Source organism: Type-A symbiont of Plautia stali (genome assembly GCF_059731155.1).
This window is the reverse complement of the sequence record NZ_AP035891.1, coordinates 2,233,618-2,348,960: the sequence shown is the minus strand read 5'-3', so window position 1 is coordinate 2,348,960 and position 115,343 is coordinate 2,233,618. Positions and strand designations below refer to the sequence as shown.

General features: G+C 57.5%; 77 protein-coding genes, 3 tRNA genes, 2 rRNA genes, 24 pseudogenes, 1 riboswitch and 1 other annotated feature (1 of these 108 running past the window's edge). Of the genes and pseudogenes, 62 read left to right on the top strand and 44 right to left on the bottom strand.

Going from position 1 to position 115,343, the window contains the following annotated elements; genetic code table 11:
* From aceF to yacL, 4 genes are all read left to right on the top strand, one after another.
* On the top strand, positions 1–1,623 hold the 3' portion of the coding sequence (gene aceF / locus AC6I8M_RS12550) for a pyruvate dehydrogenase complex dihydrolipoyllysine-residue acetyltransferase (RefSeq protein ID WP_498013402.1). 270 nt of this gene lie to the left of the window's left edge; only the last 1,623 of its 1,893 coding nucleotides appear in the window; its start codon lies beyond the left edge, outside the window; the stop codon is at positions 1,621–1,623.
* A 174-nt stretch (positions 1,624–1,797) separates the two neighbouring features.
* Positions 1,798–3,222 (top strand): dihydrolipoyl dehydrogenase, encoded by a 1,425-nt coding sequence (gene lpdA / locus AC6I8M_RS12545; RefSeq protein ID WP_010618106.1) that lies wholly within the window; start codon positions 1,798–1,800, stop codon positions 3,220–3,222.
* Between the two features lie 1,064 nt (positions 3,223–4,286).
* Entirely contained in the window at positions 4,287–6,884 is a 2,598-nt protein-coding gene (gene acnB, locus AC6I8M_RS12540; protein WP_498013401.1) for a bifunctional aconitate hydratase 2/2-methylisocitrate dehydratase, read from the top strand.
* A gap of 168 nt (positions 6,885–7,052) precedes the next feature.
* Positions 7,053–7,415: a protein YacL gene (gene yacL / locus AC6I8M_RS12535; protein WP_010618103.1), complete on the top strand. Its 363-nt coding sequence runs from the start codon at positions 7,053–7,055 to the stop codon at positions 7,413–7,415.
* Between the two features lie 39 nt (positions 7,416–7,454).
* Here the strand turns inward: yacL and AC6I8M_RS12530 are convergent.
* The 3 genes and pseudogenes from AC6I8M_RS12530 to AC6I8M_RS12520 all read right to left on the bottom strand — a co-directional run.
* A pseudogene (locus tag AC6I8M_RS12530) lies at positions 7,455–8,778 on the bottom strand (MFS transporter).
* Positions 8,779–8,819: 41 nt separating this feature from the next.
* Positions 8,820–9,773: a phosphoglycerate dehydrogenase gene (locus tag AC6I8M_RS12525; protein WP_010618102.1), complete on the bottom strand. Its 954-nt coding sequence runs from the start codon at positions 9,771–9,773 to the stop codon at positions 8,820–8,822.
* Between the two features lie 175 nt (positions 9,774–9,948).
* Positions 9,949–10,287 (bottom strand): annotated as a pseudogene (locus AC6I8M_RS12520) (dihydrodipicolinate synthase family protein); the annotation flags it as partial.
* A gap of 409 nt (positions 10,288–10,696) precedes the next feature.
* On the opposite strand from AC6I8M_RS12520, the pseudogene dtnK reads away from it, so the two are divergent.
* The 3 genes and pseudogenes from dtnK (at position 10,697) to AC6I8M_RS12505 (ending at position 13,704) form a co-directional block, all read left to right on the top strand.
* Positions 10,697–11,964, top strand: a pseudogene (dtnK, locus tag AC6I8M_RS12515) (D-threonate kinase).
* A pseudogene (locus AC6I8M_RS12510) lies at positions 11,909–12,936 on the top strand (D-threonate 4-phosphate dehydrogenase). Before dtnK ends, AC6I8M_RS12510 begins: the two co-directional pseudogenes overlap by 56 nt.
* Positions 12,937–12,942: 6 nt before the next feature.
* Positions 12,943–13,704, top strand: coding sequence for a DeoR/GlpR family DNA-binding transcription regulator (locus AC6I8M_RS12505; RefSeq protein ID WP_022547144.1), 762 nt, complete (start codon positions 12,943–12,945; stop codon positions 13,702–13,704).
* A 78-nt stretch (positions 13,705–13,782) separates the two neighbouring features.
* On the opposite strand, the gene speD is transcribed toward AC6I8M_RS12505, so the two are convergent.
* The 3 genes from speD to AC6I8M_RS12490 all read right to left on the bottom strand — a co-directional run bounded on the left by speD (position 13,783) and on the right by AC6I8M_RS12490 (position 15,927).
* Positions 13,783–14,592 (bottom strand): adenosylmethionine decarboxylase, encoded by an 810-nt coding sequence (gene speD / locus AC6I8M_RS12500; RefSeq protein ID WP_010618099.1) that lies wholly within the window; start codon positions 14,590–14,592, stop codon positions 13,783–13,785.
* A complete protein-coding gene (speE, locus tag AC6I8M_RS12495) occupies positions 14,580–15,467 on the bottom strand; it encodes a polyamine aminopropyltransferase (RefSeq protein WP_010618098.1) in 888 nt (295 codons plus the stop codon). Before speE ends, speD begins: the two co-directional genes overlap by 13 nt.
* Positions 15,468–15,576: 109 nt before the next feature.
* Entirely contained in the window at positions 15,577–15,927 is a 351-nt protein-coding gene (locus AC6I8M_RS12490; RefSeq protein ID WP_010618097.1) for a YacC family pilotin-like protein, read from the bottom strand.
* 178 nt (positions 15,928–16,105) lie between these two features.
* On the opposite strand from AC6I8M_RS12490, the pseudogene cueO reads away from it, so the two are divergent.
* Positions 16,106–17,719: pseudogene (cueO, locus tag AC6I8M_RS12485) on the top strand (multicopper oxidase CueO).
* On the opposite strand, the pseudogene AC6I8M_RS12480 reads toward cueO, so the two are convergent.
* Positions 17,715–18,823, bottom strand: a pseudogene (locus AC6I8M_RS12480) (cystathionine gamma-synthase family protein); the annotation flags it as partial. The pseudogenes cueO and AC6I8M_RS12480 sit on opposite strands and share 5 nt — an antisense overlap.
* A 154-nt stretch (positions 18,824–18,977) precedes the next feature.
* Here AC6I8M_RS12480 and hpt point away from each other — a divergent pair.
* The 3 genes and pseudogenes from hpt (at position 18,978) to AC6I8M_RS12465 (ending at position 21,452) form a co-directional block, all read left to right on the top strand.
* Entirely contained in the window at positions 18,978–19,514 is a 537-nt protein-coding gene (hpt, locus tag AC6I8M_RS12475; RefSeq protein ID WP_010618096.1) for a hypoxanthine phosphoribosyltransferase, read from the top strand.
* A gap of 245 nt (positions 19,515–19,759) precedes the next feature.
* Positions 19,760–20,685: pseudogene (locus AC6I8M_RS12470) on the top strand (ABC transporter ATP-binding protein).
* A complete protein-coding gene (locus AC6I8M_RS12465) occupies positions 20,682–21,452 on the top strand; it encodes an ABC transporter permease (RefSeq protein ID WP_010618095.1) in 771 nt (256 codons plus the stop codon). Before AC6I8M_RS12470 ends, AC6I8M_RS12465 begins: the two are co-directional and overlap by 4 nt.
* A gap of 91 nt (positions 21,453–21,543) precedes the next feature.
* Here AC6I8M_RS12465 and panD read toward each other — a convergent pair whose 3' ends face one another.
* From panD to thpR, 9 genes and pseudogenes are all read right to left on the bottom strand, one after another.
* Complete coding sequence (gene panD, locus AC6I8M_RS12460) at positions 21,544–21,930, bottom strand: aspartate 1-decarboxylase (RefSeq protein ID WP_041387024.1); 387 nt, start codon at positions 21,928–21,930, stop codon at positions 21,544–21,546.
* Positions 21,931–21,996: 66 nt separating this feature from the next.
* A complete protein-coding gene (gene panC, locus AC6I8M_RS12455; RefSeq protein ID WP_010618093.1) occupies positions 21,997–22,851 on the bottom strand; it encodes a pantoate--beta-alanine ligase in 855 nt (284 codons plus the stop codon).
* Between the two features lie 15 nt (positions 22,852–22,866).
* Positions 22,867–23,661, bottom strand: coding sequence for a 3-methyl-2-oxobutanoate hydroxymethyltransferase (panB, locus tag AC6I8M_RS12450; RefSeq protein WP_010618092.1), 795 nt, complete (start codon positions 23,659–23,661; stop codon positions 22,867–22,869).
* Positions 23,662–23,743: 82 nt separating this feature from the next.
* A complete protein-coding gene (folK, locus tag AC6I8M_RS12445) occupies positions 23,744–24,229 on the bottom strand; it encodes a 2-amino-4-hydroxy-6-hydroxymethyldihydropteridine diphosphokinase (protein ID WP_010618091.1) in 486 nt (161 codons plus the stop codon).
* Complete coding sequence (gene pcnB / locus AC6I8M_RS12440; RefSeq protein WP_498013812.1) at positions 24,226–25,641, bottom strand: polynucleotide adenylyltransferase PcnB; 1,416 nt, start codon at positions 25,639–25,641, stop codon at positions 24,226–24,228. Before pcnB ends, folK begins: the two co-directional genes overlap by 4 nt.
* Before the next feature lie 38 nt (positions 25,642–25,679).
* A pseudogene (gluQRS, locus tag AC6I8M_RS12435) lies at positions 25,680–26,610 on the bottom strand (tRNA glutamyl-Q(34) synthetase GluQRS).
* Positions 26,611–26,683: 73 nt separating this feature from the next.
* Positions 26,684–27,139, bottom strand: a complete 456-nt coding sequence (gene dksA / locus AC6I8M_RS12430) for an RNA polymerase-binding protein DksA (RefSeq protein ID WP_022547158.1) — start codon at positions 27,137–27,139, stop codon at positions 26,684–26,686.
* Between the two features lie 239 nt (positions 27,140–27,378).
* Complete coding sequence (sfsA, locus tag AC6I8M_RS12425) at positions 27,379–28,095, bottom strand: DNA/RNA nuclease SfsA (RefSeq protein ID WP_010616211.1); 717 nt, start codon at positions 28,093–28,095, stop codon at positions 27,379–27,381.
* Positions 28,096–28,635 carry an RNA 2',3'-cyclic phosphodiesterase gene (gene thpR / locus AC6I8M_RS12420; RefSeq protein WP_010616210.1) on the bottom strand — a complete coding sequence of 180 codons (540 nt, stop codon included), beginning with the start codon at positions 28,633–28,635 and terminating at the stop codon, positions 28,096–28,098.
* Between the two features lie 74 nt (positions 28,636–28,709).
* Here thpR and AC6I8M_RS12415 point away from each other — a divergent pair.
* Both AC6I8M_RS12415 and mrcB read left to right on the top strand, forming a co-directional pair.
* Positions 28,710–30,474 (top strand): annotated as a pseudogene (locus AC6I8M_RS12415) (ATP-dependent helicase C-terminal domain-containing protein).
* 98 nt (positions 30,475–30,572) lie between these two features.
* Positions 30,573–33,089: a bifunctional glycosyl transferase/transpeptidase gene (gene mrcB, locus AC6I8M_RS12410; protein ID WP_498013400.1), complete on the top strand. Its 2,517-nt coding sequence runs from the start codon at positions 30,573–30,575 to the stop codon at positions 33,087–33,089.
* A gap of 55 nt (positions 33,090–33,144) precedes the next feature.
* On the opposite strand, the gene AC6I8M_RS12405 is transcribed toward mrcB, so the two are convergent.
* Complete coding sequence (locus AC6I8M_RS12405; protein WP_195910862.1) at positions 33,145–33,315, bottom strand: hypothetical protein; 171 nt, start codon at positions 33,313–33,315, stop codon at positions 33,145–33,147.
* Positions 33,316–33,418: 103 nt separating this feature from the next.
* Between AC6I8M_RS12405 and fhuA the strand changes: the two are divergent.
* The 4 pseudogenes from fhuA (at position 33,419) to AC6I8M_RS12385 (ending at position 39,020) form a co-directional block, all read left to right on the top strand.
* A pseudogene (gene fhuA / locus AC6I8M_RS12400) lies at positions 33,419–35,618 on the top strand (ferrichrome porin FhuA).
* 41 nt (positions 35,619–35,659) lie between these two features.
* Positions 35,660–36,459: pseudogene (gene fhuC, locus AC6I8M_RS12395) on the top strand (Fe3+-hydroxamate ABC transporter ATP-binding protein FhuC).
* A 9-nt stretch (positions 36,460–36,468) separates the two neighbouring features.
* Positions 36,469–37,346: pseudogene (fhuD, locus tag AC6I8M_RS12390) on the top strand (Fe(3+)-hydroxamate ABC transporter substrate-binding protein FhuD).
* Positions 37,346–39,020: pseudogene (locus tag AC6I8M_RS12385) on the top strand (iron ABC transporter permease). The pseudogenes fhuD and AC6I8M_RS12385 overlap by 1 nt, the downstream one beginning before the upstream one ends.
* A gap of 35 nt (positions 39,021–39,055) precedes the next feature.
* Here AC6I8M_RS12385 and hemL read toward each other — a convergent pair.
* Complete coding sequence (gene hemL / locus AC6I8M_RS12380; RefSeq protein ID WP_010616204.1) at positions 39,056–40,336, bottom strand: glutamate-1-semialdehyde 2,1-aminomutase; 1,281 nt, start codon at positions 40,334–40,336, stop codon at positions 39,056–39,058.
* 221 nt (positions 40,337–40,557) lie between these two features.
* On the opposite strand from hemL, the gene erpA reads away from it, so the two are divergent.
* Positions 40,558–40,905 carry an iron-sulfur cluster insertion protein ErpA gene (erpA, locus tag AC6I8M_RS12375; RefSeq protein ID WP_010616203.1) on the top strand — a complete coding sequence of 116 codons (348 nt, stop codon included), beginning with the start codon at positions 40,558–40,560 and terminating at the stop codon, positions 40,903–40,905.
* 33 nt (positions 40,906–40,938) lie between these two features.
* On the opposite strand, the gene AC6I8M_RS12370 is transcribed toward erpA, so the two are convergent.
* The 3 genes and pseudogenes from AC6I8M_RS12370 to mtnN all read right to left on the bottom strand — a co-directional run bounded on the left by AC6I8M_RS12370 (position 40,939) and on the right by mtnN (position 42,765).
* Entirely contained in the window at positions 40,939–41,190 is a 252-nt protein-coding gene (locus tag AC6I8M_RS12370; protein ID WP_010616202.1) for a hypothetical protein, read from the bottom strand.
* Between the two features lie 106 nt (positions 41,191–41,296).
* A pseudogene (gene btuF, locus AC6I8M_RS12365) lies at positions 41,297–42,074 on the bottom strand (vitamin B12 ABC transporter substrate-binding protein BtuF).
* Positions 42,067–42,765 (bottom strand): 5'-methylthioadenosine/S-adenosylhomocysteine nucleosidase, encoded by a 699-nt coding sequence (mtnN, locus tag AC6I8M_RS12360; protein WP_010616201.1) that lies wholly within the window; start codon positions 42,763–42,765, stop codon positions 42,067–42,069. The pseudogene btuF and the gene mtnN overlap by 8 nt, the downstream one beginning before the upstream one ends.
* Positions 42,766–42,863: 98 nt before the next feature.
* On the opposite strand from mtnN, the gene dgt reads away from it, so the two are divergent.
* From dgt to AC6I8M_RS12345, 3 genes are all read left to right on the top strand, one after another.
* The gene (gene dgt / locus AC6I8M_RS12355) at positions 42,864–44,357 is read left to right on the top strand and encodes a dGTPase (RefSeq protein WP_010616200.1); all 1,494 of its coding nucleotides are present in this window, start codon (positions 42,864–42,866) and stop codon (positions 44,355–44,357) included.
* A 136-nt stretch (positions 44,358–44,493) separates the two neighbouring features.
* Complete coding sequence (gene degP / locus AC6I8M_RS12350) at positions 44,494–45,927, top strand: serine endoprotease DegP (RefSeq protein ID WP_010616199.1); 1,434 nt, start codon at positions 44,494–44,496, stop codon at positions 45,925–45,927.
* A 202-nt stretch (positions 45,928–46,129) separates the two neighbouring features.
* Complete coding sequence (locus AC6I8M_RS12345) at positions 46,130–47,287, top strand: CdaR family transcriptional regulator (protein ID WP_010616198.1); 1,158 nt, start codon at positions 46,130–46,132, stop codon at positions 47,285–47,287.
* A 38-nt stretch (positions 47,288–47,325) separates the two neighbouring features.
* Here AC6I8M_RS12345 and AC6I8M_RS12340 read toward each other — a convergent pair whose 3' ends face one another.
* From AC6I8M_RS12340 to map, 4 genes are all read right to left on the bottom strand, one after another.
* Entirely contained in the window at positions 47,326–47,718 is a 393-nt protein-coding gene (locus tag AC6I8M_RS12340) for a DUF3461 family protein (RefSeq protein ID WP_010616197.1), read from the bottom strand.
* Positions 47,719–48,012: 294 nt separating this feature from the next.
* A complete protein-coding gene (gene dapD / locus AC6I8M_RS12335) occupies positions 48,013–48,837 on the bottom strand; it encodes a 2,3,4,5-tetrahydropyridine-2,6-dicarboxylate N-succinyltransferase (protein ID WP_010616195.1) in 825 nt (274 codons plus the stop codon).
* 172 nt (positions 48,838–49,009) lie between these two features.
* Positions 49,010–51,664 (bottom strand): bifunctional uridylyltransferase/uridylyl-removing protein GlnD, encoded by a 2,655-nt coding sequence (gene glnD / locus AC6I8M_RS12330; protein ID WP_498013399.1) that lies wholly within the window; start codon positions 51,662–51,664, stop codon positions 49,010–49,012.
* Between the two features lie 197 nt (positions 51,665–51,861).
* Positions 51,862–52,644: a type I methionyl aminopeptidase gene (gene map, locus AC6I8M_RS12325; protein ID WP_318285062.1), complete on the bottom strand. Its 783-nt coding sequence runs from the start codon at positions 52,642–52,644 to the stop codon at positions 51,862–51,864.
* 330 nt (positions 52,645–52,974) lie between these two features.
* Here map and rpsB point away from each other — a divergent pair, with 330 nt between their 5' ends.
* From rpsB to accA, 17 genes are all read left to right on the top strand, one after another.
* The gene (gene rpsB, locus AC6I8M_RS12320; RefSeq protein WP_022547177.1) at positions 52,975–53,694 is read left to right on the top strand and encodes a 30S ribosomal protein S2; all 720 of its coding nucleotides are present in this window, start codon (positions 52,975–52,977) and stop codon (positions 53,692–53,694) included.
* A 180-nt stretch (positions 53,695–53,874) separates the two neighbouring features.
* A complete protein-coding gene (gene tsf, locus AC6I8M_RS12315) occupies positions 53,875–54,732 on the top strand; it encodes a translation elongation factor Ts (RefSeq protein ID WP_010616192.1) in 858 nt (285 codons plus the stop codon).
* 153 nt (positions 54,733–54,885) lie between these two features.
* A complete protein-coding gene (gene pyrH, locus AC6I8M_RS12310) occupies positions 54,886–55,611 on the top strand; it encodes a UMP kinase (RefSeq protein ID WP_010616191.1) in 726 nt (241 codons plus the stop codon).
* A gap of 148 nt (positions 55,612–55,759) precedes the next feature.
* Complete coding sequence (frr, locus tag AC6I8M_RS12305) at positions 55,760–56,317, top strand: ribosome recycling factor (RefSeq protein ID WP_010616190.1); 558 nt, start codon at positions 55,760–55,762, stop codon at positions 56,315–56,317.
* Between the two features lie 115 nt (positions 56,318–56,432).
* Entirely contained in the window at positions 56,433–57,635 is a 1,203-nt protein-coding gene (gene ispC / locus AC6I8M_RS12300) for a 1-deoxy-D-xylulose-5-phosphate reductoisomerase (protein WP_010616189.1), read from the top strand.
* 165 nt (positions 57,636–57,800) lie between these two features.
* Positions 57,801–58,553 carry a (2E,6E)-farnesyl-diphosphate-specific ditrans,polycis-undecaprenyl-diphosphate synthase gene (gene ispU, locus AC6I8M_RS12295; protein ID WP_010616188.1) on the top strand — a complete coding sequence of 251 codons (753 nt, stop codon included), beginning with the start codon at positions 57,801–57,803 and terminating at the stop codon, positions 58,551–58,553.
* Between the two features lie 18 nt (positions 58,554–58,571).
* Positions 58,572–59,429, top strand: coding sequence for a phosphatidate cytidylyltransferase (gene cdsA / locus AC6I8M_RS12290; RefSeq protein ID WP_010616187.1), 858 nt, complete (start codon positions 58,572–58,574; stop codon positions 59,427–59,429).
* Between the two features lie 12 nt (positions 59,430–59,441).
* Positions 59,442–60,791 carry a sigma E protease regulator RseP gene (gene rseP, locus AC6I8M_RS12285; RefSeq protein ID WP_498013398.1) on the top strand — a complete coding sequence of 450 codons (1,350 nt, stop codon included), beginning with the start codon at positions 59,442–59,444 and terminating at the stop codon, positions 60,789–60,791.
* Between the two features lie 51 nt (positions 60,792–60,842).
* Positions 60,843–63,254, top strand: coding sequence for an outer membrane protein assembly factor BamA (bamA, locus tag AC6I8M_RS12280; RefSeq protein ID WP_498013397.1), 2,412 nt, complete (start codon positions 60,843–60,845; stop codon positions 63,252–63,254).
* A gap of 114 nt (positions 63,255–63,368) precedes the next feature.
* Positions 63,369–63,866, top strand: a complete 498-nt coding sequence (gene skp / locus AC6I8M_RS12275) for a molecular chaperone Skp (protein ID WP_498013396.1) — start codon at positions 63,369–63,371, stop codon at positions 63,864–63,866.
* 3 nt (positions 63,867–63,869) lie between these two features.
* Positions 63,870–64,895, top strand: a complete 1,026-nt coding sequence (gene lpxD / locus AC6I8M_RS12270; protein ID WP_010616183.1) for a UDP-3-O-(3-hydroxymyristoyl)glucosamine N-acyltransferase — start codon at positions 63,870–63,872, stop codon at positions 64,893–64,895.
* Between the two features lie 193 nt (positions 64,896–65,088).
* Positions 65,089–65,544: a 3-hydroxyacyl-ACP dehydratase FabZ gene (gene fabZ, locus AC6I8M_RS12265; RefSeq protein ID WP_010616182.1), complete on the top strand. Its 456-nt coding sequence runs from the start codon at positions 65,089–65,091 to the stop codon at positions 65,542–65,544.
* 3 nt (positions 65,545–65,547) lie between these two features.
* Positions 65,548–66,336, top strand: a complete 789-nt coding sequence (gene lpxA / locus AC6I8M_RS12260) for an acyl-ACP--UDP-N-acetylglucosamine O-acyltransferase (protein ID WP_010616181.1) — start codon at positions 65,548–65,550, stop codon at positions 66,334–66,336.
* A 3-nt stretch (positions 66,337–66,339) separates the two neighbouring features.
* Positions 66,340–67,488 carry a lipid-A-disaccharide synthase gene (lpxB, locus tag AC6I8M_RS12255; protein WP_058948733.1) on the top strand — a complete coding sequence of 383 codons (1,149 nt, stop codon included), beginning with the start codon at positions 66,340–66,342 and terminating at the stop codon, positions 67,486–67,488.
* Positions 67,481–68,107, top strand: a complete 627-nt coding sequence (gene rnhB / locus AC6I8M_RS12250; protein ID WP_010616178.1) for a ribonuclease HII — start codon at positions 67,481–67,483, stop codon at positions 68,105–68,107. Before lpxB ends, rnhB begins: the two co-directional genes overlap by 8 nt.
* A 31-nt stretch (positions 68,108–68,138) precedes the next feature.
* Positions 68,139–71,621: a DNA polymerase III subunit alpha gene (gene dnaE, locus AC6I8M_RS12245; RefSeq protein ID WP_058948732.1), complete on the top strand. Its 3,483-nt coding sequence runs from the start codon at positions 68,139–68,141 to the stop codon at positions 71,619–71,621.
* Between the two features lie 12 nt (positions 71,622–71,633).
* On the top strand, positions 71,634–72,593 hold the full coding sequence (gene accA / locus AC6I8M_RS12240; protein WP_010616176.1) for an acetyl-CoA carboxylase carboxyl transferase subunit alpha: 960 nt from the start codon (positions 71,634–71,636) through the stop codon (positions 72,591–72,593).
* A 204-nt stretch (positions 72,594–72,797) separates the two neighbouring features.
* Here the strand turns inward: accA and AC6I8M_RS12235 are convergent, their stop codons facing one another.
* Both AC6I8M_RS12235 and AC6I8M_RS12230 read right to left on the bottom strand, forming a co-directional pair.
* The gene (locus AC6I8M_RS12235) at positions 72,798–73,694 is read right to left on the bottom strand and encodes an IS110 family RNA-guided transposase (RefSeq protein WP_498013394.1); all 897 of its coding nucleotides are present in this window, start codon (positions 73,692–73,694) and stop codon (positions 72,798–72,800) included.
* A 269-nt stretch (positions 73,695–73,963) separates the two neighbouring features.
* Positions 73,964–75,084, bottom strand: a pseudogene (locus tag AC6I8M_RS12230) (Gfo/Idh/MocA family protein).
* Between the two features lie 307 nt (positions 75,085–75,391).
* Here AC6I8M_RS12230 and AC6I8M_RS12225 point away from each other — a divergent pair.
* A tRNA-Asn gene (locus tag AC6I8M_RS12225) sits at positions 75,392–75,467 on the top strand.
* A 55-nt stretch (positions 75,468–75,522) separates the two neighbouring features.
* On the opposite strand, the gene AC6I8M_RS12220 is transcribed toward AC6I8M_RS12225, so the two are convergent.
* Complete coding sequence (locus AC6I8M_RS12220) at positions 75,523–76,512, bottom strand: molybdopterin-dependent oxidoreductase (protein ID WP_082231754.1); 990 nt, start codon at positions 76,510–76,512, stop codon at positions 75,523–75,525.
* Positions 76,513–76,556: 44 nt separating this feature from the next.
* Positions 76,557–77,192: a hypothetical protein gene (locus tag AC6I8M_RS12215; RefSeq protein WP_022547181.1), complete on the bottom strand. Its 636-nt coding sequence runs from the start codon at positions 77,190–77,192 to the stop codon at positions 76,557–76,559.
* Between the two features lie 227 nt (positions 77,193–77,419).
* On the opposite strand from AC6I8M_RS12215, the gene AC6I8M_RS12210 reads away from it, so the two are divergent.
* The 5 genes from AC6I8M_RS12210 (at position 77,420) to AC6I8M_RS12190 (ending at position 83,109) form a co-directional block, all read left to right on the top strand.
* Complete coding sequence (locus AC6I8M_RS12210; protein WP_022547182.1) at positions 77,420–77,965, top strand: chorismate mutase; 546 nt, start codon at positions 77,420–77,422, stop codon at positions 77,963–77,965.
* 400 nt (positions 77,966–78,365) lie between these two features.
* Complete coding sequence (locus AC6I8M_RS12205; protein ID WP_022547183.1) at positions 78,366–79,376, top strand: Zn-dependent oxidoreductase; 1,011 nt, start codon at positions 78,366–78,368, stop codon at positions 79,374–79,376.
* A gap of 150 nt (positions 79,377–79,526) precedes the next feature.
* Positions 79,527–80,810, top strand: a complete 1,284-nt coding sequence (locus AC6I8M_RS12200; protein WP_010616918.1) for an MFS transporter — start codon at positions 79,527–79,529, stop codon at positions 80,808–80,810.
* Between the two features lie 52 nt (positions 80,811–80,862).
* Positions 80,863–82,323, top strand: coding sequence for a mannitol dehydrogenase family protein (locus tag AC6I8M_RS12195; protein WP_010616917.1), 1,461 nt, complete (start codon positions 80,863–80,865; stop codon positions 82,321–82,323).
* 99 nt (positions 82,324–82,422) lie between these two features.
* Positions 82,423–83,109 carry a GntR family transcriptional regulator gene (locus AC6I8M_RS12190; RefSeq protein ID WP_010616915.1) on the top strand — a complete coding sequence of 229 codons (687 nt, stop codon included), beginning with the start codon at positions 82,423–82,425 and terminating at the stop codon, positions 83,107–83,109.
* A gap of 178 nt (positions 83,110–83,287) precedes the next feature.
* Here the strand turns inward: AC6I8M_RS12190 and AC6I8M_RS12185 are convergent.
* The 3 genes and pseudogenes from AC6I8M_RS12185 to thiM form a co-directional block, all read right to left on the bottom strand.
* Positions 83,288–84,258 (bottom strand): annotated as a pseudogene (locus AC6I8M_RS12185) (class I fructose-bisphosphate aldolase).
* 146 nt (positions 84,259–84,404) lie between these two features.
* Complete coding sequence (thiD, locus tag AC6I8M_RS12180; protein ID WP_010616913.1) at positions 84,405–85,205, bottom strand: bifunctional hydroxymethylpyrimidine kinase/phosphomethylpyrimidine kinase; 801 nt, start codon at positions 85,203–85,205, stop codon at positions 84,405–84,407.
* On the bottom strand, positions 85,202–85,987 hold the full coding sequence (gene thiM, locus AC6I8M_RS12175) for a hydroxyethylthiazole kinase (protein WP_498013395.1): 786 nt from the start codon (positions 85,985–85,987) through the stop codon (positions 85,202–85,204). The genes thiD and thiM overlap by 4 nt, the downstream gene beginning before the upstream one ends.
* Positions 85,988–86,020: 33 nt before the next feature.
* Positions 86,021–86,116, bottom strand: a riboswitch (TPP riboswitch).
* 344 nt (positions 86,117–86,460) lie between these two features.
* On the opposite strand from thiM, the gene AC6I8M_RS12170 reads away from it, so the two are divergent.
* Positions 86,461–86,658, top strand: a complete 198-nt coding sequence (locus AC6I8M_RS12170; protein WP_010616911.1) for a hypothetical protein — start codon at positions 86,461–86,463, stop codon at positions 86,656–86,658.
* A 52-nt stretch (positions 86,659–86,710) separates the two neighbouring features.
* On the opposite strand, the pseudogene ahpF reads toward AC6I8M_RS12170, so the two are convergent.
* Positions 86,711–88,077: pseudogene (gene ahpF / locus AC6I8M_RS12165) on the bottom strand (alkyl hydroperoxide reductase subunit F); the annotation flags it as partial.
* Positions 88,078–88,138: 61 nt separating this feature from the next.
* Between ahpF and AC6I8M_RS12160 the strand changes: the two are divergent.
* The 5 genes and pseudogenes from AC6I8M_RS12160 to yegS all read left to right on the top strand — a co-directional run bounded on the left by AC6I8M_RS12160 (position 88,139) and on the right by yegS (position 92,864).
* A pseudogene (locus tag AC6I8M_RS12160) lies at positions 88,139–88,835 on the top strand (IS5 family transposase).
* Between the two features lie 7 nt (positions 88,836–88,842).
* Positions 88,843–89,238, top strand: a pseudogene (locus AC6I8M_RS12155) (MFS transporter); the annotation flags it as partial.
* Positions 89,235–90,329: pseudogene (gene baeS / locus AC6I8M_RS12150) on the top strand (envelope stress sensor histidine kinase BaeS); the annotation flags it as partial. The pseudogenes AC6I8M_RS12155 and baeS, both read left to right, overlap by 4 nt.
* Positions 90,330–90,383: 54 nt before the next feature.
* A complete protein-coding gene (gene trhP, locus AC6I8M_RS12145; RefSeq protein ID WP_051588463.1) occupies positions 90,384–91,736 on the top strand; it encodes a prephenate-dependent tRNA uridine(34) hydroxylase TrhP in 1,353 nt (450 codons plus the stop codon).
* A gap of 228 nt (positions 91,737–91,964) precedes the next feature.
* Positions 91,965–92,864 carry a lipid kinase YegS gene (gene yegS, locus AC6I8M_RS12140; protein WP_010617666.1) on the top strand — a complete coding sequence of 300 codons (900 nt, stop codon included), beginning with the start codon at positions 91,965–91,967 and terminating at the stop codon, positions 92,862–92,864.
* A gap of 132 nt (positions 92,865–92,996) precedes the next feature.
* On the opposite strand, the gene AC6I8M_RS12135 is transcribed toward yegS, so the two are convergent.
* On the bottom strand, positions 92,997–93,893 hold the full coding sequence (locus tag AC6I8M_RS12135; RefSeq protein ID WP_498013394.1) for an IS110 family RNA-guided transposase: 897 nt from the start codon (positions 93,891–93,893) through the stop codon (positions 92,997–92,999).
* A 395-nt stretch (positions 93,894–94,288) separates the two neighbouring features.
* Here AC6I8M_RS12135 and AC6I8M_RS12130 point away from each other — a divergent pair, with 395 nt between their 5' ends.
* The 4 genes and pseudogenes from AC6I8M_RS12130 (at position 94,289) to AC6I8M_RS12115 (ending at position 98,565) form a co-directional block, all read left to right on the top strand.
* Complete coding sequence (locus tag AC6I8M_RS12130) at positions 94,289–96,439, top strand: lysine decarboxylase LdcC (protein ID WP_010618737.1); 2,151 nt, start codon at positions 94,289–94,291, stop codon at positions 96,437–96,439.
* Between the two features lie 75 nt (positions 96,440–96,514).
* A pseudogene (locus AC6I8M_RS12125) lies at positions 96,515–96,888 on the top strand (VOC family protein).
* 54 nt (positions 96,889–96,942) lie between these two features.
* Positions 96,943–98,241: a tRNA lysidine(34) synthetase TilS gene (gene tilS / locus AC6I8M_RS12120; protein WP_010618739.1), complete on the top strand. Its 1,299-nt coding sequence runs from the start codon at positions 96,943–96,945 to the stop codon at positions 98,239–98,241.
* Between the two features lie 15 nt (positions 98,242–98,256).
* Positions 98,257–98,565, top strand: a complete 309-nt coding sequence (locus AC6I8M_RS12115) for a c-type cytochrome (protein WP_041387381.1) — start codon at positions 98,257–98,259, stop codon at positions 98,563–98,565.
* Positions 98,566–98,604: 39 nt separating this feature from the next.
* On the opposite strand, the gene rof is transcribed toward AC6I8M_RS12115, so the two are convergent.
* Both rof and AC6I8M_RS12105 read right to left on the bottom strand, forming a co-directional pair.
* Positions 98,605–98,868, bottom strand: a complete 264-nt coding sequence (gene rof, locus AC6I8M_RS12110) for a Rho-binding antiterminator (protein ID WP_010618741.1) — start codon at positions 98,866–98,868, stop codon at positions 98,605–98,607.
* A pseudogene (locus AC6I8M_RS12105) lies at positions 98,855–99,045 on the bottom strand (YaeP family protein). Before AC6I8M_RS12105 ends, rof begins: the two are co-directional and overlap by 14 nt.
* A gap of 216 nt (positions 99,046–99,261) precedes the next feature.
* Between AC6I8M_RS12105 and arfB the strand changes: the two are divergent.
* Positions 99,262–99,671: pseudogene (gene arfB, locus AC6I8M_RS12100) on the top strand (alternative ribosome rescue aminoacyl-tRNA hydrolase ArfB).
* Positions 99,672–99,703: 32 nt separating this feature from the next.
* Here arfB and proS read toward each other — a convergent pair.
* The 6 genes and pseudogenes from proS to metN all read right to left on the bottom strand — a co-directional run bounded on the left by proS (position 99,704) and on the right by metN (position 105,278).
* Entirely contained in the window at positions 99,704–101,422 is a 1,719-nt protein-coding gene (gene proS, locus AC6I8M_RS12095) for a proline--tRNA ligase (RefSeq protein WP_010618743.1), read from the bottom strand.
* Positions 101,423–101,513: 91 nt separating this feature from the next.
* Positions 101,514–102,221: a tRNA (N6-threonylcarbamoyladenosine(37)-N6)-methyltransferase TrmO gene (gene tsaA / locus AC6I8M_RS12090; RefSeq protein ID WP_010618744.1), complete on the bottom strand. Its 708-nt coding sequence runs from the start codon at positions 102,219–102,221 to the stop codon at positions 101,514–101,516.
* Positions 102,218–102,619: pseudogene (gene rcsF / locus AC6I8M_RS12085) on the bottom strand (envelope stress sensor lipoprotein RcsF). The gene tsaA and the pseudogene rcsF overlap by 4 nt, the downstream one beginning before the upstream one ends.
* Positions 102,620–102,746: 127 nt before the next feature.
* Positions 102,747–103,562: a MetQ/NlpA family lipoprotein gene (locus AC6I8M_RS12080; RefSeq protein WP_010618745.1), complete on the bottom strand. Its 816-nt coding sequence runs from the start codon at positions 103,560–103,562 to the stop codon at positions 102,747–102,749.
* A gap of 38 nt (positions 103,563–103,600) precedes the next feature.
* Positions 103,601–104,254 (bottom strand): methionine ABC transporter permease MetI, encoded by a 654-nt coding sequence (locus AC6I8M_RS12075; RefSeq protein WP_010618746.1) that lies wholly within the window; start codon positions 104,252–104,254, stop codon positions 103,601–103,603.
* Positions 104,247–105,278 carry a methionine ABC transporter ATP-binding protein MetN gene (gene metN / locus AC6I8M_RS12070; RefSeq protein WP_010618747.1) on the bottom strand — a complete coding sequence of 344 codons (1,032 nt, stop codon included), beginning with the start codon at positions 105,276–105,278 and terminating at the stop codon, positions 104,247–104,249. Before metN ends, AC6I8M_RS12075 begins: the two co-directional genes overlap by 8 nt.
* Positions 105,279–105,466: 188 nt before the next feature.
* On the opposite strand from metN, the gene gmhB reads away from it, so the two are divergent.
* The gene (gmhB, locus tag AC6I8M_RS12065) at positions 105,467–106,027 is read left to right on the top strand and encodes a D-glycero-beta-D-manno-heptose 1,7-bisphosphate 7-phosphatase (protein WP_010618748.1); all 561 of its coding nucleotides are present in this window, start codon (positions 105,467–105,469) and stop codon (positions 106,025–106,027) included.
* Positions 106,028–106,443: 416 nt separating this feature from the next.
* Positions 106,444–107,318 (top strand) — a sequence feature (16S ribosomal RNA rRNA prediction is too short).
* Positions 107,319–107,456: 138 nt separating this feature from the next.
* On the opposite strand, the gene AC6I8M_RS12060 is transcribed toward gmhB, so the two are convergent.
* The gene (locus AC6I8M_RS12060; RefSeq protein WP_022537112.1) at positions 107,457–108,299 is read right to left on the bottom strand and encodes an IS3 family transposase; all 843 of its coding nucleotides are present in this window, start codon (positions 108,297–108,299) and stop codon (positions 107,457–107,459) included.
* 210 nt (positions 108,300–108,509) lie between these two features.
* Between AC6I8M_RS12060 and AC6I8M_RS12055 the strand changes: the two genes are divergently transcribed.
* The 5 genes from AC6I8M_RS12055 to dkgB all read left to right on the top strand — a co-directional run bounded on the left by AC6I8M_RS12055 (position 108,510) and on the right by dkgB (position 113,134).
* Positions 108,510–108,585, top strand: a tRNA-Glu gene (locus AC6I8M_RS12055).
* A gap of 238 nt (positions 108,586–108,823) precedes the next feature.
* Positions 108,824–111,729 (top strand): 23S ribosomal RNA (locus AC6I8M_RS12050).
* Positions 111,730–111,867: 138 nt separating this feature from the next.
* A 5S ribosomal RNA gene (gene rrf, locus AC6I8M_RS12045) occupies positions 111,868–111,983 on the top strand.
* 100 nt (positions 111,984–112,083) lie between these two features.
* Positions 112,084–112,160, top strand: a tRNA-Asp gene (locus AC6I8M_RS12040).
* 170 nt (positions 112,161–112,330) lie between these two features.
* A complete protein-coding gene (gene dkgB, locus AC6I8M_RS12035) occupies positions 112,331–113,134 on the top strand; it encodes a 2,5-didehydrogluconate reductase DkgB (RefSeq protein WP_010616970.1) in 804 nt (267 codons plus the stop codon).
* Between the two features lie 26 nt (positions 113,135–113,160).
* Here dkgB and yafC read toward each other — a convergent pair whose 3' ends face one another.
* Positions 113,161–114,054 (bottom strand): DNA-binding transcriptional regulator YafC, encoded by an 894-nt coding sequence (gene yafC, locus AC6I8M_RS12030; RefSeq protein WP_498013393.1) that lies wholly within the window; start codon positions 114,052–114,054, stop codon positions 113,161–113,163.
* 100 nt (positions 114,055–114,154) lie between these two features.
* Between yafC and AC6I8M_RS12025 the strand changes: the two genes are divergently transcribed.
* On the top strand, positions 114,155–115,333 hold the full coding sequence (locus tag AC6I8M_RS12025) for an MFS transporter (RefSeq protein WP_010616971.1): 1,179 nt from the start codon (positions 114,155–114,157) through the stop codon (positions 115,331–115,333).
* Positions 115,334–115,343 lie beyond the last annotated feature (10 nt).

Below are 115,343 nucleotides of genomic sequence, written 5' to 3'. Positions count from 1 at the left end.
GCGGAAGCCGCACCTGCTGCGGCCGCCGCCAGCGAAGCAAAAGACGTTAACGTACCGGATATCGGCGGCGACGAAGTAGAAGTCACCGAAATCCTCGTTAAAGTGGGCGACAAAGTGGCGGCAGAACAATCGCTGATCACCGTCGAAGGCGACAAAGCGTCCATGGAAGTGCCTGCACCGTTTGCCGGTGTGGTGAAAGAGATCAAAATCGCCACGGGCGACAAGGTGAACTCCGATTCACTGATCATGATCTTTGAAGCCGAAGGCGCGGCGCCAGCAGCGGCTGCCAAACCTGCAGTGAAAGAAGCGGCAGCCTCCGCGCCAGCCGCGGCTGCGGGTGCCAAAGACGTTAACGTCCCGGATATCGGCGGCGACGAAGTGAAAGTCACCGAAGTCCTGGTCAAAGTAGGCGATAAAGTTGAGGCTGAGCAGTCACTGATCGTGGTGGAAGGCGATAAAGCGTCAATGGAAGTTCCGGCGCCGTTTGCCGGTACGGTTAAAGCGCTGAAAGTGGCTACCGGCGATAAAGTCAGCACCGGAACGCTTATCATGGTGTTCGAAGTAGAAGGCGCTGCGCCGGCTGCTGCGGCACCGGCCGTGAAACAGGAAGCCGCACCAGCTGCAGAAGCCAAACCGGCTGCTGCACCTGCGCCAGCAGCGGCGAAAGCCGATGCGAAGAGCGAATTTGCTGAAAACGACGCTTACGTGCACGCCACGCCGGTGATTCGTCGCCTGGCGCGCGAGTTCGGTGTTAATCTGGCGAAAGTCAAAGGCACCGGCCGTAAAGGTCGCATCCTCAAAGAGGACGTGCAGGCTTACGTGAAAGACGCGGTGAAACGCGCTGAAGCGGCACCGGCTGCGGCAGCAGGCGGCGGTATTCCAGGCATGCTGCCATGGCCGAAGGTGGACTTCAGCAAGTTTGGTGAAATCGAAGAAGTGGAACTGGGTCGTATCCAGAAAATCTCGGGCGCTAACCTGAGCCGTAACTGGGTAATGATTCCGCATGTGACTCACTTCGACAAAACCGATATCACCGATCTGGAAGCGTTCCGTAAGCAGCAGAATGCGGAAGCCGAGAAGCGTAAGCTGGATGTGAAGTTCACCCCGGTGGTGTTCATCATGAAAGCGGTCGCAGCGGCACTGGAGCAGATGCCACGTTTCAACAGCTCGCTGTCGGAAGATGGCCAGAAGCTGACGCTGAAAAAGTACATCAACATCGGTGTGGCGGTCGATACGCCAAACGGTCTGGTGGTTCCGGTGTTCAAAGACGTGAACAAGAAAGGCATCACTGAGCTGTCGCGTGAGCTGATGGCGACGTCGAAGAAAGCGCGTGATGGCAAACTGACCGCCAGCGATATGCAGGGCGGCTGCTTCACCATCTCCAGCCTTGGCGGCCTCGGCACCACGCACTTCGCGCCAATTGTTAACGCGCCGGAAGTGGCTATCCTCGGGGTGTCTAAGTCGGCGATGGAGCCGGTGTGGAACGGCAAAGAGTTCGCTCCGCGCCTGATGATGCCGATTTCGCTGTCGTTCGACCACCGCGTAATCGACGGTGCGGATGGTGCGCGCTTCATCACCATCATTAACAATATGCTGTCTAATATTCGCCGTCTGGTGATGTGACGTTAATCAAGGCCGGCAAATGCCGGCCTTGTTGTAAGCATTCGGAGTTGCCGCGGTTGGCAGTTTGTTAACAATTCTGTAAACTCTCGCGGTGAAATGTCCCGGTGGAGATAGGGCATCAAGAGCCTGGAAAAGGGTCGCTTTTGACCGCCGGCAATCTAACAAGAGGTCATGATGAGTACAGAGATTAAAACTCAAGTCGTGGTACTTGGGGCAGGTCCTGCAGGTTACTCTGCAGCCTTCCGTTGCGCTGATTTAGGTCTGGAAACCGTACTGGTAGAGCGCTACAGCACCCTCGGCGGTGTCTGTCTGAACGTCGGCTGTATCCCGTCAAAAGCGCTGCTGCACGTGGCGAAAGTTATCGAAGAAGCTAAGGCTCTGGAAGAGCACGGTATCGTGTTTGGCCAGCCGCAGACTGACATCAACAAAATCCGTACCTGGAAAGAGAAAGTCATCACTCAGCTGACCGGCGGTCTGGCTGGCATGGCAAAAGGCCGCAAAGTGAAAGTGGTCAACGGTCTGGGTAAATTCACCGGTGCCAACACGCTGGTAGTGGAAGGAGAGGGCGGCGCAACCACCATCAACTTCGATAACGCCATTATCGCTGCCGGCTCGCGTCCTATCGAACTGCCCTTCATTCCGCATGACGATCCGCGCGTGTGGGACTCTACCGATGCGCTTGAGCTGAAAGAAGTTCCGAAGCGTCTGCTGGTTATGGGCGGTGGCATCATCGGTCTAGAGATGGGTACCGTCTACCATGCGCTGGGTTCAGAGATCGACGTGGTCGAGATGTTTGACCAAGTGATCCCGGCCGCCGATAAAGACGTGATGAAAGTGTTCACCAAGCGTATCAGTAAGAAATTCAACCTGATGCTGGAAACCAAAGTCACCGCGGTAGAAGCGAAAGACGATGGTATCTACGTATCCATGGAAGGTAAAAAAGCGCCGGCTGAACCACAGCGTTACGACGCAGTGCTGGTGGCGATTGGCCGTGTACCGAACGGTAAAGGTCTGGATGCCGGTAAAGCAGGCGTGGAAGTGGACGATCGCGGCTTTATCCGCGTTGACAAGCAGATGCGCACCAACGTGCCACACATCTATGCTATCGGTGATATCGTCGGTCAGCCAATGCTGGCGCACAAAGGCGTACACGAAGGTCACGTGGCGGCAGAGGTCATTTCCGGTCTGAAGCACTACTTCGACCCGAAAGTGATCCCTTCTATCGCTTACACCGAGCCAGAAGTGGCCTGGGTGGGTCTGACCGAGAAAGAAGCCAAAGAGAAAGGCATCAGCTACGAAGTGTCCCCCTTCTCGTGGGCGGCATCGGGCCGTGCTATCGCGTCTGACTGTGCAGACGGTATGACCAAACTGATCTTCGACAAAGAGACGCACCGTGTTATTGGTGGCGCGATTGTCGGTACCAACGGCGGCGAGCTGCTGGGTGAAATCGGTCTGGCTATCGAGATGGGCTGTGATGCCGAAGATATCGCGCTGACCATCCACGCGCACCCAACCCTGCACGAATCGGTTGGCCTGGCGGCGGAAGTGTTTGAAGGTAGCATTACTGACCTGCCAAATCCGAAAGCGAAAAAGAAATAATTTCGCCTGAGGCTTAGATTAATTAACGGCTCCTGTAAGGAGCCGTTTTTTTATTAATTGAAAACGTAAGTTGAATAGATAAAAGCGGGCGCAGGAGCATCACCTTAACGATGCCGGAATGGCGGAGGAATACCTCCTCTATTGAAGTTTACTGTTGTGCTTCGTAAGCCATGACAGCCGATAATTCAGTCACGAATATCCGCAATCGAATTCACACAGTGAACTGCGATTTGCCAAGCATGAACCTAACAGGATGAGCCCGCCGATAATCAGCGTGCTGAATTTCACCTTCATAATCACTTATTCCTTGTATTAGCACGAGCAAGCTACTACCCTAACACTGTCTGGGTGTTTTGGGTAGTGGCTCACGCGTGCGGTTAATGAAAATTAATCGCACGGTTACACCTTCCACCCCAATTTCTTTTGCAGATCTTAAGGCAGATAGCCTCAAGCGCCCGCAGGCAGTCTACGCTATTTATTTATCATTTCCTCTCTTATTTTTATCTCTTTTTTTAATCTCGGTTATTTTTAAATGGTGTATTTTAATTGAGTGACTAAATTTAACGGCTTATTTAAACAGGCACTGCATTGATAATTAATTAAATACGCGCGGTGCGTTGCGTTCAATATTTATTAGGTGATGTGGTATTAATTTTTCCTCAGGGAAAACGTGTGCGGGAATCTGAAGCTGAAGGGGGGCCGCTTTGCGCAAGCGCATCAGCACATAACCAAAAGTGAATGAACTGGTTTGAAAGGGGGTTGCAGGTTATGGATTTGCTGTGTGAAGGCCGGATGCGACAAATCACACGCTAAAATCTGCTTCTGTCACGGGCTTCCGGCACAGGCGCGAACAGCCGCTGTCACGGCCGCTCTGGCGTCTCTCCTGGCGCAAAGCGCAGACAAATCTGCTAAATAACGCGCGGATGTTGCTTTTTTGTAAACAGATTAACAATCAGCCGAAATCCTGCTATGCTGGCCGACGCAGAACTGGGCACCTCACCCTACTGTTTGACAGCATCAACAGGTGCACCGGAAAGCTATACAATGAGAGCGAGGAGAACGTCGTGCTAGAAGAATACCGTAAGCACGTTGCCGAGCGTGCTGCCCAAGGAATCGTACCTAAGCCGTTAGATGCTTCCCAGATGGCCGCGCTGGTTGAACTGCTGAAAAACCCGCCAGCGGGTGAAGAAGAATTCCTGACTGACCTGCTGGTCAACCGTGTCCCGTCGGGTGTTGATGAAGCGGCGTATGTAAAAGCCGGATTCTTGGCAGCTATCGCAAAGGGCGAAGCCCACTCTCCTCTGGTAACTCGTGAAAAAGCAGTCGAACTGCTGGGCACCATGCAGGGCGGCTACAACATCCATGCGCTGATCGAGGCGCTTGACGATGACGCTCTGGCACCGATTGCCGCTGAAGCACTGTCCCACACGCTGCTGATGTTCGATAACTTCTACGACGTCGAAGAGAAAGCCAAAGCGGGTAATCCCCACGCGAAAAAAATCCTCCAGTCCTGGGCTGATGCGGAATGGTTCCTTAAGCGTCCTAAGCTGGCAGAAAAAATCACCACCACCGTGTTCAAAGTGACCGGCGAAACCAACACCGACGACCTCTCTCCGGCGCCGGATGCATGGTCACGTCCGGATATTCCACTGCACGCGCTGGCGATGCTGAAAAACCCACGTGACGGCATCGAACCCGACGATGTTGGCAACGTTGGCCCGATCAAACAGATTGAAGCACTGCAGCAGAAAGGCTTCCCGCTGACCTATGTCGGTGACGTGGTCGGTACCGGTTCTTCACGTAAGTCCGCGACCAACTCAGTGTTGTGGTTCATGGGTGACGACATTCCGTATGTGCCGAACAAAAAAGGCGGCGGTCTGTGCCTGGGCGGTAAAATCGCACCGATCTTCTTCAACACCATGGAAGATGCCGGCGCGCTGCCGATCGAACTCGATGTTGAGCGCCTGAACATGGGCGATGTGATTGACGTTTACCCTTACAAGGGTGAAGTACGCAATCACGAGACCAATGAACTGCTGGCGACCTTTGCGCTCAAAACCGACGTGCTGCTGGATGAAGTGCGCGCCGGTGGCCGTATTCCGCTGATTATCGGTCGCGGCCTGACCACCAAAGCGCGTGAGTCGCTGGGTCTGCCGCACAGCGATGTGTTCACCAAAGCCAAAGATGTGGCTGAAAGCAACCGTGGTTACTCGCTGGCGCAGAAAATGGTGGGCCGCGCCTGCGGCGTGGCAGGGATTCGTCCTGGCGCCTACTGTGAACCGAAAATGATCTCGGTCGGCTCTCAGGACACCACCGGTCCGATGACCCGTGATGAACTGAAAGATCTGGCGTGTCTGGGCTTCTCCTCCGATCTGGTGATGCAGTCCTTCTGTCACACCGCCGCTTATCCGAAGCCGGTCGATGTCACTACACACCACACGCTGCCGGACTTCATCATGAACCGTGGCGGTGTTTCGCTGCGTCCGGGCGATGGCGTGATTCACAGTTGGCTGAACCGTATGCTGCTGCCGGATACCGTCGGCACCGGCGGTGACTCGCACACCCGCTTCCCGATTGGCATCTCTTTCCCGGCCGGTTCTGGTCTGGTGGCGTTTGCCGCAGCGACGGGCGTAATGCCTCTGGATATGCCAGAGTCAGTGCTGGTGCGCTTCAAAGGCGAAATGCAGCCGGGCATCACGCTGCGCGATCTGGTGCACGCTATTCCGCTGTACGCCATCAAGCAGGGCCTGCTGACCGTTGAGAAGAAAGGCAAGAAAAACATCTTCTCCGGTCGCGTGCTGGAAATCGAAGGTCTGCCGAAGCTGAAAGTTGAGCAGGCGTTTGAGCTGACCGATGCCTCGGCCGAGCGTTCTGCGGCGGGTTGTACCATCAGGCTGGATAAAGAGCCGATCATCGAGTATCTGAACTCCAACATCGTGCTGCTGAAGTGGATGATCTCCGAAGGCTACGGCGACCGTCGTACGCTGGAGCGCCGTATTCAAGGCATGGAAAAATGGCTGGCCGATCCGCAACTGCTGGAAGCCGATGCCGATGCGGAATACGCAGTGGTGATCGAAATCGATCTGGCGGAAATCAAAGAGCCAATCCTGTGTGCGCCGAACGATCCGGACGACGCGCGCTGGCTGTCTGACGTGCAGGGCGAGAAGATCGACGAAGTGTTCATCGGTTCGTGCATGACTAACATCGGTCACTTCCGTGCGGCAGGTAAACTGCTGGACGCGCACAAAGGCCAGCTGCCAACCCGCCTGTGGGTGGCGCCGCCAACCAAGATGGATGCCGCGCAGCTGACGGAAGAGGGCTACTACAGCGTCTTTGGTAAGAGCGGTGCGTGTATCGAAATCCCGGGCTGTTCACTGTGCATGGGTAACCAGGCGCGCGTGAAAGACGGCGCGACGGTGGTTTCCACCTCGACCCGTAACTTCCCGAACCGTCTGGGTACCGGTGCCAATGTATTCCTGGCGTCAGCCGAGCTGGCCGCGGTCGCTTCCCTGCTGGGTAAACTGCCTACGCCGGACGAGTATCAGCAGTTTATGTTGCAGGTAGATAAAACCGCTGCCGATACCTACCGCTACCTGAACTTCGATCAGCTGGGCCAGTACACCGAAAAAGCGGATGGAGTGATTTTCCAGACCGCGGTGTAAAATACGCCTGCTAATGAAAAAGGGACGAGCGCATCGTCCCTTTTTTTATGCGCTTTTTTCCCTCGCCGTCTCCAGGCATAATGCGAGCGCGATCCCACTTTCTTGCGCGCGCTGCGCACAAAATGCACGAAAGCGTGCCGTCTGGCGCGCCACTGGTATGAGGCCAACATGGAATATGAATTTCTGCGTGACGTGACCGGTCAGGTCCGGGGGCGCATGTCGATGGACCACGAAGCGGTGGGGCACTGGTTCAATGAAGAGGTGAAAGAGAATGTCGCGCTGCTGGATGAAGTCGAAGCCGCGTTGCGTGCAGTCAAAGGCACGCAGCAGCAGTGGCAGCGCGTCGGGCATGAATATACGCTGTGGCTGGGTGAAGAAGAGGTGATGATCCGCGCCAATCAGCTGGCGTTAGAGGATGACGGCCTGGAAGAGGGCATGACTTATTACGATGAGGAGAGCCTGTCGTTCTGCGGCGTGGAGGATTTTCTCGCGGTGATTGCTGCTTATCGCCGGTTTATGGCGGGCCGCTAACGGGCGCCCGCATCTGGGGCGCCACTTCCGTTGCGCAGGTTACACGCCGTTAATGGCGGAGCGGGCGTGGGATAAAGGTTCCTCATCCACAATCGGTTCGACCTTGCCGAGCAGGAACAGGTAGTTAAGGATTCCGATCACCACCAGCACCGCTGAGAACACCAGCGCCCAGGTAAAGTGACCGGTGGCACCGACGATGGCACCGGTAATGATTGGCCCGACCGCGCCGCCCATATTGGAGACGGTATTCTGCAGCACGGCAACAATTGACACGCTGTTGGTGGGCGCAACATCGCCCGAGCGCCCATACTTGGGACGCCGCGACGGTGGTGCCGGATTTAGCAATACACAGCAGCAGTACGGTCATGAACACGGAGTCGGTGAACGGCGCGAACCCGATGCACAGCGCCATCAGCAGGCCAATCGTCAGGAAAAGCTTGCGCGTGGCGGTCAGCGACAGCACTTTTTTATGCACCATACGGTCCGACGCCCAGCCCGCCAGCACCTCAATCACCATGCCGCAGATCAGCGGCAGCGCCGCCACCATGCCCATTTTCAGGAAATCCATCCCTTTGTCTTTCACAAGGTAGGTTGGCAGCCAGGTGATAAAGAAGTAGGAGGTGTAATTGATATTGATGGTGAAGAAGCCAATACACATCGCCCAGATGTTGCGGTAACGCAGCAGCTTGTACCACTTCATCGGCCGCACGTTCTTATCGCCGTGCTTCTGCACCTGGCCATCGCGGATCAGGTGCACTTCATCGGTGCTGATCGCTTTATGGTCTTCCGGGTTCTCGGCATAAATGAAGTACCAGGCGATGACCCAAATCAGCCCGACGGCACCAATCGCAAGAAAGGTCAGACGCCAGTCGAACAGCGCGATCATAAAGACGATCAGCGGCATGGCGACGGCCCCGTCAAATTTTGATGCGCTGTCGAACAGGCCGGAGACGGTGGCGCGCTCGCGGTCCGGGAACCAGCGCGCGGTAATACCGGCGTTGCTCGGATAAGCCGCCGCTTCACCCACGCCGAGCGCCAGACGCAGCGCCAGTAGCGATTTAAAGCCGGTGGCGAGCCCCATCGCCATGGTGGCAATCGACCACCAGCCGACAGCGATACCGAGGCCTTTTTTCTGGCCGAAGCGGTCGGCAAACCAGCCTGCCGGGATCTGCAACAGCGCGTAGGACCAGAAAAACGCCGCCATGATAAAGCCCATCATCTCCGGATTGATGTCGAGCTCGGTGATCAGGTGCGGTGCGGCGGCAGAGAGTACGGTACGATCAATATAGTTAATGGCGATGGCCAGCCACATCAGTCCGGCGATCCACCATCTGATGCGTGTTGAGCGTGCGATGTTGGTCATAATCATTATCCACGCGAAAAGGGTGACAGAGGAGGGCGGCGTCAGGCCAGCCCGTTCATGACATTCATCGGGCGTTCGCCCTGTTTAATACACTGCACAATCTGCGTCACGCAGCGTTCGCCGATGGCACTGATGGCACCGTCGGTATAACCGGCAAGGTGCGCCGTGGGGATAAAGTTGCTCAGGGTGAACAGCGGATGCTGCGCCAGCGGCTCCTGCACAAAGACATCCGCCGCCGCACCGGCAATCACGTTATCCTGTAATGCCTGGTAGAGATCCTGCTCATTCACCACACCACCGCGTGACGCGTTGATGAGAAACGCGCTCTTCTTCATGCGCTTCAGGCGCGCAGCGTCGAACAGGTTTTGCGTCTTGTCGGTGAGCGGCATATGTAAGGTGATGAAGTCGCTGTTCTCCGTCAGCTGATCGAGGCTGACAAACGTCACGCCGTGTTCGGTGGCGAAGGCGTCGTCCGGGTAAAAATCGAAGGCGAGGATGCGCATATTGAAGCCCTTAGCGCGCAGCGCCACCTGCTTACCGATATTGCCCAGGCCGATGATGCCGAGCGTTTTGCCGTAGACGTCGGTGGCAAAAATGCGCGGCCAGTGGCCGGCGCGGGTCTCTATTGCGGCGGTAGTGATCTGGCGCGCGCTATTGAGACACAGCACAAAGGCGAAATCGGCAACCGCGTGTTTGTTCGCGTCCGGCACGTTCGTCACGTAAATACCGCGCGCACGCGTCGCGTCGAGGTCGATGTTATCGACGCCCACGCCGTGCTTGCAGACAATTTTCAGCTGCGGTGCCAGCGACAGCAGCGCATCGTTGACCTCGGTAAAGGCCACGATCAGGGCGACGGTGTCGGCGAGATGCGGCGCCAGCGCGCTGAGCGGCGCGTCGGCGGGCAGCGTAATCAGCTCAAAGCCCTGCTGGCGCAGTGTATCGATCGGCGCGGCGTCGTAGCGGGCGAACGAAGGTGAAGTACAGATGACTTTCATAGCAAATGCTTCCCGGTGTTAATAACAGTAGCAATCGCTGCCTGAATCCGACCAGCCACCGTCAGATTAACGATAAGCCTGATGGCGGCAGAGGTGTGTAGCGGCACCCTGTATTGCACGATGAATTGCGCCGCTACAACAGCTGCGTGCTGTAAGTGCTTTGAATTTCTTGGCTTTACTGCAAATACTGATTCACGATCTGGCGGATCTTCTGCTCTTCCTCCGCAGAGAAGCGCACCGCGTAGCGGCTGTCGCCGACCTCATAATAGCCGAGCAGCGCCACGGCTTTTTTCACCGCCGCCGGGGAAAAACCAATGCTGTAGAGATCGGTACGCAGGCCGGTGACGTTCTCCTGAGCTGCGCGCGACCCGGCGATGTCGCCGGCATGGAAGCGTGCCCAGATGGCGTTAATCTCTTTCGGCGCCACGTTAGCCAGCCCGGAAATACAGGCGGAACAGCCCTCGACAAAGCCCTGATGAATCAGTAAATCCGGCCCGTTCAGCACGTTGAAATGCGCAATACCTGCCGCTGCATGCTGGCTCGGCTCGGGCGGCACCGTATCAACCAGGCTCAGGCTGGCGATCTGCTGCTGCAGCCGGGCGATAAGCGCCTGCACCGCCGGAATGCCCAGAATGTTTTTATCCGTGACCAGCAACGCCTTCTGCTTATCCTGCAGTAAATAGCTGAGATCGTTCAAAGCCTGATAGCCACTGATCACGGTGCTGTTGATATTCATGTCATGCTCTTATAACGGTTTTGCACATTATGATTAGGTTTGCACAATACTGTGCGGGGTATATCCCTTTCTGAGGCTAAATTTATAGGCGATATCGATTTCAATTAATTTGATCTTGCCCACATGTAATCAATTACGATTTAATATAATCAAATGCAGCGCGGCAGGGGCCGTGACAGGAGAGAGAATTACTTCATCGCCATGGAAAACGCCCGTTCTGGTGATTGCCGACGATTTTACCGGTGCCAATGACGCAGGTAGCGGCTTCGCGCTGGCCGGCGCGCGCGTCCACGTGCTGTTCAATAACCTGACACCCTCGGATGCCGGCGCCGCGGATGTGCTGGTGATCAGCACCGATAGCCGTGCGGTGAGCGCAGCGGAAGTCGCCAGCCGCACGTATGCCGCGATTCAGCCGCATCAGCAGATAGCGCAACACGGCTGGCTGTTTAAGACGATTGAGACTCAACGCTGCGCGGCAATCCGGGCGCTGAGGTGGCGGCCGCGCTGCAGGTCAGCGCGAAACGGCTGGCGCTGGTGGTGCCGGCGGTGCCAAAGCTGGGCCGCATCACGCGCGGCGGGGAAATGTGGATCCATCAGCAGCGCCTGACCGACACCGAATTTGCCAGCGATCCTAAAACCCCGGTGACCAGCAGTAACGTGCTGACGCGGCTGCAGATGCAATGCGACCTGCCGGGCGAGCAGATCGATCTTGCCACGGTACGCAGCGGCACGCTGGCCGCACGGCTGGCGACCAGTCAGGGCCTGCTGGTACTGGACGCGGAACAGCAGGCGGATATCGACACTATCATCGCGGCTGCCGCGACGCTGCCGGAACGTCCGCTGCTGGTCGGGGCGTCCGGGTTAAGCGATGCGCTGGGTGCGCATCTTGCTGAGCGGCCATCTCGCCCGGTGCTGGCGATTGTCGGTTCGATGAGCGCCATGGCGCAGCAGCAAATCGCCCGGCTCGCCAGCCAGCGTGACATCCGCTTGATTGATATTTGCCAGCTGTTTGCCACACCGGCATGGCCACAGGCGGCGGCCTGGCAGCAGGCGATGCTCCAGGCGCTGCGCGAGGGCGTGCACTGTGTGGTGCGCACCACGCAACAGGCTGACCAGCGCCACGCGATTGCGCAGCTGTGTCAGCAGCATCAGGTTACGCGCCAGCAGCTCGGCGAGCGCATCTGCCAGTTCCTGGCGCAGCTGACGCGCGCCGTCTGCGCGCACATTCAGCCTGCCGGCCTGTTTCTTTCCGGCGGTGACGTGGCCATCGCGGTGGCTCAGGCGCTCGGGGCCAGCGGCTTTCAGATTCAGGGCCTGGTGGCGGGCTATGTGCCGCACGGGGTTCTGCTTAACAGTGAATTACACCTGCCGGTGATGACCAAAGCGGGTGGCTTTGGTGATGAAAACACCTTGGCAGAAGCCATTCGTTTTATTGAGAAGAAGTCGAGTGAATAACACTATTGCGGTGACCATGGGCGATCCGGCGGGCATCAGCCCGGAAATCATCATTAAAGCGCTGGCGGAAGGGGAGCTGGCGGGTATTCCGGCGGTGGTGGTCTGCTGTGCCGCGACGCTGCGTCGGGTGCTAGCATTGAATATTACGCCGCACGCCGAGCTGCGCGTGCTGGACAGCGTGCAGGATGCGCATTTCGCACCGTGCATCATTAACGTCGTCGATGAGCCGCTGGCCGATCCTGATGCGTTGCAGCCGGGCAGGTTGCAGAAGCAGGCCGGCGATCTGGCCTGGCGCTGCGTGAAGCGCGCCACCGAACTGGCGCTGGCGGGTGAAGTGCAGGCGATTGCCACCGCCCCGCTGAACAAAGAGGCGCTGCACGCGGCGGGCCACATTTATCCCGGCCACACCGAACTGCTGGCACAGATGACCTATACCAAAAATTACGCCATGGTGCTGTATACCGACCATCTGAAAGTGATCCACGTGACCACGCACATCGCGCTGCGTAAGTTCCTCGACACGCTGAACGGCGAACGTATTCAGACGGTGATCGGCATGGCTGACCGCTTCTTGCGTCGTGTGGGCTATACAAACCGCGCATCGCCGTCGCCGGGGTCAATCCGCACGCGGGCGAGAATGGCCTGTTTGGTGATGAAGAGATCACCACGGTGACGCCAGCGATCCAGGCAATGAAGCAGCAGGGCATTGATGTCTATGGCTCGTGCCCGCCAGATACGGTGTTTTTACAGTGCCAGCAGGGGCAGTACGATATGGTGGTGGCGATGTACCACGATCAGGGACATATCCCGTTGAAACTGCTTGGGTTTTATGATGGCGTCAACATCACGGCGGGACTGCCGTTTATCCGCACTTCCGCCGATCACGGCACGGCATTTGATATCGCCTGGACAGGTAAAGCGAACTCTGCGAGCATGGCGATCTCGATTAAACTCGCGATGCAGCTTGCATAGGGAAATATGAAGGGACAAAGCCGTCTCGACCAGATTATGGACTATCTCAAAAGTCATAATCTGGTCACTGTTGAACAGCTGGTGAGCGCCATTTCTGCTTCGCCAGCCACCATTCGCCGCGATCTGATTAAGCTGGACAAGGAAGGGGTGATTAGCCGCAGCCACGGCGGCGTCACGCTGAACCGCTTTATCCCGACGCAGCCGACCACGCTGGAGAAGATGCAGCGTAACCTAGCGGAGAAGCAGGCCATCGCGCAGTTCGCCGCCAGCTATGTGCAGTCCGGCGATGCGGTGGTGCTGGATGCCGGCACCACCATGCTGGAACTGGCACGACAGCTGACCCATTTGCAGCTGCGGGTGATCACCGCCGATCTGCACATTGCGCTGTTTTTGTCGGAGTTTAAACAGATTGAGACCACCATCATCGGCGGCCGCATCGACGACTCCAGCCAGTCGTGCATTGGTGAGCACGGCCGGCGCCTGCTGCGCAGCATCAATCCGGACATTGCGTTTGTCAGCTGTAACTCATGGAGTATTGAGCGCGGTATTACCACGCCGACGGAAGACAAAGCCGGGCTGAAGATGGATCTGCTGGCCAACGCGCGCCGGCGCATTCTGCTGGCCGACAGCAGTAAATATGGCTCATGGTCGCTGTACTGCGCGGCACCGATTGATAGCCTGACCGATGTGGTCACAGATTCTCGCCTCGATGAGGCGGTATGCCGTGATTTGCGCGAGCGCGGCATTGGCCTGCAGCTGACCGCGTAAGTGCGCCGCCTGCATCAGCGGGTGAATGACGTGCGCTGTACTACCACGGCGCAGCCTTCACCCACTGCTGGCGCTGAGTTATAACAACTTCAATCCCGTCGCCGGGATATTGCGCCCGTAGTAAATCTCACGCATCTCCTTCCACAGCAGATTGGTAATGCGCTTGTGCTCCTGCGGGCTCAGTTCTTCGGGTTTGGTGTTGAACAGGTAATACTTCAGATCAAACGCTTTCAGCAACATCTTGGTGTGAAAGATGTTTTCCTGATAAACGTTGACGTCCACCATGTCGTACATCGCTTTCATATCCTCGGACATGAAGTTCTGAATTGAATTGATCTCATGGTCGATAAAGTGCTTCACGCCATTGACGTCGCGGGTGAAGCCGCGCACGCGGTAATCCACGGTCACGATATCCGACTCCAGCTGGTGGATCAGATAATTCAGCGCCTTCAGAGGCGAAATCACTCCGCAGGTCGAGACTTCAATGTCGGCGCGGAAGGTACATAAACCGCCTTCCGGGTGACTTTCCGGATAGGTGTGTACGCAGATGTGACTCTTGTCGAGGTGTGCGACCACCGAATTGGGCAGCGGGCCGGGATGCTCGGAATTATCGATATCCTGCGGATTAATCGGCTCTTCGCTGACCAGAATCGTCACGCTGGCACCCTGCGGCTCATAATCCTGGCGCGCGATATTCAGCACGTTAGCACCGATAATCGAGCAGGTCTCGGTGAGGATTTCCGTCAGGCGGTTCGCGTTATATTGCTCATCAATATAGGCGATATAGTCATCACGTTCGGCTTCGCTATTGGCATAGCAAATGTCGTAGATACAAAAACTCAGGCTTTTGGTCAGATTATTGAAGCCATGTAGTTTTAGCTTTTGCAATTGGGTTCACCTCCTGAGATCAGCTGAGCGCGTTCAATAAGATAGTGCGGCAGGGCAAAGCTGCCGATGTGCAGCTGTGGTGTGTAATAACGGCAGGGCAGTCCGGCCGCGGCAAAACGCGACTGCAGCGTCGCGAAGTCCGTCTGGCGTAGCGCCGGATCGTCGCTCGCCCAAGCGAAGGTCATGATGCCGCCGTAGTAGGTCGGAATGGCCGCCTGATAAAAGCTGACGTCAGCAAAATAGTGGCTGAGTTTGCGGTGGCTGTTGACCGCTTCATCCTGCTGCAGGAAGCAGACGCCGTTCTGCGCGACAAAGACGCCACCGGGATTGAGTGCCTGTTTGCAACCAGCATAAAACGCCGAGGTGAACAGACTCTCGCCGGGACCGATTGGATCGGTACAGTCGGAGATGATCACATCAAACCGTTCCTGCGTCTGGCTGACGAAATTAACGCCATCGTCGATCACCAGCTGCAGACGCGGATCGTCGTAGGCGCCGGCGCTGTGGTTGGGCAGATAGGTTTTACAGAAATTCACCACGGCGGCATCAATTTCCACCATGGTGATGTGCTCAACGCGATGATGCCGGGCGACCTCGCGCAGCATCGCGCCGTCACCGCCGCCGATAATCAATACGCGCCGGGCATTGCCGTGCGCCAGAATCGGCACGTGCGTCATCATTTCGTGATAGATAAACTCATCGCGCTCGGTGGTTTGCACCACGCCGTCCAGCGCCATAACGCGGCCAAACGCGGCGTTCTCAAATATCACCAGATCCTGATGCGCGGTTTTATCGCGGTATAGCAGATTGTCTACGCTGAAATATTGGCCAAAGCCGCTATGCAGCGTCTCATGCCAGGTCTCTTTGTTGGCCATGCCGAAGCGCTCCTTATGCTATTAACGCGCAATAATGCCAGAAAAAAGCATAACGAATTATGACCGTGCTTGCACGGTCAGGGCGTTAACAGCAGCGCAGGGCGGAGGATTATTTCATGTAGGCAAACAGGCTGAGGGAATCGCGCGCCAGCGACTTACACTTTTTGTCGTTGGTGATGGCGATACCGCTCAAATCTTTGTAGCTCTCTTCACCGAGGGATTTCATGTTGTAAGCGCTGTAGTTGCTCAGATCCCAGCGGTTTTGCTGGGCAAAAAACACCAGTGCTTTACGAATCTGCGCGTCAGGCAGATCCTGATAGCCGCAATCATTTTTCAGATAGACAAACACGGCGGTGAGGTCAGCCAGATCTTCTGCTTCGGATTCGGATTCGCTCAGGGCAAAACTGGTGGAGGAGAAGCCAAGGAGTCCCGCCAGCAGGATCTTGATGCTTTTCGTCATAATCGTTCTCAACAAGGGACAATTTAATGACGTTAGCACAGTTACTGCCGGGATTCCGCTAAATTTGGCTAAATGGGTCACTGGCGCGCTTTTTATCCTGGCAGGCGGTTTCCCCCCCTTGACCCTCCCGCAGGGGAAAGGTTTACGCTGTGCCCCTATTCACGATAAGGATATGAATATGCAACGTCGTCATTTTCTCAAGCTGACTGCCGCCCTCAGTGCAGCAGGCGCGCTGCCCTTCTGGAGCCGCTCGCTGATGGCCGCTACGCGCCCGCTGTTGCCCATCCCGTCGCTGCTGGAGCCCGATTCTCACGGCCAGTACACGCTGACCGCCATGACCGGCAGCAGCCAGTGGAACGGCAAAACCGTCCCAACCTAGGGTTACAACTGTAGCCTGCTCGGCCCGGCGCTGCGGCTGCAGCGTGAGAAAAGCGTCACCGTCAATATTCATAATCGCCTGCCGGAAGCCACCACGCTGCACTGGCACGGGCTGGAAATTCCCGGCGCGGTGGATGGCGGTCCGCAGGCGCTGATTGCGCCCGGCGCCACGCGTCAGGTGAGTTTTACCCCCGATCAACCGGCAGCGACCTGCTGGTTCCATCCGCATCAGCACGGCAAAACCGGTTACCAAGTGGCGCAGGGGCTGGCGGGGCTGGTACTGCTGGAAGATGAGGCGTCCGGCAAGCTGCGGCTGCCGATGCAGTGGGGCGAAGATGATGTGCCGCTGATTTTCCAGGATAAGCAGCTCACTTAAGACGGCACGCGTATCGATTATCAGCTGGATATCATGCGCGCCGCCGTGGGCTGGTTTGGCGATGTGATGCTGACCAACGGCGTGCCGTATCCGCAGCACGCGGTGCCGCGCGGCTGGCTGCGTCTGCGCCTGCTCAACGGCTGCAACGCGCGCTCGCTGCATATCGCCGCCAGCGATAAACGTCCGCTGTACGTGGTGGCGAGCGACGGTGGCCTGCTGGCTGAACCGGTGAAGGTGGAGAGCCTGCCGCTGCTGCCGGGCGAGCGCTTCGAAGTGCTGGTGGATACCTCAGACGGCAAAACCTTCGATATCGTAACGCTGGCGGTCATGCAGATGGGCATGACGCTGGCGCCGTTCGATCAGCCGCTGCCGCTGGTGCAGATTCTGCCGCTGCGCGTGATGGCCAGCGGTACGCTGCCGGACCAGCTGGTGGATGTGCCGCCGCTGCCGTCAACGGAAGGGCTGCAGAGCCGCTGGCTACAGCTGATGATGGATCCGCAACTGGATCAGCAGGGCATGCAGGCGCTGCAGCAGCGCTACGGTGCCAAAGCGATGGTCAGCCAGCACGGCGCGGGCAAACCGATGGATCACGGCAGCATGAACATGGACCATGGCGCGATGGATCACGGCAACATGGATCACGGCGATATGGCGATGGATCATGTCAACAACGCCAGCAGCGCCGCATATGATTTCCACAACGGCAACAAAATCAACGGCCAGGCCTTTAACATGGAAAAGCCAATGTTTGCCGTGCCGCTGGGCAAGTATGAAAAATGGACCATCTCCGGTGAAGGCGACGCCATGCTGCATCCGTTCCACATTCACGGCACGCAGTTCCGCATTCTCTCCGAGAACGGCAAGCCGCCTGCGGCGCATCGCGCCGGCTGGAAAGATATGGTCAGCGTCAACGGCTGGCGCAGTGAAGTGCTGGTGCGCTTCAACTACGTCGCCGATAGCGAAAATGCCTATATGGCGCACTGCCATCTGCTGGAGCATGAAGATACCGGCATGATGCTGGGCTTTACGGTGAGCTGACGGCCGCTTCCAGCGCCAGCGCGTTGAGAAAGCGGAATGCCGCAGCCTGGCCGCCCTCGATATCAAAGGAGAAGGTGGAACCGGCACCGCTTGCACTGGCGCCGCCAGGTTTCCCCTACCGGGCTGCTGGCGTCCAGATACGGCAGCCAGTGCAGTTTCGCCACCTACGCGTGATCGCGTAAAAATGCCGCGACCTGTTCCGCATTGCTGGCGGCTTTCTCCATGCGCAGCGACAGCGTTTCCAGCGAGCGGCCAATCATCCAGCTGGAGTGCGGATCGAGCTGGGTGCCAATCGCGCTCCGCAGCGAACGCACCTTGTTAATTAACGCCCGGCTGCCCAGCGCGGCGCCGGCAATCAAATCGGAATGACCGCCGACATATTTGGTTAGCGAGTAGAGGGAGATATCCGCGCCGTGCTGCAGTGGACGCTGAAACAGCGGGCCGAGCCGGGTGTTGTCGCAGGCGAGAATCGGCCGGGAGCCCTGCTGCTGGGTGATCACCTCCGCCACCTGACGCATCAGTTGGATGTCCACCAGACTGTTGGTGGGGTTGGCCGGCGTTTCAATCAGAATCATCGCGACGCGCCCGCGCTGCCACGCCAGCTTCGCGGCTTCATACACTTTATCTTCGTCGGTGCCGTCGCTGAATCCCACCGCTTTGATCTCCAGATCGTGCAGCGTTTTGCTCAGCAGCGTTTCGGTGCCGCCGTACAGCGGCTGCGAGTGCAGGATCACTTCGCCGGGGCGGGCAAAGGTCCAGCAGCGTGGTGGCAATCGCCGACATGCCGGAAGAGAACAGCGCGGCGCTTTCGGCACCTTCATAAATGGCCAGCCGATCTTCGACGATCTCGCTGTTAGGGTGGTTGAAGCGGGAATAGACCAGCCCGCCGCTTTTGCCCGCCGGCGGTTGCTGGCGGCCGGCAACGAAATCGAAAAATTCTTTGCCCTCTTCGCCGCTGTTAAACACAAAGGTTGACGTCAGAAACACTGGCGGCTTCACCGCACCTTCTGACAGGCGCGGATCGTAACCGTAGTTGAGCATCTGCGTTTCCGGATGCAGTTCACGCGTGCCGATCTGCGTTTTTTTACCTGATGAAGCGGCCATAGGGATCTCCAGAGAGAGCGGGCAGGATGCTTACAGTTAACGCCAGCGCAATAAATTTCGCCACGATAACGTTTGCGTTCTGTGCGCGGCGTTAGCCTGTGCGTCGACCATGATAGAATGCGCGGCTTTCTGAAAACCTTCTTAGGCGAATGCAATGAAACACACCGTCGACATGATGCTCTCTGAGCAGGAGATCGCAACCCGTATTGCCGAACCGGGCAAGCAGATCAGCGAGCACTACCGCAACAGCGGCAGCGAAATGGTGCTGGTCGGCCTGCTGCGCGGCTCCTTCATGTTTATGGCTGACCTGTGCCGCGCCATTGATGTCGCGCACGAAGTCGACTTCATGACCGCCTCCAGCTACGGCAGCGGCATGTCCTCCACGCGCGACGTGAAAATCCTCAAAGATCTCGACGAAGACATTCGCGACAAAGATGTGCTGATCGTCGAGGACATCATCGACTCCGGTAACACCCTGAGCAAAGTGCGTGAAATTCTGCACCTGCGTGAGCCAAAATCGCTGGCGATCTGCATGCTGCTGGATAAGCCGGAGCGCCGCGAAGTTGAGGTGCCGGTCGAGTTTGTCGGCTTTACCATTCCGGATGAGTTCGTGGTCGGCTTCGGTATCGACTACGCACAGCGCTACCGCCATTTGCCGTATATCGGCAAAGTTACGCTGCTGGACGAATAACCGCACAATCTTCCAAGGCTGATTCCCTCCGCCTGCGATAAGATGCGCAGCCCGTAACTCAATGACTTACGGGCTCGGCACGCGTTTTCCTGCGGCACGCAGAGTGGTAGAGTGTGGTGGGTTATCACTCTGCGCAATTCCTTTGATTTCACAACCGTTATCGCTGAATAACCCCGCACGCTCGACGCGAGCGCACTATCATTTCATATGGCTATGATGTCACTACAACAGGGTACGGACTCGCAATGACTTATGCACTGGAACTTTCCGGGCTGACCAATACCTATCCCGGCGGCGTACAGGCGCTGAAAGGCCTCGATCTCAACGTGGAAGCAGGCGACTTTTATGCCTTACTGGGCCCTAATGGTGCCGGTAAGTCCACCACCATTGGCATTATCAGCTCGCTGGTGAACAAATCCAGCGGCAGCGTGCGCGTGTTTGGCTATGACCTGCAGAAAGATGTGGTCAACGCCAAGCGGCAGCTTGGGCTGGTGCCACAGGAATTCAACTTTAACCTGTTTGAAACCGTGATGCAGATTGTGGTTAATCAGGCCGGTTATTACGGCGTGGAACGCGCCGAAGCGAACAAGCGCGCGGAAAAATACCTCAATCAGCTCGACCTGTGGGGCAAGCGTAACGAACGTGCGCGCATGTTGTCCGGCGGGATAAGCGCCGGCTGATGATTGCCCGGGCGCTGATGCATGAACCCAAGCTGCTGATTCTTGATGAACCCACGGCTGGCGTGGATATCGAACTGCGCCGCTCAATGTGGGTGTTCCTGAAAGAGCTGAACGCCAAAGGCACCACCATCATCCTGACCACCCACTATCTGGAAGAGGCGGAAATGCTGTGCCGTAACATCGGCATCATCCAAAGCGGTGAACTGGTGGAGAACACCTCAATGAAAGGGCTGCTGTCCAAGCTGCAGTCGGAAACCTTTATCCTCGACCTAGCGCCGCGCAGCCCGCTGCCGCAGCTGGAGGGCTTCCAGTATCGTCTGGTTGATACCTCAACGCTGGAAGTGGAAGTAATGCGCGAGCAGGGGCTGAATAGCGTATTCAGCCAGCTGAGCGCGCAGGGCGTGCAGGTCCTCAGCATGCGCAACAAAGCGAATCGTCTGGAAGAGCTGTTCGTCAGCCTGACGCAGGGAAAAACAGGAGTAACCGCATGACGCATCTGTACTGGGTGGCGCTCAAGAGTATCTGGAGCAAAGAGATCAACCGTTTTGCCCGCATCTGGATTCAGACGCAGGTGCCGCCGGTGATCACCATGACGCTATACTTCATTATCTTTGGCAATCTGATCGGCTCACGCATCGGCGATATGCACGGCTTCAGCTACATGCAGTTTATCGTGCCGGGCCTGATTATGATGGCGGTGATCACCAACGCTTACGCCAACGTCGCCTCGTCATTCTTCAGCGCCAAGTTCCAGCGCAACATTGAAGAGCTGCTGGTGGCGCCGGTGCCGACGCACATTATTATCGCCGGTTATGTCGGCGGCGGCGTAGCGCGCGGCGTGTGCGTGGGCGTGCTGGTGACGGCGGTGTCGCTGTTTTTCGTGCCGTTCCACGTATTCTCGTGGCCGATGGTGGCGATCACGCTGCTGCTGACGGCGATTCTGTTCTCGCTGGCTGGCCTGCTGAATGCGGTGTTTGCGCGCACCTTTGACGATATCAGCCTGATCCCGACCTTCGTGCTGACGCCGTTAACTTACCTCGGTGGCGTATTCTACTCGCTGGCGCTGCTGCCGCCGTTCTGGCAGGCGGTGTCGAAGCTCAATCCGGTGCTGTACATGATCAGCGGGTTCCGCTATGGTTTCCTTGGCATCAACGATGTTCCGCTGGTGTTGACGCTGTCAGTGCTGGTGGCGTTTATCGTGGTGTTTTACGTGCTGGTGTATGCGCTGATTCAGCGCGGACGCGGTTTGCGCACCTGAGGCGCAGGTCCGAAGAAAAAGCCGTTGCCGGTCTTGCCCGGCAGCGGCTTTCGCTAAGGAGAATATGCGCGGTTGCTACCGCGCGCGGCTATCAGGCCACCTGCACCGGCAGCGCTTTAGCGATACGTTTCATCTCGTAATCCCCATCGAAGTAGGCCACTTTGGGCTGCCAGCTGCGCGCCACTTCATCTTCCACCTGCACATAAGAACAGATGATCAGCAGATCGCCCTGACAGGCACAGCGCGCGGCCGCACCGTTGACCGAAATGATTTTCGAGCCACGCTCGGCGGCAATGGCATAGGTAGAGAAGCGCTGGCTGTTGGTGACGTTATCGATGTCGATGGCTTCGTATTGCAGAATGCCGGAGGCATCAAGAAAATCCTGATCGATGGCGCAGGAGCCTTCATAATGCAAATCCGCCTGCGTCACTTTTACGCGGTGAATACGGTACGAATCATAGCGTGATACCTTTGTTATACCCGTGCGCGGCTGGTTTCCACCGCGCAGTGTGTAGCGGGTACATGCTGCCCATAAACGACGGAGTTAAACCGTCAGATCTACTTGCTGATTATCAATCAAACGCGCATTGCCGAGCCAGGCAGCCATCAGAATTACTGCGCGCTGGCTGTCGACCGTCAGCGGCTGCAGCGTATCAGCATCGCAGATGGCCAGGCCGTCGGGGCGCAGGCCCTGATCGCGCAGCGTCTGTTCGGCGTGCTCGATAATCTCATCCACGTGCCGCTCGCCGTTGCTGAGGCGCTGCGCCATGCTGTTCATCACCTGGCTGAGCACCGGCGCTAGCTTGCGTTCATCGGCAGTAAGATAGCCGTTACGTGAGCTGAGCGCGAGACCGTCTTTGGCGCGCACCGTCGGCACGCCAACGATGTCAATGTCAAAGCCCATGTCCGCCACCATCTTGCGGATGATCGCCAGCTGCTGAAAATCCTTCTCGCCAAAACAGGCGATATCCGGCTGCACCAGATTAAACAGCTTGCTGACGATGGTGGCCACGCCGCGGAAATGACCGGGACGGCTGGCGCCCTCCAGCAGCGAGGAGAGGCCCGGTACTTCAACAAACGTCTGGCTGTCGAGACCCTGCGGATAGACATCGGCCGGTGCCGGGGCAAAGACCAGGTCGACGCTGTGGCGATTGAGTTTTTCACAATCGTCCTGCAGCGTGCGCGGATAGCGCGCCAGGTCGTCGGCGCGATCAAACTGCATCGGGTTAACGAAGATCGATACCACCACGATATCTACGCGCTGGCGTGCTTCATCCACCAGCGTCAGATGCCCCTCATGCAGGTTGCCCATAGTGGGCACCAGCGCGATGCGTTTACCTGCCTGGCGCCAGCGTCGAATCTCACGGCGCAGCAGCGGCAGCGTTTCAATGATCAGCACTGCAAATCTCCTGATTTACTGGAAACTGTGTTTGGCAGCAGGGTAGGTGCCTGCCTCAACGTCGGCCATATACTGGCGAATTGCCGCACGAATGTCGCCGGTTTCCGCAAGGAAATTTTTGGCAAATTTTGGAATGTGGCCGCCGGTAATGCCAAACGCGTCGTGCATCACCAGAATCTGGCCGTCGGTGACGTTACCGGCACCGATGCCGATCACCGGTACCGACAACGCTTTTGTGACGCGTTCAGCTAGAGCGACCGGTACGCACTCCAGCACTAGCAGCTGCATACCGGCCGCTTCCAGCGCCAGCGCATCCGCCAGCAGGCGCTCGGCTGCCGCTTCATCACGCCCCTGCACCTTGTAGCCACCGAAGATATTAACCGACTGCGGCGTCAATCCCAGATGACCACACACCGGCACGGCGCGCTCGGTCAGCATGCGCACGGTTTCTGCCAGCCAGGCGCCGCCTTCCAGTTTTACTAGGTTGGCACCGGCGCGCATCAGCTGCGCGGCACTGTCAAAGGTTTGCTGCGGCGTGGCGTAACTCATAAACGGCAGGTCAGCCATTACCAGCGCGTTGGGCGCACCGCGCCGAACGGCGGCGGTGTGATAAGCAATATCGTCGACCGTCACCGGCAGCGTGGAATCATGGCCCTGAACGGTCATGCCGAGCGAATCGCCAATCAGCAGCAGCGGAATGCCTTGGTCGGCAAACAGGCGCGCGAAGCTGAAATCGTAGGCGGTCAGCGTGGCGAACTTGCGGCCGCTGGCTTTCAGCTGGCGTAAGTGAGAGAGGGTGGTGGGTTTCATCGCAATCTCCAGCATTTTCTGATGCGCGCAGTATACTGGATTGATTGCAAAGGCGATACGACGGGCGTGCGATTCTGCCGCGTCAGGCAGACCACAACCGGATGCTGCTGCGGTCCAGCGTCGCCAGAATGCCGGCCAGCGACTGGCCGTTTGGCAGGCGCAGCGCTGGCGCGATCTCCAGCAGCGGCACCAGCATGAAGGCGCGGTTGTGCATATCGTAGTGCGGCACCGTCAGGCGCGGCGTGTAGATCACCGCATTGCCGAACAGCATGATATCGAGGTCCAGCGTGCGCGGTCCCCAGCGTTCGGCTTTGCGCACCCGGCCATGCTCCAGCTCAATGCGCTGGGTGTGATCGAGCAGCGTTTCCGCGGCCAGTGTGGTCTCCAGCGCCACCACGGCGTTGAGGTAATCCGGCTGATCCGGCGGGCCGTACGGTGGCGTGCGATAAAACGCGGAGGTGGCTACGCGGCGGGTACCGGGAATGGCATCCAGTGCGGCCAGCGCTGCATCAACCTGATGCAGCGGATCGGCGAGATTACTGCCTAATGCGAGATAAACCCGCGTCATGACGCACTATGGTTGCTGTCGCGGCGCGGGCCAGCTGGACGACGGCGCGGACGGCGCGGTTTACGGCGCGGGGCCGGATCGTCACCTAGGGTGTTGAGCATGGTTTTCTGCTGTGTCGGCACCGCCGACTGGAACTCGCCCCACCACTGGCTGAGGCGCAGCAGCTCGGCGTTGTTCTCGACTTCCGCACGCAGCGCCAGCAGGTCGTAGGCGGCGCGGAATTTAGGATGCTCCATCAGCTTCCATGCGCGCTTACCGTGACGGCGGGACATGCGCAGCTGCAGTTGCCAGATATCGCGAATCAGCGTGGTGATACGTTTCGGAATCGCCAGCGCACGGCAGGCTTCATCCAGCGTTTCGTTCATGGACAGCGCAAAGGCGTCGAAATAGGTCAGGCCGCTCTCCTGCGCAATCTGCTCGGCTGACTCCAGCTGCGGATACCAGAACATCGCCGCAAACAGGAACGCCGGATTCACGCGCATGTCGTTGTGCAGGCAGGTATCGGTGTTTTTCAGCACCTGGGCCAGCATGCGCTCCATCGGGCTGTCGCCCTGTTCGGTGAAGTTGCGCGCCAGCGTCGGGAACAGCGGCTGGAACAGCTGGTATTCGCGCATCATCAGATAGGTGCGATAACCGTAACCGGCCTGCAGCAGCTTCAGCGACTCCTCAAACAGGCGCGCTGGCGGAATGTCATTCAGCAGCGTGGCGAGGCGGGGAATCGGCTCGGCGGTTTCCGCCGCAATGCTCATGTCCAGCTTCGCGGCGAAGCGCACCACGCGCAGCATACGCACCGGATCTTCGCGGTAGCGCGTTTCCGGATCGCCAATCATGCGGATGATGCCTTCCTGCAGATCCTGCAGGCCACCGACGTAATCGCGCACGGTGAAATCAGCCACGCTGTAATAGAGGCTGTTGATGGTTAAATCGCGGCGCTGCGCATCATCTTCGATGTTGCCAAAAATGTTGTCGCGCAGCAGCATGCCGTTCTGACCGCGCTGCGAACCGTTGCGATCGTCGACGCTCTCTTCCTGGTGGTGGCCGCGGAATGTGGCGACTTCGATCACTTCCGGACCGAACATGACATGCACCAGACGGAAGCGACGCCCGACTAGGCGGCAGTTGCGGAATAGCTTACGCATCTGCTCCGGCGTGGCGTTGGTGGTCACGTCAAAGTCCTTCGGCTTTTTACCCAGCAGCAAATCGCGCACGCCGCCGCCAACCAGATAGGCTTCGTATCCGGCTTTGTTCAGGCGATACAGCACTTTGAGAGCGTTTTCGCTGATATCTTTGCGTGAGATATTGTGGCTTTCCCGGGGGATAACGGTCATCAGACTTACGGTTTCCACCTCTTCAGGGGCCTCCTCATCACGCTTGAGCACTCTCCGGCAAAAATTAGCGACTCGGGTAAAAATGGGACACCTCGACAGAGAGAAAATGGGTGTGAATAAAATCAGCGGCTAATTATAGCCTGTTGCGAACCATTTAGGAATGGCGTTGTCGCCTCATCCGGTTGTTGCGCATCATGCCGCGGAATCGATGCGCTATCCCAGTGTGTAACGGCATGGTCCAGCAGCGTCTCCAGCCCATGGTCCTGCCAGCCCGGCAAAACCGGCTGCCCCAGGAAGCTCAGCGCCTGCACCAGCACCGGTCGCGGATCGCCGTCCGGCAAGGCCGGCGCGTGGTTCTGCTTCGACAATTTATTACCGTCCGGGGTAATTGCCAGCGGCAGATGCAGATAAGCCGGCTCCGGCCAGCCAAACTGCTGATACAGCGCAATCTGGCGCACTGTTGGCTCAATCAAATCCGCACCGCGCACAATCTCCGTCACGCCCTGAAAATGGTCATCGACCACCACCGCAAGGTTGTAGGCGAACAGCCCGTCACGACGGTGAATAATAAAGTCTTCCTGCGCCAGACGCGGCTCCGCCTGCAGATGGCCGCGCAGGCGATCGTCAAAACCGTACACCGGCGCATGCTGACGCAGCCATAGCGCGGCGCCGTCCGGCGGCAGATGTAAACGCGGCAGTGACCGTCGTAAAAGCCGCCCAGCTGCTGAATGCGGCTGCGCGGGCAGGTACAGAAGTAGCTTTAACGATGTTCGCGCAGCCAGCTAAGCGCCGCGCGATAAGCCTCGTGGCGCTTGCGACTGCCACAGTACGTCGCCGTCCCAGTGCAGCCCATAATGCGTCAGCTGACGCAGGATGCGCGTTGCGGCACCGGCGACTTCACGCGGCGGATCGATATCTTTAATGCGCACCAGCCAGCGGCCCTGCTGCGCGCGCGCTCAGGTAGCTGCCTAGTGCGGCTATCAGCGGACCGAAATGAAGATCACCGGAAGGAGAGGGGGCGAAACGCCCGATGCAGGGAAGCGTGGCGGACATTATGCTGTGGTACACCACACGGCGGGAAAACAGTGGTTTTCCCGGCTGTGCGGCGACAGTCTGTTAACGGCCATTAGCCTGCCATCTGCTTCTCGCGGATTTCTGCCAGCGTTTTGCAGTCAATGCAGAGATCGGCGGTCGGACGCGCTTCGAGACGGCGGATACCAATTTCGACCCCACAGGATTCGCAGTAGCCGAAGTCGTCGTCTTCCACTTTCTTGAGCGTTTTCTCAATCTTTTTAATGAGTTTGCGCTCACGATCGCGGTTACGCAGCTCTAGGCTGAACTCCTCTTCCTGGACGGCACGGTCAACCGGATCCGGGAAGTTGGAAGCTTCGTCCTGCATATGCGACACAGTACGGTCTACTTCATCCCTGAGTTGGTTGCGCCAGGCTTCCAGAATCTTGCGGAAATGGCTCAGCTGGGCGTCATTCATATACTCTTCGCCCGGTTTCTCCTGATACGGCTCCACCCCAGCGATGGCGAGGATACTCAGGGACGATGTTTTACGGTTTTGCCCTTCTTGCATGTTGTTTCTCCTGGATAACACGCACTACCCGTTCTGTTTCAGATTGCGAAAGCCTTTGCCTGCAACCCGACGCATGCGGGGCATATCGATTCCCATCAGGGAAAAAAACAGGCCGCTATAAATAGCAGAAGCAATCAAGGTTGGCAATTATTCATGAACGCACCTTGACAAGCCTGTGAGGAACAGCGTATTTAGCGCACCGCTCAGAACATTCTTATCACAGCAAATAACGTTAAATATTACAACTGTGCGTTAATCGTCACCTTTAACGGCCGGGTAAGTAACATTTCTGCCGGTGAAATCTGAGCCTGATACGCCAACACTTCCACACCGCAGCGCTGCGCCTGTACCAGTAGTTCTGCGTATTGCGCATCGATATGGTGCGCCGGGGAAACGTCCTCAATCCCCGTGTGCAGAACAGCAAACAACAAAACGGCCCGGTGGCCTTCTGCCGCGATAGTGCTTAATTCGCGCAGATGTTTCTGTCCACGAGCCGTCACCGCATCCGGAAAATAGCCTTTACCATTTTGTAAAAGGGTGACGGACTTGACTTCAATATAGCAGTTGGCTTTGCCCTCCGCTTGCAACAGGAAGTCAATTCGGCTTTTTTCCGTGCCGTATTTCACCTCAGCCTGGCAGTGGCTATAAGCGGATAATTCCGGAATTGCGTCGCGCAGCAGCGCCTCGCGCACCAGTTGGTTGGCGCGCAGGGTGTTGACGCAAATCCAGTGGCCCTGCGCGGTTTGCGTTATTTCCCAGCTGTGCGGATATTTACGCGTCACGCTGGCCGAGGTGGAGTACCACACTGTGTCGCCTGGCGTGGCGCAGCCGGTCATCGCGCCGGTATTGGCGCAGTGCAGGGTGAAGGTGTCACCTTCCGGTGTGATGACATCGGCTAAAAAACGTTTATAGCGGGTGATTAAGCGGGCTGATTGTAACGGCGGATCGAACTGCATTTATGCTCCTGCGGCAGATAACAGTGGCCAGCGCGCCAACCGGCGATAGCGCGTACGTCCCTGCGTGACGCTGGACGCAAACAGCGCGAAATGACTCACCTCAACACGCCAGTGAAAACCGCGCGGCGGCAGCGCCACGACCTGCGCAGCGTGGCGCAGCAGGGTTATGTGGGGATGGAACGGCTGCGTACTCTGCGCACAACCATGGCGCGCGGCCTGGGCGCGCAGCAGGTTGGCCAACTGCAGTAAACCGCGCGGCGCGCGCTGGCAGCCAAGCCACACCACGCCGGGACGCGGCCAGTGACCGGCGTCGTCGAGATCCAGCGTAAAGCCCGGCTGGTGAATGCGTGCCGCCAGCTGCTGCAGCTGATCCGCCGTTTCCGTGCTGACCTCACCGAGAAACGCCAGCGTCAGGTGCCGATTCGCCGCCGCCACCGGTTTACCCGCGTCCGCGGCGAAGCAATCGGCCCGCCATTGCACCAGTTGTTGTTGGAGAGAATCAGGCAATTCGAGGGCAAAAAACAGTCGTTGCGTGGCCATGCTGAACTCCGGTAATCGGCGCCGGGTGGTGTACATTGCGCGCCATCTTAGCACAGGCAGAGTGGGAGTTGAGTGTGAGTGAATTATCGGTAAGCGAGGTACTGCCTGCATTGCTGGCAGCGCTGGCGCAGTCACCACAGGTGCTGCTGGCGGCACCGACCGGCGCCGGGAAATCCACCGGGCTGCCCCGGCAGCTGCTGCAACAGGCGCAGCTGCCGGGGCAAATCATCATGCTGGAGCCGCGCCGGCTGGCGGCACGCAACGTGGCACAGCTGCTGCGTGACGAGCCCGGTTCGCTGCTGCTGTTTCTGCCCGGCGTGGCGGAGATTGAACGGGTGAAGCGTGAACTAGCGTCGCGCGTCAGTGATAAGGTTGATTTATCTCCTTTATATGGTGCGCTGTCGCTGGAGGCGCAGCGGCGGGCCATCCTGCCGGCCGCGCCGGGCCGGCGTAAAGTGGTGCTCGCCACCAATATCGCCGAGACCAGCCTGACGATTGAAGGTATCCGCCTAGTGGTGGACAGTGCGCTGGAGCGCGCGGCGCAGTTTGACGTGCGCAGCGGCGTGACGCGTTTGCTGACCCAGCGCATCAGCCAGGCATCGATGACGCAGCGCGCTGGCCGCGCCGGTCGCCTGGCGCCGGGGATCTGTCTGCATCTGCTGCCGCAGGAGCAGGCGCTGCGTGCGGCGGCGCAGAGTGAGCCGGAGATACTCACCAGCGATCTGGCCTCGCTGCAGCTGGATTTGCTGCAGTGGGGCTGTCAGGAAGCGGTTCAGCGCGCGCGGCCGTAAAATGGCGCAGCTTGGCAGCGATCCGCGTCTCACGGAGATGCTGTGCGCCGCCGGCGACGATGTGCACGCCATCGCCAGCGCGGCGCTGCTGGCCGCCGGATTTGCTGACTGGCTGGCGCTGCGTCGCGGTCACAGCGCGCTATCAGCTCGCCAATGGTATCGGCGCGATGCTGGATGAGCACGACGGCCTGAGCCGCTATGAGTGGCTGATTGCACCGAGCCTGCTGCAGGGGGCCAGCAGCGCCGATGCACGTATGCTGCTGGCGCTGCTGGTAGAGATTGATACGCTGCGCCAGCAGTGCCCGCAGCTGGTGGAGCAGCGCACCGATGTGGACTGGGATGAAGACAAAGGCACGCTGCGCGCGTGGAAGCGGGAAGCGATTGGTGCGCTGATCCTGCGGGCCCAGCCGCAGGCGCGGCCCGAGCCGGAGATCCTGCATCCGGCGATGCTGCGCTGGATCCGCGAAAAAGGGCTGGCGGTGCTCGGCTGGACGCCAGAGGCAGAGCAGCTGCGTCTGCGCTTGCAGTGCGCCGCGCAGTGGCTGCCGGAAGAGGCGTGGCCGGTGCTGGATGATGACACGCTGCTGACCTCGCTGGAGCCACTGGCTGCTGCCGGAGATGGGCGCAGTACGCGATTTAAAAGGGCTGCAGAGCGTTAATCTTGTCTGCGCTTTATTACAATTTGCTGACATGGTCACAGCGGCAGCGGCTGGATACTGTGCTGCCAACTCATTACACTGTGCCGACCGGAAGTCGCCTGCCGATTCGCTACGACGCGGAGAAACCCCCGCGCTGGCGGGTGCGTATGCAGGAGATGTTTGGCGAGGCGCAGAACCCGGCGGTTGCCGATGGGCGCGTTCCGCTGGTGCTGGAGCTGCTTTCGCCGGCGCACCGTCCGCTGCAGATCACCCGTGACCTCGCGGCGTTCTGGCGCGGTGCGTATCCTGAAGTGCAGAAAGAGATGAAAGGGCGCTATCCCAAACATCCGTGGCCGGACGATCCGGCCAGCGCCTTGCCAACTAGGCGTACCAAAAAATATTCCTCGTAGCTCGCAGTGGATCGAATTCAGAGGGTTCTGCCATGCGCGGCACGAGAAAGCAGTTAGAGTAGCGGCGCTGCCGTAGCTATGCCTGGAGAAAACAAAGCATGTCTGGGAACGATCGCGAACCTATTGGGCGCAAAGGAAAAGCGCCAAAGCCGCCGCGTAACGTTACGCGCCGGGGTCGCCGCAGGGAGCCTGAAGATGATATCGATCAGGACGATTTTGACGAAGATGATGAGGAGAGTGCGCCGGTGCCACCCAAAGGTAAAGGAAAACGACCCGCGCGTGGCAAACGCCGCTGGTTAGGCTGGTTGATTAAACTCTTCCTGGTATTTGTCGTGGTGATGGCCGCTTGGGGCGTCTATCTGGATTCGGAAATCCGCAGCCGCATTGACGGTAAAGTGTGGCAGCTGCCGGCGGCCGTGTACGGGCGCATGGTCAGCCTCGAACCGGGCATGGCTTATGACAAGAAAGAGATGATTGCGCTGCTGGAAGGCACGCAGTATCGCGAAGTGTCGCGCATTACCCGTCCGGGTGAGTTCGGCGTGAAAGGCAACACCATCGACCTGCTGCGCCGTCCGTTTGATTTTCCGGACAGCAAAGAGGGCCAGATTAACGCGCGTCTCACCTTCAGCAAAAACGAGCTGAGCGAGATTAAAAACCTCGATACCGGACGCGACTTTGGCTTCTTCCGCCTCGATCCGCGGCTGATCACCATGTTGCAGTCGCCAAACGGCGAGCAGCGTCTGTTTGTGCCGCGCGCCGGGTTCCCGGATCTGCTGGTCGATACGCTGATCGCCACCGAAGACCGCCACTTCTACGAGCATGACGGCATCAGTCCGTACTCGATTGGTCGCGCCTTCCTCGCCAATATCACCGCCGGTAAAGCGGTGCAGGGCGGCAGTACGCTGACGCAGCAGCTGGTGAAAAACCTGTTCCTCACCAACGAACACTCGCTGTGGCGTAAAGCGCGTGAAGCCTATATGGCGGTGATCATGGATGCGCGCTACAGCAAAGATCGCATTCTTGAGCTCTACCTGAACGAGGTGTATCTCGGTCAGGCGGGCAACGACCAAATCCGCGGTTTCCCGCTGGCCAGCCTGTACTACTTTGGTCGCCCGGTGGACGAACTGAGCCTTGATCAGCAGGCGATGCTGGTCGGCATGGTCAAAGGTGCGTCGCTGTATAATCCGTGGCGCAATCCGCAGCTGGCGCTGGAGCGTCGTAACTTGGTGCTGCGTCTGCTGCAACAGCAGAAGGTGATCGATCAGGAACTGTACGACATGCTGTCGGCGCGGCCGCTTGGCGTTCAGCCGAAAGGTGGGGTGATCACGCCGCAGCCGGCGTTTATGCAGATGGTGCGTAATGAGCTGCAGGCGAAGCTGGGCGATAAGGTCAAAGACCTCTCCGGCGTGAAGATCTTCACCACGCTCGATCCGATTTCGCAGGATGCGGCGGAAAAAGCGGTTGAAGACGGCATTCCCACGCTGAAGAAACAGCGCGGGCTGAAAGATCTGGAAACCGCGATGGTGGTGGTCGACCGCTTCAGTGGTGAAGTGCGCGCCATGGTCGGCAGTGCCGATCCGCAGTTTGCCGGCTATAACCGCGCGCTGCAGGCGCGTCGCTCGATTGGTTCACTGGCGAAACCGGCGACCTATCTGACCGCCCTCAGCCAGCCAAACAGCTATCGCCTGAACAGCTGGATCGCCGACGAGCCAATTGCGCTGAAACAGCCAAACGGTTCGGTGTGGAAGCCGATGAACGACGATCGTCGCTTCAGCGGTAAAGTGATGCTGGTGGATGCGCTGACTAACTCAATGAACGTGCCAACCGTTAACCTCGGTATGACGCTGGGACTCGACGCGGTGGTGGATACCTGGACCAAACTCGGCGTGCCAAAAGATCAGCTGCATCCGGTGCCGGCCATGCTGCTGGGGGCGCTTAACCTGACGCCGATTGAGGTGGCGCAAGCATTCCAGTCAATTGCCAGCGGCGGTAACCGTGCGGCGCTGTCGGCGGTGCGCTCGGTGATTGCGGAAGATGGCACGGTGCTGTATCAGAGCTTCCCGCAGGCGCAGCGCGTTGAGCCGGCGCAGGCGGCGTATCTGACGCTGTATACCATGCAGCAGGTGGCCGATCACGGTACGGCGCGGGCGCTGGGCGCACGCTTCCCGGGTGCGCATCTGGCGGCGAAAACCGGTACCACCAATGACCTGATCGACAGCTGGTTTGCTGGTATTGATGGTAAAGAAGTGGCGATCATCTGGGTTGGCCGCGACAACAACCAGACCTCGAAGCTGTACGGTGCCAGCGGCGCGATGCAGATCTATCGTCGCTACCTCGACAACCAGGCGCCAATGCCGCTGGTCCTGACGCCACCGGAGGATATCACCCAGATGAATATCGATTCGGCCGGTAACTTTGTCTGCGGCAGCGGCAGCAGCACCTGGCGTTCGCTGCCGGTGTGGACGCTGGATCCGAACGCGCTGTGCCAGCAGCAACAGCAGCAGATTCAGCAGCAGCAACAGCAAGAGCAGCAACAGCAGCAACAGCCGCAGGGCGAGCAGAAGGACTCTGACGGTGTCACGGGCTGGATTAAAGATATGTTTGGCAGTAAATAAGCCATCCGGCACTGCACAGGCTTTATACATTCAGAGCCTGTGCGGTGCCAGCGTTTTACCACCACGTGGCGGTGCCAAATAAATGGCGGCGCTCCAGCCTGAGCCTTGCATATAAACTGAATTTAACCCCCTCTGGCGCTGCGGCGCCTTTTTCTTTGCCCGCCATTTTTTTAGCCGCGATCATGGATATGTGCGATCCGCTGGCAAACTCACCGCCAGCAGGCATTACATCTTGCGGTGCTTGCCGGGTTTCGCCTAAAATCCGTGCGTCTAATAATCATTCTCGTTTCCATTCGCCTGCATTATTCTATTTTTCATGAGATCCCACTATGAATGCGCGAAACACTTTTCCTTGTTCTCTGCGCGCGGTGACCACCCGTCGACCGCTCGCGTTATTGATTTCCCTGACTCTGGGCAGCCTCAGCATGCAGGCGCTGGCCGAAGATACCGTGGTGGTGACGGCTGATGGCGGCAGCGGCGTAGCGCAGGAGAGCGCATGGGCACCGTCACCGACCATTGCCGCGAAACACAGCGCGACCGGCACCAAAACCGATACGCCGATCGAGAAGAATCCGCAGTCGGTGTCGGTGGTGACGCAGGAAGAGATGTCAATGCACGCGGTGACCAGCGTAAAAGGTGCGTTCAATTACACGCCAGGCGTGCTGACCGGTAACCGCGGTAGCTCGGACGTTATCGACGCGCTGTCGATTCGCGGCTTCAGTGAAACCAACACTAACCAGTATCTGGATGGCCTGAAGCTGCAGGGTGACAACTACTCCGAATTCGCTATCGATCCTTACTTCCTCGAGCGCGCGGAGCTGCTGCGTGGTCCGGTTTCGGTGCTGTACGGTAAGAGCAACCCGGGCGGTGTGGTGTCACTAGTGAGCAAGCGGCCGACCCAGGAGACGCTGCGTGAAGTCCAGTTCCAGATGGGCAGCGACAACCTGTTCTCCACCGGCTTCGACTTTGGCGGCTCACTGGATGATGACGGCGTTTACAGCTATCGCCTGACCGGCCTGGCGCGCAGCGCCGATGCGCAACAGGAGATGAACAAAGAGAAGCGCTATACCATTGCGCCTTCGTTCAGCTGGCGTCCCGATGCCAATACCCGCTTTGACCTGCTGACCTACTTCCAGAACGAACCGGAGACCGGCTATTACGGCTGGCTGCCGCGCGAAGGCACCGTGGTGGGCATCAACCGGCCGGACGGCAGCAGCTATAAGCTGCCCACCAATTTTGATGAAGGCGAAGACAGCAATAAGATCTCGCGCAACACCAAAATGGTTGGCTACAACTTTGAGCACAGCTTTAACGATACCTAGACGGTGCGCCAGAATTTGCGCTATGCCGAGCTGAAAACGAATTATCGCAGTATTTATGGCAACGGCTATCTGCCTGAGTCACAAGAGATTACGCGTGGTTCAGCCATTTCCGATGAGAAATTGAATCAGTTTGCCGTCGATAATCAGGTGCAGGCAAAATTTGCTACCGGTGCGGTCGATCATACGCTGCTGATGGGGGGTGATTATCAGCGCACCCGTAATGATATTGATGCTGCATTTGCCTCCGCAGCGCCAATCAACGCGATTGATCCGCAGTATGGTAACGATGCTGTGGGTGCCGCCTTCCCCTATCAATATCTGAACCGTCAGGAACAAACTGGCCTGTATACGCAGGATCAGATGGAATGGAATAAATGGGTGCTGACGCTGGGCGGGCGATACGATTATGCAATGACCTCCGAACTGAACCGTAACGGTAACAGCGAAGTAAAAAACCACGACCAGGCATTTACCTGGCGCGGTGGTGTGAACTATGTGTTTGATAATGGTATCGCACCGTATTTCAGCTACAGCGAATCCTTTATCCCAACGGCTGGCACCACGGTTGATGGGAAACCTTTTGACGCATCCCGCGCGAAGCAGTATGAGGCTGGCGTAAAATACGTACCTAAAGATCGCCCGATTGTGGTCACCGCAGCGGTTTATCAGCTGACTAAAACCAAAAACCTGACGGCAGATCCGAATAGCCTGCAGTTTAGTGTGCAGGGTGGTGAGATTCGCTCACGCGGCGTCGAGCTGGAAGCCAAAGCGGCGCTTAACGCCAACATCAACCTGACGGCGGCTTACTCTTATACCGATGCGGAATACACCGAAGACACCGTGCTGAAAGGCCGTACGCCGGTGCAGGTGCCGAAGCACATGGCTTCGCTGTGGGGCCGATTACACCTTCCACGAAACCGCAATGTCGGGCTTCACCGTTGGTGCCGGGGTGCGCTACGTGGGTGAAAGCAAAGGCCTGTACGCCAGCGGCCCAAATGCCAACCAGAACTTTGACGTCGCCGCTTACACCACCGTGGATGCGGCGCTCAAATACGATCTGGGCCGCTTCGGTTTGCCGGGCTCAACTATCGGCGTCAACATCAACAACCTGTTCGATCGCGAATACGTTGCCAGCTGCTACCGCGACTACGCCTGCTACTGGGGCGCAGAGCGCCAGATCGTCGGTACCGCCACCTTCCGCTTCTGATACTGAACACAGGGCGCTGCGGCGCCCGTTAACCAGGGATTATCAAGCAGCATCCGCACCACGCAGAAACCACCTTTTCACTGGAAAACGTCAGCTTCCGTGTGCCCGGCCGCACGCTGCTGCATCTGCTATCGCTGACTTTCGCCCCGGGCAAAGTCACCGCGCTGATCGGGCATAACGGTTCCGGTAAATCCACGCTGCTGAAGATGCTCGGCCGTCACCATGCCGCCAGCGAAGGGCGCGTGATGCTGAACGGTGAGGCGGTTGATACCTAGAGCAGTAAAGCCTTTGCGCGCCAAGTGGCCTATTTGCCGCAGCAGCTGCCCGCGGCGGAGGGCATGACGGTGCGCGAGCTGGTGGCGATTGGGCGCTATCCGTGGCACGGTGCGCTGGGGCGCTACGGCCAGGAAGATCGCGATCGGGTGGACGAGGCGATTGCGCTGGTTGGACTGAAACCCTTCGCCGGGCGGCTGGTGGACAGCCTGTCCGGCGGCGAGCGTCAGCGTGCGTGGCTGGCGATGCTGGTGGCGCAGAACAGCCGCTGCCTGCTGCTGGATGAACCAACCTCGGCGCTGGATATCGCGCCCAACAGGTTGATGTGCTGGCGCTGATTCAGCGCCTCAGCCACGAACGCGGCCTGACGGTGATAGCGGTACTGCACGATCTCAACATGGCGGCTCGCTACTGTGACCGGCTGGTGGCGCTGCGCGCGGGAGAAGTGATCGCTGAAGGCGGACCGGAAGCGATTATGCAGGCCGAGGTGCTGGGTGATATTTATGGCATTCCGATGGGCATTCTGCCGCATCCGCAGGGCGGCGCGCCCGTCAGTTTTGTCTACTGAGGCCTTGTGATGTTCGACCTTTCCCGTCGCCGTCTGCTGACCGCGCTGGCGCTCTCACCGCTGATGAACCTTGCACCGCTGCGCGCCGCGCAGCCGGACAGCCAGCGCATCCTGGCGCTGGAGTGGCTGCCGGTGGAGTTGCTGATGGCGCTCGGCGTCGCCCCGCTCGGCGTGGCCGATCTGCATAACTACGCCATCTGGGTGGGCGACCCGGTCTTGCCGGCCGACACCCTCATCTCGGCTTACGCACCGAACCCAATCTGGAACTGATGACCCAGCTGTCACCGTCGCTGATCCTGCACTCCAACGGTTACGGCCCGGCGGTCGACAAGCTGGAGCGCATTGCGCCGACGATGGGCTTTGACCTCAACAGCGGCGATGGCAAACCGTTCATCACCGAGCGCAAATCGCTGCATGCGCTGGGTGCCCGGCTTGGCCTTGAAGCGCAGGCACAGGCCCATTTGCAATGTGTGGATCGTGAAGTGGCTGCCGCGCGTGAGCGGTTACGTCCGTGGGCGCAGCGTCCGCTGCTGCTGATGTCGCTGATGGATCCGCGTCACGCCATTACCTTCGGTAAAGGTAGCCTGTTCCTCGAAGTGATGGAGCAGCTTGGCCTGCGCAATGCCTGGCAGGGCGAAACTAACTTCTGGGGCAGTGCGGTGGTCGGGCTGGAGCGGCTGGCGGAGGTCGGTGACGTTGAGGTGATCTGCTTCGATCACGATAACGCGCGCGATATGCAGCAGGTGACGCAAAGCGCACTGTGGCAGGCGCTGCCGTTTGTCCGTTCCGGCCGTTTCCGGCGGGTGCCGGCGGTGTGGTACTACGGCGCCACTTACTCAGCCATCAAATTTATTCGCGTGCTGGAACACGCGCTGGAGTCACACTGATGCGCAACCGTCTGTTTCCCGTCGCGCTGCTCAGCGTGCTCAGTTTACTGGCGCTGGCGCTCACGTTTATCAACCTGCGCCAGGCGCTGCCGCTGGCACAGTGGCAGCAGGCGATGTTCGCGCCGGATATCGATAACATTCGTCAGGTGGTGTTCCACTACAGCCTGCTGTCGCGGCTGGCGCTGCTGGTCGGGGCCGGACTTGGCCTCGCGGGCCTGCTGTTTCAGCAGGTGCTGCGCAATCCGCTGGCGGAGCCGACCACGCTGGGCGTCTCTTCCGGCGCGCAGCTTGGCCTGACCGTCGCCACCCTGTGGCAACTGCCGGGCGGGGAGCTGACGCAGCAGTTTGCCGCGATGGGCGGGGCGGTGCTGGTCGGCGTGCTGGTGTTTGGCATCGCATGGGGCAAGCGTCTGTCGCCGGTAACGCTGATCCTGGCCGGTCTGGTACTGAGCCTGTATGCCGGCGCGGTTAATCAAATCTTTGCCATCTTCAATCACGATCAGCTGCAAAACATGTTTCTGTGGAGCACCGGCGCGCTGAACCAGCTCGACGGCCACAACGTGGCGCTGCTGTGGCCTCGCCTGCTGCTGGCGTTCGCACTGGCGCTGGCGATCCTGCTCAGTGCGCAGCTGGTTAACGTCGCCGGTATCATCGGCTTTATCGGGCTGTTCGCGTCGCTTCTGGCGAAGATGCTGGGTGCGCGTCGTCTGCTTAGCCGCTTGCTACTGGCGCCGTTGATTGGCGCACTGCTGCTGTGGCTGGCCGATCAGTGCGTGCTGTGGCTGACCGCGCACTGGTGTGAAGTGTCAACCGGGACGGCAACCGCGCTGATTGGTGTGCCGATTCTGCTATGGCTGCTGCCGCGTCTGCGCACGGGCTCGCTGCCGCCGGCGATGAATGCCGGCGACACAGTGTCGCAGGAGCGGCAGGCCGTGCTGCGCTGGTGCCTGGCGGGCGTGATGATTCTGGCGCTGTGCAGTCTGGCGGGCATTGCGTTCGGGCGCGACGCGCACGGCTGGACGTGGGTCAGCGGCGACATGCTGCAACAGCTGCTGCCGTGGCGCGTGCCGCGCGTGCTGGCGGCGCTGGTGGTTGGCATGATGCTGGGCGTCGCAGGGGTGCTGATTCAGCGCCTGACCGTCAATCCGATGGCCAGTCCGGAAGTGCTGGGCATCAGCTCCGGGGCGGCCTGCGGGGGGGTGGTCATGCTGTTTCTTTGTGCCCGGCAACGTGGTCGCCTGGCTGCTGCCTGCGGGCGTGCTGGGCGCCGCGCTGACGCTGCTGGTGATTATGCTGGTGGCCAGCCGTGGCGGTTTTGCGCCGGAACGCATGCTGCTGGCCGGAATGGCGCTGAACAGTGCGTTCGTCACGTTACTGATGGTGTTGCTGGCGAGCGGCGATCCGCGCATGGCCGGGCTGCTGAGCTGGATTTCCGGTTCGACGTACAACATCTCAATGACGCAGGCGCTGCAAAGCGCTGTCGTGGGCATGATACTGGTGGCGCTGGCACCGCTGGCCAGCCGCTGGCTGACGCTGCTGCCGCTCGGTGGTGGCCTGCTGGTGTTCGCCGACTGGTGCGGCCGCATGCTGGCCTTCCCGGATCAAATCCCGGCGGGCCTGATGGCGACCTTCTTCGGCGCGCCGTATTTTATCTGGCTGCTAAGGCGCGCTTAGTGAAGCGGGGCGCTATTAATTGCGCCCCGGCAGGTTTACAGCTGCGCGAAGCAGCGGCGGGCGGCATCGACGGTGCGCTGAATATCTTCCTGGCTGTGCGCCAGTGACATAAAGCCGGCCTCATAGGCCGATGGCGCGAGGTAGACACCTTCCTGCAGCATCAGATGGAAGAAACGCTTAAAACGCTCCACATCGCACTTCGTCACGTCGGCGTAGCAGGTCACGCTGTCGGCGTCGGTGAAGAAAATACCGAACATGCCACCGACGTGGTTCACCACCAGCGGGATATTTTCTGCCTCCGCCGCAGCTAGCAGGCCAGCACACAGCTGGTCGGTGAGTGCGGTTAAGGTCGCATGGGTGCCAGGCTGCGCAATCTGCGACAGGCAGGCAAAACCGGCTGCCATGGCAATCGGGTTTCCGGACAGCGTGCCGGCCTGATACACCGGGCCGGTGGGAGCGAGCGCGGCCATCACTTCGCGGCGGCCGCCAAAGGCGCCAACCGGCATACCGCCGCCGATGATCTTGCCGAGGCAGGTCAGGTCTGGCGTAACGTCGTAATAAGCTTGGGCACCGCCCAGCGCCACGCGGAAGCCGGTCATCACTTCATCGATAATCAGCAGCGCGCCAAACTCATCGCACAGCGCACGCAGGCCCGGCAGGAATTCCGGCTGCGGCGGAATGCAGTTCATATTGCCCGCCACCGGTTCGACGATAATACAGGCGATCTCTTGCGGATACTGCTTAAACGCCGCGCGCACCGAGTCGAAATCGTTATAGGTGCAGGTCAGAGTGTGGCGGGCGAAATCCGCCGGCACGCCCGGCGAGTTGGGCTGGCCGAGCGTCAGCGCACCGGAACCGGCTTTCACCAGCAGGCAGTCAGCATGGCCGTGGTAGCAGCCCTCAAATTTGATGATTTTGTCACGCTGGGTGAAACCGCGCGCCAGGCGGATGGCGCTCATGGTGGCTTCGGTGCCGGAGTTAACCATACGCACCATATCCATGCTCGGCACCAGTTCGCACACCAGCTCGGCCATCTTCACTTCCATCTCAGTCGGCGCGCCAAAACTCAGGCCGCGCGCGGCGGCTTCGAGCACCGCATTGCGAATGGTGGCGTTATTATGACCCAGCACCATCGGTCCCCAGGAGCCGACGTAATCGATATAGGCTTTGCCATCGGCATCATACAGATAGGCACCGTCGGCGCGTTCGATGAACAGCGGCACGCCGCCCACACCGGTAAAGGCACGCACCGGGGAGTTCACGCCGCCCGGGATGAGGCGTTGTGCTTCAGCATACAGGTTTTCTGACTTACTCATGGTTCGGCTCCTGCTGTTCTGGAAAAAATCTGGCGCCATTCTACGGAAGAGCGGCCGGTGAAGAAAGGCGCGCGGCCGCTTGCGCCTGCGACATTGCTATGCTTTATGCCATAACTGGCGGCACACAGTGTCAAGGGCGCTACTTGATTGCACTGGACGGCTGGCAGATAATAGCGAAATTGAGGTCGTTTTCTGACCTGGACGTTTACCCGGAGTAAAAGATGAGTGACGACGTAGCCGCGCTGCCTCTGCAGTTCACCGATGCAGCAGCGAAAAAAGTAAAAAACCTGATTGCGGATGAACAGAATCCGGCGCTGAAACTGCGCGTATACATCACCGGCGGGGGCTGCAGTGGCTTCCAGTATGGTTTTACTTTTGACGATCAAATGAATGACGGCGACATGACCATCGAGAAGCAGGGTGTGGCGCTGGTGGTTGACCCGATGAGCCTGCAGTATCTGGTGGGCGGATCGGTTGACTACACCGAAGGTCTGGAAGGTTCCCGCTTTATCGTGACCAATCCGAACGCCAAAACCACCTGCGGCTGCGGTTCCTCTTTCAGCATCTGATGCTGGGCTGGCTGCCGTTCTGGCAGCCATGATTTACCACTCAATCGTCACTAAGCGTGCCGTTTCACGGCGAAACGCATCGCGGTTCAATACGCTTTGTGTCACGCGCGGCTGCGCGCTGAAATGCCGGCCGCAGTCAACAGACGGCAGCGTCTGCTCACTCGGGTGTGAGATATCGCAGCGGGAGAAAATCGTCAGCGAGACGGCGATAGAGCCCGTTGTGGTTGCCGCACCGATCGGTGCAGCCACGATCAGCACTATGGCCAGCAGCAGCGCTCTGGTCATGGTGAAATCCTGGTGATGTCAAAAGTGCGCTACGCGCTAAAAAGGCACAGAGCATACGTGGCCGCTGTGCCTTGTTATTTGATTTTCGACATGAATCGTCGAATCTTTAGTCTGGTAATGCTTTATTTTTCGTCGGATGTAAAGCTTCGCACAATTGTTTTGCCGCCAGCAGCAGGCGCGGACCCGGCCGGCTCAGCCAGTCATCATTAAGCGCAATCACCGGCACGTTAAGCTGCGGCTGCCAGAAGCGCGCTACGCTGGCGGCACGGCTGGCATCACCGCCAGTCACAATCGCCTGCGGGTGCCGCGTCAGCACCTGCTCCCGGCTCACCTGAGGCCAGCTCACGCTGCTGTCAGCAAAGATATTGCGACCGCCGCACAGGGTGATGACCTCATTCTGCAGCGTGCTGCGCGCGGCGGTAAACAGCGGCTGCTGGCCAAACTGCAGAAACAGCGGCACTGGCGTTTGCTGCTGGTGTAACGCCAGCGCGGCCTCTGTGGCCCGCTGGGGCTGTGGGCTCCAGCGCTACAGCGCCGCCAGCGCGTCAATCATCTGATCGAGTGATTGCGGATCAATCCATTCCACGTGGATGCCCAGACGCTGCAGCTGCTCCACCTGGCGCAGCGGATTGCCATCGCGCCAGGCTCAGCACCACATCCGGCCTGAGCTGCACAATGCGTTCAACGCGAATGCCCTGCCAGTTCGCCACCTGCTCCAGCTGGCTGGCGGCGGCGGGATAGTCTGACCACGCGCTCACCGCCACCGGCGTGATGCCGGCGGCAAACGCCAGTTCGGTGAGATGCGGCGACAGGGTAATGACGCGCGGTGCGGCCAGCAGGCTGTGGCACAGCAGCCACAGCCCGAGCAGCAGATATTTAGCCACGCGCCAGCTGAGCCAGCAGGTTTTCCACCATCAGCGACGACTGTTTAGCCGCCACGCTGAGGAACTCTTCGAAACTCAGATGCGACGCTTTATCGGCCACGTCAGAAATAGCGCGTACCACCACGAACGGCACCTTAAACTGATGGCAAACGTGACCAATTGCCGTGGCTTCCATCTCTACCGCAATCGCCTGCGGGAAGGTGCTGCGGATACGCTCCAGCGGCGCGGCGCCATTGATAAAGGCGTCACCGCTGACCACCAGCCCGCACACCGTGTTAAGATCCAGCTGTTTGATCACCTGCTCTGCGGCGGCAATCAGCGCGCTGTCCGCAACAAACGCCGCCGGGCAGCCCGCCATCTGACCAGGCTCATAGCCAAAGGCGGTGACATCGGCATCGTGATAACGCACTTCATCGGACACCACGATATCGCCCACCTGCAAGGTTGGTGCTAGACCGCCCGCGGAACCGGTGTTGATCACCAGATCCGGTTTGCACAGCTCCAGCAGCAGCGTGGTACCGAGCGCCGCCGCGGTTTTGCCGATGCCCGATCTCAGCAGAGCCACCTCAACGCCGTTGAGCGTACCGGTGTAAATTTCGCAGCCGGCCAGCGTCAGCGTCTGACGGTTTTCAATTTTGTCACGCAGCAGTGTGACTTCCTGCTCCATCGCGCCAATAATGCCTGCTTTCATAAAGAATCTCGCTGTAGTTATGGATGTATAAGGCTAAAGTGAGGCATAGTCTAACATGGCTTAATGGGGATCAATTCAGGAAAAAATAAGGGGTAACAATGGCGACGATCAATTTCAGGAAGAAGATCAGTTTCACCCGCCCTTATACCAGCCGCAAAGATCCCGAAGGCGAATACTTTATTACCCGCCACTTTGAAAGCGATCGTGGACGCATTATTAATTCTGCCGCGATTCGCCGTCTGCAACAAAAAACCCAGGTATTCCCGCTGGAGCGGAATGCGGCCGTGCGCTCGCGCCTGACCCATTCGCTTGAGGTGCAGCAAACCGGGCGTTACATCACCAAAGAGATTCTGCATACGATGAAAACCCAGGGCGGCGGGCTGGCGGCTTACGGCCTCGATGGCTTTGAGGGCGCGGTCGAGAGCCTGGTGGAGATGGCCTGCCTGCTGCACGACGTCGGCAACCCGCCGTTTGGCCATTTTGGTGAAGCGGCGATCAATGACTGGTTTGATGACAACCTGCCGGCCGAACTGGTGGATCCGCTGGTGGCGGGCGTGGCGGATGACGCGCAGCGTGCCGATTTCGACCGGTTAAATGCAATGATTCGTCAGGATTTGTGCCATTTCGAAGGGAATGCGCAGGCCATTCGGCTGGTGCATACCCTGCTGCAGCTAAATCTTAGCTATGCGCAGGTGGCGTGTATTTTAAAATATACCGCGCCGGCGTGGTGGCAGGGCGATAAGCCGGCGGAGTTCAGCGTGTTAATGAAAAAGCCGGGTTTCTATTTATCCGAACGTGAATATGTGGCCGATCTCCGCGCGGCAACGGATATACCTGAGCACCACCGTTATCCGCTGACCTGGATAATGGAAGCGGCTGACGATATCTCCTATTGTATCGCCGACCTCGATGACGCCGTAGAAAAAGACATCTTCACCGTCGATACGCTCTATCATTCTTTGCTCAACGCTTGGGACCCGGTGAAACCCGGCGACGCGTTCAGCCGCACCATTAATGAAGCGTGGAAAGAGGCCAATCAGAAAAAGCGTCGCAGTATTAGCGATCAATTTTTCATGTCGCTGCGGGTTAACGTCCAGAGTGTGCTGGTCAGCCATTCGGTGCGCCGCTTTGTTGATAATTTACCTGCCATTTTTGCCGGCAGCTTTAACCATGCGCTGCTGGAAGATGACGGTGATGAAGGGCGCCTGTTAAAATTATTTAAAACCGTGGCGCGCCAGCAGGTGTTTAATCACCCTGAAGTTGAGCAGCTGGAATTACAGGGTTATCGGGTCATTAAAGGATTACTGGAAATTTATCAGTCGCTGATGCAGCTCGATTATGAACAGTTTACCACATTAATGAATGAGGATTTTCTCGCGAAACATCCGATCGAAACCCGACTGTTTCATAAACTTTCAGGTAAACATCGCAAAGCTTATCAGCAACAGATGCGTAACCTGGTAGTGCAGCATAAATATCAGCGATTGTTATGGGAACGTTATTATCGCTCGCGGCTGATTCAGGACTATATCAGCGGGATGACGGACAATTACGCTTGGGATGAGTATCGTCGGTTGATGGCGGTGGAATAAGCGCAGTTTTGTAAAGACGAAGAATAAATTTTTACCTTTGCCCAATACTTTATCAGGAACTTCGCGCTAAAAACTTAATCTCATCATCACGACCACAGCAATGGTCTGCACGTTAATTTCAGAGAGACACAGACGAATGAAAAAAAGCACATTAATGTTAAGTGCGCTGGCGCTTAGTCTGGGCATGGCGTTAAGCCCTGTCAGTGTTTTCGCGGCGGAGACAGCGTCTTCCTCCAGTCAGCAACTGCCCAGCCTGGCACCCATGCTGGAAAAAGTGATGCCTTCCGTGGTCAGTATCAGCGTGGAAGGCAGCACCACGGTGAAAACCCCGCGCATGCCGCAGCAGTTCCAGCAATTCTTTGGCGATAATTCCCCGTTCTGTCAGGACGGATCGCCGTTCCAGGGTTCACCCATGTGCCAGGGCGGTGACGGTAGCGACGATGGTGCCAACGCGCAGAAGCAGCAGTTCCGCGCGCTGGGTTCTGGGGTAATTATTAACGCCGACAAGGGTTATGTGGTTACCAACAACCACATGGTGGATAACGCCACCAAAATTCAGGTACAGCTGAGCGATGGCCGTCGCTACGATGCTAAGGTTATCGGCAAAGATCCGCAGTCTGACATCGCGCTGATTCAGCTGCAGGATGCGAAAAACCTGACGGCAATTAAGATCGCAGACTCCGACAATCTGCGCGTCGGTGATTACACCGTGGCCATCGGTAACCCGTACGGCCTGGGCGAAACGGTCACTTCCGGCATCGTTTCGGCGCTGGGGCGCAGCGGCCTTAACGTCGAAAATTACGAAAACTTTATCCAGACCGATGCCGCCATCAACCGCGGAAACTCCGGCGGTGCGCTGGTTAACCTGAACGGTGAGCTGATCGGTATTAACACCGCGATCCTCGCACCGGACGGCGGCAACATCGGTATCGGCTTTGCCATCCCGAGTTCCATGGTGAAAAACCTGACCGCGCAGATGGTGGAGTATGGCCAGGTGAAACGCGGCGAGCTGGGCGTTATGGGCACCGAGCTCAACTCCGAGCTGGCTAAAGCGATGAAAGTGGATGCGCAACGCGGCGCGTTTGTCAGCCAGGTGCTGCCAAACTCAGCGGCTGCGAAAGCCGGCGTGAAAGCGGGCGATGTGGTGGTCTCTATGAATGGTAAAGCGCTGACCAGCTTTGCTGCGCTGCGTGCGAAAGTCGGCTCGCTGCCGGTCGGCACCAAACTGCAGCTGGGCCTGCTGCGCGACGGCAAACCGCTGAACGTGACGGTTGAGCTGCAGCAGAGCTCACAGGATAAAGTGCAGTCCGCGACGATTTACACCGGCATTGAAGGCGCCGATCTCAGCAATGTCGACAGCAACGGCCAGAAGGGCGTTCGCGTTGACAGCGTGAAAGCCGGCAGCGCTGCGGCACGTATCGGCCTGAAGAAAGGCGATGTGATCCTCGGTGTGAACCAGCAGGCAGTAAGCAACCTTGGCGAGCTGCGTAAAATCCTCGACACCAAACCGTCGGTGCTGGCGCTCAACGTCAAGCGCGGCGACAGCAGCCTCTATCTGCTGATGCAGTAATCCTGCTATTAGTCTCTCAGGCGAGCTTCGGCTCGCCTTTTTTCTTGCCTGTATGCTGGCTGCGCCCTCAGTCATTTGCGCCTTTCCAGTGTGACCGCTGCCGCAATTCCGGTAATCGCCCTGCGGCAATGTGCAGTTGCACAATGCCAGGGGCAATCGGGATGCGTATTCTGTCGGTTCGTCCCGAATTCTGGAGTGTTTGATGGCCACCTATCATCTTGATGCGCGACTGGCTCAGGATATCGTTGCCCGCACCATGAAAATTATCGACAGTAATGTCAATGTGATGGATGCGCGCGGCCGCATTATTGGCAGTGGCGATCGCGAGCGTATTGGCGAATTGCACGAGCGCGCGCTGCTGGTGCTATCACAGGGCAGGGTGGTCGATATTGACGAAGCGGTGGCTAAACACCTGCACGGCGTGCGGCCGGGCATCAATTTGCCGCTGCGCATTGACGGCGACATCGTCGGCGTTATTGGTCTCACCGGCCAGCCCAGCACGCTACGCCATTACGGTGAGCTGGTGTGCATGACAGCAGAGATGATGCTGGAACAGGCGCGCCTGCTGCATATGCTGGCGCAGGACAGCCGCCTGCGTGAGGAGCTGGTGCTGAACCTGATCCGCAGCGATACGCTGTCGCCAGCGCTGAACGAATGGGCGCAGCGACTAGGCATCGATCTCAATCAGCCGCGCGTGGTGGCGGTGGTGGAAGTAGACAGCGGACAGCTGGGGGTCGACAGCGCAATGTCGGAGCTGCAGCAATTACAGACGCTTCTGACCACGCCCGATCGCGATAACCTGATCGCCATTGTTTCGCTCACCGAAATGGTGGTGCTGAAGCCAGCGCTGAATGCTCATGGCCGTTACGATCAGGACGATCATCGCCGCCGCGTCGATCAACTGCTGCAGCGCATGAAAGAGAGTGGTCAGGTGCGGATGCGCATCGCGCTCGGCAATTTCTTTACCGGGCCCGGCAGCATTGCGCGCTCTTACCGCACAGCCCGCACCACCATGATAGTGGGCAAGCAGCGCATGCCGCAGCAGCGGAGCTTCTTCTATCAGGATCTGGTGCTGCCGGTGCTGCTGGATAGCCTGCGCGGCGGCTGGCAGGCCAGCGAGCTGGCACGTCCGCTGGCAAAGCTGAAGAGCATGGACAATAACGGTTTGCTGCGGCGCACGCTGGTTGCGTGGTTCAGTCATAACGTGCAGCCGAGCGCCACGGCGCGCGCGCTGTTTATTCATCGCAATACGCTGGAGTACCGCCTGAACCGCATCTCAGAACTGACCGGCCTCAACCTGGCGAACTTTGACGATCGGCTGCTGCTGTATGTGGCGCTGCAGCTTGATGAGCAGGCATAAAAAAGGCCAGCAGCGGCTGGCCTGAGAAGCGGCGGGAATTAGCGACCGTTGCGGGTCAGCTGATCGAGATCGGATTCGATTTCCGCGATTTTGTTCGACACCACATTCTCCAGATGGCGCAGATCGGCGAGGATTTTGCGCTTCAGATCCACTTCTACCTGATCGCGCTGGCAGATCTGATCCAGTTCGTCGATCACGTAACGCAGGTTAGGGCTGATTTCCTGAATCTCTTTATAACCTTGGGTGGTGTGATCGGCCACCACGGTTTTGCGCTGACGCGGGTATTTAAACTTCACGCTTTTGGCGAAGAACTCGCCCTTGTCTTTGCGGAAGTAGATTTTCAGGATGTCGTTGTTGGCTTCCTGACGCAGGCTGTAGCGGTCAATGTCTTCAGGATTGCTGATACCTAAGCTTTTCAGGTTGTCGTACATAGCGTTTATATTCCATCTGAGAGTGAGTGAGCGCGCAGGATTATCATCATCATTCGGCTGCGTAATAAGCGCAACGAACCGAACGCTTACGGCATACTTAATCAACTGTAGACACAAAAACTGGGATGAACAGTGCGCGACCGGAGTTAACTGGCGCGGATTATGACCTGTTTGAAAAACAAACGCACCTGTTAATTCGCGGCGCGAAACAGGTAATGACGGCAGGAGTGTAAAGAAAAAATGACGGGCCTGAATACAGGCCCGTGGGCATAAAAATAAGCGGGAAGAAAAAACTTAATCGATGGTACGCAGCAGTTCATTGATGCAAGTTTTTGCCAGCGTTTTCGCGTCGACTTTCTTCACGATCACCGCACAGTACAGGCTGTAGCTGCCATCTTTAGACGGCAGGTTACCGGAAACCACTACCGAACCCGCCGGTACGCGACCGTAGTGCACTTCACCGGTTTCGCGGTCATAAATTTTGGTGCTTTGGCCGATATAAACCCCCATGGAGATCACCGAGCCTTCTTCGACGATCACGCCTTCAACGATCTCGGAACGGGCACCGATAAAGCAGTTATCTTCGATGATGGTTGGGTTTGCCTGCAGCGGTTCCAGTACGCCGCCGATGCCAACGCCGCCGGACAGGTGCACATTTTTACCAATCTGCGCACAGGAGCCCACGGTGGCCCAGGTGTCTACCATAGTGCCTTCATCGACATACGCACCGATGTTGACATAGGACGGCATCAGCACGGTGTTGCGCGCGATGAATGCACCCTGACGCACTGCCGCCGGTGGCACTACGCGGAAGCCGGCGCTTTTAAAGCGCGCTTCATCCCAGCCGGAAAATTTCATCGGCACTTTGTCGTAGAAGCGGGTTTCTGCCCCGTCGATCACCTGGTTGTCGTTGATACGGAACGACAGCAGTACCGCTTTTTTCAGCCACTGATGCGTTACCCATTCGCCGTTGATCTTTTCTGACACGCGCAGTTCACCGCTGTCCAGCAGGCCAATCACCTGGTTGATCGCTTCACGGGTGGCGCTGTCCACGCTGGTCGGCGTAATGTCGGCGCGGCGTTCAAAGGCAGATTCGATAACGCTCTGTAACTGTTGCATATTTAATTCCTGAGTCTGTCATTGCGGATGCACGCCAGCTGGCGTGCAGAGTAAAATTATCGGGCAAACATCCTTCATGCTGCAGGACGGTGGCGGGCCCATTGCGGCGAGGTCCACGGATGGGCCGGGTCACCAAGCCAATGCATCGGCAACGTGAAGAATGGAAGCCGGGTCACATTTTATCGTTTGGATTAAGTACCTCTGTCAACCGTTGTTGCAGCACGGAGCGCATTTCGGCATCCAGCGCACGTCGTTCGCTGTTGGCAAGGATGAACAAATCCTCCACCCGTTCGCCGATGGTGCTGATGCGGGCGCCGTGCAGCGAAACACCGAGGTCAGCAAACACTTCGCCCACGCGCGCCAGCAAACCTGGCTGGTCTAGCGCCACCAGCTCCAGATAGCTGCGGCGGTCGGTATGGGTGGGCAAAAAGTTGACTTTGGTATCGACGCTGAAGTGTTTCAGACGTGACGACGGCCGGCGCGTACGCGGTGGCACCCACTGCGTTTGCGTGATCGCCTGCTCCAGCGCCTGGATAATCAGCGGATGGCGATCCGGTGCCAGCGGACTGCCGTCCGGCTCCAGCACAATAAAGGTGTCCATGGCCATGCCGTCGCGGCTGGTAAAGATCTGCGCATCGTGCACGCTCAGATTACGGCGATCGAGCTCTCCGGCTACGGCGGCAAACAGGTAAGGGCGATCCGGGCTCCAGATGAAGATCTCTGTGCCGCCGCGCGTGGCCTGCGGGCTTACCAGCACCAGCGGTTTGCTGAGGTCATGATTGATCAGATGCCGCGCGTGCCACGCCAGCTGGTTGGGCGTATGGCGCAGGAAGTAGTCGGCGCGGCAGCGGCTCCAGATATGGTGCAGGCGCTCTTCGTTGAGATTTTCCATGCGCAGCAGCGCCAGCGCCTGCAGCCGGTGATGACGCACGCGCTCGCGCAGATCCGGGCTGTTCTCCATACCGCGGCGCAGCTGTTTTTCGGTGGCGAAGAACAGCTCACGTAGCAGGCTCTGTTTCCAGCTGTTCCACAGGCTTTCATTGGTGGCGCAGATGTCGGCAACCGTCAGGCAGGCCAGATAGCGCAGTCGGTTTTCATTTTGCATCACTTCAGCAAACTGCTGAATCACCGTGGGATCCTGAATGTCGCGACGCTGAGCAGTCACCGACATCAGCAGGTGATGACGCACCAGCCAGGCCACCAGCTGCATTTCGCGCGAATTGAGGCCATGCAGCTCAGCAAAGTCCAGCGCGTCCTGCGCGCCGAGAATCGAGTGGTCGCCACCGCGCCCTTTGGCGATATCGTGCAGCAGCGCGGCCATCAGCAACAGCTCCGGCTGCGGCAGACGCGGCCACAGCTCGACGCACAGCGGGTGCATCGGGCGCGTGGCTTCGTCGGCAAAACTTTCCAGCTTCTGCAACACGCGGATGGTGTGCTCATCCACGGTGTAGGCGTGGAACAGGTCGAACTGCATCTGGCCGACAATGTTGCCCCACAGCGGCGTATAAGTCCACAGTACACTATGGCGATGCATCGGCAGCAGCGCGCGCTTTACCGCGCCAGGATGGCGCAGAATCGCCATAAAGGTGCGGCGCGCTTCGGGGATCTGACACAGCGGCTGTTGCAGATGACGGCGGGCGTAGCGTAGCTGGCGCAGCGTGGTGGAGTAGATGCCGGTGATGGTTTCGTTGCGCACCATCACGTAAAACATGCGCAGAATCGCCTGCGGCTCGCGTTCAAACAGCGTGGGATCGCGCTGGTCGATCAGATTACCGCGCAGCTGAAAATCCTCATCGATGCTGCGCGGCTTCTCGGTGGTCGACAGCGCCAGAATGGCTTCGTCAAACAGCTGCAGCAGCATCTGGTTTAGCTCGCCGATACGGCGCGTGACGCGATAAAAATCTTTCATCATGCGCTCAACCGGCTCATTGCCTTCGCCGCCATAGTTGAGGCGCTGTGCCACGTTGAGCCGGCGATCGAACAGTAAGCGGTTATCGTAGCGCGGCAGCGTCAGGTGCAGCGCGAAACGGATGCGCCAGAGAAATTCCTGGCACTCATTGATCTCATTGCGTTCGGCTTCAGTGAGAAAGCCAAAGCCGACCATCTCATCCATGGTGGTGGCGCCAAAGTGGCGGCGCGCTACCCACTGCAGAGTATGAATGTCGCGCAGCCCGCCCGGGCTGCTTTTGATATCCGGTTCGAGGTTGTAGCTGGTGCCGTGATAGCGCTGATGGCGTTCCAGCTGCTCCTCAATTTTGGCAGCGAAGAAGCGTGACGACGGCCAGAAACCGTCGCTGAAGATATTCTTTTGCAGTTCGAGAAACAGCGCCACGTCGCCGGTCAGCATGCGCGACTCAATCAGGTTGGTGGCGACGGTGAGATCCGACAAGCCTTCCAGAAGACACTCTTCCAGCGTGCGTACGCTGTGGCCGACCTCCAGCTTGAGATCCCACATCAGCGTCAGCAGTTCTGACGTGCGCTGCGCGGCAGCCTCGTCCAGTGGCTGACGGCTCAGGATCAGCACGTCGATGTCTGACAGCGGATGCAGCTCACCGCGGCCATAGCCGCCCACCGCCACCAGCGCGATCTCTTTCATCTGGTCAAAGCCAAACAGCCGCCACAGCCGGCGCAGCAGGCGATCGATAAACAGCGTGCACGCATCAATCAGTGATTCTATATCGCTGCCGGCGTCAAAAGCGCTGCCCAGGTACTGCTGGAACTGTTCAAGATACTGTTTGAGTTTGTCGCGCGTGAGCGCGTCGTCTGGCCAGCTGGCGGGGGAATCGGTCAGGCCTTTGTGTACTGCTTCGGTCACGCAACCACTCATCAACATGCCTCTTCTGCGCCATAAAAAACGGGCTTAACGCCGTGATGCCGTTCAGTTAGCCACCGTCCGTTACATCACCGCAGTAGCGGCGCGCGTTAACGCGCAACTGATGGCGCCGCTACGGGAGGTGCAGGGATGGGTGAACGTAAACTGACAGGCGTTCGTTTTGAGCCGGCCTGTTATCCTGATGACGATCGTTACGCGTTGTTTTCCAGCACCGCTGGAAGGGTGTCGTCTGCGCGCAGCGTCAGGATTTCACAGCCGTTTTCCGTCACCACAATAGTATGCTCATACTGTGCGGACAAGCTGCGATCTTTGGTTTTAACCGTCCAGCCATCTTTCATGGTGCGGATGCGATAATCTCCGGCGTTTACCATCGGTTCGACGGTAAACGTCATGCCAGCCTGCAGCACCACGCCGCTGTCGTCGGCATCGTAATGCAGCACCTGCGGCTCTTCATGGAAGCCTTTACCGATGCCGTGTCCGCAATACTCGCGGACCACGGAAAAATCCTGTGCTTCCACGTATTTCTGAATCGCCCGGCCCAGTTCACGCCGGCGAATGCCCGGCTTCACCAGACGCAGCGCAATATACAGGCTTTCCTGCGTAACACGGCACAGGCGCTCGCCCTGAATAGTCGGTTTGCCGACGATGAACATCTTTGACGTATCGCCATGGTACTCATCTTTGATCACCGTGACGTCGACGTTAACGATATCACCGTCTTTCAGCACGCGATCGTCGCTGGGAATTCCGTGACATACCACTTCGTTGACCGAAATACACACCGATTTCGGGAAGCCGTGGTAGCCGAGACAGGCTGAAATGGCCTGCTGCTTTTCGGTGATGTGCTGGTGGCACAGGCGGTCAAGCTCGCCGGTAGTGACGCCTGGCACGACGTGCGGAGCGATCATCTCCAGCACTTCTGCAGCCAGACGGCCCGCCACGCGCATTTTTTCGATTTCTTCTGGGGTTTTGATTTAAATGGCCATTAAATAATCCGCAATCGCCGCAATTTTCGACAATAATGAGTTCTGTGGCAGTCATGTTAGCAGTCAGCAAATGGGCTGCCAAATCGGGATTATAGCCTGCTGCTCATGCTAACAATTGTTGGCGTATTCCTGCGCATTTGTGGTATAAAGCGCGCCGACGATTCTCTGTCACCTCGTATGAGAGGGCAGGAAACGCATAAATCTCATTATGTGTACTAAAACACACATGTATCGACACGTACGCCGGGGTGCCTCGTAAGAGGTCGGTTGTATGGGATACATGGAGGCCCAACCCCAAACAAACTTTTAGAGGTAATCATGGCAACTGTTTCCATGCGCGACATGCTCAAGGCTGGTGTTCACTTCGGTCACCAGACCCGTTACTGGAACCCAAAAATGAAGCCATTCATTTTCGGTGCGCGTAACAAAGTTCACATCATCAACCTTGAGAAAACCGTACCAATGTTCAACGAAGCCCTGGCTGAGCTGAACAAGATATCTTCCCGTAAAGGTAAGATCCTGTTTGTTGGTACCAAGCGCGCTGCTGCCGAAGTGGTAAAAGAGTCTGCACTGAGCTGCGACCAGTTCTTCGTTAACCACCGCTGGCTGGGTGGTATGCTGACCAACTGGAAAACCGTTCGTCAGTCAATCAAACGCCTGAAAGATCTGGAAACTCAGTCTCAGGACGGTACTTTCGACAAACTGACCAAGAAAGAAGCACTGATGCGTGCTCGTGAGCTGGCCAAGCTGGAAAACAGCCTAGGCGGTATCAAAGATATGGGCGGTCTGCCGGATGCACTGTTCGTTGTTGACGCTGACCACGAACACATCGCAATCAAAGAAGCAAACAACCTGGGTATCCCGGTATTTGCTATCGTTGATACTAACTCTGATCCAGACGGCGTTGATTTCGTTATCCCAGGTAACGACGATGCGATCCGTGCTGTAAGCCTGTACCTGACTGCCGTTGCCACTACCGTGCGCGAAGGCCGTTCACAGGACCTGGCTGAGCAGGCTGAAGAAGCTGCTGAAGCTTAATAAGGTTCGCTCTTTCTGAGAGCCCTTAGACACCAGATGTGATCTGTTAAGGGGCCGTGAAGGCCCCTTTATTTATCTCACTTAGTCACGCACCCTGTTCGGGCTGGCGGGGCAAGTAAATTTTCCGCAACAAGTTTCTGACAGTGTGAAAGCATTGCGAGACGAATCGAGGATTCTGGAATGGCTGAAATTACCGCTGCACTGGTAAAAGAACTGCGGGAGCGTACTGGCGCAGGCATGATGGACTGCAAAAAAGCGCTGACCGAAGCGAACGGCGACATTGAGCTGGCGATCGAGAACATGCGTAAGTCTGGTGCGATCAAAGCTGCTAAGAAAGCAGGCAACGTGGCTGCTGACGGCGTGATCAAAACCAAAATCGCTGACGGCTATGCCGTGATTCTGGAAGTGAACTGCCAGACTGACTTCGTGGCAAAAGATGCCGGTTTCCAGGCCTTTGCTGACAAAGTGCTGGACGCTGCTGCTGCTGCTGCCGGTAAAGTGACTGATGTGGAAGTTCTGAAAGCGCAGTTCGAAGAAGAGCGCGTGGCACTGGTTGCGAAAATCGGTGAGAACATCAACATCCGTCGTGTTGCTGTCCTCGAAGGTGCTGAGCTGAACGGCTATCTGCACGGCGCACGTATCGGTGTTCTGGTTTCTACCACCGGCGCTGATGAAGAGCTGAGCAAGCAGATTGCTATGCACGTTGCAGCCAGCAAGCCAGAGTTCGTGAAGCCAGAAGACGTTTCTGCTGACGTGGTTGAGAAAGAGTACCAGGTTCAGCTGGACATCGCGATGCAGTCTGGCAAGCCAAAAGAGATCGCTGAGAAGATGGTTGAAGGCCGTATGAAGAAATTCACCGGTGAAGTTTCTCTGACCGGTCAGGCTTTCGCTATCGATCCGAGCAAAACTGTTGGCCAGGCGCTGAAAGAGAAAGGCGCTGACGTGATCAACTTCATCCGCTTCGAAATGGGCGAAGGCATTGAGAAAGTCGAATCTGACTTTGCAGCCGAAGTTGCTGCCATGTCCAAACAGTCTTAATGGTTTGCAGGAACCGCCGAGAGGCGGTTCTTTTTTGTCTGCGTTTTGGCGCAGCAATTTTCAGTCTCATCCAAATAGCTTTTCTCACGCGCTAAGCGGATGATCGATCAGATTTAACTTCTCATTCATCTTATCTTCTAGGAAGAATTGACCATGGCGACCAACGCAAAACCTGTATATCAACGTATCTTACTGAAACTGAGCGGCGAAGCACTGCAGGGTGCCGAAGGTTTTGGTATCGACGCGAGCGTGCTTGACCGTATGGCGCAAGAGGTGAAAGAGCTGGTTGAGCTGGGCATTCAGGTGGGTGTGGTTATTGGTGGCGGTAACCTGTTCCGTGGCGCGGGTCTGGCGCAGGCAGGCATGAACCGCGTGGTCGGCGACCACATGGGGATGCTGGCGACCGTGATGAACGGCCTGGCAATGCGTGACGCACTGCATCGTGCGTACGTCAACGCGCGCCTGATGTCGGCGATTCCGCTGAACGGCGTGTGTGATAACTACAGCTGGGCAGAAGCCATCAGCCTGCTGCGCAATAACCGCGTGGTGATTTTCTCTGCCGGTACCGGCAACCCGTTTTTTACCACCGACTCAGCGGCCTGCCTGCGCGGCATCGAAATCGAAGCGGACGTGGTACTGAAAGCCACCAAGGTCGACGGCGTCTACTCAGCCGACCCGGTGAAAAATCCGGATGCCACGCTGTACGAACAGCTGACCTACGGTGAAGTGCTGGAAAAAGAGCTGAAAGTGATGGATCTGGCCGCCTTTACGCTGGCGCGCGACCATCAACTGCCGATCCGCGTCTTCAATATGAATAAGCCTGGCGCGCTGCGTCGCGTGGTGATGGGTGAAAAAGAAGGCACCCTGATTACGCATTAATACCCGACGCAGGATAAAATAAGGTATATTCTGTTGGCGCGCTGCACTGCTGTCGCGCAGCATTCAGGATGATCGATGTTTATCGATACCGTTTCCGTTCCGCTGCGTCCGGAAGTGGCCAGGTCAAACCGAATCCAAGGGTTTCAACGTGATTAACGATATTAAAAAAGATGCTGAAACGCGCATGGACAAATGCGTGGAAGCATTCAAAAACACCATCAGCAAAGTGCGCACCGGTCGTGCTTCGCCTTCACTGCTCGACGGCATCGTTGTGGAATATTACGGTACGCCAACGCCGCTGCGTCAGCTGGCCAGCGTCACCGTTGAAGATTCACGCACGCTGAAAATCAACGTGTTCGATCGCTCAATGGGTCCGGCAGTCGAGAAAGCCATCATTGCTTCTGACCTCGGCCTCAACCCAAGCTCAGCCGGTAGCGACATTCGTGTTCCACTGCCTGCGCTGACCGAAGAGCGTCGTAAAGATCTGATCAAAGTTGTGCGTGGCGAAGCCGAGCAGGGCCGTGTTTCCGTGCGCAACGTGCGCCGTGACGCTAACGACAAGATCAAGGCGCTGCTGAAAGATAAAGAGATCAGCGAAGACGACGAACGTCGCTCGCAGGACGAGATCCAGAAAATGACCGACGTTCGCATCAAGCACGTTGATGCGGCGCTGGCCGAGAAAGAGAAGGAACTGATGGAATTCTGATTCCGTCATTTGCCTGACAAAACGCCGTTCAGAGACTTAGTACGACTCTGGCGGCGTTTTACATTGTGCCCGGCGTACGCGCGGGCGCGCACCACGACTTCACAGGGACAGCACCATGAAGCGATTAACTCTGCTGGGTTCGACCGGCTCAATTGGCACCAGCACGCTGGCGGTAGTGGCAGCGCATCCTGAGCTCTATCAGGTGACTGCGCTGGTGGCTGGTCAGAATGTGGCGCTGATGGCCGAACAGTGTCAGCAATTTAAACCGCGCTACGCGGCGATGTCCGACGACGCTTCCGCTGCGGCGCTGCGTGAACGACTGAAAGCACTCAACATGGATACGGAAGTGCTCTCCGGCGTTCAGGCCGCCTGCGAACTGGCCGCACTGGATGAGGTCGATCAGGTGATGGCCGCCATTGTGGGCGCTTCCTGTTTACAACCGACGCTGGCCGCCATTCGCGCCGGCAAAACCGTCCTGCTTGCCAATAAAGAATCGCTTGTCACATGCGGCCGTTTGTTTATGGAGGCGGTACGCCAGCATCAGGCGCAGCTGCTGCCGGTCGACAGCGAGCACAACGCCATTTTTCAGTGTTTGCCCGCTTCCATACAGCATCAGTTGGGGTACGCTGATCTGCGGGAGAATGGCATCGAGTCGATTCTCCTTACGGGATCGGGTGGTCCTTTTCGTGACACGCCATTAGCCGAGCTGGCCGCTATGTCGCCAGATCAGGCCTGTGCGCATCCGAACTGGTCAATGGGGCGTAAAATCTCCGTCGATTCGGCCACCATGATGAATAAAGGTCTTGAATACATTGAAGCCCGCTGGCTGTTTAACGCCACCGACGCACAAATGGAGGTCATCCTGCATCCGCAGTCGGTGATTCACTCCATGGTGCGATACTGCGACGGTAGCGTGCTGGCACAGCTGGGTTCACCCGATATGCGCACGCCAATCGCCCACAGCATGGCCTGGCAGGCACGTATTACCGCGGGCGTAACGCCGTTCGATTTCACCCGAATGAAGGCGCTGACGTTTGCTGAGCCGGACTACGCACGCTATCCCTGCCTGAAGCTGGCAATCGATGCATGCGCAACCGGACAGGCGGCCACCACCACGCTGAACGCAGCCAATGAAGTCGCGGTAGCGGCATTTCTGCAGCATCAGATTCGCTTTACCGATATCGCGGCCATCAATAGTGAAGTGCTGGCAACCCTGCAGTGTCAGGAGCCGGGCAGCGTGGATGACGTGATGGAGATTGATCGGATCGCGCGCGTGCGGGCCACGGCGTTGCTGCCGCGCTTTCGTTTAGCCGGTTGATAGTGGCGCTATTTGTTCGCTCAGGGTGAAAATGGTATAGTCGCTCGCTCGCGTTTTACGGCCCGACATTGTTTCGATGTCATCCGGTGAGGTTACCGGCGTTTGCCGCAGGCGCAATGTATTCAGAAACTACAGCATTTCTGATGAAAGGAATTATTACGCGTTATGTCGTCCAACAATCACAATACAATCGATGACGGGTCGTACTGCACGCCACGTCACGTGGCCATCATTATGGATGGTAATGGTCGCTGGGCAAAAAATCAGGGCAAACTGCGTATTTCAGGCCACAAAGCCGGGGTAAAATCAGTACGCCGGGCTGTCAGCTTTGCGGTCAGCAACAAGCTGGAAGCGCTCACGCTCTATGCGTTCAGCAGTGAAAACTGGAGCCGACCTTTACAGGAAGTGACGGCCTTAATGGAATTGTTTGTCTGGGCGCTCGACAGCGAAGTCAAAAGCCTGCACAAGCACAATGTGCGTCTGCGCATTATTGGTGATATCAGCCGTTTCAATAACCGCATTCAGAAACGCATTCGCCGCGCCGAGGAACTGACTCAGCAAAATGATGGACTCACCCTCAACATTGCTGCCAACTATGGTGGCCGTTGGGATATTATCCAGGGTGTAAAAAAACTGGCTGAACAGGTTCAGGAAGGACTGCTACGTCCTGACCAGATAACTGAAGAAAGTCTGGCTCCGCATCTGTGTATGCAGGAGCTGGCGCCGGTGGATTTAGTGATAAGGACCGGGGGAGAGCATCGGATCAGCAACTTCCTGCTGTGGCAGATCGCCTATGCTGAGTTTTGGTTTACCGATGTTCTCTGGCCTGATTTTGATGAACACGTTTTTGAAGGTGCACTGAATGCATTCTCTCTGCGGGAGCGACGCTATGGCGGCGCTGCACCAAGCGGCGCCTGAGCAACCTGGGGGTAACCTTTGCTGAAGTCTCGTCTGATCACCGCGTTTATTCTGATTCCGCTGGTGATCGCTGCTCTGTTTTGGTTGCCGCTGTCCGGTTTTGCGATTACCACCATCATCATCTGCATGCTTGCCGCCTGGGAGTGGGGGCAGCTGGCGGGGATGGCAACGCGTCAGCAGCGTATCTGGCTGGCGGTGCTATGCGGCCTGCTGCTGGCGGTGATGCTGTTCACCCTGCAACCCTATCAACGTAATCTGCACCAGTTCCAGATGGAGAGCTCGCTCTGGGCCTCGCTGGGCTGGTGGATTGTCGCGCTGTTTCTCGTGCTGTTCTATCCAGCCTCCGCTGCGCTATGGCGCGCATCGCGTCCGCTGCGCCTGCTGTTTGGCGTGCTGACCGTGGTGCCGTTCTTCTGGGGCATGATGGCGCTGCGCCAGTATCACTATGACACCGACCATTTCGCCGGCGCCTGGTGGCTGCTGTTCGTGATGTTCCTCGTCTGGGGCGCGGATTCTGGTGCTTACATGTTTGGTCGTCTGTTCGGCAAGCATAAGCTGGCACCGAAAGTCTCACCGGGCAAAACCTGGGAAGGCTTCTTTGGCGGACTGCTGTCATCGGCTATTATCGCCTGGCTGTTTGCGCTGCTCGCCCCGCTGTCGGTGGCGCCGGGCACGCTGATTATCTGCGCCGTGATTGCCACGCTGGCCTCCGTGCTGGGCGATCTCACGGAAAGTATGTTCAAACGTGAAGCCGGTATCAAAGACAGCGGTAACCTGATTCCGGGGCACGGTGGTATCCTCGATCGTATTGATAGCCTGACAGCCGCGGTGCCGGTATTTGCCTGCCTGCTGCTGCTGGTGTTCCGCACCCTCTGAGGATAAGCAACGATGTTGAGCATACTCTGGAGTTTTGTCGCCTTTATCATGGCGCTCGGCGTGCTGATTACGGTGCACGAGTTCGGCCACTTCTGGGTGGCGCGTCGCTGCGGTGTCAAAGTAGAACGCTTCTCGATCGGTTTTGGTAAAGCCCTGTGGCGTCGCACTGACCGCCAGGGCACGGAATACGTGATCGCCTTGATTCCGCTCGGTGGCTACGTCAAAATGCTCGACGAGCGCGTAGAGAGCGTGCCAGCTGAGCTGCGTCATCAGGCCTTCAACAATAAAACCGTGCTGCAGCGTGCCTCGATCATTGCCGCCGGTCCCATCGCCAATTTCATCTTTGCCGTATTCGCCTATTGGGTGGTGTTCATCCATGGTGTGCCGGGTGTACGCCCGGTGGTCGGCGAAATTATGAGCGGTTCCGTCGCGGCAGAAGCGCAAATTACCTCCGGCATGGAACTTAAAGCGGTTGACGGTATCGAAACGCCTGACTGGGATGCTGTGCGCCTGGCGCTGATCGGTAAAATCGGCGACAGCAGCGCCACGCTGGCCGTGTCACAGTTTGGTCAGCAGGCGACGCAGCAGAAGCAGCTCAATCTGCGTGACTGGCAATTTGAACCGGACAAACAGGACCCGGTGGTCGCTTTAGGTATTCGACCGCGCGGGCCGCAAATCGAAACCACGCTGGCAGAAGTGCAGGCGCGTTCACCGGCAAGTGCTGCCGGTTTGCGAGCCGGCGACAGGATCGTTAAAGTCGATGGTCAGCCATTAACGCAATGGCAGGTTTTTACGGCTCAGGTTCGGGATAATCCTGGCAAAAACATGGCGCTGGAGGTTGAGCGTAACGGTGAACCGTTAACGCTGACGCTAACGCCGGAAGCGAAACCGGGCAACGCAGCGGAAGGTTTTGCAGGGGTGATCCCGCGTGTGATCCCGCTGCCGGATGAGTACAAAACGGTTAAACAGTACGGACCTTTCGCCGCGATTGGTGAAGCCGGTGTCAAAACCTGGCAACTAATGAAGCTGACGGTTTCGATGCTGGGCAAATTGATAACCGGGGACGTCAAGCTGAATAACCTGAGCGGGCCAATTTCGATTGCGCAGGGTGCCGGATTGTCAGCTGAATATGGGGTGATTTATTACCTGATGTTCCTCGCGCTGATTAGCGTCAACTTAGGGATCATCAATCTGTTCCCTCTGCCGGTTTTAGATGGTGGACATCTGCTCTTTCTGGCGATCGAAAAGATCAAAGGTGGACCGGTGTCCGAGCGAGTTCAGGACTTCAGTTATCGCATCGGCTCAATTTTGCTGGTGCTTTTAATGGGGCTTGCACTTTTCAATGATTTCTCTCGCCTGTAATCGCTGGAACGCAGGCAGGCGCGGGATGTGTTAGGAAAACGCATAACAACGATGGCGATGAAAAAGTTGCTCATAGCGTCGCTGCTGTTTAGCAGCGCCACCGTTTACGGTGCAGACGATTTCGTAGTGAAGGACATTCATTTCGAAGGTCTACAGCGAGTCGCCGTCGGCGCGGCTCTGCTCAGCATACCGGTACGCGTCGGTGATACGGTGAATGATGATGACATCAGAAACACCATTCGCTCACTGTTCGCTACCGGTAACTTTGAAGATGTCCAGGTTCTGCGTGACGGCACCACCCTGATTGTTCAGGTGAAAGAAAGTCCGACCATTGCCAGCATCACCTTCTCCGGTAACAAAGCGGTGAAAGAGGATCAGCTGAAGGAGAACCTTGAGGCCTCCGGTGTGCGCGTCGGCGAAGCGCTTGACCGCACCACGCTCTCTTCCATCGAGAAGGGGCTGGAGGACTTTTACTACAGCGTCGGTAAATATACCGCCAGCGTCAAAGCCATCGCGACGCCGCTGCCGCGTAACCGTGTCGATCTGAAATTCGTCTTCCAGGAAGGCGTCTCGGCCAAAATTCAGCAGATCAACATTGTTGGCAACAAAGCGTTCAGCTCAGACGAACTGATTTCCCGCTTCCAGCTGCGCGATGAAGTGCCGTGGTGGTACGTGGTGGGCGATCGTAAATACCAGAAGCAGAAACTGGCGGGCGATTTTGAAACCCTGCGCAGCTTCTATCTGGATCGCGGTTATGCGCGTTTCAATATTGATTCCACGCAGGTGAGCCTGACGCCGGACAAGAAAGGCATCTACATCACCGTCAAGATCACCGAAGGTGATCAGTACAAGATTGCCGGCGTGATCGTCAACGGCAGCATGGCGAGCCACTCGGCGGAAATTGAGCACCTGACGCAGATTCCTAACAGTGAGCTGTATAACGGCACCAAAGTCACCCAGATGGAAGATGACATCAAGAAGCTGCTGGGCCGTTATGGCTACGCCTATCCACGCGTGGTGATGCAGCCGGAAATCAATGATGCGGATAAAACCGTTAAGCTGCATATCAACGTTGATGCCGGTAACCGCTACTACGTGCGTAAAGTGCGTTTTGAAGTTAACGATACCTCGAAAGATGCCGTACTGCGCCGCGAAATGCGTCAGATGGAAGGCGCATGGCTGGGCAGCGACTTGGTCGATCAGGGCAAAGAGCGTCTGAACCGTACCGGTTACTTCGAAACCGTGGACGTTGATACCCAGCGCGTTCCGGGCTTGCCAGACCAGGTTGATGTGGTTTACAAAGTCAAAGAGCGTAACACCGGTACCTTCAACTTTGGTGTTGGTTACGGTACTGAGAGTGGCGTCAGCTTCCAGGTCGGCGTGACCCAGGATAACTGGCTCGGTACCGGTAATACCGTCGGCATCAGCGGTACCAAGAACGACTATCAGACCTACGCAGAATTCTCACTCACCGATCCGTACTTCACGGTGGACGGTGTGAGCCTCGGCGGCCGCCTCTTCTACAATGACTTTAAAGCGGATGATGCTGACCTCTCCGACTACACCAACAAAAGTTACGGTGTTGACGGTACGCTGGGCTTCCCGGTTAACGAAAACAACACGCTGCGCGTCGGCTTAGGTTATGTGCACAACGACCTGTCCAACATGCGTCCGCAGGTGGCGATGTGGCGTTACCTTGACTCGGTGGGGCGTCATCAGGAGCTGAATGATGACGGTGATTTCTCTGCGGATGACTTCACCTTCAACTACGGCTGGACGTACAACACGCTCGATCGTGGTTTCTTCCCGACGCGCGGTAACCGTACCAACCTGAACGGTAAAGTGACCATTCCGGGCTCAGATAACTCATTCTACAAAGCGACGCTGGACACCCAGCAGTACGTGCCGCTGAATCGTGATGGCACCTGGGTGGTGCTGGGTCGTGGCCGTGTTGGTTACGGTGACGGACTCGGTGGCAAAGAGATGCCGTTCTATGAGAACTTCTACGCCGGCGGTTACAGCACCGTACGTGGCTTCAAGTCCAACACCATTGGTCCGAAAGCCGCTTACCTGAACGATCGCTCGTCGAGCTGTAATCTGACCGATCCGGACGGCATCTGTAAGTCTGACGATGCGGTGGGCGGTAACGCCATGGCGATCGCCAGCCTTGAGCTGATTACGCCAACGCCGTTCCTGAGCGAGAAATATGCAAACTCAGTACGTACCTCGGTATTTATGGATGCCGGTACTGTCTGGGATACCAAGTGGCAGAACACCGCGGAAACCCGCGCGGCGGGCATTCCGGACTACAGCGACCCGAACAACATTCGCGTCTCTGCCGGTCTTGCGCTGCAGTGGATGTCGCCACTTGGACCACTGGTGTTCTCCTACGCACAGCCAGTGAAGAAAGTCGAGGGAGACAAAGCAGAACAGTTCCAGTTTAACATCGGTAAAACTTGGTAAGGTTCTGAGCACGGAAGCAGAGTCGTAGTACGGCATCGCGCCGGCGCCAGACGGGAGCCGGCGCGATGACAACACTGTGTCGCTGACACAAACGTTGATGGTAAGGAGTTTATAGTGAAAAAGTTGTTGTGTGCCGCAGGTCTGGGTCTTGCTTTAGCGGTTTCCGCGGGCGTTCAGGCTGCTGACAAAATTGCAGTGGTAAACGTGTCCAGCATTTTCCAACAGTTACCAAAACGTGCGACCGTTGCTAAACAGCTGGAAAACGAATTCAAGGGCCGTGCAACTGAGCTGCAGAGCCAGGAGCGCGATCTGCAGACTAAAATGCAGAAACTGCAGCGTGATGGTTCAACCATGAAGACCAGCGACCGCAGCCGCATGGAAAAAGATATCATGTCACAGCGCGAAGCGTTCTCGACTAAAGCGCAGGCTTTCGATCAGGATAACCGCCGTCGTCAGATGGAAGAGCGTAACAAACTGCTGAGCCGTATTCAGGACGCAGTGAAGAAAGTGGCTGACAGCGAAGGGTATGACGTGGTGATCGACGCCAATGCCGTTGCCTATGCTTCTAACGCGAAAGACATTACTGCTGACGTGCTGAAACAGGTTAAATAATCGATGTCATCAATTCGACTGGCTGATTTAGCCCTGCAGTTGGATGCAGAATTGCACGGAGATGGCGATATCGCCATCTCCGGCATTGCTTCTATGCAATCCGCCACCCCTGGTCAAATCACTTTTCTTGCCAACAGCCGCTACCGCGAGCAGCTCGCACAGGTTCAGGCCTCAGCCGTGGTGCTGACGGAAGCGGATCTGGAGTGGTGTAAAACCGCCGCGCTGGTGGTGAAAAACCCTTATCTGACTTATGCCCGCATGGCACAACTGCTGGACACCACGCCGCAGCCCGCGCAAAATATCGCGCCCAGCGCCGTGATCGATCCGAGCGCGAAGCTGGGAAACAATGTCTCGGTGGGCGCTAATGCGGTCATCGAGTCCAGCGTTGAGCTGGGTGATAACGTGGTGATTGGCGCCGGCTGCTTTGTCGGCAAGCGCACGCGCATTGGCCGTGGTTCCCGTCTGTGGGCCAACGTTACGGTTTATCATGAGATTCAGATTGGTCAGGATTGTCTGATTCAGTCTGGCACCGTGATTGGTGCCGATGGTTTCGGTTATGCTAACGACCGCGGCAACTGGGTGAAAATTCCTCAGTTGGGCGCCGTGGTGATTGGCGATCGGGTAGAAATTGGTGCCTGTACCACGATCGATCGCGGTGCGCTGGATAACACTCTGATCGGCAATGGTGTTATCATAGACAACCAGTGTCAGATTGCGCATAACGTCGTGATTGGTGATAACACCGCGGTTGCCGGTGGTGTGATCATAGCGGGTAGTCTGAAGATTGGGCGTTACTGTATGATTGGCGGAGCCAGCGTCATTAACGGCCATATGGAAATCTGTGACAAAGTGACGGTAACCGGCATGGGCATGGTCATGCGTCCCATCACAGAGCCTGGGGTATACTCATCGGGTGTCCCGCTGCAACCCAACAAAACTTGGCGTAAAACGGCAGCGCTGGTGATGAACATCGATGACATGAGCAAACGCTTAAAAGCCATCGAACGCAAGGTCGGCAAAGACGACTGAGCACATCCCGGCTCTACCCGCTTTCATAATAAAGCAGCGTACCTTCTTTCACCTCGGGGTTAACCAGAGTGCGGCAGCAGGTATCATGGTAAGCGAAACGCTACTGAACTGATTTGCGGCCTGCGAAAGATCATTTTGATCGGTGCAGGCCGTGTTATTGTTGCCATCAGATTTTTAGGACAGGAAAAGTATTTTGACAACTGAAACGCATACTCTGAAAATTGAAGAGATTTTAGAACTGCTGCCGCACCGCTATCCGTTTTTGCTGGTTGATCGCGTGCTGGAATTTGAAGAGCATAAATATCTGCGTGCGGTAAAGATCGTTTCTGTTAATGAACCGTTTTTCCAGGGACACTTCCCTGATAAACCGATTTTCCCAGGCGTTCTGATCCTGGAAGCTATGGCGCAGGCGACCGGTATTCTGGCGTTTAAAAGCGTTGGAAAACTGGAACCGGGCGAGCTGTACTATTTCGCCGGTATCGACGAAGCCCGTTTCAAGCGTCCGGTAGTGCCGGGCGACCAGATGATCATGGAAGTCACCTTCGAGAAGACCCGCCGTGGCCTGACGCGCTTCAAAGGCGTGGCAACCGTAGACGGTAAGATTGTCTGTGAAGCGACCATGATGTGTGCCCGTAGCCGGGAGGCATAATTAGTGATTGATTCAACCGCCAGCATCTATCCAACGTCCATCATTGAAGAAGGTGCGGTGATCGGCGCCAACGTCCAAATCGGTCCGTTTTGTGTTGTCGGAGCGAACGTGGAAATTGGCGAAGGCACGGTGCTGAAATCGCACGTGGTGGTGAATGGCCACACGCTTATCGGTAAAGATAACCAGATCTACCAGTTCGTTTCTATTGGCGAAGTGAATCAGGATCTGAAATATGCCGGTGAACCGACCCGCGTTGAAGTCGGCGATCGCAACCGCATCCGCGAGAGCGTCACCATTCATCGTGGCACCATGCAGGGTGGCGGGCTGACCAAAGTCGGCAGCGACAACCTGCTGATGGTCAATGCGCACATTGCCCATGACTGCGTGATCGGCAATCGCTGTATTCTGGCCAACAACGTAACGCTGGGCGGCCACGTTACCGTGGATGATTTTGCCATCATCGGCGGTGTGACGGCGGTGCACCAGTGGTGCACCATTGGTGCCCACGTTATGGTAGGCGGTTGTTCCGGCGTCGCGCAGGACGTGCCGCCGTACGTGATTGCACAGGGCAACCATGCCACGCCGTTCGGTGTCAATATCGAAGGCCTGAAGCGTCGTGGCTTCAGCAAAGAGGCACTGCACGCCATTCGTAACGCGTACAAGCTGCTGTACCGCAGCGGTAAAACGCTGGATGAAGTTAAGCCGAAGATCGAAGAACTGGCCAAACTTCATAGCGAAGTGCAGCCTTTCTACGACTTCTTTGCCCGTTCGACCCGTGGATTGATTCGTTAATTCATGTCAGTGCGTCCCTTAACGATTGCCTTGGTCGCCGGAGAAACCTCCGGCGATATTCTTGGTGCCGGATTGATTCGTGCGCTGAAAGCGCGCCATCCCGACGCGCGCTTCGTTGGCGTCGCCGGTCCGCTGATGCAGGCCGAAGGCTGCGAAGCTTGGTACGAGATGGAAGAGCTGGCGGTAATGGGCATCGTTGAGGTGCTTGGCCGCCTGCGTCGTTTGCTGCACATCCGCAAGGATTTAACCCAGCGCTTTACCGAGCTGCGGCCGGATGTCTTCGTCGGCATTGATGTCCCGGATTTTAACATCACGCTGGAAGGCAACCTCAAGCGTGCCGGCATTCGCACCATTCATTACGTCAGTCCCTCCGTGTGGGCCTGGCGACAAAAGCGCGTGTTCAAAATTGGCCGCAACACCGATCTGGTGCTGGCGTTTCTGCCCTTTGAAAAAGCGTTTTACGATCGCTACAACGTGCCGTGCCGCTTTATCGGGCACACCATGGCCGATGCGATGCCGCTGCAGCCGGACAAACTGGCCGCGCGGCGTGAATTAGGCATCGCTGATGATGCGCTGTGCCTCGGCCTGCTGCCGGGTAGCCGCGGCGCAGAAGTGGAGATGCTCAGCGCTGATTTCCTGCGCGCTGCACAACTGCTGCGCCAGCGCTATCCGGCGCTGGAGCTTGTGGTGCCGCTGGTTAACGCGAAGCGGCGTGCGCAGTTCGAGCAGATCAAAGCCAGCGTCGCGCCGGAATTGCCGATGCACCTGCTGGATGGCAAAGGGCGCCAGGCGATGATCGCCAGCGACGCGGCGATTCTGGCTTCCGGCACTGCAGCGCTGGAGTGCATGCTGGCGAAATGCCCGATGGTGGTGGGCTATCGTATGAAGCCGTTCACCTTCTGGCTGGCGAAGCGGCTAGTAAAAACCCCGTACGTTTCGCTGCCTAACCTGCTGGCCGGCCGTGAACTGGTACAGGAGCTGCTGCAGGAAGAGTGCCAGCCTGCGGCGTTAGCTGCGGCGCTGGAGCCGCTGCTGCATGCTGGTCCAGAGCGTAACGCGCTGCTGGTCACTTTCACCCAATTGCATCAGCAGATTCGCTGGAACGCCGACGAACAGGCGGCGGATGCGGTACTGGAGATTGCCAATGGCTGAATTTATCTATCCTGATGCCCGGCTGATTGCCGGCGTTGATGAAGTCGGACGTGGCCCGCTGGTCGGTGCCGTGGTGACCGCCGCCGTGATCCTCGATCCGGCGCGGCCGATTGCCGGCCTGGCGGATTCCAAAAAGCTGTCTGAAAAGCGCCGCCTCGCGCTGTTTGATGAAATCAAAGAGAAAGCGCTGGCGTGGAGCCTGGGCCGCGCTGAACCCGAAGAGATTGACCAGCTGAACATCCTGCACGCCACCATGCTGGCGATGCAGCGCGCGGTTGCCGGTCTTCATATTGCACCGGATTTTATCCTGATTGATGGCAACCGCTGTCCGGCGCTGCCGATGCCGTCGCAGGCGGTGGTGAAGGGCGATAGCCTGGTGCGGGAAATAAGCGCCGCCTCGATCATCGCCAAAGTCACGTGCGACCGTGAAATGGCCGAGCTGGACCTGCTGTTTCCGCAGTACGGTTTCGCCCAGCACAAAGGCTATCCGACCGCGCTGCACATGGAAAAACTGACGCAGTTTGGTGCCACACCTCACCATCGCCGCAGCTTTGCGCCGGTGCGTAACGCCCTGATTGATACTGATGTGCTGGCCGCGCGCCAGCCGACTACGCTTTAATAGCCTGACGCTGTTTTAACCGGAAACTGATATGGCTGAACCTCGTTTTATACATCTGCGCGTACACAGCGATTACTCCATGGTCGATGGTCTGGCCAAGACCGGGCCGCTGGTAAAAAAGGCGGCCGCGCTCGGCATGCCAGCCATTGCCATTACCGACTACACCAACCTGTGCGGGCTGGTGCGCTTTTATGGCAGCGCGCACAGCGCTGGTATTAAACCGATCGTCGGGGCCGACTTCCAGGTTGCCAGCGATTTGATGGGCGATGAGTTGACGCAGCTCACCGTGCTGGCCGCTAATAACACCGGTTACCAGAATCTGACGCTGCTGATTTCGCGCGCTTACCAGCGCGGTTACGGTATCGCCGGACCGATTATCGATCGTGACTGGCTACTGGAGCTGGGCGAAGGGTTGATTCTGCTGTCGGGCGGACGGCGCGGCGACGTCGGCCGCAGCCTGCTGCGCGGCAATAACGCGCTGGTGGCGCAGTGCCTGAGCTTCTATCAGCAGCATTTCCCCAACCGCTACTATCTGGAACTGACGCGTACCGGCCGGCCAGACGAAGAGGCCTATCTGCACGCCGCGGTTGAGCTGGCCATTGCTGAATCGGTGCCGGTAGTGGCCACCAATGAAGTCTGCTTCCTCAACGAAGAAGATTTCGATGCCCATGAGATCCGCGTGGCGATTCACGACGGCTACACGCTGGACGATCCTAAACGTCCGCGCAACTACAGTCCTCAGCAATATATGCGCAGCGAAGGGGAGATGTGCGAGCTGTTCTCGGACATCCCGGAAGCGCTGGAAAACAGCGTAGAGATTGCTAAGCGTTGTAACGTCACGGTGCGCCTCGGCGAATACTTCCTGCCGCAGTTCCCGACCGGCGACATGTCGACCGAAGATTTTCTTGTGATGAAGTCGCGCGAAGGGCTGGAGGAGCGCCTGGCGTTTCTCTTCCCGGATGAGCAGGTGCGTGCCAAACGCCGGCCGGAGTATGACGAGCGTCTCGACATCGAGCTCAACGTCATTAACCAGATGGGTTTCCCCGGCTACTTCCTGATCGTGATGGAATTTATCCAGTGGTCGAAGGACAACGGCATTCCGGTGGGGCCGGGGCGTGGTTCCGGCGCCGGTTCGCTGGTGGCCTACGCGCTGAAAATTACCGATCTCGATCCGCTGGAGTTTGACCTGCTGTTCGAACGTTTCCTTAACCCGGAACGTGTCTCGATGCCTGACTTTGACGTCGACTTCTGCATGGAAAAACGTGACCAGGTGATCGATCACGTGGCTGAGATGTACGGCCGCGATGCGGTGTCGCAGATTATCACCTTTGGTACCATGGCGGCGAAAGCGGTGATTCGCGACGTCGGCCGGGTGCTGGGTCATCCGTACGGCTTTGTTGAGCGCATCTCGAAACTGATCCCGCCGGATCCGGGCATGACGCTGGAAAAAGCGTTCCAAGCGGAACCGCAGCTGCCGGAGATCTACGAAGCTGACGAAGAGGTCAAAGCGCTGATCGACATGGCGCGCAAGCTGGAAGGGGTCACGCGTAACGCCGGCAAGCACGCCGGTGGCGTGGTCATTGCGCCGACCAAAATCACCGATTTTGCGCCGCTGTACTGCGATGAGAACGGCCAGTTCCCGGTCACCCAGTTCGATAAAAACGACGTGGAATACGCCGGACTGGTGAAGTTTGACTTCCTCGGCTTGCGCACGCTGACCATCATCGACTGGGCGCTGAAGATGATCAACCCGCGACGTGAAAAGCAGGGGTTACCGCCGATCAATATCGCCGCCATCCCGCTGGATGACAAAAAAAGTTTCGACATGCTGCAACGCTCGGAAACCACCGCGGTGTTCCAGCTTGAATCGCGCGGCATGAAAGATCTGATCAAGCGCCTGAAGCCGGACTGCTTCGAAGATATGATCGCACTGGTGGCGCTATTCCGTCCGGGGCCGCTGCAGTCGGGCATGGTCGATAACTTTATTGACCGTAAGCACGGCCGTGAAGCCATCTCCTACCCGGATATTCAGTGGCAGCATGAGAGCCTGAAGCCTGTGCTGGAGCCGACCTACGGCATCATCCTCTATCAGGAACAGGTGATGCAGATTGCTCAGGTGCTGTCCGGCTATACGCTGGGCGGCGCGGATATGCTGCGTCGTGCCATGGGTAAAAAGAAGCCGGAGGAGATGGCCAAGCAGCGTTCGGTGTTCCAGGACGGTGCTGAGAAGATGGGCATCAACGGCGAACTGTCGATGAAAATCTTCGATCTGGTGGAGAAGTTCGCGGGCTACGGCTTTAACAAGTCGCACTCTGCTGCTTATGCGCTGGTCTCCTATCAGACGCTGTGGCTGAAAGCGCACTATCCGGCCGAGTTCATGGCGGCGGTGATGACCGCCGATATAGATAACACCGAGAAGGTGGTTGGACTGGTGGATGAGTGCTGGCGCATGGGGCTGAAAGTGCTGCCGCCAGACATTAACTCCGGGCTCTATCCGTTCCATGTCAACGATGACGGGGAGATCGTATACGGCATCGGCGCCATCAAAGGCGTGGGTGAGGGGCCGATCGAAGCGATCCTCGAAGCGCGTAATCAGGGCGGCTACTTTAAAGAGCTGTTTGATCTCTGTGCACGCACCGACACCAAAAAGATCAACCGTCGCGTGATGGAAAAACTGATCATGTCCGGCGCGTTCGATCGTCTTGGCCCGCACCGCGCGGCGCTGATAAGCGCGCTGGGGAACGCCCTAAAAGCGGCGGATCAGCATGCCAAAGCCGAGGCGACTGGACAGGCGGATATGTTCGGCGTGCTGGCGGAAGAGCCCGAGCAGGTTGAGCAATCTTATGCCGCCATTACGCCGTGGCCGGAACAGGTGCAGCTGGATGGCGAGCGTGAGACGCTCGGTCTGTATCTCACCGGCCATCCCATTAACCAGTATCTGAAAGAAATTGAGCGCTACGTTGGTGGCATGCGCCTGAAAGACATGCATCCAACAGAACGTGGTAAAGTGACCGTTGCGGCCGGGCTGGTGATTGCCGCCCGCGTCATGGTCACCAAGCGCGGCAACCGAATTGGTATCTGTACTCTTGACGACCGCTCTGGCCGTCTGGAGGTGATGTTATTTACCGATGCGTTAGATAAATACCAGCAGCTGCTGGAGAAGGACCGTATCCTGATCGTCAGTGGACAGGTCAGCTTTGATGACTTTAGCGGTGGGCTTAAAATGACCGCCCGGGAAGTCATGGACATCGACGAAGCGCGGGAAAAATACGCGCGCGGACTTGCTATCTCGCTGACGGACAGGCAAATTGATGACCAGCTTTTAAACCGTCTCCGCCAGTCTCTGGAGCCTCATCGCTCCGGGACCATTCCGGTGCATCTCTATTATCAGAGAGCAGATGCGCGGGCGAAGCTGCGCTTTGGTGCAGCGTGGCGTATTTCGCCCAGCGATCGTTTACTCAACGATTTGCGGTCGTTAGTAGGGGCGGAGCAGGTGGAACTGGAGTTTGACTAAAACAGGAACATTATGAGTCTTAATTACCTGGATTTTGAACAGCCAATCGCTGAACTGGAAGCGAAAATCGACTCGCTGAAATCGATTGGTCGTTCGGATGAGAAACACGATATTAATCTGGATGAAGAAGTGCAGCGTCTGCGCGAGAAAAGCGTCGAGCTGACCCGTAAAATCTTCTCCGATTTGGGTGCATGGCAGGTTGCGCAGCTGGCGCGCCATCCGCTGCGTCCTTATACGCTGGACTATGTCCGCAATGCGTTTGACGATTTTGACGAGCTGGCCGGTGACCGCGCCTATGCCGATGATAAAGCCATTGTCGGCGGCATCGCTCGTCTGGATGGGCGTCCGGTGATGGTCATTGGCCATCAGAAAGGCCGTGAAACCAAAGAGAAAATCCGGCGTAACTTCGGTATGCCAGCACCCGAGGGCTACCGTAAAGCGCTGCGTCTGATGGAGATGGCTGAGCGCTTTAAGATGCCACTGATCACTTTCATCGACACGCCGGGTGCCTATCCGGGCGTTGGCGCGGAAGAGCGCGGTCAGTCTGAAGCGATTGCCCGCAACCTGCGCGAGATGTCCGGTTTGAAGATCCCGGTGATCTGTACCGTGATCGGCGAAGGCGGCTCCGGCGGCGCGCTGGCGATTGGCGTTGGCGATAAAGTGAATATGCTGCAGTACAGCACCTATTCGGTGATCTCACCGGAAGGCTGTGCGTCAATTCTGTGGAAGAGCGCTGACAAAGCGCCACTCGCCGCAGAAGCGATGGGCATTACCGCCGGGCGTCTGAAAGAGCTGAAGCTGATCGATTCGATCATCCCGGAACCGCTGGGCGGCGCGCACCGTCACCCGGTGGACATGGCGGCAGCGCTCAAGCAGCAGCAGCTGGCCGATCTGGCCGATCTCGATGTGCTGAGCACTGAAGAGCTGCTTAACCGCCGCTATCAGCGCCTGATGAGCTACGGCTACGCGTAAGCGCCGAAAAGACTTCACAGAAGCGGACCCCGGTCCGCTTTTTTTATGCCTGTTTTCCGCGATCTGCTTGAGTTCCCCGTAGGGTCGCCATTTATGGCGGTGCGCATAAATGCGCACCCTATGACAAACGGCAACGGTTGTGGGATTGTATCCGATGCGCATGAATGCGCATCGGGCCATATTTTGTAGATACCGTCTTGCCGGTTACCTGGCAAGACATATTTCGGCATCGAACGGACGACCCGACTTCAGCACACCATAAGCCAGCTGCAGCAGCTTCTTCAGCAAACTTACCGCCGGATTCCACTTCATCGCCACTATCGCTGGCATGTACAGGGCCTTGCGCATCGCGCTGTTGCCCATCTTCGATATCCTGCTTTTGCCCTTCCACTCACCGGACTCCTGCCGCATCGGATTCAGCCCCACCCACGCCACAAGAGCCTTGCTGCTGCTGAACCTCGACATGTCCCCCATATACGCCAGCATCGTGCTGCCCAGCACGCCCGGGATGGACTCCAGCAGTTCCCTGTTCTTTTTAAGGCCCGGGTCATTGTCAATATGGTCGTTTATTGCCCGCTTCGTTTCGTCTATCTGCGCATCCAGCGCCGCAATGACCACGCGGATTGAGGGCTGCACCACCGCATCCGATACCTCCAGCCGGTTCTCTTCCATCTGCCGCATTTCCTGAAGATTCGTCAGGCGCTTCACCAGCGCTTTCAGCCTGCGTTCATTCAGCGGCGCCGGCTGCCACAGCGATGGGCCGTGCAGTTTACAGTAGCGCGCTATCATGCGCGCATCGTCTTTATCCGTCTTATTCCGGCTCAGCTCGGCCTGCCCGAAGCGCCTGATGCGCGCAGGATTTTCCACGCTGACATCATAGCCTTCGTCGTGCAGGAAGGTGGCCAGCGGCTCACTGTACGCGCCGGTAGCCTCCATGCAGATATGGCAGCAGCCGAACGGCTCCAGCCATTTTTTCAGGGCGATAAAGCCCTTAGGGGTGTTGGGAAAGACTTTGGTTTTGTAAGACGTGTCGCCTTTCCAGACGGCCACATCAAACTTTCCGGAGGCAATATCAATGCCGACAGGCATACGGGTTTGCATAGATTCTCCTTAACAGCACAGGGAAACCGCCATGACCATCCTTATGGATGCGTGCTCGGGGCACAGGATACCGTCCGGTCTTGAAGGCGGGAGTTAAGTTGCCGGGGATGAATCCACAAAGCAGGCTTTATGCCCAGGGGTCGCCCCCATCTCACCAGCAACTTCCCGATGATCAGTCGGGGATCATCATACCCGGAGGAGAATGATCGGGATATAAGGGTCGCCATTCATGGCGACCGGTTACATGCGTCTGCGGCTGCCTCTCTGCGTCACACCTTCATCCAGCGGCGCTCCACGGCGGAAATCGCCACTGCTTCCAGCACTTTCTGCACCTGCAGCCCTTCGGCAAAATCCGACCACATGCGAGCGCCGGCGGCGATGCCGTTGATCAGATCGCGAATCTCGACCGTTTTCTGATCGTTAAAACCGATGCCGTGGCCGGCCGAGACACAGAAGCTGGCGTAATCAGGGTGCGCCGGACCGCTGAGAATGGTTTTAAAGCCCTGGCGACCGGCCGGATCGTCGTGCAGATACAGTTCCAGCTCAGCCATGCGCTCCTGAGTGTAGCGCAGCGCGCCTTTGGTGCCGGTCACCACATAAGTCAGCCCCATCTTGCTGCCGCAGGCGATGCGCGAGGTTTCAATCACGCCGTGCGCGCTATTTTTAAAGCGCAGCAGCGCGCTGGCCTGATCTTCGTTTTCCACCGGCAACAGACGTGACGGCGCCTTCGGATCCGGTCGCTGTTTTATCACCGTCATCATGTACCGCTCACCTCATCAATATCACCGACCAGATAGTGCGCCATGTTGACGATATGCGCCGCCAGATCGCCAAGCGCGCCGAGACCGGCCAGCGCTTTCTGGCAGTGCCAGTCGAGCGGCGTCTCCGCGCGCGCCAGATAATCTTCGTTATGGGTCCCATAAAAGTGCACCACCTCGCCGATCTCACTGCGCGCGATAATCTCCTGCGCCAGCTGGCTGGTGGGGTTTTTCATGTAGTTGAAGCCCACCAAGGTTTTCACTCCTACCTGCTGCGCCGCCTGCACCATCTCTTCGGCATCGGCCACGGAGAGCGACAGCGGCTTTTCGGAGTAGACGTGCTTCCCGTGGCGAATCGCCTCCAGCGCCATCTCTTTGTGCAGAAAGTTTGGTGCGCAGATATCTACCATGTCGATGTGCGGATCGCGCACCAGCTCGCGCCAGTCGCCAGTCGAACGGGCAAAGCCAAACGTCGCCGCCTGCTGCGCCGCCAGCGCCGGATTCATCTCTGCCAGCATCTCGCGCACAATTTCGCCCTTCAGGGCGAACACCGTGGGTGCCTACGCGTAGGCAATTGCGTGACAACGCCCAATATATCCACTGCCAATCATACCGATTCTGACTTTGTTCATGCTGCACCTGCGGTTCACGGGAAAGGGTTTCCCGGAATATATGTTTCGTTTTGGGAGGCGACAACGGCGAAATGAAATATCTGTGATCATACATGCGAGGTATCTGACAGACGCGACAAATCAGAATGTAATTTTGCATAGCATTGGTGACATCTCTCACAATCAGGCGCAGTGCTGGCGCTAATTCGCGCCATCGCGCGGGCCCGCGCCAGTCAATTGACGCTTTATTCAGCAGTCACAAAAAATTGTGAAAAAGAGCTTTGACAAGCCACAGCCTGCCCGATAATATGCGCCCCATTCCAACGATTCCTCTGTAGTTCAGTCGGTAGAACGGCGGACTGTTAATCCGTATGTCACTGGTTCGAGTCCAGTCAGAGGAGCCAGATTGAGAAAAGCCTGCTTTTATAGCAGGCTTTTTGCTTTTCTGCGTTCTGACGTTTAGATACCGCCATACCACTCATAGCCGCGATCTTCCCAGTAGCCGCCGCGTCCGCCCCACAGCTGGGCAAACGAATCCACCACTTTAATTTCCATCAGATACTTGGCGTGCTTGTAACCGAGCTGGCGCTCGACTCTGAGACGCAGCGGCGCGCCGTGCGCTACCGGCAGCGGCTGATCGTTCATACGGTAGGCCAGCAGCGTTTGCGGATGCCACGCATCCTGCAGATCGATACTTTCGTAGTAGCGCCCGCTGCCGTCCAGCGTCTGCTCCAGCTCGTCGGCACACAGGAACACCACGTAGCGGGCACCTGGCCGCAGGCGCGCCGCATCCAGCACCAGTCCGAGCGGTACGCCCTGCCATTTGCCAATTGCGCTCCAGCCCTCCACGCAGTCGTGACGGGTGATCTGCGTGCGACTGGGAAACCGCTGCAGATCGCTGAGCGATAAACTCAGCGGCTGCTGCACCAGCCCGGTGACGCGCAGCCGGGCGTGGTCGCAAATCTCCTGCCACAAATGACGCGCGTCCAACTGCTGACGGTTGGGCAACAGATCGCGGCGAAAGTGCCGGTGCCAGAAACCGTGCAGCAGATAAATCACGCCGTTGAACAGCAGCAGCCAAGCAAAAAAGAAGTGCCAGTGGCGACCGGCACCCAAATCCCGCCACGACGGCAGCGTCAGCCAGCCGGGGAACGCGCGCGCCGTCAGCGTGCCCTCCAGCTTCGAGACACCGAGCACGCCGGTGGTATTCAGCTGCAGCGAGCCGAGCCGGACAAATCCCTGCTGCTGACGATTGCCGATTTCAAACACCGGCTGCTCATGGTCCGCGCCATACAGGCCGACATACAGACGCGGATGCGCATTAAATATTTGCAGTCCGCTAATCAGCAGTACGGCAAAACACAGGGCGTTGACCCAGTGCGTCACGCGCACCAGCAGCGAATGACGACGGATCAGCGTTTTACTGCGGGAAGGTGAAGGCTGTTGCATCATCGAGCCCCTTACCAGCCAGGCGAGGCCTGGCTAGAGCCGGATTACATAGGTGGCACTACGCCGTTTTTGCCGACAATGACATTGCCTGCGATGAGCTTACCGTCGGCGCCTTTCTCGGCCGGAACAAACACCGTGGTGCCAAGTTTCAGGTCATCCGGGGTGGCCGCCGCCAGTGTTACCACCGGCGTACCGGCCGGAATAGCAATTTTTTTCTGATGGCCGTGATAGCTCACCGTCACTTCGCTGTTATCCACCGACGTGACGCTATTGGTGACCGTGGCGTTGGTCATTGAGCTGCCCGGCTTCAGATCCCAGCTGAAGTTGCCCTCGCCTGCGCCTTTCAGCTGCGCCGGGAAAATCAGTACTTCGAGCGCGCCATATCCGCCGCCCGCTTTCGGCAGCGAGGCAATGCCCACGTAATCACCCTTTTTAATGTCGCTGATGCTGGCCTTCGCCACCGCGGACACCATCGCGCCTGGCTTCATGGCAACGATGACCTCAGATCCTTCGCGTGACTTGATAGTGAGCTGCTGCCCGTTTACCGATTCAACAATGCCACGTACCTGCACTTTTTGCCCTGCCATCTCTGCCGCCATCGCCGGCCACAGCGTGGCGCCGGCCAGCAGTGAACCGGCAATCAGCAGTGAAAGGCGTTTGTGATGTGATAAGACCGTCATGGAGTGTTCCTTTTGATGATAAGCGCTGCTTCAGCGGCAGCCCTGTGCCAGAAATCATTCAACCCAAAGTGCAATAACATTGCGGCAAAAGGCGCTGGAAAAAACCTACTAGTTGGTAGATTAAAAACAAGATAATTTTTCACCCTGCACTTTGTCATGTCATTATTTTGTCTTAGCCTGAGCCTCGCGCAGATCCAGCGCCTGGGTTGAACATTGGGAGCATCAGTATGGAAATGCAGTTACGATCGGCCACGTTAGCGCTGCTGATTTGCAGCTGTTCCGCCGCCGCGGCAGAACTCAGCAGTCCTTCGCCGAGCCAGCTTATCAACACGCGCTTGTCTTACATGAAGGATGTGGCGGGCTATAAGGCGCAGCATCATCAGCCGATTGAAGATTTGGGTCAGGAGCGCAAGGTGCTGGACAAAGCCCTGGCGGAAGCGCGTCAGCTGGGCTTGGACGATGCCACGGTGCAGACGTTTATTCAGGCGCAGATGGATGTGGCGAAAGCGGTGCAGTATCGCTATCGCGCCGACTGGCTGGCGACGCCGGAGCCGCACTGGCAGCCGCTTCCGCTGGATGAGGTGCGCAAAAGCATTGGTTATTACAGCGACGCGATTCTGACGCAGCTTGCCGCGCAGTTGAAACAGGGCGCGACGCTGCAGGCACCGCAGAAGGCCGAATTTATGCGAGACATTCAGCAGCGCAACGTGTCGCCGCAGGATAAAGAGTTATTGTGGCGCACGCTCAGCGCGGTGACGTTACGGCGGCCGTGATGTTGCGCGGCGAGCGTGCCGTCGATCGCAGCAGGCCTGTCATTTTGCTGCTTCTTTTCCGGTCGCCATAAATGGCGAGCCTGCAAATCGGGTAATGACTTTACAGGGTGTGCAGTGATGCGGCCCCTGTAACATCATTCCAATTTCTGCTGAACGAGAGCTGTTACGCCACAAATGGCGACCCTGCAAAGTCACTGTCCGGTTTACAGGGTGCGCATTGATGCGCACCGGAACGTCATTCTTAAACCTCTCTCTGCAACGACCCCTTCCGCTCTGTGATTGCGTTCACAACTCTGCAACAGCAACTTGTATGGTAGTATTATTGCGCGTATTTTTTCGTCATTACTGTCCCGTTATTGCTGGTACGCCGCGCCTTCAGGCCACCAGCCAGGAGCTGATGATGAAAAGTGTGGTGATTGAACAACCGGGTGAACTGCTGCTGGCCGAGCGCGCGCTGCCGCAGCCCGCCGCTGATGAAGTGCGGGTAAAAGTGAAATTTGCCAGTATCTGTGGCTCTGACGTGCACATCTGGCACGGTCACAATCCGTTTGCCCGCTATCCGCGCGTGATCGGCCATGAGTTTTTCGGCGTGATTGACGCGGTCGGACAGGACGTCGATGCCAGCCGGCTGGGCGAGCGAGTCGCGGTCGATCCGGTGGTGAGCTGCGGCCACTGCTATCCCTGCTCCGTTGGCCGTCCCAATGTCTGTCAGTCGTTGCAGGTGATTGGCGTTCACCGCGACGGCGGCTTCAGCGAATATGCGGTGGCACCAGCAAAAAATGCCCATCGCCTGCCGGCGAGCATTCCCGACCAACTCGCCAGCTTGGTTGAGCCCTTCACCATTGCCGCTAACATCACGGCGTTCCTCAAACCGCAGCCACAGGATGTGGCGCTGATTTACGGTGCCGGTCCGATGGGGCTGACCGCCATTAAGGTGCTCAAAGGCGTGTACGGTGTACAGCAGGTGCTGGTGGTGGACCGCCTGCCGGAGCGGCTGGCGCTGGCGCAGCAAAACGGTGCCGATCGCCTGTATAACAACAGTGAGATCCCGCTGGCGGCGCAGCTGGAAGGCGTACAGCCGACGCTGATTATCGACGCCGCCTGCCATCCGGCGATCCTCGCCGAAGCGGCTGCGCTGGCCTCGCCGGCGGCGCGCGTTGGCCTGCTCGGGTTTTCTGCTGAGCCGTGCAGCCTGACGCAGCAGGCGTTGACCAGCAAAGAGCTGTCGCTGTTTACCTCGCGCCTGAACAGCAACCGCTTCCCGCAGGTGATTGCGTGGCTGGAACAGGGGCTGATCCAGCCGGAAAAACTGGTCACCCATTATTTCCCGCTGGCGCAGATCGAGCGCGCCATGACGCTGTTTGAACAAGACCCGCGCACCTGCTGCAAAGTGATCCTGCAAATGGATTGAGTGATGTGCCACACCAGATGTCCCTGATGCCGGTGCGTACCCGCCGGCCACAACAATAATCCCCTGCATAAATCAGGCGCAGCGCCGCGGTCATCAAGGTAATCTGCCCGTGACGATGCAGCCGAAGAAGAACAGGGAAACGGAGTTTCTATGCTGAAGAATTTACGCTGGACCCTCGTACTGCTGCTGTTCCTGGTTTATATGATCAACTACCTCGATCGTATTGCCCTGTCGCTCACCGTGCCGCTGGTGGAAAAAGATCTGATGATCAATGCCGAACAGTTCGGCCTGATTTTCGGCAACTTCTTCTTCGGCTACGCGCTGTTCAACTTTATTGGTGGCTTAGCCACCGATAAATTTGGCCCGACGATCGTGCTCGGCACCGCCGTCGGCATGTGGTCGCTGTTCTGCGGCATGACCGCGCTGGCGACCGGTTTCTGGTCGATGATGATTCTGCGCGTGCTGTTCGGTATGGCGGAAGGCCCGATTTGCGCCTCGGCCAACAAAGCTATCAACGGCTGGTTCCCGAAAAAGCAGGCTGCCACCGCCATGGGCCTGCTGAGTGCCGGTTCCCCGCTCGGCGGCGCGGTCGCCGGGCCGATTGTCGGCTACCTAGCGCTCTCCTTCGGCTGGCGTCCGGCGTTTGTGGTGATCTGCCTGATTGGCCTAGTGTGGATGGCGCTGTGGTTCTTCTTCGCCGCCGATAATCCGGCGCGCAGTAAGCACGTCTCTGCGCAGGAGCGCGCGCTGGTAGAGAAACTGAAAGCGGAAGAGCCGGCAGATATCATCGACACGGACGGCAAAGCGCACGGCATGGGCTACTATCTGCGTCAGCCGATTATCCTCGTCACCGCGTTCGCCTTCTTCTGCTACAACTACATTCTGTTCTTCTTCCTGAGCTGGTTCCCGGCCTATCTGGTGCAGGCGCACGGGCTGGATATCAAAGCCATGAGCATCACCACCATGATCCCGTGGATTGTCGGCTTCGTTGGCCTGGCGCTGGGCGGCTGGATATCCGATAAAATCTTTAATATCACCGGTAAGCTGCTGCTATCGCGCAAAATTGTGCTGGTGGTGTCGCTGCTGGCGGCAGCGATATGTGTGACGCTGGCGGGCACCATCAAAGAGGTGAATTCGGCGGTGATCATGATGTCGATCTCCATCTTCTTCCTTTACATCACCGGTGCCATTTACTGGGCGATTATTCAGGATGTGGTGCACAAGAGCCGCGTCGGCAGCATCAGCGGCTTTATCCACCTGATTGGCAGCCTGTCCGGCATTATCGGCCCGATCGTTACCGGTTTCATCGTGCAGCACACCGGCAAATTTGACAGCGCCTTTGTGCTGGCGGGCGTGGTGGCGGCACTTGGCGCGCTGCTGGTGCTGTTTGTGATTCGCAGCCCGAAAGCCAGCGACAAACCGGTCTCCGTTTAATCGAATGACTCTGCTGGGGCGCCGCGCGCCCCGTTTGCCACAAGGATTATGCATGTTACAACCCGATCGCCTTCCCGCTGACGTACAGCGCCCCAGTTACGACCGCAGCCAGCTGAAAACCCGCATGGTGTACATTAGTTTTGGTGCCTTTCACCGCGCCCATCAGGCGCTGGCCACTGACAAACTGGCGCAGCACGGCAGCGACTGGGGCTACTGCGAAGTGAATCTTAACAGCGGCGCGCTGATCGCCGCTCTGCGCCAGCAGGATTTGCTGTACAGCGTGACCGAAATGGCCGACGACAGCCTGCACACGCGCATTGTTGGCGTAATTACCCAGGCGCTGCACGCGAAAAGTGACGGTATTGAGGCGGTGATTGAAGCGATGAGCCAGCCGGAAATCGCCATCGTATCGATGACGGTCACGGAAAAAGGCTACTGTTCGCTGCCGTCGAGCGGCCAGCTCGACCTGACGCATCCGGACATCGTGCACGATGTGGCGCATCCTGACACGCCGCGCTCGCTGCCCGGCGTGATCCTGGCGGCGATTGAACGCCGTCGCCAGCGCGATCTGCCGCCGTTTAGCGTGATGTCGTGTGACAACATGCCGGAGAACGGCCACGTTACGCGTAATGTGATTACCCAGCTGGCGCAGCGCCGCAGCCCGGCGCTGGCGGATTACATTCAGACCTACCTAACCTTTCCCTCAACCATGGTGGATCGCATCGTACCGGCGATGACCGATGAGGCTTTCGCGACGCTGGAAGCGCGGCTGGGCAGTCGCGATCCGGTAGCGATGGAAGCCGAACCTTTTTTCCAGTGGGTGATTGAAGATAACTTCGTCAGCGGCCGCCCGGCGTGGGAACAGGTCGGTGCGGAGCTGGTGCGTGATGTGCTGCCGTACGAAGAGATGAAACTGCGCATGCTCAACGGCAGCCACTCGTTCCTAGCTTATCTCGGCTACCTGGCCGGTTATCCGCACATCAGCGATTGCATGGCCGATGCGAATTTTCGTCAGGCGGCGCGCGCGCTGATGCTGCAGGATCAGGCACCCACGCTGCGCACTCAGGATGTCGATTTGGTCGCCTATGCCGATTCGCTGATCGCCCGTTACGAAAACCGGGCGATTAAACATCGCACTTATCAAATCGCCACCGACGGCACGCAGAAGCTGCCGCAGCGCCTGCTGGATAGCGTGCGCTGGCATCTGCGTAACGGGACGGCCTGTGATTATCTGCTGCTGGGCGTAGCGGGTTGGATGCGCTATATCAGCGGCGTCGATGAGCAGGGCGCGGCGATTGAGATTCGCGATCCGCTCAACGCACAGCTGGCCAGCATTGTTGCCAACAGCGAGGAGGGTCCGCAGCGCGTTGAGGCCTTACTGCGCCTGCAGGCGGTGTTCGGCGACGACTTACGTTATCACTCGGCGTTTGTTACGCGGCTCACCGAGCTGTACCAGCCGCTGCGGCTTACCGGCGCGCGCGCCACGGTGCAGGAGCTGGTCACAGAAGGCTAAGCCGCCTGCACAAATGTGTAGCGCAGACGCAGCGTGCTGATTAGACTGACGCTTTCTAAGCGGGCTGGCGGCGGCCAGCCGTAATACGGATATTGCTGCATGTCGATTGCCTATACCATAACCACCAGCGAACCGGTAAATCAGCAGATTTATCGCTATCTGCGGAAGGATATCGTGACCTGCGTGATCCATCCAGGCTCGCTGCTGTCGGAGAAAGAAGTGTCGGCGCGCTTCAACGTGTCGCGGCAGCCGGTGCGGGAAGCCTTTATCAAACTGGCGGAAGCCGGCCTGATGCAGGTCCTGCCGCAGCGCGGCACCTTCGTGCGCAAAATCTCCGCCCAGCGCGTGGCCGATGGCCGTTTCATCCGTGAAGCGGTGGAGATCGCCGTGGTTCGCCGCGCCGCGCTGGAGATCGGTGCCACCGGACTGATGGCGCTGGAACACAATCTGCAGCTGCAGCGTCTGGCAGCGGAACGCCACGACACCCAGGCGTTTCTGGCGCTCGACGATGAGTTTCACCGTTTGATTGCCGAAGGCATTGACTGTCTGCTGGCGTGGGAGACGGTGGAGAACATTAAAGCGACGATGGACCGCGTGCGCTTTCTGACGCTGAGCGAAGTGTCGCCGCCGGAGAGCCTGATTCAACAGCACGAAGAGATATTTGCCGCGCTGAAAGCGCAAGATGCCGATGCTGCTGAGAAGGCGATGCGGCGACATCTGCAGGAGATTATTCTGACCATTACGCCGATTGCCGAGCGCAACAGCGAATGGTTTGAAGGGCCGTAGTGTTGTGCGGTGTGATGCGGTGCGGTGTGATGCCCTCACCCCGGCTCTCTCCGACTGGGAGAGGGAGTTGTTCCAGCAAGTCCTCAATGATTAACTCTCTGAAAAAACGCACATTTCTGTCCCCTCTCCCGCTTGCGGGAGAGGGTTAGGGTGAGGGGAAAAAACGCACCTCACACCATCAGGCAATCGTCACATCCTTCGCCAGATACACATCCTGCACCGCATTAATCAGCGCCACGCCCTCTTTCAGCGACTTCTTAAAAGCCTTGCGCCCGAGGATCAGCCCCATGCCGCCGGCGCGTTTATTGATCACCGCCGTACGCACCAACTCCGCCACATCGGTCGCACCGGCTGAAGCACCGCCGGAGTTAATCAGCCCGGCGCGGCCCATATAGCAGTTGGCCAGCTGGTAGCGCACCAGATCGATCGGATTCTCACTGGTCAGCTTGCTGTACACGCGCTCATCGGTGTGACCAAACTTCACTGCGTTATAGCCGCCGTTATTCTCCGCCATTTTCTGCTTCACAATGTCGGCACCAATGGTGGCCGCCAGATGGTTAGCCTGACCGGTTAAATCGGCGCTGGCGTGATAATCCACCCCATCCTTCTTGAAATCGTTGTTACGCAGATAGGCCCACAGCACCGGCACCATGCCCAGCTCGTGCGCGCGCTCGAAGGCCGCCGCGATCTCCTCGATCTGCCGGCGTGACTGCTCAGAACCAAAATAGATGGTGGCGCCGACCGCAACCGCGCCCATGTTGAACGCCTGCTCGACGCTGGCGTACAGCGTCTGGTCATACTGCGTGGGATAGCTCAGGGTTTCGTTATGGTTCAGCTTGACCATAAACGGGATGCGGTGCGCGTAGCGACGTGACACGGAGGCCAGCACGCCATAAGTTGACGCCACACAGTTACAGCCGGCTTCAATCGCCAGCTCGACGATATTCTTCGGGTCGAAATAGGCCGGATTGGCGGCGAACGAGGCGCCTGCATATTGCGCAGTACCGCAGGTGAACGATTGTTATCAATCATCACGCGATCGACATAATCCGCGTCCGGCAAATAAAGGCTGTCCGCTGGAATGGTCATGCAGCGATGTTGAAGAAGCGTATCCGCCTCTTTACCCAATAACTGTACGATGTCCGTCATGTTCGCTCCTGATAAATGGCTGGAAAAGAACCGGCACCTGCCGATTCGCCCCCACAGCTTGGACCGAAACGCGCCAGGCTGGCAAATTGCTGACTCCATTTTTCAGACGGATACGCAGTGAAAAAACGGCAATCTGGCGTTACGCCCTACCACCACTGATGGAAATGATGCACCGGCCCAATGCCGTGGCCGACCTCGAGCGAATCGGCGTGCAGCAGCGCCTGCTGCAGCCAGGCCTTGGCCTCCGCCACGGTGCCCGCCCAGTCTGCGTGGCGCGGTCGCAATGCCGCCAGCGCCGCCGACAGCGTGCAGCCGGTGCCGTGCGTATGACGGGTGTTAACGCGCGGCGCGGTAAAGCGCTGGCGGCCGGCGCGGGTGATCAGCCAGTCAGGGCTTTCCGCATCGCTGAGATGACCGCCCTTCATCATCACTGCTTCGCAGCCCAGTTCCAGCAGCGCATCGCCCTGCTGCAGCATACTCGCTTCGTCCTGCGCCATGCGGCAACCCAGCAGCGCCGCGGCTTCCGGCAGGTTGGGGGTGATCAGCGATACCTGCGGCAGCAGCAGTTCACGAATGCTTGCTACCGCATCGGGCGACAGCAGCGCATCGCTGCTTTTGGCGATCATCACCGTGTCCAGCACCACAAACGGCAGGCTGGCGCGTTTCAGCTTCTCTGCCACCACCTCAACGATCGCCGTCTCCGCCAGCATACCGATTTTGGCGGCGTCAATGCGCACGTCATCCAGCACCGAGTCGAGCTGCGCCGCGACAAATGCCGGTTCGATGCGATACACCGACTGCACGCCACGGGTGTTCTGTGCCACCAGCGCGGTAATCACGCTGGTGCCGTACGCGCCGAGCGCGGAAAAAGCTTTCAGATCGGCCTGGATACCCGCGCCGCCGCTGGGGTCGGTGCCGGCAATGGTCAGGGCATTGATGCGTTTCATGCCGCCACCTCCAGCGTCCATAGCGCATCCAGAAAAGCGGCGACGAAGCTACCCGGCCCTGCCACGCTGCGCGCGGCCTGCTCTCCGGCCAGTGACATTACGCGGCAGGCCGCTGCCACGTGCTGGATGCGCTCGCCCGGCAGGCTGCTGCACGCTGCGACTACTGCGGATAGCGCACAACCGGTGCCGACCACGCGCGTCATCAGCGGACTGCCGCCGGGAATCGCCAGCATCTGGCGACCATAGGTGACGTAATCGACTTCGCCGGTTACCGCAACGATAGTCGTGCAGCGTTGCGCCAGCTGCTGCGCGGCGTTCAGTGCAGCATCGGCATGATGCACGCTATCTACGCCGCGTCCGCCCGTGGCTTGGTTGGCTAAGGCGAGAATCTCTGAAGCGTTACCGCGAATGGCCGCCGGTCGCAGGCTCAGCAGGTGCTGACAGAACTCGGTGCGCAGGGTTAGCGCGCCTACCGCCACCGGATCGAGGATCCACGGTGTGCCGGCCTGGTTAGCGGCCTGTACCGCCGCCAGCATCGCATCACGACGCTCGCGAGTTAAGGTGCCAACGTTAATCAGCAGCGCATCGGCAAAACCGGCAAACTGCGCCGCTTCTGCGCTATCAATCACCATCGCGGGCGAAGCCTGCATTGCCAGCAGCACGTTGGCGGTAAAGGTTTGCACCACGTCGTTGGTCATACAGTGCACGAGCGGTGCCTGCTGCCGCAGCAGTTGCAGAGAGTGCGCGAGTTGCGCCGGGGAAAGATGGTCAGGCTGTGTCATAAGGCTCCCAACCGGCAATCAGGAAGGCGAATGCGGTCAGGCATCTGACTTCCCTACGCTGGCATTATCCAGATCAGGTAGTACGGGTATTTCTCAGCCTTCACAAAGAAGGGCACCCGAGTCATGCACGTCCGTGTCAGACGTGCTTTCACAGCATAAAGGGTCAGCTGAAGGTTGTAAATCCTGCGTCGGGTGCGCTTTTTTGCCGCACAACGATGAGCAAAAATACGTGCGCCATCAATTTTCGTGATTTTTTGTTCATCAGGAAAATATAAAGAAATCGACGGAGATCAATTTTCCAAAAAAACCTAAAATTCATCAGGATAGTTAATTTAATCTGCCGGGACAGTATGCGGGAAATAAACAGAAGAAAGCGCGCAACTTGATTAATATCAAACCGGCCGGCGGCGTAACGCGGCCTAATTCCCCTCCGGATTTGAAGACCGCTGTTTCACCTTCACCCGGAATCGCTAATGACTTTATTCAGTTTTCTTCCGCACGCGCATCACTGGCACAATATCACCATTTCCCGTCAAGGCGCCGTTGCCCCCGGCGGCCGTTACAGGTATTCCACGAACCTCGAAGCCGAATGCAAACGCTGCAGCGAGCGCATCCATAAAATTTATTATCGCGATATCAGCGATGAACAAGCGCGTCGCTGGCTGGGATAAAAAAAAGCCCCGCAACACAGGTTGCAGGGCGCTTGCGTGGCTATCGCAAAACTTATTCAGCCGGTTTGGTGCGGATCAGGTAATCAAACGCGCTCAGTGACGCTTTGGCCCCTTCCCCGCTGGCAATGATGATCTGCTTGTATGGCACTGTGGTGCAGTCGCCGGCGGCAAATACGCCTTTCAGGCTGGTTTCGCCTTTGGCGTCAATCAGGATCTCGCCCATGCGGTTGCGCTCTACTGCGCCTTCCAGCCAGTTGGTGTTGGGCAGCAGACCAATCTGTACGAAGATACCGCTCAGCGCCAGTTCGTGGCTGGTCTGGTTATTGCGGTCGATGTACGTCAGACCGGTAACTTTACTGCCGTCGCCTTTCACTTCGGTGGTCTGCGCGTTCAGGATCACATCAACGTTTTTCAGGCTGCGCAGTTTATCCTGCAGCACTTTATCAGCACGCATTTCGCTGGCGAACTCCAGCAGCGTGACGTGCTCGACAATACCGGCCAGATCGATGGCCGCTTCAACGCCGGAGTTACCGCCGCCGATCACCGCCGTGCGTTTGCCTTTAAACAGCGGGCCGTCACAGTGCGGGCAGTAGGTCACACCTTTAGTGCGATACTGCTCTTCACCCGGAACGCCCATGTTGCGCCAGCGTGCGCCGGTAGCAATGATGATGCTGCGTGATTTCAGCACCGCGCCGGAAGCGGTTTCGATGGCGTGCAGGCCGCCCTCTTTCGCTGCCGGAATCAGCTTGATGGCGCTCTGGGTGTCGATCACGTCAACGTCATAGTCATCAACGTGGGCACGCAGGGAACCGGCGAGCTTCGCCCCTTCGGTTTTCGGCACGGAGATGTAGTTTTCAATGTCAACGGTGTCCAGCACCTGGCCGCCAAAGCGCTCGCCCATCAGGCCGGTACGAATCCCTTTACGCGCGGAGTAGATGGCCGCCGCGGCGCCCGCCGGGCCGCTGCCGACGATCAGCACTTCATACGCATCACGCTTGTTCAGCTCTTCAGCCGCACGCTTATCCGCATTGGTGTCTACCTTACCGACGATTTCTGCCAGGCTCATGCGACCCTGACCGAACTCTTTACCGTTGAGGTAAACCGCCGGCACGCCCATGACGTTGCGCTCGGTGATCTCATTCTGGAACATGCCGCCGTCAATGGCGGTGTGACGAATGCGCGGGTTGAGCACCGCCATCAGGTTCAGTGCCTCTGTACCACGTCCGGACAGTTGTGGCACGACAAAGAGTAATAAGTTTCGAAATGCAGGTCGCTGTCCAGCGCAACAACCTGATCCAGCAGGCTCTGCGCCTCTTTTGACGGATGTCCACCGGTCTGCAGCAGTGCCAGCACCAGTGAGGTAAATTCGTGGCCCATTGGCGAACCGGCAAAGCGCGGACCGCTGTGGCTGCCTGGGTTAGGCTGTTTCCCTTAATCACCTGAGATATAGTAACTACCTGTTTCCACAACACACTGAACTATGGCTCGCTACGACCTTCCCGATGAAGCATGGACTATCATCCAGCCCTTATTACCTGCTGAACCAGCAACACCACGGGCCGGACGTCCATGGGCTGAACATCGTATGATCATCAACGGCATGTTCTGGGTGCTGTGTTCAGGCGCACCATGGCGCTATTTGCCTGAGCGATATGGCCCATGGAAGACCGTTTATAACCGTTTTAATCGATGGTCTAAATCGGGAGTGATTAACATTATTTTCAACAGGTTACTTTCTTCTCTTGATGCTCATGGTCTCGCTGACTGGTCCGCAACTGCGCTGGATGGCAGCAATATCCGGGCACTCAGGTGCGCCGCCGGGGCGCAAAAAAACATTCCGATATCGCCGGAGATAATGGGCTGGGTCGCTCTCGCGGTGGTTTTGGCACCAAAATCCATCTGGCGACAGACGGAAGCGGTCTGCCGTTAAATATCGTACTGAGTCCCGGTCAGGCTCACGAAAGCCAGTTTGCACAACGTCTTCTGGACGGTATTGGTGTTCAGCGCCGGAACGGCAGCATGAAGCGTCGTGGCCATGCAGTGCTGGCTGACAAAGCCTACTCCGGACAAAAGAATACCGCCGCATTGCCACACGTTATGACAAAACGGCGAGGAATTATCTGGCGATGGTGAAACTGGGACGCATCCGGCTGTTTTACAAAAGGTTATGTAATTAAGGGACACAGCCTAGTGGTGCTGCTGTTTCCCGTCGTGGCGCTGCTCGACTGGCTCTGGCTGCTGCCCGTGGTGCTACTGTTGCAGGGCATGGTCAATGCCATCCGCTTTTCGTCCATGAATACCCTGACGCTGAAAGAGCTGCCGGACGAGCTGGCCTCGAGCGGTAACAACCTGCTGTCGATGATTATGCAGCTGTCGATGAGTATCGGCGTCACCGTGGCCGGTCTGCTGCTCGGCGCTTTCGGCCACGGCGCGGTGAGCGACAGCGCCGCGACCCATCAAACCTTTATGTACACCTATTTGTGCATGGCGCTGGTCATTGCGCTGCCGGCGCTGGTGTTCTGGCGCGTACCCGCCGATGTGAGTAAAAACGTGGACCTGAGAGGCAGGAGAAAAGGATGAAGCAGCCGGTAAAACTCGGCATCAGCGCCAAACTGTTTATAGCAATTTTTTCCACCTGCATGCTGGTGATCATCACCATGCACTGGGGCGTGCGCCTCAGCTTTGAGCATGGCTTTGTCGATTACATCAAAAAGGGCAACGAGCAGCGCCTGACGCTGCTGAGCGATGCGCTGGCCGATCAATACGAATAGCACGGGAGCTGGGACTTTCTGCGTAACAACGATCGGCTGATTTTCACCATTCTGCGCTCGCTGGAACAGAAACCCGGTAGCGGCACTCAACTGCCGCCGCACGGCTGGCGCACCCAGTTCTGGATTATCGATCAGCAGTACAAAATATTGTCCGACCCGCGCTCGCCGGTGCCGCCAGAAGGCTCGCGCCGCAATATCACCACCAGCAACGGCAAGATTGTTGGCTGGGTGATTGCGTCGCCCGCCGAGCGACTGACGCGCAGCACCGATATCAACGTTGACCATCAGCAGCGCCAGACCAGCTGGCTGATTGTCGGCCTCACCACGCTGCTGGCCGCGCTGGTCACCTGGCTGCTGGCGCGCGGCCTGCTGGCGCCGGTGAAACGCCTGGTGGACGGCACCCATTAGCTGGCTGCGGGCAAATTTACCACCCGGGTGGAGGTCGGCAGCAGCGACGAAATTGGCCAGCTGGCGCGCTCGTTGGAGAAAAACGAGAGCAACCGGCGTGCCTTTATGGCCGATATTTCCCACGAGCTGCGTACGCCGCTGGCGATTTTACGCGGTGAGCTGGAGGCGATGCAGGATGGCGTGTGCAAGCTGACCCCCGACGCCATCAGTTCGCTGCAGAGCGAAGTCGCGCTGCTGACCCAGCTGGTGGAAGACCTGCACTAGTTATCGCTCTCCGACGCTGGCGCCCTCGCCTACCGCAAACAGCCGGTGGATCTGGTCAGTCTACTGGAGGTGGTGGCGGGCAGTTTTGGCGAACGCTATCGCAGCCGGGGGTTGATGCTCAGCCTGATACTGCCGGCGCAGGCCAGCAGCTTTGGCGATCCGGACCGGCTGATGCAGCTGTTTACTAACCTGCAGGAAAACAGCCTGCGCTACACCGATGCCGGCGGCACGGGGAAGCGGATGTTGGCCGCCTGCTGTAACCGCTTAGATTGATCTAGGTCAATTTACATCGGGAGTCGCCCTGCCTACAATTCCCCACCTTTTGCAGGGCCGCCTGACGCGGTCTATGCCGGCCAGCCGCGCTACAGCCTGCACGTGCGCAACAACGAATTCATTAATGAAAACCTCGCCAAAGGCATCAGCGAGGCGCACGCGCTCGGCAAGAAGTTTTACGTGGTGGTAAACATTGCCCCGCACAACGCCAAGCTGAAAACCTTTATCCGCGATCTGACGCCGGTCATCGAAATGCAGCCGGATGCGCTGATCATGTCCGATCCCGGCCTGATCATGCTGGTGCGCGAAGCCTTCCCGCAGATGCCGATTCACCTGTCGGTGCAGGCTAACGCGGTGAACTGGGCCACGGTGAAGTTCTGGCAGCAGATGGGGCTGACGCGCGTGATTCTGTCGCGCGAGCTGTCGCTGGAGGAGATCGCCGAAATTCGCCAGCAGGTACCGGAGATGGAGATCGAAATCTTTGTTCACGGCGCGCTGTGCATGGCCTACTCCGGCCGCTGCCTGCTCTCTGGCTATCTGAATAAGCGCGATCCCAATCAGGGCACCTGTACCAACGCCTGCCGCTGGGAATATAACGTGGCCGAAGGCCAGCAGGATGAGGTCGGCAACATTGTTGGCTTCCATCATCCGGTTGCGGTGCAGCCCGCGACGCTCGGCGTCGGTCAGCCCACCGACCGGGTATTCCTGCTGGAAGAGAAGATGAAGCCGGGCGAGGTGATGAGCGCGTTCGAAGATGAGCACGGTACCTACATCATGAACTCGAAAGATCTGCGCGCGGTGGCGCACGTCGAACGCCTGAGCCAGATGGGCGTGCATTCGCTGAAAATTGAAGGCCGCACCAAATCGTTCTACTACTGCGCGCGCACCGCGCAGGTGTACCGCCGCGCAATCGACGATGCGGCCGCCGGCAAACCTTTCGATCCGGCACTGCTGGAGACGCTGGAAGGGCTGGCGCACCGCGGCTGCACCGAAGGTTTTTTGCGTCGCCACACCCATGACAGCTATCAAAATTACGAGCAGGGTTTTTCCATTTCGGAGCGTCAGCAGTTTGTTGGTGAATTTACCGGTGAGCGGCGCGGTATGTGGGCGCAGGTGGCGGTGAAGAACAAGTTCATGCTGGGCGATAGCGTGGAGATCATGACGCCAGACGGGAATCTCAACTGCACGCTGCAGGCGATGCAGAATGACAAGGGTGCCGCGGTTGAAGTCGCTCCGGGAGATGGTCATCGCGTCTGGATCAGCGTGCCGGAGGGGGTCGATCTGGCTTATGCGCTGCTGCTGCGCAATTTTACCGACGGTAACAGCACTTACGATCCGCACGGTAAAAATCGCACTAAATGAAAAGAAAACGGCGAAGTTAGAACAGGGTCACAGACCGCCGCTTCGCCGCGCTTTAGAAGCGCGCCTACTGCTAACGAGTAACAACAAACAGCAGGTAGTACCAGGAACCACCTCATTCACCCGCCCGGCTCCCCCATGCGGGTTTTCTTTTTTCATTGTTCGCCGATAAAGTTCCCGCCGCAGCTATGCTATAACCACAGCTCTGTCTTACTCATCAGGGAAGCGATAATGCAAAATAAACCCCTCACGTTGCTGATTCTGAATGGAAAAGGCGCAGGCAATGAAGATTTGCGTGCCGCCGTGAATACTCTGCGCGACGAAGGCTTTAACCTGGCAGTGCGCGTGACCTGGGAAAAAGGCGACGGTGATCGCTACGTGCAGGAAGCGCTGCAGCTGCAGGCGGAAACCGTGGTGGCTGGCGGCGGCGATGGCACCATCAATGAGATTGCCACCGCGCTGGCAGCACTGCCGGCAGCGCAGCGGCCGGTGCTGGGGATTTTACCGCTTGGCACCGCCAACGATTTTGCTACCAGCGCCGGTATCCCGGCAGAAATGGAAGCGGCGCTGCGGCTGGCGGTACTGGGCAAAGCCAAGGCCATCGATCTGGTGCGGGTGAACGGCGACCGTTACTTCATCAACATGGCTACCGGCGGTTTTGGCACGCGCATCACTACGGAAACGCCGGAGAAACTGAAATCGGCGCTGGGCGGCGTCTCCTATTTCATTCATGGCCTGATGCGCGTTGATGCGCTGAAGCCGGACAGCTGCGAAATCAGCGGACCGGGCTTTCACTGGCAGGGTGACGCGCTGGTGATTGGCATTGGCAATGGCCGTCAGGCCGGTGGCGGACAGCGGTTGTGTCCAGAAGCGCTGATTAATGACGGACAACTCAATCTCAGCATCGTAACCGCCCAGGAGCTGCTGCCGACGCTGCTGCACTCGCTGACGCGTGACGACGAAAACCCGAACATTGTCGCGGCACAGCTGACGTCGCTGACCATCCGTTCACCGCATGAGATGACCTTTAACCTCGACGGCGAGCCGCTGTCCGGCAGCGAGTTTGTGATTGAGGTGCAGCCCGGCGCGTTGAGCTGCCGCCTGCCGCCGCAGTGTCCGTTGCTGGCGTAATCATTTGAAAATTCCTGCATTATCCTGGTGCGCATAAATGCGCACCCTATGACAAACGGCAACGGTTGTGGGATTGTATCCGATGCGCATGAATGCGCATCGGGCCATATTTTGTAGATACCGTCTTGCCGGTTACCTGGCAAGACATATTTCGGCATCGAACGGACGACCCGACTTCAGCACACCATAAGCCAGCTGCAGCAGCTTCTTCAGCAAACTTACCGCCGGATTCCACTTCATCGCCACTATCGCTGGCATGTACAGGGCCTTGCGCATCGCGCTGTTGCCCATCTTCGATATCCTGCTTTTGCCCTTCCACTCACCGGACTCCTGCCGCATCGGATTCAGCCCCACCCACGCCACAAGAGCCTTGCTGCTGCTGAACCTCGACATGTCCCCCATATACGCCAGCATCGTGCTGCCCAGCACGCCCGGGATGGACTCCAGCAGTTCCCTGTTCTTTTTAAGGCCCGGGTCATTGTCAATATGGTCGTTTATTGCCCGCTTCGTTTCGTCTATCTGCGCATCCAGCGCCGCAATGACCACGCGGATTGAGGGCTGCACCACCGCATCCGATACCTCCAGCCGGTTCTCTTCCATCTGCCGCATTTCCTGAAGATTCGTCAGGCGCTTCACCAGCGCTTTCAGCCTGCGTTCATTCAGCGGCGCCGGCTGCCACAGCGATGGGCCGTGCAGTTTACAGTAGCGCGCTATCATGCGCGCATCGTCTTTATCCGTCTTATTCCGGCTCAGCTCGGCCTGCCCGAAGCGCCTGATGCGCGCAGGATTTTCCACGCTGACATCATAGCCTTCGTCGTGCAGGAAGGTGGCCAGCGGCTCACTGTACGCGCCGGTAGCCTCCATGCAGATATGGCAGCAGCCGAACGGCTCCAGCCATTTTTTCAGGGCGATAAAGCCCTTAGGGGTGTTGGGAAAGACTTTGGTTTTGTAAGACGTGTCGCCTTTCCAGACGGCCACATCAAACTTTCCGGAGGCAATATCAATGCCGACAGGCATACGGGTTTGCATAGATTCTCCTTAACAGCACAGGGAAACCGCCATGACCATCCTTATGGATGCGTGCTCGGGGCACAGGATACCGTCCGGTCTTGAAGGCGGGAGTTAAGTTGCCGGGGATGAATCCACAAAGCAGGCTTTATGCCCAGGGGTCGCCCCCATCTCACCAGCAACTTCCCGATGATCAGTCGGGGATCATCATACCCGGAGGAGAATGATCGGGATATAAGGGTCGCCATTCATGGCGACCTGATAAAACCGCGCAGTAACCTTGTCAGGCCGCCCTTTATGGCGACCTGAGATGCATCGCTGACAAACATCAGGCCAACAACGGCGCTATTCCGGAACATTCACCCGCCACTTTTCGCTATCCTTATTCCGTGCCACAACACCACAGGAGGTGAGCATTGAATATTATTGCGATCATGGGACCGCACGGCGCGTTCTACAAAGATGAACCGATTCGCGAACTGGACGCGGCGCTAAAGCTGCAGGGTTTCCAGACCGTTTATCCCAACAATGCCAGCGACCTGCTGAAACTGATCGAACACAACCCGCGCGTCTGCGGGGTGATTTTTGACTGGGACGACTACAGCCTGGCGCTGTGCAGCGACATCAATCAGCTCAACGAATCGCTGCCGCTGTATGCCTTCATCAACACCCATTCGCAGATGGATGTCAGCATTAATGAAATGCGCATGGCGCTGCACTTCTTCGAATACGCGCTCAACGCCGCTGATGATATCGCGCTGCATATCCGGCAGTACACCGATGAGTACATCGACAAAATTATGCCGCCGCTGACCAAAGCGCTGTTCACCTACGTCAAAGAGGGGAAATACACCTTCTGCACGCCGGGCCACATGGGCGGCACGGCGTTTCAGAAAAGCCCGGTCGGCAGCCTGTTCTATGATTTCTTCGGCGCCAACACGCTCAAAGCGGATGTTTCGATCTCGGTCACCGAGCTGGGTTCGCTGCTCGATCACACCGGTCCGCACCTCGAAGCAGAAGAGTATGTGGCGCATACCTTTGGCGCTGAACAGAGCTATATGGTCACCAACGGCACGTCGACTTCGAATAAAATCGTCGGAATGTACGCCGCACCGGCCGGCAGCACGGTACTGATTGATCGCAACTGTCACAAATCACTGACGCATCTGCTGATGATGAGCGACATCATCCCCATCTGGCTCAAACCGACGCGGAACGCGCTGGGCATTTTGGGTGGCATCCCCAAGCGCGAATTCACCCGCGACAGCATCCAGCAGAAAGTTAACGACACACCGCGCGCCAGCTGGCCGGTGCACGCGGTCATCATCAACTCAACCTACGACGGTCTGCTGTATAACACGCAATACATCAAACAGACGCTGGACGTGCCGTCCATTCATTTCGATTCCGCCTGGGTGCCGTACACCAACTTTCACCCTATCTACAGCGGCAAAAGCGGCATGAGCGGCGAGCGCATTCCCGGCAAAGTGATCTATGAAACCCAGTCGACCCACAAACTGCTGGCGGCGTTCTCACAGGCGTCGCTGATTCACATCAAGGGCGATTACGATCACGACACCTTCAACGAAGCCTACATGATGCACACCACCACCTCGCCGAGCTACGCGATCGTCTCTTCGATTGAGACCGCGGCGGCGATGCTGCGCGGTAATCCGGGCCGGCGGCTGATTAATCGCTCGGTGGAGCGCGCGCTGCATTTTCGCCGGGAGATCCAGCGGCTGCGCGAAGAGTCTGACGGCTGGTTCTTTGATATCTGGCAGCCGGAGCGGGTGGATGAAGCCGAATGCTGGCCGATTCAGCCGGGCGATGAGGCGTGGCACGGCTTTACGCACGCCGATCGCGATCATATGTATCTCGATCCCATCAAAGTCACCATTCTCACGCCGGGCATGAGCGAACTGGGCCAGATGGCGGAAGAGGGCATTCCGGCCGCGCTGGTGGCGAAATTCCTCGACCAGCGTGGCATCGTGGTGGAGAAGACCGGGCCGTACAATCTGCTGTTCCTGTTCAGCATTGGCATCGATAAAACCAAAGCGATGAGTGTGCTGCGCGGACTGACGGAGTTCAAACGCGCCTACGGTCTCAACCTGCGGGTAAAAAACATGCTGCCGGATCTCTATGCTGAAGATCCAGACTTCTACCGTAACATGCGCATCCAGACGCTGGCGCAGGGCATTCATCAGCTGATCCTGCAGCACGATCTGCCGCGTCTGATGCTGCGGGCATTCGACGTTCTGCCGGAGATGAAGATGACGCCGCACCAGGCGTTTCAGCGGCAGGTGCAGGGACAGGTGGAAACCGTGGACATTCGCGAGTTGGTCGGGCGGATTTCAGCCAACATGATCCTGCCTTATCCGCCAGGCGTGCCGCTGGTGATGCCGGGCGAGATGATTACCGAACAGAGCCGGGCGGTGCTGGATTTTCTGCTGATGCTCGGCACCATCGGGCGGCACTATCCCGGCTTTGAAACTGATATTCACGGTGCCACGCTCACCGACGACGGCCGCTATCTGGTGCGCGTGCTGCGCGACGAGCCTGCGCGCTAACTTCAGATAATTGCCTCTTTTCAGCGCTGCGCCGGGCATGTAGGCTAAGCGGCTCAGAATACATTCGGAGCCGCTATGCTGCAGATAAAACAGATTCACCATATCGCCATTATTGCCACCGATTATCAGCGCAGTAAGGCGTTTTACTGCGACTTGCTGGGCTTTGAGCTAATGGGTGGCGCGACTCATGGAAAGGCGACCTTGGCCTTAATGGCATCTATACCATTGAGTTGTTCTCGTTTCCTGCGCCGCCGCCGCGCGTCAGCGGACCGGAAGCGTGCGGGCTGCGCCATCTGGCGTTTTGTGTGGATGATGTCGAACAATCGGTTGCCGCGCTGGCGGAAAAGGGCGTGGTGTGTGAGCCGATCCGCATCGATGCTCTCACCGGTAAAGCCTGCACCTTCTTCCCCGATCCGGACGGTTTGCCGCTGGAGCTGTATCAGGTGTAAAATAGCGCGCGCAGTGAGCCGCAATCCGGCGGTTCACCTCAACGGAATGCGTGCATGTCCTTTTCTCATCTTGCTGCGCTGCTGCCAGCCGATGCCCGCTGCGTGCTGGCATTCAGCGGCGGGCTCGATTCCAGCGTCCTGCTGTATCAGTTAGTAAGCTGGCAACGCCAGCAGCCGCAGCTGCGCGTGCGCACATTACATGTGCACCATGGTTTTAGTCCTAACGCCGATCGCTGGGCGGCGCACTGCCAGCAGCAGTGTCAGCAGTGGCACATTCCCTGCGAGGTGCTGCGCGTGCAGGTGGACGCTCGCGCCGGCGGCATTGAAGCCGCAGCCCGCACGGCGCGCTATCAGGCGTTATTTACTCACCTGCAACCCGGTGAGTACTTACTTACTGCTCAGCACCTCGATGACCAAGCTGAAACGCTGCTGCTGGCGCTGAAACGCGGCAGCGGTCCGGCTGGTCTGGCGGCGATGCCGCAGCAGCGGCAGGTTAACGGCCACTGGCATCTGCGCCCGTTGCTTAACCTCAGCCGTCAGCAGCTGGAAGCTTACGCTGTCGGGCACCAGCTGGACTGGATTGACGATGAAAGCAACGCTGATCGCCGCTACGATCGCAATTTTCTGCGCCAGGACGTGCTGCCGCTGCTGCAGGCGCGCTGGCCTCACTTCAGCGCGGCCAGCGCCCGCAGCGCAGCGCTGTGCGGTGAGCAGGAGCAATTGCTGGATGAGCTGCTCAGCGAGCAGCTGGCGCAGCTGACCGATGCCCAAGGCGCGCTGCATTTTCCGCCGTTGCTGGCGTGTAGCGAGGCGCGGCGGCACGCGCTGCTGCGGCGCTGGATTGGCGAACGCGGTGGCGCAATGCCTGCGCGCGACGCGCTGCAGCGCATTACCGACGAGGTGATGCACAGCCGTGAAGATGCGCAGCCGTGTCTGCGCTTTGGCGCGCACGAACTGCGGCGCTACCGGGAGCGGCTTTACTGGCTGCCGCGACAGCACTCACTGAGTCAGCACTCGCTAACCTGGCAGCAGCTGACGCAGCCATTAATTTTGCCTGATGGGCTGGGTGAACTGCACGCCAGTCCGGCGCTGGCGGAACTGTGCCGGCCGGCGGCGGATGAGCAGGTTATTGTGCGCTTTCAGGCCTACGGCTATCACCATGTTGTCGGCCGGGCTGGTGGTCGCGAAATGAAAAAACTGTGGCAGGAGCTGGGCGTCCCGCCGTGGCAGCGCGAACGTATTCCGTTGATTTACTACAACCAGACGCTGATTGCCGCGCCTGGGCTGTTTGTCACCCGCGCAGGCGCGGCGGGCGAGACGCAAGGCTGGCAGGCGATCTGGTCAACACCCTAAAAAGGAACAGCAATGATGAAACAGTGGATTGTCGCGGCGCTACTGGCTGCTGCGCTGCCGGCTTTTGCACAGGGCGACGTCAAGGCCGGCGCGCAGAAAGCCGCCAGCTGTATGGCGTGCCATGGCGCGGAAGGTAAGAGCGCGGTGCCGCTTTACCCTAATCTGGTCGGGCAGCATGCACCTTACCTGCTGCATTCGCTGCAGGCCTACAAAAAAGGCGAGCGCAGTGGCGGTCAGGCAGAGGTGATGAAAGCCTTCGTGGCCGGATTGAGCGATCAGGATATGGATGATTTAGCGGCGTACTACGCTTCGCTGCAGCCTTAAGCGAGGTGGGCGGGAACAGCTTTCCCGCCCGGGGAGAGATTATTCGTCTTCGCTGACGATAACGGTGCCCAGCTCAGGATGGCTGACGCTGGCGATGTGGTCGAGACGCAGCTCGCGCGTTTCACCGGAGAGGTCGACCGCAAGATACTCGACGTTTTTAGGTGAGACCATGTCCACGGCTTTAGCCTTCAGCTGGTCGCCGTTTTTGAGCTCCAGCGACAGCGTCCAGTGTTTGGTACAGGCGAGCTCGAGGTTGTCGTAGTCATCACAGTTGATGGGTTTGTAGGCTTCATTCGTCAACATAGTCGCTCACCAATAAGTTTGCAGCGGCATACGCTGCCTGTTCCCTGACAGAAGAGTTTAGCGGAGAATTAGCGGCAATATCATTGAGTGCTTTCAGTGCGCATCTGGCACATACCCCAGGTCGCCGCTGCCAATCCCGGTATACTTCTGGCGAACTAACTCACAATACTTTTGCACATACACCTCCTCAGCAGAGCATCAATACTCTGGTTGATATGCGACTATATCACAGGGGTTCGCTGGAAATCAGCCAGGGGGCGCAGGGAAGGTGGCAAAGAAAGGGCAAAAAGTGACAGCCAGCACTGGTCTCAGCCAGCCTGGCAGCGCACAAAAGGTTAAGTTGATGAACAGGTTATTTCCGGATACAACCGCGCTGATAACGGCAGGTGGCAGATGATTGTGCTGTCACGTAGTGTTTCAATTGCGGACATGAAGTGGAGCTCAGTGCCATTCGCGCTCAGGGCGCGGGCGGCCAGCACGTCAATAAGACGTCGACCGCCATCCATCTGCGCTTCGATATTCACGCCTCGTCGCTACCGCCGTTTTATAAACAGCGGCTGCTGGAGGCGAACCACCATTTGATCAGCGCCGATGGCGTGGTGATTATCAAAGCGCAGGAGTATCGCAGCCAGGAGATGAACCGCGAAGCGGCGCTGCAGCGGCTGATCAACCTGATACGCGAGCTGACAACGGTGGAGAAAGTGCGCCGCGCGACGCGCCCGACGCGGGCGTCAAGAGAGCGGCGGCTGGAAGGCAAATCACGACGTAGCAATGTGAAGGCGCTACGCGGCAAGCTACGCTAAAAAAAACGTCTCCGGCAGGAGGTGTTAGGGGATTACTTGTTGAGTGCGCGGCTGAGGAAGTCGACGATGTCGTGCTGCTTGATCATCTGCTTCTCGCTGGCGGCGCGGGCTTTGTACTCAATCTCCTGGTTATCCAGGTTGCGATCGCCAATCACGATAGTGTGCGGTACGCCGATCAGTTCCATATCGGCGAACATCACGCCCGGACGCTCTTTACGATCGTCAAGAATTACGTCGATGCCTTTGGCGCGCAGCTCGTTGTACAGCTGTTCCGCCAGCTCTTTCACGCGGAAGGATTTGTGCATGTTCATCGGCAGAATCGCCACTTCGAACGGTGCCAGCGCCGCTGGCCAGATAATACCGCGCTCGTCGTGGTTCTGTTCGATAGCCGCCGCCACGACGCGGGTGATACCGATACCGTAGCAGCCCATGGTCATGATCTGGTTGCGACCATCTTCACCCTGTACCGCTGCTTTCATCGCGTCCGAATATTTGGTGCCGAGCTGGAAGATGTGGCCGACTTCAATGCCGCGCTTAATCATCAACATGCCTTTGCCATCCGGGCTCGGATCGCCTTCTACCACGTTACGAATATCTTCTACGCGTGTTTCTGGCAGATCGCGGCCCCAGTTGATGCCGGCATAGTGCTGGCCATCAATGTTGGCGCCTGCTGCGAAGTCACTCATTTTTGCCACGGTGCGGTCAGCAATCACCGGGATGGTCAGACCGACCGGACCGAGAGAACCAAAACCGGCACCGATGGCGGCGCGAATCTCTTCCTCGCTGTCCATTTCCAGTGGAGCGGCCACAATGTCCAGATGCTCGGCTTTGATTTCGTTGAGCTCGTGGTCGCCGCGTAACAGCAGCGCAACCAGCGAATGGCCGCTCTCTTCGCTGGCTTTCACGATCAGCGTTTTCACCGTTTTTTCTACCGGGATCTGGTGCTGTTCGACCAGCTCGGCGATGGTTTTCGCGTTTGGCGTGGCGAACTGCGTCAGCGTCTGCGTTGCCGCCGGGCGCTCACCGGCAGGTGCCAGCGCTTCGGCTTTCTCAATGTTGGCCGCGTAATCGGACTCGCTGGAGAAGATCACATCATCTTCACCACTCTGCGCCAGCACCTGGAACTCATGCGAGCCGCTGCCGCCAATCGAACCGGTATCGGCCTGTACGGCGCGGAAATCCAGCCCCATGCGGCTGAAGCTCTGGCTGTAGGCGCGGTACATCGCATCGTAAGTTTCCTGCAGCGACTCCTGCGAGGTGTGGAACGAGTACGCATCCTTCATGATAAATTCGCGCGAACGCATCACGCCAAAACGCGGGCGTACTTCATCACGGAATTTTGTCTGGATCTGATAGACGTTGAGCGGCAGCTGCTTATAGGAACTCAGCTCGTTGCGGATCAGGTCGGTGACCACTTCTTCATGGGTCGGACCCAGGACGAACGGACGCTCGTGGCGGTCTTTAATGCGCAGCAGCTCCGGGCCGTACTGCTCCCAGCGACCGCTCTCTTCCCACAGATCGGCTGGCTGAACCACCGGCATTGAGATCTCAATCGCACCGGCGTTGTTCATCTCTTCGCGCACGATGTTTTCAACTTTTCGCAGCACGCGAATACCGGTCGGCAGCCAGGTATAGAGACCAGAAGCCAGTTTGCGGATCATACCGGCGCGCAGCATCAGCTGGTGGCTGATCACTTCAGCATCGGAAGGCGTCTCCTTCAGGGTGGAGAGCAGATATTGAGTAGTACGCATTAATTTACGATTCCAGTTGTACGGAAGGATACGAACAAAAAATTTGCTGGCGGCTAGTGTACCAGCGAGATCAGTCACTCAAAAGCTTGTTTTAGCGCGGATCGAGTGCGATCACCTCGGTTCCCGCCGCGTCAATGCGCCAGCGCACATTAAAGTCGAGTAGCCACGCGGCATATTCGCGGCCGGGGCTTTCGCCTTTGCGATAAGCCGGGCGCGGATCCTGCGCCAGCACTTCAGTGATAAAGCGCGCCAGCTGCGGGTAGTGGCGTTGCTGCTGTTGCAGCTGCTGCTGCGCCAGCGCGGAGAAACGCACCGGCATGCTGGCGTCGGGCGCGCTCTGAGCGAAACCCGCGCGCGCCGCAGGCAGCGCTTCGGCGAAGGGCAGGTAAGGCTTGATATCCACCACAGGGGTGCCGTCCACCAAATCGAGGCTGCCTAATTGCAGAATCACCTGTTGCTGCTCGCAGCGGATGCCTTTGAGCTCAACCAGCGACATGCCGATAGGATTGGGGCGAAAGGTTGAGCGGGTGGCGAATATGCCCATGCGTGCATTACCGCCGAGGCGCGGTGGGCGTACGGTTGGACGCCAGCCGCCGGCCATGGTCTGGTGAAAGACGAACAGCACCCACAGATGGCTGAATGCCTCCAGTCCACGCATCGCTTCAGGCTGATTGTACGGCGCCAGCAGATGCAGTTCGCCACCGCCGTCCTGCACCAGACCCGGCTGGCGCGGTACGGCAAATTTCTCTTTCCACGGAGACCGGATCACGCCGATTTGCGAAAAGGCAAATTCACTCATTGATTCGAGACTTTCAGCGCGGAGCCCTGGCATACTGCCTGGCGATAGCAGCTTGGCGTGCTGGAGACAATTTCACACTTGTGCAGCAGCACGGCGTTGGCTTTCATGCCGGCCGCTTTAATCTGCAGGCGTTTGCGCGCGGTATTGAGGTTCGGCGGCGAGTCCTAGGTGCTGCTCTGGCAATCATCACCAGACACTTCGCCCAGATCGCGGAACGGATTGCTGACCAGATCGGTCGCATCGGTATAGATCTTCACCGGGGCCGGACGCGCAGCCGGTTTGCGCTGAGGTTCGCTGGTTGATTGCTGCGGGCGAGACGGAGCACTGCTTATTGGGTGATATTCACGCACGCACCCGGTCAGCATCAATGCCAACAAGCAGAGCGGTAAAAAACGCATGGCAACATCCTCATGTAATAAAAAGTGGCGTTATTGAAACAAGGACGACCAGAAATAACAAGTCAGCTGCCACATGCTGAAATAGAAAGGGCGGCCGAAGCCGCCCTGCACCGCATGAAAGGGATAATTACCAGCCTTTCACTGCGCCGTCGTTGAAGATTTTGTTGGCGGCTTCAGACACTTCGTCAGACTGGTAAGCCTCAACAAACTTTTTCACGTTCTCCGCGTCTTTGTTGTCTTCGCGGCTAACGATTAGGTTCACGTACGGCGAGTCTTTATCTTCTACAAAGATGCCGTCCTTCGCCGGGGTCAGGCCAATCTGGCTGGCGTAAGTGGTGTTGATCACCGCCAGCGCAATCTGCTGATCGTCGAGTGAACGTGGCAGCTGTGGCGCTTCCAACTCAACAATCTTCAGGTTCTTTGGATTCTCAGTGATATCCAGTGAGGTTGGCAGCAGGCCCACGCCATCTTTCAGTTTGATCAGGCCCACTTTCTGCAGCAGCAGCAGAGAACGACCAAGGTTGGTTGGATCGTTCGGGATAGCGATCTGCGCGCCGTTCTGCAGCTCATCCAGCGATTTGATTTTTTTCGAGTAGCCGGCAATCGGATAAACGAAGGTGTTGCCGACCGGGACCAGTTTGTAACCGCGGTCTTTGATCTGCTGATCGAGGTACGGCTTGTGCTGGAAGGCGTTAACGTCAATATCGCCTTTGCTCAGCGCTTCGTTAGGCAGCACGTAATCGTTAAAGGTAACCAGTTCAACATCGAGACCGTATTTCTCTTTCGCGACTTTCACGGCAGTTTCCGCAACCTGCTGCTCAGCCCCGACAATCACACCCACTTTAATGTCGTTGGGATCTTTCTCTTTCTGATCGCATCCTGCCAGCGCAATCGCGCCAATCAGAGCACCCACAGCGGCAATCTTTTTAAATGTGAAAGACATATCCTTTCCTTAAATAGAGGACTATTGATGTTGTTTGCTTATTTATGTGACACCGCACGCACGATGCGGTCACCACAGAACTGAATTAAATACACCAGCACCACCAGCAAAATCAGCACGGTATTCATCACGGTGGCGTTATAGCCGATGTAACCATACTGATAGCCAATCTGGCCCAGACCGCCCGCGCCCACAGTACCGCCCATGGCGGAGTAGCCCACCAGCGTAATCAGGGTAATTGTAGCAGCATTCACCAGCCCTGGCAGCGCTTCCGGCAGCAGCACTTTACGCACGATCTGCAGCGGTGTGGCACCCATGGCGCGCGAGGCTTCAATCAGTCCGGTCGGCAACTCAAGCAGCGCGTTTTCCACCATACGGGCGATAAACGGCGCCGCGCCCACGGTCAGCGGAACGATGGCCGCCTGCAGACCAATGGAGGTGCCGACGATGGCGCGGGTAAACGGAATCATCCACACCAGCAGGATAATGAAAGGAATGGAACGGAAAATATTGACGATGGCTGACAGCACGCGATACAGCGCGGTGTTGGCCAGAATCTGCCCCGGACGCGTGACGTACAGCAGTACGCCAACCGGCAGGCCAAGCACAAAGCCAAAGAAACCAGAAACGAAGGTCATCATCAGCGTTTCCCAGACGCCACGCGTCAGTAACCACAGCATCGCTTCAGACATAACCCAGCACCTCTACTTTCACATGATTTTCTTTCAGCCAGGCAATAGCGGCTTGTGTATCTGTTTCACTGCCGTCCATTTCGGCCAGCATGATGCCGAACTTCACGCCACCGGCGTAATCCATCTGGGCACTGATAATGTTGTTATTGACGTTGAAACGGCGCGCGGCTTCTGACAGCAGCGGCGCATCCACCGATTTACCGGTGAACTCCAGCCGCAGCAGCGGCACGCTCTCGGCACCCGCGCTCGCCTGCATGCGCTGCTGGTAATCATCCGGAATATCCAGATGCAGCGTTGACTGAATAAACTGCTGGGCCAGTGGCGTTTTCGGGTGCGAGAACACTTCGCTGACGCTGTCTTTTTCAATCAGTTCGCCGTTGCTGATCACCGCCACCTGATCGCAGATGCGTTTCACCACATCCATCTCGTGGGTGATCAGCAGAATGGTGATGCCGAGACGACGGTTAATGTCTTTCAGCAGCGCCAGAATCGAGCGGGTGGTGGCCGGGTCCAGCGCGCTGGTGGCTTCATCACACAGCAGGACTTTCGGATTGCTGGCCAGCGCACGGGCAATCGCGACGCGCTGTTTCTGACCGCCGGACAGATTCGCCGGCCAGCTGTCGTGTTTGTCCGCCAGACCGACCAGCTCCAGCAGCTCGCTGACGCGCTTTTTGATCGCCTCGCGTGACAGGTTACCCAGCTCAAGCGGCAGCGCAACGTTGCCCGACACGGTGCGGGAGTTCATCAGGTTGAAGTGCTGGAAGATCATGCCAATCTGGCGGCGCGCCAGCGTTAATTGCCCGGAAGAGAGCGCGGTGAGATCCTGACCGTCAACCAGCACGCGACCGGATGTCGGGCGCTCCAGCAGATTGACGCAGCGAATCAGCGTACTTTTACCGGCACCGGATGAACCGATGACGCCATAAATTTGTCCGGCAGGCACGTGCAGGCTAACGTTTGACAACGCCTGAATAGTGCGTAAACCTTGCTGGAACACTTTGGTGATATTTTCGATTTTAATCATTAGTTTAATTGTTATCGTGTTGCGTTGTCCGTGGTGTATCGGTCTTCGCGCCGCCGGGGCAGGCGAAATCTGGATGGATGGTAAGGTGTCCAGACGGCTAAATCAATCAAAGTCATTCAATCTGCCATTCTCACGGTACGCGCAATCATGCGATACTGCGCGGCACTATTTGCAGCAGGAGTTTCTACGTGGCGAACCCAGTCCCGGCTATTTTTCTCGATCGTGATGGCACCCTGAATGTCGATCACGGCTATGTCCATGAGATCGATAATTTTCAGTTTATTGATGGCACCATTGAAGCGCTGCAGGCGTTAAACAAGATGGGCTACGCGCTGGTGCTGGTGACTAACCAGTCTGGCATCGCGCGCGGCATGTTTACCGAAGATCAGTTTATGCAACTCACCGAGTGGATGGACTGGTCGCTGGCCGATCGCGATGTCGATCTCGACGGCATCTACTTCTGTCCGCATCTGCCTGATGCAACGGTCGTGGAGTACCGCCAGACTTGCGATTGCCGCAAGCCGCAACCGGGCATGCTGCTTTCGGCGCAGAAACACCTGAACATCGATATGGCGGCTTCTTATATGGTGGGCGATAAGCTGGAAGATATGCTGGCAGCGCAGGCGGCAGGCGTAGGAACCAAAGTGCTGGTGCGCAGCGGTAAGCCGGTCACCGCCGAAGGCGAAGCGGCCGCGGACTGGGTGATTGATAGTCTCGCAGAGCTGCCGGCGCGCATGAAAAAGGCCTGAAATCAGGCCTTCTGCACAAATCTTAAGCGAACAGTAAAAAAGTTTAAATTTGCACTTGCGCTTCCATAAGTTCGCCCTATAATGCGCCACTACTGAGACGGCAAAGCGGCAACGCAGGCGGCTCAGCAGGGCGTGAAGCGATTCACCCCGCCGGAGAAAAACGCTGAAAAAAGTGTTTGACTCTGAAGGAGGAAAGCGTAATATACGCGACCTTGCGACAACAGGCCGAACGCCGCGTCGCACCGCTCTTTAACAATTTATCAGACAATCTGTGTGGGCACTCGCAGGATTGATATCGCAAGCCTGCGGGCTTTAAAAAATATCAAGTCTTTGCTGAGTGAACACGTAATTCATTACGAAGTTTAATTCACAGAGCATCGCTGCACTGGTTGCAGCAAATCAAACTTTAAATTGAAGAGTTTGATCATGGCTCAGATTGAACGCTGGCGGCAGGCCTAACACATGCAAGTCGAACGGCAGCACAGAAGAGCTTGCTCTTTGGGTGGCGAGTGGCGGACGGGTGAGTAATGTCTGGGAAACTGCCCGATGGAGGGGGATAACTACTGAAAACGGTAGCTAATACCGCATAACGTCGCGAGACCAAAGTGGAGGACCTTCGGGCCTCACACCATCGGATGTGCCCAGATGGGATTAGCTAGTAAATGGGGTAATGGCTCACCTAGGCGACGATCCCTAGCTGGTCTGAGAGGATGACCAGCCACACTGAAACTGAGACACGGTCCAGACTCCTACGGAAGGCAGCAGTGAGGAATATTGCACAATAGGCGCAAGCCTGATGCAGCCATGCCGCGTGTATGAAGAAGGCTTTCGGGTTGTAAAGTACTTTCAGCGGGGAGGAAGGCGGTGAGGTTAATAACCTCGCCGATTGACGTTACCCGCAGAAGAAGCACCGGCTAACTCCGTGCCAGCAGCCGCGGTAATACGGAGGGTGCAAGCGTTAATCGGAATTACTGGGCGTAAAGCGCACGCAGGCGGTCTGTTAAGTCAGATGTGAAATCCCCGGGCTTAACTTGGGAACTGCATTTGAAACTGGCAGGCTTGAGTCTCGTAGAGGGGGGTAGAATTCCAGGTGTAGCGGTGAAATGCGTAGAGATCTGGAGGAATACCGGTGGCGAAGGCGGCCCCCTGGACGAAGACTGACGCTCAGGTGCGAAAGCGTGGGGAGCAAACAGGATTAGATACCCTGGTAGTCCACGCCGTAAACGATGTCGACTTGGAGGTTGTGCCCTTGAGGCGTAACTTCCGGAGCTAACGCGTTAAGTCGACCGCCTGGGGAGTACGGCCGCAAGGTTAAAACTCAAATGAATTGACGGGGGCCCGCACAAGCGGTGGAGCATGTGGTTTAATTCGATGCAACGCGAAGAACCTTACCTGGCCTTGACATCCAGAGAACTTAGCAGTGAAGTGGTCAACTAAAACTGGCCACCGCTTTAGAGTTTTTCCAGTATCGGTTTTCCGATTCGTTTGGGGGTAACCCACCGTTATAGTCATGCGGCCTTAGCGAGCTGTAATATCCGACGATATAGTCTGTGATCGCATGTGCAGCTTCGCTAAAGTTTATATAACCTGTCACTGGCACCCACTCGTTTTTCAGACTTCTGAAGAAGCGTTCCATCGGGCTGTTGTCCCAACAGTTTCCACGTCGGATCATACTCTGCCTGATCCGGCAACGCCACAGTAACTGCCTGCTTGTATAGTGGCTACCCTGGTCACTGTGGAACATCGCTCCGGCTGGTTTACCGCGAGTTTCCCACGCCATTTCCTGCGCTTTGATGGTCAGCCTGCTGTCCGGTGAGAATGACATTGCCCAGCCTACCGGTTTCCTTGCCAACAGATCGAGAACAACAGCGAGGTAAGCCCAACGCCTGCCTGTCCAGATGTACGTCACATCGCCGCACCACACCTGATTAGGCTCTGTCACTGCGAACTGTCGCTCAAGGCGATTCGGGATAACGATGTGTTCATGACCACCACGTTTATACCGGTGGGTAGCCTTTTTTAATATGTCGTTTTCCATTTCAATACGTTGTAGCTTTTTCTTCAGCTCGCGTATTTCAATCTGTTCCGGGGTTATAGGGGAGGCTTTAGGTATTTTGCCCTGTCGTTCATCCCGCAACTGTTTTCCCCATCGCGTCATGGTAGAAAGACCCACATCCATAGCATTGGCCGCAGCTGCAACGGTGTAGTTCTGATCAAGGACCAGTTGAGCGGCTTCGCGTTTAAACTCTGCGCTGAAATTTCTTTTTTTCATTATGGCACCTGTGTTGTTCTGAGGTAAGCATATCACCTCTGTTCAGGTGGCCAAATTTAGTGTGCCACTTCAGAAGTCGTAACAAGGTAACCGTAGGGGAACCTGCGGTTGGATCACCTCCTTACCTGAAGATACCCTCCCGCGAAGTGCTCACACAGATTGTCTGATGAAAAAGTAATGAGCAAAGCGTCTTACGAAAGAGACTTCAGTGTCCCCTTCGTCTAGAGGCCTAGGACACCGCCCTTTCACGGCGGCAACAGGGGTTCGAATCCCCTAGGGGACGCCACTTGCTGGTAATGAGTGAAAGGCGTTACCGATAATACTTCACAGTGTGCTGATTAAGCATGCTGCGAAGTATTTGCTCTTTAACAATCAGGAACAAGCTGAAAATTTGAAACGACGCGTCGCGTTCATTCTCCGTAATAAGAATGAAGTGGCGATGCGTTCGAGTCTCTCAAAAGCTTACAGCTTACAAGCAACTGTGATGCCGTTATGGCAGACAGATAAACGCCTGTGGGTTGTGAGGTTAAGCGACTAAGCGTACACGGTGGATGCCCTGGCAGTCAGAGGCGATGAAGGACGTGCTAATCTGCGAAAAGCGACGGTAAGGTGATTATGAACCGCTACAGCCGTCGATGTCCGAATGGGGAAACCCAATGCACTTGTGCATTATCGTTAACTGAATACATAGGTTAACGAGGCGAACCGGGGGAACTGAAACATCTAAGTACCCCGAGGAAAAAAAATCAACCGAGATTCCCCCAGTAGCGGCGAGCGAACGGGGAGCAGCCCAGGACCTGAATCAGCTTGTGCATCAGTGGAAGCGTCTGGAAAGTCGCGCGATACCGGGTGACAGCCCCGTACACGAAGATGCATAAGTTGTGAGTCCGACGAGTAGGGCGGGACACGTGGTATCCTGTCTGAACATGGGGGGACCATCCTCCAAGGCTAAATACTCCTGACTGACCGATAGTGAACAAGTACCGTGAGGGAAAGGCGAAAAGAACCCCGGCGAGGGGAGTGAAACAGAACCTGAAACCGTGTACGTACAAGCAGTGGAAGCCTACTTGTTAGGTGACTGCGTACCTTTTGTATAATGGGTCAGCGACTTATATTCTGTAGCAAGGTTAACCGCATAGGGGAGCCGAAGGGAAACCGAGTCTTAATTGGGCGTTAAGTTGCAGGGTATAGACCCGAAACCCGGTGATCTAGCCATGGGCAGGTTGAAGGTTGGGTAACACTAACTGGAGGACCGAACCGACTAATGTTGAAAAATTAGCGGATGACTTGTGGCTGGGGGTGAAAGGCCAATCAAACCGGGAGATAGCTGGTTCTCCCCGAAAGCTATTTAGGTAGCGCCTCGTGAACTCATCTCCGGGGGTAGAGCACTGTTTCGGCTAGGGGGCCATCCCGGCTTACCAAGCCGATGCAAACTGCGAATACCGGAGAATGTTATCACGGGAGACACACGGCGGGTGCTAACGTCCGTCGTGAAGAGGGAAACAACCCAGACCGCCAGCTAAGGTCCCAAAGTCATGGTTAAGTGGGAAACGATGTGGGAAGGCAAAGACAGCCAGGATGTTGGCTTAGAAGCAGCCATCATTTAAAGAAAGCGTAATAGCTCACTGGTCGAGTCGGCCTGCGCGGAAGATGTAACGGGGCTAAACCATGCACCGAAGCTGCGGCAGCGACGCTTATGCGTTGTTGGGTAGGGGAGCGTTCTGTAAGCCGCTGAAGGTGTGCTGTGAGGCACGCTGGAGGTATCAGAAGTGCGAATGCTGACATAAGTAACGATAAAGCGGGTGAAAAGCCCGCTCGCCGGAAGACCAAGGGTTCCTGTCCAACGTTAATCGGGGCAGGGTGAGTCGACCCCTAAGGCGAGGCTGAAAAGCGTAGTTGATGGGAAACAGGTTAATATTCCTGTACTTGGTGTTACTGCGAAGGGGGGACGGAGAAGGCTAGGTTATCCGGGCGACGGTTGTCCCGGTTTAAGCGGGCAGGTGTGAAGACCAGGCAAATCCGGTCTTCTTTAACACTGAGGCGTGACGACAAGCCGCTACGGCGGTGAAGTAACTGATGCCCTGCTTCCAGGAAAAGCCTCTAAGCTCCAGGTAACACGAAATCGTACCCCAAACCGACACAGGTGGTCAGGTAGAGAATACCAAGGCGCTTGAGAGAACTCGGGTGAAGGAACTAGGCAAAATGGTGCCGTAACTTCGGGAGAAGGCACGCTGGCGCGTAGGTGAAGGGACTTGCTCCCGGAGCCGAGGCCAGTCGAAGATACCAGCTGGCTGCAACTGTTTATTAAAAACACAGCACTGTGCAAACACGAAAGTGGACGTATACGGTGTGACGCCTGCCCGGTGCCGGAAGGTTAATTGATGGGGTTATCCGCAAGGAGAAGCTCTTGATCGAAGCCCCGGTAAACGGCGGCCGTAACTATAACGGTCCTAAGGTAGCGAAATTCCTTGTCGGGTAAGTTCCGACCTGCACGAATGGCGTAATGATGGCCAGGCTGTCTCCACCCGAGACTCAGTGAAATTGAAATCGCTGTGAAGATGCAGTGTACCCGCGGCAAGACGGAAAGACCCCGTGAACCTTTACTATAGCTTGACACTGAACATTGAGCCTTGATGTGTAGGATAGGTGGGAGGCTTTGAAGCGCGGACGCCAGTCTGCGTGGAGCCAACCTTGAAATACCACCCTTTAATGTTTGATGTTCTAACGTAGGCCCGTAATCCGGGCTGCGGACAGTGTCTGGTGGGTAGTTTGACTGGGGCGGTCTCCTCCCAAAGCGTAACGGAGGAGCACGAAGGTTGGCTAATCCTGGTCGGACATCAGGAGGTTAGTGCAATGGCATAAGCCAGCTTGACTGCGAGAGTGACGGCTCGAGCAGGTGCGAAAGCAGGTCATAGTGATCCGGTGGTTCTGAATGGAAGGGCCATCGCTCAACGGATAAAAGGTACTCCGGGGATAACAGGCTGATACCGCCCAAGAGTTCATATCGACGGCGGTGTTTGGCACCTCGATGTCGGCTCATCACATCCTGGGGCTGAAGTAGGTCCCAAGGGTACGGCTGTTCGCCGTTTAAAGTGGTACGCGAGCTGGGTTTAGAACGTCGTGAGACAGTTCGGTCCCTATCTGCCGTGGGCGCTGGAGAATTGAGGGGGGTTGCTCCTAGTACGAGAGGACCGGAGTGAACGCACCGCTGGTGTTCGGGTTGTCATGCCAATGGCACTGCCCGGTAGCTAAGTGCGGAAGAGATAAGTGCTGAAAGCATCTAAGCACGAAACTTGCCCCGAGATGAGTTCTCCCTGACCCCTTGAGGGTCCTGAAGGGACGTTGAAGACGACGACGTTGATAGGCCGGGTGTGTAAGCGCAGCGATGCGTTGAGCTAACCGGTACTAATGACCCGTGAGGCTTAACCTTACAACGCCAGAGGCGTTTTAAGCTGAGAGACAGAAAGAATTTTCAGTTTGTGACGGATAAAATTAGCGGAAACGAAAGATTTTGCGCTGAGGCAACGCAGCATCAGTGAAAAATATTCGTTTCGAGCACCAGAATTTGCCTGGCGGCAACAGCGCGGTGGTCCCACCTGACCCCATGCCGAACTCAGAAGTGAAACGCCGTAGCGCCGATGGTAGTGTGGGGCCTCCCCATGCGAGAGTAGGGAACTGCCAGGCATCAATTTAAGACCCCTAATCGGGTCGTGACCTTCCCGGTGACGCGGAAAGGGCGAAACACCTGAAATCAGCGACGGTCTGATATCAGTACAGAATCGGTGGAGCGGTAGTTCAGTTGGTTAGAATACCTGCCTGTCACGCAGGGGGTCGCGGGTTCGAGCCCCGTCCGTTCCGCCACTTAAATTCAGAAGCCCTGACTGTGAAGTCAGGGCTTTTTCATGTCCGCAAAAAAAACGCTATTGTTGAGTAAAACGCAAAATTCCTCTGCTCATAAGCGGATTTTTCAGCAACAATAATCCTGCCACAATACGCCTCATCGCAACATTCAACGCAATGATGAGGAAAACATGACAATCCCCGCTTTTGGTTTAGGAACATTTCGTCTGCAGGACTATGTCGTTATTCATTCGGTGAAAACCGCACTGGAACTCGGTTACCGCACTATCGATACCGCACAAATTTATGAAAACGAAGCTGCCGTAGGTCAGGCTATTGCCGAAAGCGGCGTGGCGCGTGATGAGCTGTTTATCACCACTAAAATCTGGATTGAGAATCTCGCCGCTGACAAACTGATCCCCAGCCTGCAGCAGAGCCTGGCGAAACTGCGTACCGACTATGTCGATTTGACGCTGATTCACCGGCCATCGCCGGGTGCAGCGATATCGGTAAAAGAGAGCATGCAGGCATTGATGGCAGCGAAAGAAGCGGGACTGACGCGTCAGATTGGTATCTCTAACTTCCCGATTGCCCTGATGAAAGAGGCCATTGCCGCTGTGGGCGCAGAGAACATTGCGACCAACCAGATTGAGCTGCACCCGTTCCTGCAAAATCGCCAGGTCGTGGAGTTCGCGAAACAGCAGGGCATTCACATCACTTCATACATGACGCTGGCGTATGGAGAAGCGTTAAAAGAACAGGTGATAAAGCAGATTGCGCAGAAACATCAGGCCACACCAGCGCAGGTAGTTTTGGCATGGGCGCTGGCACTGGGTTATGCCGTGATCCCATCCTCAACCAAACGTGAGAACCTGGCCAGCAATATGGCGGCGCAGGATCTGACACTGGATGCGGACGACATGGCGCAGATCGCCGCGCTGGATCGCCAGCAGCGTCTGGTTAGCCCGGAAGGCTTGGCACCAGACTGGGATTAATTCTCCGTGCATCAGCCCTGCACGCGCTAGGGCTGATCTCTGACCCACTCGCTGAGAAAATCAATAAAGGCCCGCACGCGCTGGCTCACCCCTAAATCGCTGTAATAAACCGCATTAAAAGGCATCTCAACCGGTACCGACTGGTGCGCCAGCACCTCAACAAAAGTGCCCGCCGCAATTTCCGCATTCACCATAAAGTCCGACAGGCAGGCGATACCCTGATCGTTAAGGCACAGCTGCTTGATCGTCTCTCCACTGTTTGATGACATCGCCGCGTCAATTTCATACAGATCGCTACCATTAGCCGACACGGGCCAGCGATTGAGACGAGGCGTCTCGACAAAGTCGAGGCACTGATGCTGTGCCAGCGTCTCCACCGACGCCGGCGTACCATATTTCGCCAGATAAGCTGGCGTAGCGACCATTTTACGATAGCTGGTGAACAGCAGCCGGGCACGCAGCGTGGAGTCGGTTAAATCCCCGGCACGAATAGCGACATCCACTTTACGATCGATCAGGTTGATAAAGCTTTCAGAGGAGATTAGCGATAGCGTGACCGCCGGATAGCGCTCGCGAAAGGGTTTAATCATCGGCATCAGCAGGTTAAGGATCACTGGTGTTGCCGCGTCGATGCGCAGCACGCCCTGTGGCGCCTGCTGGCGCTCAATCAGCTCATTCTCTGCCGTCGCCATCTCAAGGATCAGCTTCTGCACGCGCCGGAAATAGAGTTCACCTTCATAAGTCAGCGCCAGCTGACGGGTGGTACGCGTCAGCAGCGACACGCCAAGCTTGTTTTCCAGCTTCTTCACCGTGCGGCTCACAGCCGAATTGGCCATCTGTAACTGCTCCGCTGCACGGCTAAAACTGCCGCTTTCCACGACAGCGATAAAGACTTTTAACTCCTCTGAAGATGCCTTCATTATGCCTCCTCAGGCAAAAGTTTATTGTTACTTTGCTTCTTTTTGTTATTAAAGCACGAGTCGATAATGGCGCCCATCAAAACATTATTGGGAGTCAATCATGCCACTTGCACTCTGGGCGCTGACCATCAGCGCCTTCGCTATCGGAACCACCGAGTTTGTTATCGTCGGGCTGATTCCGACCATCGCTGAACAGCTCAGCATTACGTTACCTTCTGCCGGGATGCTGGTATCCATCTACGCGCTTGGCGTGGCCGTCGGCGCGCCAGTGCTGACCGCCTTAACCGGCAAGCTGCCGCGCAAGCAGTTGCTGATGGGGCTGATGGCGCTGTTTACCGTCGGTAATCTGGTGGCCTGGCTGGCACCAAACTATGAAACGCTGGTGATGGCACGTCTGCTGACCGGACTGGCGCACGGCGTTTTCTTCTTAGTAGGCTCAACCATTGCGACCAGCCTGGTAAGCAAAGAGAAGGCCGCCAGTGCGATAGCCATCATGTTTGGCGGCTTAACCGTGGCGCTGGTCACCGGCGTACCGCTTGGCACACTGATTGGTCAGCATTTTGGCTGGCGTGAAAGTTTTCTGGCGGTCTCTCTGCTGGGCGTGATTGCACTGGTCAGCAGTATGATACTGGTACCGCGTAACATCGCACAGCCGCCTGCCACTTCACTGGCACAGCAGGCTGCGGTGATGATCAATCCGCGTCTGCTGCTGATTTATGCGATTACGGCGCTGGGCTACGGTGGCATCTTTACCACCTTCACCTTTCTGGCACCGATGATGCAATCACTGGCCGGTTTTTCGCCGACCGCCGTCAGCGGCGTGCTGCTGGGGTACGGTATTGCGGTGGCGATCGGTAATATCTGGGGCGGCAGGCTGGCCGATCGCCGCGGGGCGGTACCGGCGCTGACGCTGATTTTTATCGCGCTGGCCATACTGTTAGTGGTATTCCAGTTCACTGCCAGCATGCATTACCTCGCGCTGCTCACGGTGCTGGTGATGGGCGTCTTTGCCTTTGCTAACGTACCGGGCCTGCAGGTTTACGTGGTGCAAAAGGCCGAACACTATGCGCCAGGCGCAGTTGATGTCGCGTCCGGGCTGAATATCGCGGCCTTTAATATTGGTATCGCGCTGGGTTCAACCGTCGGCGGTCACATCGTGGAACATTACGGTCTGGCGCAGACGCCATGGGTGGGTGCCGTCATCGTGTTTGCGGCTCTGCTGCTGGTCTGCCTCAGCGGCCAGCTGGATAAGCCGCGCGCGGCAGCCATTATTGAATAAGCCGCACAAC

What these genes read in the sequence shown, in the direction of transcription:
- lpdA (WP_010618106.1), top strand. Translation starts at nt 1,798, where the DNA reads ATGAGTACAGAGATTAAAACTCAAGTCGTGGTACTTGGGGCAGGTCCT.
- yacL (WP_010618103.1), top strand. Translation starts at nt 7,053, where the DNA reads ATGGAATATGAATTTCTGCGTGACGTGACCGGTCAGGTCCGGGGGCGC.
- AC6I8M_RS12525 (WP_010618102.1), bottom strand. Translation starts at nt 9,773, where the DNA reads ATGAAAGTCATCTGTACTTCACCTTCGTTCGCCCGCTACGACGCCGCG.
- AC6I8M_RS12505 (WP_022547144.1), top strand. Translation starts at nt 12,943, where the DNA reads ATGAAGGGACAAAGCCGTCTCGACCAGATTATGGACTATCTCAAAAGT.
- speE (WP_010618098.1), bottom strand. Translation starts at nt 15,467, where the DNA reads ATGGCCAACAAAGAGACCTGGCATGAGACGCTGCATAGCGGCTTTGGC.
- AC6I8M_RS12490 (WP_010618097.1), bottom strand. Translation starts at nt 15,927, where the DNA reads ATGACGAAAAGCATCAAGATCCTGCTGGCGGGACTCCTTGGCTTCTCC.
- hpt (WP_010618096.1), top strand. Translation starts at nt 18,978, where the DNA reads ATGAAACACACCGTCGACATGATGCTCTCTGAGCAGGAGATCGCAACC.
- AC6I8M_RS12465 (WP_010618095.1), top strand. Translation starts at nt 20,682, where the DNA reads ATGACGCATCTGTACTGGGTGGCGCTCAAGAGTATCTGGAGCAAAGAG.
- panB (WP_010618092.1), bottom strand. Translation starts at nt 23,661, where the DNA reads ATGAAACCCACCACCCTCTCTCACTTACGCCAGCTGAAAGCCAGCGGC.
- folK (WP_010618091.1), bottom strand. Translation starts at nt 24,229, where the DNA reads ATGACGCGGGTTTATCTCGCATTAGGCAGTAATCTCGCCGATCCGCTG.
- dksA (WP_022547158.1), bottom strand. Translation starts at nt 27,139, where the DNA reads ATGCAAGAAGGGCAAAACCGTAAAACATCGTCCCTGAGTATCCTCGCC.
- sfsA (WP_010616211.1), bottom strand. Translation starts at nt 28,095, where the DNA reads ATGCAGTTCGATCCGCCGTTACAATCAGCCCGCTTAATCACCCGCTAT.
- thpR (WP_010616210.1), bottom strand. Translation starts at nt 28,635, where the DNA reads ATGGCCACGCAACGACTGTTTTTTGCCCTCGAATTGCCTGATTCTCTC.
- mrcB (WP_498013400.1), top strand. Translation starts at nt 30,573, where the DNA reads ATGTCTGGGAACGATCGCGAACCTATTGGGCGCAAAGGAAAAGCGCCA.
- AC6I8M_RS12405 (WP_195910862.1), bottom strand. Translation starts at nt 33,315, where the DNA reads ATGCCTGCTGGCGGTGAGTTTGCCAGCGGATCGCACATATCCATGATC.
- hemL (WP_010616204.1), bottom strand. Translation starts at nt 40,336, where the DNA reads ATGAGTAAGTCAGAAAACCTGTATGCTGAAGCACAACGCCTCATCCCG.
- erpA (WP_010616203.1), top strand. Translation starts at nt 40,558, where the DNA reads ATGAGTGACGACGTAGCCGCGCTGCCTCTGCAGTTCACCGATGCAGCA.
- AC6I8M_RS12370 (WP_010616202.1), bottom strand. Translation starts at nt 41,190, where the DNA reads ATGACCAGAGCGCTGCTGCTGGCCATAGTGCTGATCGTGGCTGCACCG.
- mtnN (WP_010616201.1), bottom strand. Translation starts at nt 42,765, where the DNA reads ATGAAAGCAGGCATTATTGGCGCGATGGAGCAGGAAGTCACACTGCTG.
- dgt (WP_010616200.1), top strand. Translation starts at nt 42,864, where the DNA reads ATGGCGACGATCAATTTCAGGAAGAAGATCAGTTTCACCCGCCCTTAT.
- degP (WP_010616199.1), top strand. Translation starts at nt 44,494, where the DNA reads ATGAAAAAAAGCACATTAATGTTAAGTGCGCTGGCGCTTAGTCTGGGC.
- AC6I8M_RS12345 (WP_010616198.1), top strand. Translation starts at nt 46,130, where the DNA reads ATGGCCACCTATCATCTTGATGCGCGACTGGCTCAGGATATCGTTGCC.
- AC6I8M_RS12340 (WP_010616197.1), bottom strand. Translation starts at nt 47,718, where the DNA reads ATGTACGACAACCTGAAAAGCTTAGGTATCAGCAATCCTGAAGACATT.
- dapD (WP_010616195.1), bottom strand. Translation starts at nt 48,837, where the DNA reads ATGCAACAGTTACAGAGCGTTATCGAATCTGCCTTTGAACGCCGCGCC.
- glnD (WP_498013399.1), bottom strand. Translation starts at nt 51,664, where the DNA reads ATGAGTGGTTGCGTGACCGAAGCAGTACACAAAGGCCTGACCGATTCC.
- rpsB (WP_022547177.1), top strand. Translation starts at nt 52,975, where the DNA reads ATGGCAACTGTTTCCATGCGCGACATGCTCAAGGCTGGTGTTCACTTC.
- tsf (WP_010616192.1), top strand. Translation starts at nt 53,875, where the DNA reads ATGGCTGAAATTACCGCTGCACTGGTAAAAGAACTGCGGGAGCGTACT.
- pyrH (WP_010616191.1), top strand. Translation starts at nt 54,886, where the DNA reads ATGGCGACCAACGCAAAACCTGTATATCAACGTATCTTACTGAAACTG.
- ispC (WP_010616189.1), top strand. Translation starts at nt 56,433, where the DNA reads ATGAAGCGATTAACTCTGCTGGGTTCGACCGGCTCAATTGGCACCAGC.
- ispU (WP_010616188.1), top strand. Translation starts at nt 57,801, where the DNA reads ATGTCGTCCAACAATCACAATACAATCGATGACGGGTCGTACTGCACG.
- rseP (WP_498013398.1), top strand. Translation starts at nt 59,442, where the DNA reads ATGTTGAGCATACTCTGGAGTTTTGTCGCCTTTATCATGGCGCTCGGC.
- bamA (WP_498013397.1), top strand. Translation starts at nt 60,843, where the DNA reads ATGGCGATGAAAAAGTTGCTCATAGCGTCGCTGCTGTTTAGCAGCGCC.
- lpxD (WP_010616183.1), top strand. Translation starts at nt 63,870, where the DNA reads ATGTCATCAATTCGACTGGCTGATTTAGCCCTGCAGTTGGATGCAGAA.
- lpxB (WP_058948733.1), top strand. Translation starts at nt 66,340, where the DNA reads ATGTCAGTGCGTCCCTTAACGATTGCCTTGGTCGCCGGAGAAACCTCC.
- rnhB (WP_010616178.1), top strand. Translation starts at nt 67,481, where the DNA reads ATGGCTGAATTTATCTATCCTGATGCCCGGCTGATTGCCGGCGTTGAT.
- dnaE (WP_058948732.1), top strand. Translation starts at nt 68,139, where the DNA reads ATGGCTGAACCTCGTTTTATACATCTGCGCGTACACAGCGATTACTCC.
- accA (WP_010616176.1), top strand. Translation starts at nt 71,634, where the DNA reads ATGAGTCTTAATTACCTGGATTTTGAACAGCCAATCGCTGAACTGGAA.
- AC6I8M_RS12235 (WP_498013394.1), bottom strand. Translation starts at nt 73,694, where the DNA reads ATGCAAACCCGTATGCCTGTCGGCATTGATATTGCCTCCGGAAAGTTT.
- AC6I8M_RS12220 (WP_082231754.1), bottom strand. Translation starts at nt 76,512, where the DNA reads ATGCAACAGCCTTCACCTTCCCGCAGTAAAACGCTGATCCGTCGTCAT.
- AC6I8M_RS12215 (WP_022547181.1), bottom strand. Translation starts at nt 77,192, where the DNA reads ATGACGGTCTTATCACATCACAAACGCCTTTCACTGCTGATTGCCGGT.
- AC6I8M_RS12210 (WP_022547182.1), top strand. Translation starts at nt 77,420, where the DNA reads ATGGAAATGCAGTTACGATCGGCCACGTTAGCGCTGCTGATTTGCAGC.
- AC6I8M_RS12205 (WP_022547183.1), top strand. Translation starts at nt 78,366, where the DNA reads ATGAAAAGTGTGGTGATTGAACAACCGGGTGAACTGCTGCTGGCCGAG.
- AC6I8M_RS12200 (WP_010616918.1), top strand. Translation starts at nt 79,527, where the DNA reads ATGCTGAAGAATTTACGCTGGACCCTCGTACTGCTGCTGTTCCTGGTT.
- AC6I8M_RS12195 (WP_010616917.1), top strand. Translation starts at nt 80,863, where the DNA reads ATGTTACAACCCGATCGCCTTCCCGCTGACGTACAGCGCCCCAGTTAC.
- AC6I8M_RS12190 (WP_010616915.1), top strand. Translation starts at nt 82,423, where the DNA reads ATGTCGATTGCCTATACCATAACCACCAGCGAACCGGTAAATCAGCAG.
- thiD (WP_010616913.1), bottom strand. Translation starts at nt 85,205, where the DNA reads ATGAAACGCATCAATGCCCTGACCATTGCCGGCACCGACCCCAGCGGC.
- thiM (WP_498013395.1), bottom strand. Translation starts at nt 85,987, where the DNA reads ATGACACAGCCTGACCATCTTTCCCCGGCGCAACTCGCGCACTCTCTG.
- AC6I8M_RS12170 (WP_010616911.1), top strand. Translation starts at nt 86,461, where the DNA reads ATGACTTTATTCAGTTTTCTTCCGCACGCGCATCACTGGCACAATATC.
- yegS (WP_010617666.1), top strand. Translation starts at nt 91,965, where the DNA reads ATGCAAAATAAACCCCTCACGTTGCTGATTCTGAATGGAAAAGGCGCA.
- AC6I8M_RS12135 (WP_498013394.1), bottom strand. Translation starts at nt 93,893, where the DNA reads ATGCAAACCCGTATGCCTGTCGGCATTGATATTGCCTCCGGAAAGTTT.
- tilS (WP_010618739.1), top strand. Translation starts at nt 96,943, where the DNA reads ATGTCCTTTTCTCATCTTGCTGCGCTGCTGCCAGCCGATGCCCGCTGC.
- AC6I8M_RS12115 (WP_041387381.1), top strand. Translation starts at nt 98,257, where the DNA reads ATGAAACAGTGGATTGTCGCGGCGCTACTGGCTGCTGCGCTGCCGGCT.
- rof (WP_010618741.1), bottom strand. Translation starts at nt 98,868, where the DNA reads ATGTTGACGAATGAAGCCTACAAACCCATCAACTGTGATGACTACGAC.
- proS (WP_010618743.1), bottom strand. Translation starts at nt 101,422, where the DNA reads ATGCGTACTACTCAATATCTGCTCTCCACCCTGAAGGAGACGCCTTCC.
- tsaA (WP_010618744.1), bottom strand. Translation starts at nt 102,221, where the DNA reads ATGAGTGAATTTGCCTTTTCGCAAATCGGCGTGATCCGGTCTCCGTGG.
- AC6I8M_RS12080 (WP_010618745.1), bottom strand. Translation starts at nt 103,562, where the DNA reads ATGTCTTTCACATTTAAAAAGATTGCCGCTGTGGGTGCTCTGATTGGC.
- AC6I8M_RS12075 (WP_010618746.1), bottom strand. Translation starts at nt 104,254, where the DNA reads ATGTCTGAAGCGATGCTGTGGTTACTGACGCGTGGCGTCTGGGAAACG.
- metN (WP_010618747.1), bottom strand. Translation starts at nt 105,278, where the DNA reads ATGATTAAAATCGAAAATATCACCAAAGTGTTCCAGCAAGGTTTACGC.
- AC6I8M_RS12060 (WP_022537112.1), bottom strand. Translation starts at nt 108,299, where the DNA reads ATGAAAAAAAGAAATTTCAGCGCAGAGTTTAAACGCGAAGCCGCTCAA.
- dkgB (WP_010616970.1), top strand. Translation starts at nt 112,331, where the DNA reads ATGACAATCCCCGCTTTTGGTTTAGGAACATTTCGTCTGCAGGACTAT.
- yafC (WP_498013393.1), bottom strand. Translation starts at nt 114,054, where the DNA reads ATGAAGGCATCTTCAGAGGAGTTAAAAGTCTTTATCGCTGTCGTGGAA.
- AC6I8M_RS12025 (WP_010616971.1), top strand. Translation starts at nt 114,155, where the DNA reads ATGCCACTTGCACTCTGGGCGCTGACCATCAGCGCCTTCGCTATCGGA.